Raw genomic sequence first — 114,055 nt, forward strand, 5'->3', positions numbered from 1 at the left:
GTAACGCCTGTGACAGGCGCGCGCGACCGCCTTGTTTGAACGATACGATATCGAGCCATGCGCCAAGCGTTCGCGCACAAATCCCACAGCTATAATTGGCCCGAAACAAACGTAGGAGCGAGCGCAGCTCGCGATGCACCGCGTGGGCGGCGCTCGATCTGCGCGCCACCTCAACAATCAAGCCGGACGCAGCCGCAAGCTGCGCCACAAAGCCGCGGTCATTAGCACGCTCACCACCGCCCAACCCCAAGCCTGCTGGTTTTCCCAGCCTTCCACAAACAACTGTGGCGCCACGCCGGCCCCGACAATGAACGCCAGCAACGCCACCTCGGCACGCCGTGCCCGTACCGGCCACAGCACATAGACCAGCGCTGGCAACGCCAGCGCCGCACTGGGGAAGCTGCGGTAGCGCGGGTCGAACACCATCGCCAGCATGCTCACCGCTGCGGCGAAGCCCGCCGCCAGCAACAGCCAGCCTGCCCGTGCCTGTAGCCAGGCGAACAACCGCTCGCGCCAGCCGGCCCGCTGGGCCAAGGCCAACAGCGCGTGGGCCAGCACCAGCAGGTTCAGCCCGGCCAGCGCCACCGCCCATACCCACTCCCAGGCAAAGCGCGCATGGGTGCGCATCAGCTCACCCCACAATCCCAGGCATCCGGCGCCAAACGCCGCCAGCAATGGCAGCAGCAAGGCTGCCTGAACCGTTGCGGGGCGCCCGGCAAGTAACAGCATGGCCAGCATCAACAATGCACTGGCCAGCAACCACTGCGGCCAGTAATGCAGGTTGCTCACCGGCCCCTCCAGCACGCCCTTGTCCTGCCGGTCTGCATCGTAAAGCCCCCAGTAACCGCCGACGGCCCCCTCGTTGGCGCGCTTCCAGGGTTGGTCGAATGCTTCGATCAGGTTGTAGCGCCAGCCGTTGCTCTCAGCCATGGCCACAAAGCCGCGAATGAAACGCGCCTCGTTGACCCGGCTGGGCACTGCGGTCTCCCGCTGGCGCCCTTCGCTGGGCCAGCCGGTTTCGCCAATCAGGATGTCTTTGGGGGCGAAGCGCGTGCCGAACACCCTGCGCACATCGGCCACATGGGCCAAGGCTTCGTCGATACCGCGAGGGTCGTCTTCCCAGTAGGGCAAGAGGTGGATAGTCAAGAAGTCCACCTGCGGCGCTACCTGCGGGTGCTGCAGCCAGAATTCCCATACATCCGCGTAGGTCACCGGCACCTTCACCTGGCTCTTCACACGGGCGATCAGCGTGGCCAGGTGTGCGCCGGTCACCTCTTTGCGCAGCAAGGTTTCGTTGCCGACGATCACCGCGCTGACCACATCCGGGTTGGCGTTGGCGGTGGCAATCAGCAGGTCGATTTCCCTGTCGGTATCGGCCGGGTGGGCGTTAACCCAGGCACCCAGCATCACTTTCAGGCCATGCTTGCGCGCCAGCGCGGGGATTGCCTCAAGACCGGTCATGGAATAGGTACGGATGCACTGGAATCGCTCAGCCAGCAACGCAAGGTCGGCGTCCATCCGCGCCGGGCGCAGGCGAAACGGCTGGTCATAGGGCGACTGGTCCTTGTCGAACGGCGTGTAGGACGCGCACTGCAACTTGTGCGTCGGGCTGGCCGCATCCGGCAGGTGCGCCGGCTTGCCAAGCCCGTACCAGAGCCCTGCAAGCCCCAGCAGGGCCAACAGGCAGGCAAGCAGGTACAACGGCAACAGCAGGCGGGCAGAGCTGGGCATCGGGCGGTCCATCGTCAGGGGCAAAAGGGTAGATAGTAGCCCGGCGCCAAAGCTTTGGCATGCAAGGATCGCGCAGGCCGGCGTAAGCCGATGGCGCTAATGGCACAGTGCTGTCGCATATGAGGCGGCTACAGGTCGCAGCTGGATCAGGTCGCCCTGTGTTGCAGGCAGATGATGCAATCTCCTAGACCTGACGAGGGGATGCTTTGATGGCTGCTATGAAAAGAATGCGACGTTTCCTGGGTGTGGGCACCGCCCTGGTAATGGCCATGAGCGCTGCACAGGCAATGGCTAAAGAAGTAAGCATCGGTTACGTGGATGGGTGGGCCGACAGCGTGGCCACCACCAACGTGGCTGCAGAAGTGATCAAGCAGAAGCTCGGCTACGACGTGAAGTTGCAGGCCGTGGCCACGGGCATCATGTGGCAGGGTGTGGCAACCGGCAAGCTCGATGCCATGTTGTCGGCCTGGTTGCCCGTCACCCATGGCGAGTACTGGACCAAAAACAAGGACAACGTGGTCGACTACGGCCCCAACTTCAAGGATGCCAAGATCGGCCTGATCGTGCCCGAGTACGTCAAGGCGGTGAGCATTGCCGACCTCAAGACCGACAGCAGCTTCAAGCAGAAGATTGTCGGCATCGACGCCGGCTCCGGCGTAATGCTCAAGACCGACCAGGCCATTAAGGACTACGACCTGACTGGCTACAAGCTGCAGGCAAGCTCCGGTGCGGCCATGACCGCAGAGCTGGGCCGTGCCTATGCCAAGCAGCAGTCGATTGCGGTCACTGGCTGGGTACCGCACTGGATGTTCGCCAAGTGGAAGCTGAAGTTCCTCGAAGACCCGAAAGGCGTGTATGGCGCGGCGGAAACCGTGAACAGCATCGGCAGCAAGGAACTGGCGACCAAGGCGCCGGAAGTTGCGGAGTTCCTGAAGAAGTTCAACTGGCAGTCCAAAGACGAGATTGGCGAGGTGATGCTGGCGATTCAGGAAGGGGCCAAGCCTGAAGCAGCGGCCAAGGATTGGGTGGCCAAGCACCCTGATCGCGTGAAGGAGTGGACTGGCAAGTAAATGCGCTTGGCGTTGTACTTTCAGCGCCTGTGAGATCGAGCGCCGCGCGGGCGGCGCTCGATCTTGCAGGCGCTGAAAGAGCAACGGCAAGCACCTTTCAGCCCTCACCCATTCAGCTCTTTGTTTCAAATCCGGTAAAACACCGTTGCATCTAAGACTAAGGTCGTCTGGTTGCCGTCCAACAGCCGCATAAAGTAAGGGCGTGGGTTTCATCCCCTACCTGTGCTGCTAGGACAAAAACAATGAACGACAGCATTTACCTCTCGATACAAAACAGCCCCCGTTTCAAGGAGCTGGTCACCAAACGCGAACGGTTCGCCTGGATTCTCTCGGCGATCATGCTCGGCCTGTACTGCGCCTTCATCCTCCTGATTGCCTACGGTCCTCAAGTACTGGGCGCCAAGCTCAGCCCTGAGTCGTCGATTACCTGGGGCATTCCTCTGGGCGTCGGCCTGATCGTTTCGGCATTCGTCCTGACCGCCATCTACGTACGCCGCGCCAACGGCGAATTCGATGAGCTGAACAAGGCCATCCTGAAGGAGGCGCAACAATGATTCGCCACGCCAAAACCCTGGCCGTACTGGCCTGCGGAGCCTTCGCACCCGCCGTGTGGGCTGCCGATGCCCTGACCGGCGAGGTGCAGAAACAACCGCTGAACGTTTCCGCCATCGCCATGTTCGTGGCCTTCGTCGCCTTCACCCTCGGCATCACCTACTGGGCCTCTAAGCGCAACAAGTCAGCGTCGGACTACTACGCTGCCGGCGGCAAGATCACTGGCTTCCAGAACGGCCTGGCAATTGCCGGCGACTACATGTCGGCCGCCTCGTTCCTGGGTATTTCCGCGCTGGTGTTCACCTCTGGCTACGATGGCCTGATCTACTCCATCGGCTTCCTGGTCGGCTGGCCGATCATCCTCTTCCTGATTGCCGAACGCCTGCGCAACCTGGGCAAGTACACCTTCGCCGACGTGGCCTCGTACCGCCTCGGGCAGAAGGAAATCCGCACCCTGTCGGCGTCCGGTTCGCTGGTGGTGGTGGCGTTCTACCTGATCGCCCAGATGGTCGGTGCCGGCAAGCTGATCGAGCTGCTGTTCGGTCTGGACTACCATGTGGCGGTGATCCTGGTGGGTATCCTGATGTGCCTGTACGTGCTGTTCGGCGGCATGCTGGCCACCACCTGGGTACAGATCATCAAGGCCGTGTTGCTGCTGTCCGGTGCCAGCTTCATGGCGCTGATGGTAATGAAGCACGTGGGCTTCGACTTCAACACCCTGTTCTCCGAAGCCATTAAGGTACACGCCAAGGGCGAAGCGATCATGAGCCCGGGTGGCCTGGTCAAAGACCCGATCTCGGCGTTCTCGCTGGGCCTGGCGCTGATGTTCGGTACCGCAGGCCTGCCGCACATCCTGATGCGCTTCTTCACCGTCAGTGACGCCAAGGAAGCGCGCAAGAGCGTGCTGTACGCCACTGGCTTCATCGGCTACTTCTACATCCTCACCTTCATCATCGGCTTTGGCGCCATCCTGCTGGTCAGCACCAACCCGGACTTCAAGGACGCCGCTGGCGCCCTGCTGGGTGGTAACAACATGGCGGCGGTGCACCTGGCCAATGCCGTGGGTGGCAGCGTGTTCCTGGGCTTCATTTCGGCGGTCGCCTTCGCCACCATCCTTGCGGTGGTTGCCGGCCTGACCCTGGCCGGTGCCTCGGCGGTGTCCCACGACCTGTACGCCAGCGTATGGCGCAAGGGCAAGGCCAACGACAAGGACGAGATCCGCGTATCGAAGATCACCACCGTCGCCCTGGGCGTGCTGGCGATCGGCCTGGGTATCCTGTTCGAGAAGCAGAACATCGCCTTCATGGTGGGCCTGGCGTTCTCCATCGCGGCCAGCTGCAACTTCCCGGTGCTGCTGCTTTCGATGTACTGGAAAAAGCTGACCACCCGCGGCGCGATGATTGGTGGCTGGCTGGGCCTGGTAAGTGCGGTGACGCTGATGATCCTCGGCCCGACCATCTGGGTGCAGATCCTCGGCCACGAGAAAGCCATCTACCCGTACGAGTACCCGGCGCTGTTCTCGATGGCCATTGCCTTCGTCAGTATCTGGTTCTTCTCGGTTACTGACAAGTCCAAGGCTGCTGACGATGAGCGTGCGCTGTTCTACCCGCAGTTCGTGCGTTCGCAAACGGGCCTGGGTGCCAGTGGGGCGGTGTCTCACTAATGCTTGAACGCTGATACACAACGCCCCGCCAGTCGGGGCGTTGTCGTTTCTGGCTGATCGTCTTTCAAGCCGTTGGGAAATTTCCGAGGCCCGTTCGGAACTGTCCTAGTTAGCGGCGAGCTGCAAAGTTGAACAATCTCCTTGCTCACCGGAAAGGTCCGGTAGGCATTACTTTGCCAAGGAGATAACCCCCCGTGAAACGTTCGCTGCTTGCCCTGCCCCTGACCCTGCTGTTTGCCGGTGCTGCCTTTGCCGTTGACCCTATCGAGAAGCAAGTGCAAATCGTCGCGCAGGTGCCGACCGATGCCTTCTTCGTCGAGCCAGTCGGCGGCAACTGGATGAACGATCCGCAAGAAATGGCCTGGAACTCCTATCAGCAAAAACTCGACCCGATCCGTAAGGAACTGCAGGTCAAGAGCACCGTCGGCCCGATCACTGCCTACCTGGTATCGCCGGCAGTGATCGCCAGCGGTACCCACAACATCGGCCTGGACGTGACAGTGGGCGATACCGTCCTGAAGACAACGCCAGCTGAGGTCGTCAGCGCTGCGCAAGCGGCCTCGGGCGCCACCGTCGGTTTCAACGTCGCGGCCCAGGCGGCCCCCTCGACCGGGTATGAGCCAGGCAACTACCAGGGCTTGGTGAGCATGATCTTCGAAACCGCTGCGCCTTGATTCCGCCCCCAGCGTTCATCACCGTTTCCTGCACCGGCCTTCGCTTCTAGCGAGGGGCGGGCAGGTCTTGCCTGCAAGCGATGCCCATGACCGATCACTCTTTCATCGCTGCCACACGCTGCCGGCTGACGCTGGCTGCCATCCTTGCTCTATGGTCCGTAACAGGCCCAGCAGTGAGTGCTACCTTGGGTGCGGCCGAAGGATTGCCGAAGGAATTCGAGGCGCATTTCTTCGACGTGCCATTGGCCGTTCGGGTCGACTTGGATGGCCGCTACTTGGGCGACGCTATGGTAGTCCTCGACCGCGATCAGCGTGTGCAGCTACTTGAATTCACCGACACCCTCGAAAGCCGCGAGCCCGAAAGCCTGCGCCGCCGCTGGCGGGAGCGGCTGGCCAATCCTCGATACCTGGGGGATTGCCGGGGAGACTGCCCTGACGGCTTGCGTGCCGTGCATTACAGCCTGGTCAATTCGCAGTTGTCTTTGCTGACCGACCAGGCCGAAGTGTCCGGCACCGCTGAGCGCTATCACCGCCTGCCAGAGCAGGGCAGCCATGGCCTGCTGTTGCGCAACCAGCTCAACCTGCTCAATGACGGCCAGGCCACCAGTGGCCGCTATGCCTTGCAAGGGCAGGGCAGTGTCGGGCAATGGACCGCCTTGGCCGAAGGCCAACTCGACCGTGGCAGTGACAACCGCCAGGGCACCCGCTACCGGGTCGACCAGCTGTATGGTGAGCGCCTGGTAGAGGACCATTTTTACCGCTTGGGGTATTTCACCCCTGGCGCTCAAGGGTTGACCCGCCAGCCCAGGCTGATGGGAGCCAGCCCCGACACCACCGTGGGGGTGATGTTCGGCAGCAGCGACAGCTTGCTGATTGACGGCGCCGCGCCCAGTGCCACGCCGATCTATGTCACCCCCAACCGCCCGGCAATCGCCGAAATCTATCGAAACGGCGTGCTGATCAACAGCCAGCCCGTGCAGCCCGGTTTGCAGACACTCGACACCAAGGTGCTGCCGGGCGGCATTTACGAAGTCGAGGTCCGCCTGGTTGAAGATGGCCAGGAAAGCTCGCGCAGCCAGGCGTTCATCTACAAGCCAGGCAACTGGCGCAGCACCGATGCCCCTTGGCGCTATAACCTGTACCTCGGCCAGCAGACCAGCCAGTTCAGCAACTGGCAGCATGACAAAGACGACACCCTGGCCGCCGGTGTGCTGGCCAATTACCTGCTGCACCCACGCGCAGTCGTTGGGTTGTCTGCCCAGCGTATCGACGATGCCATGCAGTACGGAACTTCGCTGGACTGGGACGTGCGCGACCGCTTCAAAGTGTATGGCAATCTGTTCCAGGCCCAAGGCCATGGCAACGGCTACGACCTGCAACTGATCCACGCCTATGCGAGTGGTTCGCTGGTCGCCAGCCATAGCCGCAGCTGGCTGGTCCGGCCCGAGTGGGACCGACGCGACGGTCAGCCCACACAGCCGTTTCAGACGCGCCAGACGCAATCGTCCTTGTCACTTAGCCACCGGCTGGACCCACGTAACACCGCCAGCGTGCGCCTGTCCCACAGCAGTGGCGGTGACGCCGGTACCGGTGTCGACCTGGGCTGGTCCTACTTCGGCCATCTGCTCGGCTCCGACGCCAACTGGCGCCTTTCACTGTTCGACCGCCCCGGCAACAGCGCCACCGGCGATGCCCGCAGCCGTGGCGTCAACCTGAGTTTGAGCATGAGCCTGGGTGGCAGTGGGCGGCGTGTCTCGGCCAGTGTAGGCAGCCGCACATCACGCGATGGCGGCCGTGATCTCAACACGTCGCTTGGCTATCAGCAGGACGTCGAACTTGGGCCTCTGCGCAGCGTTGGCGCCACCCTCAGCGCCGATCGCTATGGCGCCGGGCTGGGGGGCGATACGCAGTTCGAGAGCCAAGTGCTGCATGGCGATGCCTATGTGCAGCGTTCCTCGTACAACGGTGACTTCAGCGGTGGCCTTAACCTGGAGAGCCTGGTGGCCATCGGTGCCGGCAAAGCTGCCGTCAGTGGCCAGTACCTGCCTCACCAGGCAGCACTGATCGTTGATGTAGACAGCGACATTGACGGCCTGAAGTTGCGTGCCGACGATGCACTGGGCGCCAAATTGCACCCTGGGCGCAACATCATCCCGGTGACGCCTTACAAGGCCGGGCATGTGCAATTCGATCTCGACGATGGCGATACCACGGCGGCGGTGATCCAGCCGTCGAGCATGGATTATCACCTTAACCGTGGGGGCATCGAATACCGCCAGCTGCGTGTGTTGCGCACGGTGACCGTACTGGGGCGTTTGCTCGATGCCCAAGGGCAGCCCCTGCGTGGCGCGCAGGTGGTCAACCACGCCAGCCGCAGTGTCAGCGAGGCCGATGGCTTTTTCGCCGTGGAAATGAGCCACACCACACCCACTCTGGATGTTCGCCTGCGCGGCCAGGCGCTGTGCCTGCTGCGCCTGGACCTGGCCACTTTGCCTCGTGAAGGCGACGTGCTGTTGGCCGGCGATCAGCGTTGCTTGCCTGAGTACGCGACGTCGGTGGGCATGGCGGGGGAGCCAGCCCAATGAATACCGGCAGCCGCTTTTCCGAAGGCGTTTTCAGAAACGTCCTACTGCTTTCGTCGTGGCCGCTAGCTGCGCTGAGCAATAACCTAACCCAATGGACCCAGGGAGCTTTGCAATGAGAGTGCCCCAGATACTGGCCATCGCACTGTTGGCCATGCCGCTGGCTGCAGCGGCCGCCCCCGAGCTGAATATAGGTGGCTTGTACGACTACCTTGACGGCAACAAAAGTACCCTGCTCAAGAAGGTGCGCAATGGCGGCGACAGCACGGCGTTCGTCAAGGTCAGTGTCGTCGAGCTGGTGTATGACGAAGCTGGTGTAGCGCGGGAGATCGACACCGAAGGCCTGCCGCTGGAGCAACGCGGCCTGGTCGCTAGCCCCGCCCGGCTGATCGTGCCGGCCAAGGGCATGCAGGCGGTGCGCCTGCTGTATCGCGGCTCGCGGGCCGAGGAGCGCTATTTCCGCCTGCGCTTCATGCCCGTGTTGCCAGAGTTGGGTGACGGGTTTGCTGTGGACGAGCAGCAGGCACAACAGTACCGCGACAGCCTCAGGGCGGGGGTGAATTTGCTGGCCGGTTTTGGTTCGCTGCTGTTCGTCAGGCCTGCGCAGGCGCACTACCACACGCCGGTCCGGCGGGAGGGCGGGTTGTTGACCGTGGCCAACGAGGGCAATGCCACCGTGGTGCTTGACCATTTCCGTCAGTGCCGCGCGCCGCAGGAGGCGTGCGAGCCGGCCACCAAGCATCACTTGCTGCCGGGCCGTAGCCGCCAGTTCGAGGGGGATGTCGCGCGTATCCACCAGTTCGAGCTGCACGAAGGTGACCAGCGCACGGCCATGGTAATGGAGCGATGAAGGTGTTGATGAACCGACTGGCGCGTACCTGGCTGGGGGGCGCACTGTGGTTTGTCACGCCTGTCGTCATGGCACTCGACGTGACGATCACGGCGCAGTATCTGGGCGGGGGTACGGGGCGCTTCGACAACACCACCCCGCCAGGCGGGCTTTGCAGCAGTTGGGGCAATGCCTGCAGAAACCGTACTACGGTGACATTACCCATCACCTATGACAAGAAGACCACCAAGGGCGCTGTTGATCCACGCGATCATTTCTATGTCAGTTTGCCGGCCAGGCGCGAGGTTGATGTCTATCACGACATCACGGGAGAGTCGCGTCGCCTTACGTTCGAGTGGACTGCGCTTAGTCAACACGTGCAGACCAGCGGCTCTATTTATGATCACCCGCTTTATAATCGGATACTCAGTGGGGGGTGTCGTGAGCGTGGGTACGTTTCCCAAATGCGGCCTGCCAAAGTCAGCTATCTTTGGGACGTCGAGCAGCCGACTGCGCCTTCGCCTTGCTGGAGTTATAGTCGCACAGCCCCGGAAGGACGAGTGGAAGTCGCCTCGGTGCTGGAGACCAGCGTCGCCTATGAAATGACCACCACACCCCCTTTTCGCATGCCCAGTGGCACTTATCGCGGCAGCCTGACCTACAGCATCGGCCCAAGGGGGGACTTTGACTTTGGCAACGATGTCACTGCCCTGAGTGGCAGCAGCCTGACCGTAAATTTTGTGCTCGACGTGCAGCACGCCTTCCTCTTCGAGTTCCCGCCTGGCTCCGAGCGCGCGGTGCTTGAACCGCCAGGGGGCTGGCAAGCTTGGTTGGCCGGCGGCAAGCCACCGCAGCGGCTCAATCGCGACCTGCCATTCAGGGCCTGGTCGACAGGCCCGTTCAAGGTTTACAAGCTCTGCCAGTACGATGTGGGTCCCGAGTGCGGGATTCGCAACGAGCACAACGACCAGGTGCCGGTACTGGTCGCACTCACGCTCCCAGGGGGTATCCAGCACGCGGGGGGGCAGGTTGAACGCCTTGCCCTGCCAAGCGGCGCTCAGGCGGCGCTGCAGTTCGACGCTGTGACACCGACCCTCAACCGTCGCGGCCAGTTGCATTTCGACGTTGAACGTAGCCAGGTGCAAAATATGCTGAGGCATCCCGGCAGTACCTACACCGGACAGGTAACCGTCGTATTCGATGCTGAACTGTAGGCATCACCAACGAGAGAGGCACCATGCACACAGCCCTGGTGGTCGATGACCACCCCTTCATCCGTGCCACCGTCTGCATGCTGCTGCGCCAGCAGCGTGTGCAGGTGGTCGGCCAGGCAGACAACGGCATAGACGCCGTGCGCCTGGTGCGCGAGCTGGTGCCGGACCTGGTGATCCTCGACATCGCGATGCCAGGCCTGGACGGGTTGGAAGTGATCGCCCGTATCAAGGCCTGCGGCCTTTCGTGCAAGGTCGTGGTGCTGACCTCGCAACTGGCCGAGGCGTACTCGCTGCGTTGCCTGCAGGCCGGTGCCGCAGGTTATGTGGCCAAGACCGATGACCTGGACGAACTGGGCAAGGCCGTCGCTGCCGTGTTGTCGGGCTTCACTTATTACCCCGAAGTGGCCATGAGCTCCGTGTGCAGGCAGGACCTGCGCGCCAGTGAGGCCCAGTGCATCGCCAGCCTCACCGACCGCGAATTGACGGTGCTGCTGTACCTGGCCCGTGGCTATGGCAACAAGGCTATCGGTGAAGCCATGCTGTTGAGCAACAAGACCATCAGCACCTACAAAACGCGCCTGCTGGAAAAGCTCAGGCTCACTTCGGTCATTGACCTGGCGGATTTCGCACGCCGTAACCAACTGATCTGAACGTGCATTTGCGTGACCCTGAAGCCATGTCGTTGGCGTTGATCCATGTCGTTGCGTGTACTGGTGGTAGATGATGCGTTGATCAACCGCTTGTTGCTGTCACAACAGCTCGATCATATCGGGCATCAGGTTCAACTGGCCGAGGACGGCGCACAGGCGCTACGCCTGTGGCTCGGTGGTCATTTTGATGGGGTGATCACCGACTGCGGCATGCCTCGGCTTGACGGGTATGCCCTGGCGCGCGCCATCCGTGAGCACGAGCGGCGAAGTGGCCGGCCACAGTGCCGGGTTATCGGCATGACGGCTACGGTTACACCCGCAGTTCGGGCGCGTTGCCGCGCAGCCGGGATGGATGACTGCCTGCTGAAGCCGCTGAGCCTGAAGCGCCTGGTGCAAACGTTGGCCCCGATCAGCCCTGCAGTGCTCGACATTGAACATGTGCAGCGCCTTGTGGGTTACGACAAGGCAGCACTGCACGCGTTACTGGAAGCGTTGCGCACCAGCAACGTTCAAGACTTTCAGCAACTGAGCAAGTTACAGGAGAACGTTGAGGCCTTGGGCCAACTCGCCCATCGCATCAAAGGGGCTGCGCGCATCGCCCGCGCCAGGGAAGTGGTTTACCAATGCGAGCGCCTGGAACGCCAATGTAGCGACAAGACGCTCGCACCCGTCGACCTGAAAAGGGACGTGGAGGCACTTCGCCAAGCGATGCTGTACCTCGATCGCCAACTGGCCTCACACGCCCTGCGGTCAAATCATGCCGAGTAACAGGAGCACCAGCAGAATCACCAGTATCACGCCCACGATGCCCGAAGGGCCGTAGCCCCAGCTGCGCGAGTGTGGGAAGACCGGTAAGCCACCAATCAGCAGAAGGATCAGGATGATGATGAGAATCGTGGTCATGACGGAATCCTTGCATGGTTGAGGGTCAAGGGCCTCTGACGGCTGGCCTCTTGTAAGTAAAGACCGGCGCCGCGAGGGAAAGATTCCATTTGTGTGCAGCCAGGCAGGTGTAACTGACCATGCAGTCATGCCCACCCATTCACTACCCTGATGAACCCTGCCTGTCCGCCTGGTCTTGATTAGACTCGCTGCACAACCACTTGGAACAAGGCCAGCCACCATGCAAAAACGCATCATGATCACCGGCGCCGGGTCCGGCCTCGGCCGCGAGATCGCCCTGCGCTGGGCGCGTGAGGGCTGGCGCCTGGCGCTGGCCGATGTCAATGAGGCCAGCCTGCGCGAAACACTTGCGCTGGTCCGCGCCGCTGGCGGCGATGGCTTCGTTCAGCGCTGTGACGTGCGTGACTATAGCCAGCTGACAGCCCTGGCCCAGGCCTGCACCGAGCAGTTCGGCGGTATCGACGTGATCGTCAACAATGCCGGTGTTGCCTCGGGCGGGTTCTTTGCCGAACTGTCGCTGGAAGACTGGGACTGGCAGATCGCGGTCAACCTGATGGGCGTGGTCAAGGGCTGCAAGGCCTTTTTGCCGCTGCTGGAGCGCAGCAAGGGCCGCATCATCAACGTCGCCTCCATGGCTGCGTTGATGCAGGGCCCAGGCATGAGCAACTACAACGTGGCCAAGGCCGGCGTGCTGGCCCTGTCTGAAAGCCTGCTGGTGGAACTGCGCCAGCTGGAGGTGGCGGTGCATGTGGTGTGCCCCTCGTTCTTCCAGACCAATCTGCTGGACTCGTTCCGTGGCCCGAACCCGGCGATGAAAGCGCAGGTTGGCAAGTTGCTGGAAAGCTCGCCGATCAGCGCGGCGGACATTGCCGAGTACATCTACCAGCAAGTCGCTGCTGGCGACTTCCTCATCCTGCCTCACGAGGCAGGGCGACAGGCCTGGCAATTGAAGCGTCAGGCCCCGGAGCGGCTGTATGACGAGATGGCCGAAATGGCCGTAAAAATGCGGGTAAAAGCGCTGCCTCGATGAATCTACTGTAGGAGAAGTTACCCCGAGATGTAGGGTTCTTCTGAATAGCGGTGGAGCTATTGAGTAGCCGAATACTTACGCGTCAGGCTCCGTTTTTCCCTTTCGCTGGAGGAACGGAACATGCTGGTAATTGGGCGCGAAGTCGGCGAGATCATCGTGATCGGTGATGACATTCGGATAATGGTGGTAGATACCCGGGATGGGGTCGTGCGCTTTGGCGTCGATGCCCCGCGTGAGGTGCCGGTGCATCGGGCCGAGGTGTACAAGCGCATCAAAGCGGCGAAGCAGGGCAAGGCCTGACCCGCTATTCCAGTAGCTCACGGGGCACGTCATGCTTGGCCAGCAACTGGCACTGTTGGCTCTCAAGGTCGAACAGGATGAACGCCTGCCCCTTGGCCAATGCCTGGCGTACCCGCAGCACACGGGTTTCCAGTGGGGTATCGTCGCCATTGTCGGTGCCGTCGCGGGTGACGAAGTCTTCGATCAGGCGGGTCAGGGTTTCGGCTTGCAGTTGGTCGTAGGGGATCAGCATGGTAGGTGTTGTCTGAAGTAGGTGTGGGCATGCTACGCGAAACATTCGTTATTTTGGGGCCGCTTTGCGGCCCCAGGCCCCTCAGCCTTTATTGCCAACCAGGCTGTCCACCGCCGGCACCCGCGTGTCGCTCTCCATTTGCGCATCATGCTCCAACTGGTGGCTGAAGCGCTCGAGCGAAGCATTGGCTGGCTGCGAATCGCTGGCGAACACCGGTGGGCTCAACAGGTAAGCCGACAACAACCGGCTGAGTGCCGCCAGGCTGTCGATATGGGTACGCTCATAGCCATGGGTGGCATCACAACCGAATGCCACCAGCGCCGTACGAATATCGTGCCCCGCGGTCACCGCCGAATGGGCGTCGCTGAAGTAATAGCGGAAGAGGTCGCGCCGCACCGGCAGGTCATGGTCGCCGGCCAGTTTCAGCAGGTGCCGGGACAAGTGGTAGTCGTAAGGCCCCGACGAATCCTGCATGGCCACGCTCACCGCATGTTCGCTGGACGCTTGGCCGGGCGCTACCGGGGCAATGTCGATGCCGACGAACTCGCTGACATCCCAGGGCAGGGCGCCCGCCGCTCCCGAGCCGGTTTCTTCGGTGATGGTGAACAGTGGGTGGCAGTCGATCAGTGGCTGCTGACCGCTTTCAACCACGGCCTTCAGTGCCGCCAGCAGCGCGGCTACGCCGGCCTTGTCGTCCAGGTGGCGGGCGCTGATGTGACCGCTCTCGGTGAACTCGGGCAAGGGGTCGAAGGCCACGAAATCACCAATGCTCACGCCCAGCGCCTCGCAATCGGCACGGGTGGCGCAATAGGCATCTAGGCGCACTTCCACATGGTCCCAGCTGACCGGCATCTGGTCGATGGCGGTGTTGAAGGCATGCCCGCTGGCCATCAGCGGCAGCACGCTGCCACGGTATACGCCAGTATCGGTGAATACGCTGACGCGGCTGCCTTCGGCGAAGCGGCTGGACCAGCAACCCACCGGTGCCAGGGCCAGGCGGCCATTGTCCTGCAGCTGGCGCACGCTGGCACCGATGGTGTCCAGGTGGGCGGATACGGCACGGTCGGGGGAGGTTTGCCGGCCTTTGAGGGTGGCGCGGATGGTACCGCGCCGGGTCAGCTCGAAGGGGATGCCCAGCTCGTCCAGGCGTTCGGCCACGTAGCGAACGATGGTGTCGGTGAAGCCGGTGGGGCTGGGGATGGCGAGCATCTCCAGCAGCACGCGTTTGAGGTAGTCGAGATCGGGTTCGGGATGTCGGTCGGACATGGTCGGGGACTCCTTTAATCCTGTGCTGGCCTCTTCGCGGGCTTGCCTGCGAAGAGGCCATCAGCAGTTACGCCAAAGGCCGGCTATGCGGAAACAGCAAGTCGATGAATCGCTCGGCCGTGGGCTGCGGTTCATGGTTGGCCAACCCGGCACGCTCGTTGGCCTCGATGATCACGTACTCCGGCTGCCCGGCATCGCGCACCATGAAGTCCAGCCCCACCACCGGTATCTCCAGTGCCCGCGCAGCGCGCACGGCAGCGTCGGCCAGTACCGGGTGCAGGCGTTCGGTCACGTCTTCCAGGGTGCCGCCGGTGTGCAGGTTGGCGGTGCGCCGCACGGCCAGGCGCTGGTCGGCGGGCAATACGTCGTCATAGCCAAAGCCTGCCGCCCGTAACGTGCGCTCGGTTTCATCGTCCAGCGGAATGCGGCTTTCACCAAAGGTCGCCGCCTGGCGACGGCGGCTCTGGGCATCGATCAACTGGCGGATGCTATGCCTGCCATCGCCCAGTACCTGAGCCGGGTGGCGGATGGCAGCGGCCACCACTTCGTAGCCGATCACCACGATGCGCAGGTCGAACCCGGCATGAAAGCTCTCCAGCAGCACGCGGCTGTCAAATTGACGGGCGTGCGCCACGGCGCGGGTGATGTCGTCGATGCAGGTCAGGTTTACCGCCACGCCCTGGCCTTGCTCACCATCCACCGGCTTGACCACCACTGCGCCATGCTCGTCGAGAAACGCCAGGTTGTCGTCGGCATTGCCCGCCAGCTGCTGCGCCGGCACCTGCAGCCCGGCGTTGTGCAGTGCGTGCCGGGTCAGGCGTTTGTCCTGGCACAGGGTCATGGTCACGGCGCTGGTCAGGTCACTGAGCGATTCGCGGCAGCGAATGCGCCGCCCGCCCAGGCTCAGGGTGAACAGGCCGCCAGCGGCGTCGTCTACCTGCACGTCGATACCCCGGCGCAGGGCCTCGTCAACGATGATGCGGGCGTAGGGGTTCAGCTCGGCTTCAGGGCCCGGGCCCAAAAACAGCTGCTGATTGATGCCGTTCTTGCGCTTGACCGCGAAGGTGGGCAGGTTGCGAAACCCCAGTTTCTGGTACAGGCGCTTGGCCTGGCGGTTGTCGTGCAGCACTGACAGGTCGAGGTAGGCCAAGCCCCGGCTCATGAAGTGCTCGATCAGGTGGCGCACCAGCACTTCACCCACGCCGGGGCGGGTGCATTGCGGGTCCACTGCCAGGCACCACAGGCTGCTGCCGTGCTCCGGGTCGTCGAAGGCCTTGGCGTGGTTCAGGCCCATGACGCTACCGATCACCGCGCCGTTGTCTTCGTCTTCGGCTAGCCAGAACACCGGGCCGCCCAGGTGCCGGGGGGTGAGCAGCGCGGCGTCCACCGGCAACATGCCGCGTGCTTGATACAGGGTGTTGATGGCCTGCCAGTCGGCCGGGTTCTGTGCCCGGCGTACGCGAAAGCCGCGGAACACCCGCTGCGCCGGACGGTAGTCGGTGAACCACAGGCGTAAGGTGTCGGACGGGTCGAGAAACAGCTGCTGCGGCGCCTGGGCCAGCAACTGCTGTGGCGCGGCCACGTACAGGGCGATATCGCGTTCGCCGGGGCGTTCGTCCAGCAGGTCATTCGCCAGGCTGACCGGGTTGGGGTAGGTGTGGCCGATCAGCAGTCGGCCCCAGCCACAATGCACGGCACGTGGCTGGTCGTGGGGCTGGCTGCCGTCGCCAGCCAGGCGTGCCTGCAGGCGCTCGTAGGACGGCGCCTGGCCGCGCAGCAGGCGCTGACCGTAAGCGATTTCATGGGCTTTCATCGGTCAGATTCCTTGTTCGCTCAGCCACAGGTTAAGCGCCGCCAGTTGCCACAGTTTGGAGCCGCGCAGCGGGGTAAGCTGGCCATGCGGGTTGCTGAGCAGGCGGTCGAGCATGGGCGGGTTGAACAGCCCTCGGTCCTGGCTGGGGTCGGTCAGCAGCTCGCGCACCCAACCCAGGGTGGCGCCTTCCAGGTGCTTCAGGCCCGGTACCGGGAAGTAGCCCTTCTTGCGGTCGATCACCTCATGCGGGATCACCCGTCGCGCTGCCTGCTTGAGCACCTGCTTGCCGCCGTCGGGCAATTTGAAGCGCGCCGGAATGCGCGCCGACAGTTCCACCAGGCGGTAGTCGAGGAACGGTGTGCGTGCCTCCAGGCCCCAGGCCATGGTCATGTTGTCCACGCGCTTGACCGGGTCGTCCACCAGCATCACCGTGCTGTCCAGGCGCAGCGCCTTGTCCACTGCATCCCGGGCACCGGGGCGGGCGAAGTGTTCGCGTACGAAGTCGCCGGCAGCGTCGGTTTCCAGTAGCCAGGGCGCCTGCACGGTGTCGCGGTACTCGGCGTGGCTGCGGTCGAAGAACGCGTCGCGATAGGCGGCATAGGCATCCTCGGCGCCGTCCACCTGCGGGTACCAGTGGTAGCCGGCGAACAGCTCGTCCGCGCCCTGGCCGCTTTGCACGCCCTTGCAATGCTTGGCCACTTCCCGTGACAGCAGGTAGAAGGCGATGCAGTCGTGGCTGACCATCGGCTCGCTCATGGCACGGAACGCGGCCGGCAGTTGGTCGATGATCTCGTGTTCGGCAATGCGCAGCTGGTGGTGGCGTGTGCCGTAGTGTTTGGCGATCAGGTCGGAATACTGGAACTCATCGCCACGTTCGCCGCCAGCGTCTTCAAAGCCGATGGAGAACGTCGACAGGTCGTCCACGCCCACTTCGCGTAGCAGGCCGACCAGCAGGCTGGAGTCGACCCCGCCGGACAGCAGTACACCCACGTCCACTGCAGCACGCTGACGGATGGCCACAGCGTCGCGTGTGGCGTCGAGCACGCGGGTGGTCCAGCCTTCCAGGTCCAGCTCGCGCTCGTCCGGGTTGGCGCCGTATTTCAGCTGCCACCAGGTCTGTCGTTCCACTTCGCCATGGCAGTCGATACGCATCCAGGTGCCGGGCTCCAGCTTCTGCACATTGGCCAGCAAAGTGCGCGGTGCCGGTACCACGGCGTGGAAGTTCAGGTAATGGTTGAGCGCCACCGGGTCGAGCACCGGGTCGATGTCGCCTCCCTTTAGCAGGGCCGGAAGGGTCGAGGCGAAACGCAGGCGCTCGCCGTTGCGTGACAGGTACAGAGGTTTGACGCCCAGGCGGTCGCGGGCCAGGAACAGGCGCTGGTTGTCGCGCTCCCAGATGGCCAGCGCGAACATGCCGTTAAGCTTGGGCAGCAACGCCGCGCCCCAGGCGTGGTAACCCTTCAGCAGCACCTCGGTATCGCCGTCGGACCAGAAGGTATAGCCCAGGTCCTGTAGCTCCTGGCGCAGTTCAGGGAAGTTGTAAATGGCACCGTTGAAGGCCAGTGACAGGCCCAGCGTGTTGTCGACCATCGGCTGCGCCGAACCGTCGGACAAGTCCATGATTTTCAGGCGCCGGTGGCCCAGGGCGATCGGGCCCTGGCTATGGAAGCCCCAGGCATCCGGGCCTCGTGGGGCCAGGTGATGGGTAATGCGCTCTACCGCAGCCAGGTCGGCTGGGCGAGGGGCTTGGTCGAGGGGGGTGAAACGTAACTCTCCTGCTAATCCGCACATAGGTCCTTACCGGTTTTTCCGTTGGGGAGGGGGTGCCCCGGATTAGGGCACCTTAAGGAACTGACCTATGTGCTTTTTGAGAGTTTTAGAACGATTTGTTATATGAGGTTCAGAGGGTAGGTGCTTGCCGTGAGCTTTGTGGTGTTGCGCAAATCGAGCGCCGCCCGCGCGGCGCTCGATCTCACAGGCGCAGCAAATCCGTCGGCAAGCCCCCGATGCAATCACTTACCCCGAATCAGCTTACGCAACGCAAACCGGTTCGGATGACAAGCCTCCGCCACTGCCCGCGGCAACGGCAACGGTTCCCCGCATACCCAAGCCGCCACCAGCTCGCCACTTAGCGGCGCCGTGATCAACCCGCGCGACCCGTGCCCGCTGTTCACATACAACCCCTCCAGCCAAGGGCAGGCCAAATCCGGCACCTGACGCGCATCCCGGCTCAGCACCGCATAGGCCTGGGCAAACGCCTGCACATCAGCTACCGGCCCCACGATCGGCAGGTAATCCGGGCTGGTGCAACGGAAGGCTGCGCGCCCCTGCAACTGCTCAGGGGCCAACTCGGCTGTGCCCAAGCGCTGCGCCAGGTCGACGGAAATCTCGTCCAGCAGCGCCAGGTTGCCCTGGTGTTCGGCAACCGTTGGCGCCAGGTCTTCGCTGTGGAAGTCGAAGCTTGCGCCCAAGGTATGCTCGTTCCCGCGGGGTGGCGCTACATAGCCCTCTGCGCATACCACCGTGCTGAGCATGCGGCTGCTGGCAGTGGCCGGCAGCCGGGTAATCTGCCCGCGAATACGTTTGAGCGGCAACTGTGCGCAAGGCTCGAAACGCCGAACGTCGGCGGCACCGGCCAGGATAACCACAGGCGCACTGGCCAGCAGGCGTTCACCCGCCCAGGCTTGCCACTGGTCATCCACCTTGCGCAGCTCAAGCACTTCCTGATGTGTCATCAGCTGAATCCCCGGGTGCTGCAACTGCTGCTGGCACAGGGCAGGCGGGTGTACCCAACCGCCTTCGGGGTAGAACAGGCCGCCGGCAGGCAGGGCCACACCGGCAATGGCTTCGGCCTCGGTGCGCGCCAGGGTGTGTAGCAAGGCGTGGTCGAAAGCGGCAGCCAGTTTGCCCTGGCGTTCGGCCTCTTTGCTGTCGAAGGCCAGTTGCAGCACCCCGCAGGCATCCCAGTCCCGACCACGCTGCAAGCGCTCGAGTTGGCGACGGGTGTAGCCGAAGCCGGACAGGATCATTTGCGACAGCGCGGTGCCATGCGCAGACAGCTTGAGGTACAGCACCCCCTGCGGGTTGCCCGAGGCTTCCCGGGCCGGTGCATCGTGGCGTTCCAGCACGGTCACCTGCCAGCCACGCCGGGCCAGGCTGGCAGCGGTTGTGCTGCCAGCGAGCCCGGCTCCGATCACGAGCGCTTCACGCGGCCCAGAAATGCCCGGCGGGCGTGCATACCAAGGCGCATTGGGGCCGGGCCGGGGGCCGACGTAAGCGCCGCTCATCACTTCCCACTTCTTGCCGATGCCCGGCACCTTCTTCATGGCGAAGCCGGCTTCGACCAGGCTGCGGCGTACCCAACCCGTGGTGGTGAAGGTGCCCAGTACGGTGCCTGCGTGCGACAGCCGCGCCAGTTGCGCAAACAGCTCCGGGGTCCACATGTCAGGGTTCTTCGCCGGGGCGAAACCATCGAGGAACCACACATCGATCTGCGCATCGAGCTGCGGCAGCTGTTCCAGTACATCACCGACCAGCAGCGTGAGGGTGACCCTACCCTCGGCGAAGGTGAATTGCTGGAAGCCCTGGTGAACCGCCACGTATTGCGCCAGCAGCGGCTCGGTGTAGGCGGCAAGCTCCGGCCACAGGTGTACTGCGCGGGCCATGTCGGCCAGGCTGAGTGGGTATTTTTCGACGCTGACGAAGTGCAGGCGCGCGTTGCTGTGCGCGTGTTCATCAAACAGCTGCCAAGCGCAGAAAAAGTTCATGCCAGTGCCAAAGCCGGTTTCGCCGATCACCAGGCTGGCGTGCGGGGCCTGGTTGGCAAAACGCTCGGCCAGGCGGGTCTGGCCGAGGAACACATGCTTGGTTTCTTCGATGCCTTCGTTGACCGCGAAGTAGACGTCATCGTATTGCCGCGAGTGGGGACGGCCCTGGTCGTCCCAGTCGATCTGGGCGTGCTGGAGGAGGGTGGACATGGTTGGCTCGGTTGCAGCAGATGGGCGGGATTTTATGCCATCTGGTGATTTTGCGCAGGCACAGGCGGCCCACAAATCCGCTAGTCTTGCTTATCCATTGAAGGAGCCAGTGCATGTTTGAATCCGCCGAAATCGGCCACAGCATCGACAAGGAGGCTTACGACGCCGAGGTACCCGCTTTACGCGAGGCCCTGCTCGAAGCCCAGTACGAACTCAAGCAGCAGGCGCGTTTCCCGGTGATCGTGCTGATCAACGGCATCGAAGGTGCCGGCAAGGGTGAGACGGTAAAACTGCTCAACGAGTGGATGGACCCGCGCATGATCGATGTGCTCACCTTCGACCAGCAGACCGACGAAGAGCTGGCTCGCCCGCCAGCCTGGCGTTATTGGCGGGCCTTGCCCCCCAAAGGGCGGATGGGCGTGTTTTTCGGCAACTGGTACAGCCAGATGCTGCAGGGGCGGGTGCACGGGGTATTCAAGGATGCCGTGCTCGACCAGGCCATCATGGGCGCCGAGCGTCTGGAGCAGATGCTGTGCGATGAAGGTGCGCTGATCATCAAATTCTGGTTCCACCTGTCCAAGAAGCAGATGAAGGCGCGGTTGAAATCGCTCAAGGACGACCCGCTGCACAGCTGGAAGATCAGCCCGCTGGACTGGCAGCAGTCCGAAACCTACGACCGTTTTGTGCGCTTTGGCGAGCGCGTGCTGCGCCGCACCAGCCGCGACTATGCGCCGTGGCATATCATCGAGGGCGTCGACCCGAACTACCGTAGCCTGGCGGTAGGGCGCATCCTGCTGGAAAGCCTGCAAGCCGCGCTGGCCCACAACCCCAAGGGCAAGCACCAGGGCAACGTGGCCCCGCTGGGCCGTAGCATCGACGGCCGCAGCCTGTTAGGTGCCCTGGACATGACCCAGCGGCTGGACAAATCCGACTACCAGGAACAGCTCGTCACCGAACAGGCCCGCCTGGCCGGCCTGCTGCGCGACAAGCACATGCGCAGGCACGCGTTGGTGGCGGTGTTCGAAGGCAACGACGCTGCCGGCAAGGGCGGCGCCATCCGCCGGGTGGCGGCGGCGCTGGACCCGCGTCAGTACCGTATCGTGCCGATTGCCGCACCCACCGAAGAAGAACGCGCGCAGCCTTACCTGTGGCGATTCTGGCGGCATATCCCGGCACGCGGCAAGTTCACCATTTTCGACCGATCCTGGTATGGCCGGGTGCTGGTCGAGCGGGTGGAGGGCTTCTGCAGCCCGGCCGACTGGATGCGCGCCTACAGCGAGATCAACGACTTTGAAGAGCAGTTGGTGAATGCCGGCGTGGTGTTGGTCAAGTTCTGGCTGGCGATTGATCAGCAGACCCAGCTGGAACGGTTCGAGGAGCGTGAGCAGATTCCGTTCAAGCGTTACAAGATCACCGAGGACGACTGGCGCAACCGCGACAAGTGGGACGACTACGTCCAGGCCGTAGGCGACATGGTCGACCGCACCAGCAGCGAGATCGCGCCGTGGACGTTGGTAGAGGCCAACGACAAGCGCTGGGCGCGGGTTAAGGTGTTGCGCACCATCAACCAGGCGCTTGAGGCGGCGTTTGCCAAGGACAAAAAATAGCTGAAGTGCTCGGCTGCCTGTACCGGCCTCTTAGCGGGCAAGCCCGCGAAGAGGCCGGTACAGGTTATAGGTGGTTCAGCCTTTACCACCCGGTGCCAGCATGTTCTCCGGCCTTACCCACTGGTCGAACTGCTCATTGGTCAGGTACTTCAGCTCCAGCGCCGCCTCGCGCAAGGTCTTGCCCTCGCTATAAGCCTTCTTGGCAATCTCCGCCGACTTGTCATAGCCAATATGCGGGTTAAGCGCCGTCACCAGCATCAATCCGCGCTCCAGGTGCGCGGCCATCTGCCCGGCATCCGGCTCGATACCCGCCACGCAGTGCTCCTGGAAGTTGCGACAGCCATCCGCCAGCAACTCGATCGACTGTAACAGGTTATGGATGATCACCGGCTTGAACACGTTCAGCTGCAAGTGCCCTTGGCTGGCGGCAAAGCCGATGGCCGCGTCGTTGCCCAGCACCTGGCAGGCCAGCATCGACAACGCCTCGCACTGGGTAGGGTTGACTTTGCCCGGCATGATCGAGCTGCCGGGTTCGTTGGCTGGCAGGCGCACTTCGGCCAGCCCGGCGCGCGGGCCGGAGCCGAGCAGGCGCAGGTCGTTGGCAATTTTCATCAGGGCCACGGCCAGGGTTTTCAGGGCGCCCGCCAGGCTGGTCAGCGGTTCGTGGCCGGCGAGGGCGGCGAATTTGTTCGGCGCAGTGACGAACGGCAGGCCGGACTCCGCCGCCAGCTCGGCAGCGATGGCTTCGGCAAAACCATGCGGTGCATTAAGGCCGGTACCCACGGCGGTGCCGCCCTGGGCCAGCTCGCAGACTGCCGGCAGGGTGGCGCGGATGGCTCGCTGGGCGTAATCGAGCTGGGCAACGAAGGCCGAGACTTCCTGGCCGAAGGTGATTGGCGTGGCATCCATCATGTGCGTGCGGCCGGTCTTCACCAGCTTTTGGTGGCGCGCTGACAACTCGGCCAGGCCCGACGACAGGTCGGCGATGGCCGGCAGCAGTTTTTCATGCACTGCCTGGGCGGCAGCAATGTGCATGGCGGTGGGGAAGCAGTCGTTGGAGCTTTGCGAGCGGTTGACGTGGTCGTTGGGGTGTACCGGCGCCTTGCCGCCACGGCCCTTGCCGGCCAGTTCGTTGGCGCGCCCGGCAATCACTTCGTTGACGTTCATGTTGCTCTGGGTGCCGCTGCCGGTTTGCCAGACGACCAACGGAAACTGGTCGTCATGCTGGCCATCCAGCACTTCGTCGGCGGCCTGCTCGATCAGCCGGGCGATGTCGGCCGGCAGGTCGCCATTGCGGTCGTTGACGCGTGCAGCGGCCTTCTTGATCAGCGCCAGGGCGTGCAGCACCGCGAGGGGCATGCGTTCCTTGCCAATGGCGAAGTTGATCAGCGAACGCTGGGTTTGCGCACCCCAGTAGGCGTCCTCCGGAACTTCGACCGGGCCCAGGCTGTCTGTCTCGATACGGCTCATTCTGTACTCACTCCTGTGTAGTTCGAATTCGCAGTTTAGGCCCTGAATCGACAGAGCGGTTCCGTCGCTCGTCGTGCCACTTGAGCACATCGCCACCACGGCGCAGAATGCTCTACTCTGAGGTTCCCGCCTCCCTCTCTTTGAAGGAAATGCAATGACCCGTCTCCGTGTCCTTTGTGCCGCCGTTGCCCTGGTTTGCGCCAGCGGCCAGGTGCTCGCTGCCACCGCCAGCCATAACGCTGCTGCCGAGAAGTTCCTGACCCTGGCCAACGCCGACAAGCTGGGCGCCCCGGTGTACATGCAAGTGCAGCAGATGTTCGCCCAGCGCTTCGCCCAGACCAAGGCCCCGGCCGCCAAGCAGCCGGTGCTGGAAAGCTACCAGGCCAAGGCCAACGCCGCACTGGACAACGCCATCGGCTGGAACAAGCTGAAGCCGAAGATGGTCGACCTGTACACCCAGACGTTCACCGAGCAGGAACTGAAAGACCTGGTCAAGTTCTACGAATCGCCGCTGGGCAAGAAAGTGCTGCGTGAAATGCCCAAGGTCACCCAGCAATCGGCCCAGCTGACCCAGCAAAGCCTGGAGCCAGCAGTACCGGTGGTGAACAAGCTGCTGGAAGACATGACCAAAGAGCTGGACCCGAACGCTGGCAAGGCCGCCGCGCCGGCGAAGAAGTGAGTACGCCGCAATGACCATGCAGCAGCGCATTGAACAGCAACTGGCGGCCCTGGCGCCGGAACACCTGCAAGTGCTCAACGAAAGCCACATGCACAGTCGTGGTCAGGAGACCCACTACAAGGCAGTGATCGTCAGCGAGCAGTTTGCCGGGTTGAACAGCGTCAAGCGCCACCAGAAGGTGTACGCCACCATGGGTGAGCTGATGGGCGAAATTCACGCCCTGGCCATCCACACCTACACCGCCGAAGAGTGGGCCAAGGTCGGCGTTGCACCGGCCTCGCCTGTGTGTGCGGGCGGCGGGCACTGAAACCTTTCTGTCGTTCTGGTAGAATTCGCAACGCGCCGCTTGTCGGCGCGTTTTTATTTGTCAACCCGGTCCGCCCCTTACGAGGGCAACCACCTGGAGAACCTGCTTCATGTCTCAAGCCATCGTCGTCGCGGCGCTGTACAAGTTCGTCACCCTGGAAGACTACGTCGAGCTGCGTGAGCCGCTGCTCAAGGCCATGCTCGACAACAACGTCAAAGGCACCCTGCTGCTGGCCCACGAGGGCATCAACGGCACCGTGTCGGCCACCCGCGAAGGCATCGATGGCCTGCTGGCCTGGCTGCGCAACGACCCGCGCCTGGTCGATGTCGACCACAAAGAGTCGTACTGCGACGAACAGCCGTTCTACCGCACCAAGGTCAAGCTCAAGAAAGAAATCGTCACCCTCGGCGTGCCAGGCGTAGACCCCAACCAGGCGGTCGGCACCTATGTCGAGCCCAAGGACTGGAACGCCCTGATCAGCGATCCGGAAGTGCTGCTGATCGACACCCGCAACGACTACGAAGTGGCCATTGGTACCTTCAAAGGTGCCATCGACCCCAAGACCGAGACCTTCCGCGAGTTCCCGGAGTACATCAAGGCCAACTTCGACCCGAGCAAGCACAAGAAGGTGGCCATGTTCTGCACCGGCGGCATCCGTTGCGAAAAAGCCTCCAGCTACATGCTCGGTGAAGGCTTCGAGGCGGTCTATCATCTTAAGGGCGGTATCCTAAAATACTTCGAGGAAGTGCCTCAGGAAGAAAGCCTGTGGGACGGCGACTGCTTCGTCTTCGACAACCGCGTCACGGTGCGCCATGACCTGAGCGAAGGCGAGTACGACCAGTGCCACGCCTGCCGCCACCCGATCAATGCAGAGGAGCGCGCGTCCGAGCACTATTCGCCAGGGGTCAGCTGCCCGCATTGCTGGGACACCTTGAGCGAAAAGACCCGGCGCAGTGCCATCGACCGGCAGAAGCAGATCGAGCTGGCCAAGGCTCGCAACCTGCCGCACCCGATCGGTTACAACTACAAAGCCGAGGCTTGATGCATGTCTGCACGCCTGATCTATGTGATGGACCCGATGTGCTCCTGGTGCTGGGGTTTCGCGCCAGTGGCGGCGGCCCTGATCGCCCAGGCGCGTGAGGCCGGTATCGCCACCCGTCTGGTGGTGGGCGGGCTGCGCACGGGTGGCAGTGCGCTGGACAGCTCTACCCGCAAGTACATCCTCGAACACTGGCAGGCGGTGGCCGACGCCACCGGCCAGCCGTTCCGCTTCGAGGGGGCCATGCCCGACGGCTTCGTCTACGACACCGAACCGGCCTGCCGCGCCCTGGTCACGGCCCGCGAGCTGGACGCCGAGCGCGTCTGGCCGCTGCTGGCGCTGATTCAGCGTTCGTTCTACGAGCAGGGCGTGGATGTGACCACCGCGCCGCAGTTGGTCGAGCTGGCCGAACAGGCGGGCTTCGACCGTGCCGTGTTCGCCGAAACCTTCGCCCGTGCCGATACCCGTGCGGCCACTGCGGCCGACTTCAGCTGGGCACAGGACCTGGGTATCGCCGGTTTCCCAACCTTGCTGGCCGAGCGCAACGGCCAACTGGCCCTGCTGACCAACGGCTACCAGCCGCTGGAGCGCCTGCAACCCTTGCTCGGCCGTTGGCTGCAGCAGGCCGCCTGTGCTTGATGTGCCTGGGTCACCCGACCCGGTACCGGGCAAGCCATACACTGCGGCCGATCGACTGAGTTGGGCGGAAATCCGCCGCCTTGCCCTGCACCACAAGCAAAACCTCTGGTCCGCCAACCTCATCGCTGTGCTGGCGGCGTGTTGCAGCGTGCCCATTCCGCTGCTGCTGCCGCTGCTGGTAGATGAAGTGCTGCTGGGCCATGGCGATGCCGCGCTGAAGTGGATGAACCACCTGCTGCCGTCCAGCTGGCAGGTGGCCGCTGGCTACATCGGCCTGATGCTGGCGCTCACCCTGTGCCTGCGCCTGGCGGCGCTGGCGTTCAACGTGATCCAGGCCAAGCTGTTTGCCGGCTTGGCCAAGGACATCGTCTACCGCCTGCGAATTCGCCTTATAGAGCGGCTCAAGCGCATTTCGCTGAAGGAATACGAAAGCCTGGGCAGCGGCACGGTAACCACTCACCTAGTCACCGACCTGGACACCCTCGACAAGTTCGTGGGCGAAACCCTCAGCCGTTTCCTGGTGGCCATGCTGACGTTGACCGGCACGGCGGCAATCCTGATCTGGATGCACTGGCAGCTGGCGTTGCTGATCTTGCTGTTCAACCCGCTGGTGATCTACTTCACCGTGCAGCTGGGCAAGCGCGTCAAACATCTGAAAAAGCTCGAAAACGACAGCACCGCGCGTTTTACCCAGGCGCTGGCGGAAACGCTCGATGCCATCCAGGAAATCCGTGCCGGCAACCGCCAGGGCTACTTCCTGGGCCGCCTTGGCCTGCGTGCCCGCGAAGTGCGCGACTACGCCGTTGATTCACAGTGGAAAAGCGATGCCAGTGGCCGTGCCAGCGGCCTGCTGTTCCAGTTCGGCATCGACATTTTCCGTGCAGCAGCCATGCTCACCGTGCTCTTCTCCGACCTGTCGATCGGCCAGATGCTGGCGGTGTTCAGCTACCTGTGGTTCATGATCGGCCCGGTGGAACAGCTGCTCAACCTGCAATACGCCTACTACGCCGCTGGCGGTGCGCTGAGCCGCCTCAACGAGCTGCTGGCACGTGCTGACGAGCCGCAGTACCCGGCCGCCTGCGACCCGTTCACCGGGCGCGACACGGTGGGCATCGAGGTGCGCGACTTGCGTTTTGCCTATGCCGACGAGCCAGTGCTGGATAACCTGGACCTGTCCATCGCCCCGGGTGAAAAGGTGGCGATTGTCGGTGCCAGTGGTGGCGGCAAAAGCACCTTGGTGCAACTGTTGCTGGGCCTCTATAGCGCCCAGGCCGGTACCATCCGCTTTGGCGGTGCCAGCCTGCAGGAAATCGGCCTGGAAACCCTGCGTGAAAACGTGGCGGTGGTGTTGCAGCACCCGTCACTGTTCAACGACACCGTGCGCGCCAACCTGAACATGGGCCGCGACTGCAGCGACGACGCCTGCTGGCAAGCGCTGCGCATCGCTCAGCTGGATGCCACCATTGCGGCCTTGCCGCAGGGCCTGGACAGTGTGGTGGGGCGTTCCGGCGTGCGCTTGTCCGGCGGCCAGCGTCAGCGCCTGGCCATCGCCCGCATGGTGTTGGCCGAGCCCAAGGTGGTGATTCTCGACGAGGCCACCTCGGCGCTGGACGCTGCCACCGAGTACAACCTGCATCAGGCATTGGCGCGCTTCCTCAGCGGCCGTACCACGCTGATCATCGCCCACCGCCTGTCGGCCGTGAAACAGGCCGACCGGGTGCTGGTATTCGATGGTGGGCATGTGGCCGAAGAGGGTGGCCACCAGCAGCTGATTGCCGAGGGTGGGTTATACGCCAAGCTTTATGGGCACCTGCAGCAAAGCTGACGTTCAAACTGTACAAATCCCCCGATTCCCTGTCATAAAAATCCCCTCCACAACGATGGCAGATGGCCTACGCTGTGCTTGTCTGGGTTGATTTGCGCCTTATCTGCTCTGTGACAGGGAATCCATGAAGGGACATCGCACTCTAGAAGCGCCAAAGTTGCTCGGCATCACCTGGCCCTTCATCGCCGTTGTGGTCTTCCAGGTAGCGTTGGGCAGCCTCAGCCTTTATACGCTGTCGGCCGTGCGCGCCTATGTCGCGGGCGAAAGCCTGTGGTCCAAGGCCCAGAAAGACGCCATTTACTACCTTAACCTGTACGCCGAAACCCGCGACGACAGCACCTATCAGCGCTATCGCCAAGCCATTACCGTGCCGCAGGGTGACCACCAGTTACGCGAGGTGCTCGACCAGCCCAACCCTGATCTGGATGCGGCGCGCCGGGCGGTGCTGAAGGGTGGCAACCACCCCGACGATGTCGAGCGGATCATCCGGTTCTACCGCAATTTCCGCAACATCAGCTATATGCAGACAGCCATCGACTACTGGGACATTGGCGACGATTACTTGGCCAAGCTCGATGTGCTGGCTGGCGAGATGCGCCAGAGCTTTGCCACTGGCCCGCTAGACGCCCAGGCAGTGAGTGCCTGGAAGGCCCGTATCGTCACCATCAACGAGGGTGTCACACCCGCCGCCAAGGCGTTCAGTGATGCGCTGGGTGAAGGCTCGCGCATGCTGTTGCGGGTGCTGCTGATCACCAACCTGCTGACGGCCATGTTCCTGATTACCATCGCCTGGCGCCGCTCCAGCAAGCTGCTGGCCCAACGGCAAGCCTTCGCCAGTGCCCTGCAGGAGGAAAAGGAGCGGGCACAGATCACCCTGCAGGCCATTGGTGATGCGGTGATCACCACCGATGTGGAGGGCAGTATCGGCTACATGAACCCGGCCGCCGAGCAACTGACCCATTGGCAGTCTGGTCAGGCTCAGGGCCTGCCGTTGTCAGCGCTGTTCAGCCTGGTAGACGAGCAGGCTGAAGAAGATGGCAGCAGCCTGGTCGAGCAGGTGCTTAGCGGTAGCCTCAAAGGCGGCGCGGAGCATGCCCGGCTGATTCAGCGCCTGGATGGCAGCACCGTGTCGATCAACCTGGTAGGCTCGCCCATCGTCAGCGATGGCCAGGTCAGCGGCATCGTACTGGTACTGCATGACATGACCCAGGAACGCCAGTACATCGCCAACCTGTCCTGGCAGGCCACCCACGATGCCCTGACCGGCCTGGCCAACCGCCGCGAGTTCGAGTACCGCCTGGAGCAGGCGCTCAATGACCTGGCGCGCCAGGGTGGGCGGCATTCGCTGATGTTCCTTGACCTCGACCAGTTCAAGCTGGTGAACGACACCTGCGGCCACGCCGCCGGTGACGAGCTGCTGCGGCACATCTGCGCCGTGCTGCAATCCGGCCTGCGTGAAGGCGATACCCTGGCGCGGCTGGGGGGGGACGAATTTGGCGTACTGCTGGAAAACTGCCCGCCCGACCAGGCCGAGCGCATTGCCGAACAGTTACGCCAGATGGTGCAGAGCCTGCATTTCGTGTGGAAGGGGCGGCCGTTCGTCACCACGGTCAGTGTTGGCCTGGTGCATATGGCCCAGGCCCCCGGTACCCTCGAAACCTCGCTGCGCGCTGCCGACATGGCCTGCTACATGGCCAAGGAAAAGGGGCGCAATCGCGTGCAGGTGTACCACGCCGATGACAGCGAGCTGTCCATGCGCTTTGGTGAAATGGCGTGGATCCAGCGCTTGCATGTGGCCCTGGAAGAAAACCGCTTCTGCCTGTACGCCCAGGAAATTGCCCCGCTGAAAACGTTCGAAGGCCCTGGCCATATCGAAATCCTGCTGCGCCTGTACGACGAAAGTGGTCGTACCATTCTGCCCAGCAGCTTCATTCCGGCAGCCGAGCGCTATGGCCTGATGACCGCGCTGGACCGCTGGGTGGTGCGCAATGTGTTCCAGGTCATCCGCCAATGCCTGGACGAAGGGCGTGAAGGGCCGCTGTCGATCTGCGCGATCAACCTCTCAGGGTCGAGCATCGGCGATGACAAGTTTCTCGAGTACCTGCAGCGGCTGTTTGTCGAATACGCCATCCCGCCACGGATGATCTGTTTCGAAATCACCGAAACCAGCGCCATTGCAAACCTGGGTAGCGCCATCCGCTTCATCAACGAGTTGAAGGGGCTGGGCTGCCGCTTCTCGCTCGATGATTTTTGCGCTGGCATGTCTTCGTTCGCCTACCTCAAGCATTTGCCCGTGGATTTCCTGAAAATTGACGGCAGTTTCGTCAAGGACATGCTCGACGACCCGGTCAACCGAGCCATGGTCGAGGTCATCAACCATATCGGCCATGTCATGGGGAAACGCACCATCGCCGAGTTCGTCGAAACACCCTTGATCGAGCAGGCCCTACAGGAAATAGGCGTGGATTACGCCCAGGGTTACCTGATCGAACGCCCTCAGGTGTTCACCTGTGACAGTCTGCAGCGCCAACGGATCGCCGCCCGGCCTCTGTTGCAGCGCGCACCTGGCACGTTTCGCTAGCTAGAAATCACAAGGATCAAGGAGCTGAAAGTGATTGATGCATTCGTTCGTATCGGGCCTTTGATGGACCCCGCCAGCTACCCCCAGTGGGCCCAGCAACTGATTGAAGACTGTCGCGAAAGCAAGCGCCGGGTGGTCGAGCATGAGTTCTATGCGCGCCTGCGCGATGGCCAGCTCAAGCAGTCGACCATTCGCCAGTACCTGATCGGTGGCTGGCCGGTGGTGGAGCAGTTTTCACTGTACATGGCCCACAACCTGACCAAGACCCGTTATGGGCGGCACCAGGGCGAAGACATGGCGCGGCGCTGGTTGATGCGCAATATCCGGGTTGAGCTGAACCACGCCGACTACTGGGTGAACTGGTGTCAGGCGCATGGCGTACACCTGCATGAGTTGCAGGCCCAGGAAGTGCCGCCCGAGCTGAACGGGTTGAACGACTGGTGCTGGCGCGTGTGCGCTACCGAGAACCTGGCCATTTCCATGGCGGCGACCAACTACGCCATCGAAGGGGCTACCGGGGAGTGGTCGGCGGTGGTGTGCTCGACCGACACCTATGCACTGGGCTTCCCGGAGGACCAGCGCAAGCGGGCGATGAAGTGGCTGAAGATGCATGCCCAGTATGACGATGCGCACCCGTGGGAGGCGCTGGAGATCATCTGTACCCTGGCGGGCGAGAACCCGACGCTGGGGCTGCGCACCGAGCTGCGCAGGGCGATTTGCAAGAGTTACGACTGCATGTTCCTGTTTTTGGAGCGGTGCATGCAGCTGGAAGGGCGCCAGCAGGGCCGCCTGCGGCCGGCGTTGGCAGCGGGCTGATCTGATCTGCTGTCCCGGCCTCTTCGCGGGTAAACCCGCGAAGAGGCCGGGACAGGTTTATTGGGCGTTGAACGCCTGCCCATTTACCCCGGTGCTGTCCGGCCCCATCAGGTACAGGTACACCGGCATGATCTCTTCGGGCAGCGGGTTGTTCTGCGGGTTCTCGCTGGGGTAGGCCTGGGCGCGCATCGCCGTGCGCGTGGCGCCCGGGTTGATGCTGTTGGAACGCACCGGTGCCACGCCTTCCAGCTCGTCAGCCAGGGTCTGCATCAGCCCCTCGGTGGCGAACTTCGACACGCCATAGGCGCCCCAGTAGGCCCGCCCCTTGCGCCCGACGCTGCTGCTGGTGAACACCACCGAGGCGTCTTGCGACAGTTTCAAAAGCGGCAGCAGGGTGCTGGTGAGCATGAAGGTGGCATCGACGTTGATGTGCATCACGCGCATGAAGTTGTCGCCCGACAACTGCTCCAGCGGCGTGCGTGGGCCAATGATCGAGGCATTGTTCAGCAGGCCGTCCAGGCGGCCAAACTGATCCTCGATCATCACCGCCAGCTCGTCGTACTGGTGGGGCAGGGCGGTTTCCAGATTGAACGGGATGACCACCGGTTGCGGATGCCCGGCGGCCTCGATCTGGTCGTAGACCTCGTTCAGGTTGGCCTCGGTCTTGCCCAGCAGCAGCACGGTGGCGCCCAGTGCGGCGTAGGCCTTGGCGGCAGCGGCACCGATGCCGCGGCCGGCACCGGTAACCAGGATGACCCGGCCTTGCAGCAGGTCGGGGCGGGCGGTGTAGTCGAACATGGTAGGTCCTTCGTGTTCGTTGGCGGGGTTCAGCAGCCGCACAGCGCGCTGTCGATCACTTTGCGCAGTTCCAGCGGGTGGTCCACCACCACGTCGGCACCCCAGTTGTTAGGGTTGTCCTCTGGATGAATATAGCCGTAACGCACCGCCGCCGTGCGGGTGCCGGCGTCGCGGCCAGACTCGATGTCGCGCAGGTCGTCACCGACGAACAGCACGCTGGCCGGGTCCAGGTCCAGGGTCTTGCAGGCCAGGATCAGCGGCTCGGGGTCGGGCTTGCTGTTTTTCACATGGTCCGGGCAGATCAGCAAGGCCGAACGCTCGGCCAGGCCCAGCTGCTGCATGATCGGCTCGGCGAAACGCACCGGCTTGTTGGTGACCACGCCCCACACCAGGTTGCCTTTCTCGATGTCGGCCAGCAACTCGGCCATGCCGTCGAACAGCTTGCTGTGCACCGCGCAGTCGCGCTGGTAGCGCTCCAGGAACTCCAGGCGCAGGGCCTCGAAGCCTTCGGCTTCCGGGTCCATGGCAAACGTGGCGGCTACCATGGCGCGGGCGCCGCCCGAAATCACGCCACGGATCAGGTTGTCGTCAACGGCCGGCAGGCCGCGCTCGGCGAGCATGGCCTGGCAAATGGCGATGAAGTCTGGCGCCGTGTCTAGCAAGGTGCCGTCCATGTCGAAGAGTACTGCTCGCAAACGCATGCTCATTCCTCGCGCAGGGTCTGGATCATGTAGTTGACGTCGACGTCGCTGTTGAGCTTGTAGTGCTTGGTCAGCGGGTTGTAGGTCAGGCCGATGATGTCTTTGACTTCGAGGCCGGCAGCGCGGCTCCACGCGCCCAGTTCGGATGGGCGGATGAACTTCTTGAAGTCGTGGGTGCCGCGCGGCAGCATCTTAAGGATGTACTCGGCGCCGACGATGGCCAGCAGGTAGGCCTTGGGGTTGCGGTTGATGGTGGAGAAGAACACCTGGCCACCCGGCTTGACCATGCGGTAGCAGGCGCGAATCACCGAAGACGGGTCGGGCACGTGCTCGAGCATTTCCAGGCAGGTCACCACGTCGAACTGTTCGGGCATTTCTTCGGCCAGGGCTTCGGCGGTAATCTGCCGGTATTCCACCTGCACGCCGGACTCCAGCTGGTGCAGTTGGGCCACGGCCAAGGGGGCTTCGCCCATGTCGATACCGGTCACCGTGGCACCACGCAGGGCCATGGCTTCGCTGAGGATGCCGCCGCCGCAGCCGACGTCCAGCACCTTCTTGCCGGCCAGGCTGGCGCGTTCGTCGATCCAGTTGACGCGCAGCGGGTTGATTTCGTGCAGCGGCTTGAACTCGCTTTCGCGGTCCCACCAGCGGTGGGCCAGCGCTTCGAACTTGGCGATTTCGGCGCGATCGACGTTGCTCATTGAACAGTCCTCTGAAACTTCGCAAAATTGCGCCGGAGTATACCCGAGCGCTCGGCCCCGAGGGTCGCTATAATCGCCGGCTTTTGATATCCGAACGACGGGGAGAGGCGATGCGCGAGCGACTTTTGGCGGCGGAGAAGGTGACCGGGATCCGCTGGCAGGGCGGCGTCTTGCACCTGCTCGACCAGCGCCTGCTGCCCTCGGATGAACGCTGGCTGGCCTGCGACAATGTCGCGCAGGTGGCGGCGGCGATCCGTGACATGGCGGTGCGCGGGGCCTCGGCCATCGGCATTGCCGCCGCTTACGGCCTGGTGCTGGCCCTTGAAGAGCGGCTGGCCGAAGGTGGCGATTGGGAAATGGACCTTGAAGAGGACTTCCTCTGCCTCGCCGAGGCGCGTCCCACCGCAGCCAACCTGTTCTGGGCGCTGAACCGCATGCGCGAGCGCCTGCAGCGTCTGCGCCCGGATGAAGATGTGCTGGCAGCACTGGAGGCCGAAGCCGTGGCCATCCATGAAAGCGACCGTGAAGCCAACCTGACCATGGCCCAGCAAGGCATCGAGCTGATTCGTCGTCACCAGGGCAATGCCCAGACCCTGCTCACCTACGGCAATGCCGGTGCGCTGGCCAGCGGCGGCTTTGGTACCGCGTTGGGGGTGATCCGCGCCGGCTACCTCGAAGGCATGGTCGAGCGGGTGTATGCCGGCGAAACCCGCCCCTGGCTGCAAGGCTCGCGCCTGACCGCCTGGGAGCTGGCCAACGAAGGCATCCCGGTCACCCTGTGCGCCGACTCGGCGCTCGCCCACCTGATGAAGACCAAAGGCATCACCTGGGTGGTGGTGGGCGCGGATTGCATCGCTGCCAACGGCGACGTGGCCAGCAAGATCGGCACCTACCAGCTGGCGGTCAGCGCCATGCACCACGGTGTGCGCTTCATGGTGGTGGCGCCGAGCACCAGCATCGACCTGAACCTGGCCACTGGCGAGGATATTTCGCTGGAAGAGCGCGCGGCCGACGAACTGCTGGACATTGCCGGGACCCGGGTGGCGCCGGATGTGGAGGTATTCAACCCGGTGTTCGACGTGACCCCGGCCGACCTGATCGACGTGATTGTGACCGAGCGAGGCATTGTCGAGCGCCCGGATACCGCCAAACTGGCGCAGTTGATGTGCCGCAAGCGGTTGCACTGAGGGCGTAGGGCGGCAGAGGATTCACGGCAAGCACACCCGTGCCACATCTCCCCACCGCCCCCGCCTTTGTGATAACATCCGGCAGTTTCCAGGACCGCCCATCACGGCGGCCTTCATTGCGCAGATCCATGGCACAACTCATTGATTTGTCGTAAGTCGTCGCACCCTTATGCGCTGCGGCGGCGAGCTTCGTTCGGCCCTTGATGGAGCTGCGAAGTTTCACCAGAAAAAGGAATCAGGCTTCTCATGGGCGAACTGGCCAAAGAAATCCTCCCGGTCAATATCGAAGACGAACTGAGACAGTCTTACCTCGACTACGCGATGAGCGTGATTGTCGGGCGAGCGCTGCCCGATGCGCGTGACGGCTTGAAGCCCGTGCATCGTCGCGTTCTCTATGCGATGAGCGAACTGGGCAACGACTGGAACAAGCCGTACAAGAAATCCGCCCGTGTGGTCGGTGACGTGATCGGTAAGTACCACCCGCACGGCGACACTGCGGTCTACGACACCATCGTGCGTATGGCCCAGCCGTTCTCGCTGCGCTATCTGCTGGTCGACGGCCAGGGCAACTTCGGTTCGGTGGACGGCGACAACGCCGCAGCCATGCGATACACCGAAGTGCGCATGACCAAGCTGGCCCACGAGCTGCTGGCCGACCTGCACAAAGAAACCGTCGACTGGGTGCCCAACTACGACGGCACCGAGCAGATCCCGGCGGTCATGCCGACCCGTATTCCCAACCTGCTGGTCAACGGTTCTAGCGGTATCGCCGTGGGCATGGCGACCAACATCCCGCCGCACAACCTCGGTGAAGTCATCGACGGCTGCCTGGCGCTGATCGACAACCCGGAAGTCACCATCGATGAGCTGATGCAGCACATCCCGGGCCCGGATTTCCCGACTGCGGGCATCATCAATGGTCGCCAAGGCATCATCGAGGCCTATCGTACCGGCCGTGGCCGCATCTACATGCGTGCCCGTTCCGAAATCGAAGACATCGACAAGGTCGGCGGCCGCCAGCAGATCGTCGTGACCGAGTTGCCGTACCAGCTGAACAAGGCGCGTCTGATCGAAAAGATCGCCGAGCTGGTAAAAGAGAAGAAGATCGAAGGCATCACCGAGCTGCGCGACGAGTCCGACAAGGACGGCATGCGCATCGTCATCGAGCTGCGTCGCGGCGAGGTGCCGGAGGTGGTGCTCAACAACCTCTATCAGCAAACCCAGCTGCAGAGTGTGTTCGGTATCAACGTGGTGGCCCTGGTCGACGGCCGTCCGCGCCTGCTCAACCTCAAGGACCTGCTCGAAGCGTTCGTCCGTCACCGCCGTGAAGTGGTGACCCGCCGTACCGTGTTCGAGCTGCGCAAGGCCCGCGAACGCGGCCACATCCTTGAAGGCCAGGCGGTCGCGCTGTCCAACATCGACCCGGTCATCGCCCTGATCAAGGCCTCGCCGACGCCGTCCGAAGCCAAGGAAGCCCTGGTTTCCACGCCGTGGGAATCCAGTGCCGTGCAGGTCATGGTCGAGCGCGCCGGCGCCGATTCCTGCCGCCCTGAAGACCTGCCAGAGCAATACGGCCTGCATGACGGCAAGTATTTCCTGTCGCCAGAGCAGGCTCAGGCCATTCTCGACCTGCGCCTGCACCGCCTGACCGGCCTGGAGCACGAGAAGCTGCTGGCCGAGTACCAGGAAATCCTCGAGCAGATCGGCGAGCTGATCCGCATCCTCAGCAGCGCCGAGCGCCTGATGGAAGTGATCCGCGAAGAGCTGGAAGCCATCCGTGCCGAATACGGCGATGCCCGACGTACCGAAATTCTCGATGCGCGCCACGACCTCAGCTACGGCGACATGATCCCGGAAGAAGAGCGTGTGGTCACCATCTCCCACGGCGGCTACGCCAAGACCCAGCCGCTGTCCGCCTACCAGGCCCAGCGCCGTGGCGGCAAAGGCAAGTCGGCTACCGGGGTGAAGGACGAGGACTACATCGAGCACCTGCTGGTTGCCAACAGCCACGCTACCTTGTTGCTGTTCTCCAGCAAGGGCAAGGTGTACTGGCTGAAAACCTACGACATCCCTGAAGCGTCCCGCGCTGCTCGCGGTCGCCCGCTGGTCAACCTGCTGCCGCTGGAGGAGGGTGAGCGCATCACTGCCATGCTGCAGATCGACCTTGAGGCCCTGCAGCAGAGCGCTGGCGCCGAAGAAGAGCTGGACGAGGCGGAAGATGCCGTGCTCGAAGGCGAAGTGGTCGAGGCCGAGGAAGTCGACGAAGAAGACGGCGATACCCCTGAGTGGGTGGCCGAGCCGACTGGCGCCTACATCTTCATGGCCACCGCTTCGGGGACCGTGAAGAAGACCCCGCTGGTGCAGTTCGCCCGTCCGCGCTCCAACGGCCTGATTGCCCTCAAGCTGAAAGAAGGTGACACCCTGATCGCTGCCGCCATTACTGACGGCGCCAAGGAAGTCATGATGTTCTCCGACGCCGGTAAGGTGATCCGCTTCGCTGAAAGCGTGGTGCGCGAAATGGGCCGTAACGCCCGTGGCGTACGCGGCATGAAGCTGGGCAAGGGGCAGCAGATCATTTCCATGTTGATCCCGGAATCGGGTGCGCAGATCCTGACTGCCTCCGAGCGTGGCTTCGGCAAACGCACCCCGCTGTCCAAGTTCCCGCGTCGCGGCCGCGGTGGCCAGGGTGTGATCGCCATGGGGACCAAAGGGCGCAACGGTCTGCTGATCGGCGCTATCCAGGTGCAGGAAGGCGAAGAGATCATGCTGATCTCCGACCAGGGTACGCTGGTGCGTACACGGGTGGGTGAGGTGTCCAGCTTGGGCCGTAACACCCAGGGCGTGACCTTGATCAAGCTGGCTACCGACGAGACGCTGGTTGGCCTGGAGCGTATCCAGGAGCCTTCCGAGGACGAACTCGACGATGTGATCGAGACGGACGAAGAGGGTGTCGAGGCTGAGGCGCCAGACAACGAAGAAGCTGCTGGCGCCGAAGAGGCCCCGCAGGAGTAAGCAAGCGTAAACCCGAGCGGGGCGACCAAGGTCGCCCCGTTTGACTGTGTAGGCGCGGGCTTGCCTGTGATCCTGCATGGGTAGCGGTCACTGAATTACGAATTTGTACTATTTGGCAGAGCGAGAGTGGATGTGAGCAAACGAGCCTTTAACTTCTGCGCAGGCCCTGCCGCGCTTCCTGACGCTGTTTTGCAGCGCGCCCAGGCCGAAATGCTGGACTGGAACGGCAAGGGCTTGTCGGTGATGGAAATGAGCCATCGCAGCGACGACTACGTGGCCATCGCCGAAAAGGCCGAGCAGGACCTGCGTGACCTGCTGTCCGTCCCCTCCAACTACAAGGTGCTGTTCCTGCAGGGCGGCGCCAGCCAGCAGTTCGCTGAAATCCCGCTGAACCTGTTGCCGGAAAACGGCACTGCCGACTACATCGAAACCGGCATCTGGTCGAAAAAAGCCATCGAAGAAGCGCGCCGCTTCGGCAATGTCAACGTCGCCGCCAGCGCCAAGCCTTACGACTACCTGGCGATCCCGGGCCAGAACGAGTGGAGCCTGACCAAGAACGCCGCCTACGTGCACTATGCATCCAACGAGACCATCGGTGGCCTGCAGTTTGATTGGGTGCCAGAAACCGGTGACGTCCCGCTGGTGGTCGACATGTCGTCCGACATCCTCTCGCGCCCCATCGACGTGTCGCAGTACGGCCTGATCTACGCCGGTGCGCAGAAGAACATCGGGCCGAGTGGCCTGGTGGTGGTGATCGTGCGTGAAGACCTGCTGGGTCATGCCCGCAGCAGCTGCCCGACCATGCTCGACTACAAGGTTTCAGCTGACAACGGCTCGATGTACAACACCCCGGCCACATACTCCTGGTACCTCTCGGGCCTGGTCTTCGAGTGGCTGAAAGAGCAGGGTGGCGTCGACGCCATGGAGCAGCGCAACCGCGCCAAGAAAGAGCGTCTGTACGGCTTTATCGACAACAGCGACTTCTACACCAACCCGATCAGCCACAACGCCCGTTCGTGGATGAACGTGCCGTTCCGCCTGGCTGACGAGCGCCTGGACAAGGCCTTCCTCGCCGGTGCCGATGCCCGTGGCCTGCTCAACCTCAAGGGCCACCGCTCGGTGGGCGGCATGCGCGCTTCCATCTACAACGCCCTGGGCCTGGAAGCAGTGGAAGCGCTGGTGGGCTACATGGCTGAATTCGAGAAGGAGCACGGCTGATGTCCGAACAGGAACTCAAGGCGCTGCGCGTACGCATCGACAGCCTCGACGAGAAAATCCTCGAGCTGATCAGCGACCGCGCCCGTTGCGCCGAAGAAGTGGCCCGGGTCAAGACCGCCTCGCTGAAAGAAGGCGAGAAGCCGGTGTTCTACCGCCCTGAGCGTGAGGCAGCGGTGCTCAAGCGTGTGATGGAGCGCAACAAAGGCCCGCTGGGCAACGAAGAGATGGCGCGGCTGTTCCGCGAAATCATGTCCTCGTGCCTGGCCCTGGAAGAGCCGCTGAAAATCGCCTATCTCGGCCCTGAGGGTACTTTCACCCAAGCGGCGGCCATGAAGCACTTTGGTCACGCGGTGATCAGCCGCCCGATGGCAGCCATCGACGAAGTGTTCCGTGAAGTGGCGGCCGGTGCTGTCAATTTCGGCGTGGTGCCGGTGGAAAACTCCACCGAAGGCGCTGTCAGCCATACCCTGGACAGCTTCCTTGAGCACGACATGGTGATTTGCGGTGAGGTCGAGCTGCGTATCCACCACCACCTGCTGGTGGGCGAAAATACCAAGACCGACAGTATCACCCGTATCTACTCCCACGCTCAGTCGCTCGCCCAGTGCCGCAAATGGCTGGACGCGCACTACCCGAACGTGGAGCGCGTCGCTGTATCGAGCAATGCCGAGGCCGCCAAGCGCGTCAAGGGTGAGTGGAATTCGGCGGCGATCGCCGGTGATATGGCGGCCAACCTGTATGGTCTGACTCGCCTGGCCGAGAAGATCGAAGACCGCCCGGACAACTCCACGCGCTTCCTGATGATCGGCAACCAGGAAGTGCCGCCGACCGGCGACGACAAGACTTCGATCATCGTTTCGATGAGCAACAAGCCCGGTGCCTTGCACGAGCTGCTGGTGCCGTTCCACCAGAACGGCATCGACCTGACCCGCATCGAGACCCGCCCGTCGCGCAGCGGCAAGTGGACCTACGTGTTCTTCATCGATTTCGTTGGCCACCACCGCGACCCGTTGATCAAAGCGGTGCTGGAGCAGATCAGCCAGGAGGCTGTGGCGCTGAAGGTGCTGGGCTCTTATCCGAAGGCGGTGCTTTGATTTGAAAGTGTTGGGGCTGCAACGCAGCCCCAATGGCCTTCACAGGCTGTCTAGATTTCTGAACAGGGTTCGCACCAGTGGTAAATGCAGCAAAAACCAAACCCGCACCCGTCATCAATCGCCTGGTCGTAGTCGGCCTCGGCTTGATCGGCGGCTCTTTCGCCAAGGGCCTGCGTGAAAGCGGCCTGTGCCGCGAAGTGGTCGGTGTAGACCTGGATGCCCCTTCGCGCAAGCAAGCTGTGGCCCTGGGCGTGGTCGATCGCTGCGAAGAAGACCTTGCAGTCGCCTGTGTCGGTGCCGATGTCATCATGCTGGCCGTACCGATCCTGGCCATGGAAAAAGTCCTGGCCCGCCTGGCTCGGCTTGACCTGGGCAATGCCATCATCACGGATGTCGGCAGCGCCAAGGGCAACGTCGTCCGTGAGGCGCGCGCTGTTTTTGTAAACGAGAGCGCTCAGCGTCTGCCGCGCTTCGTCCCCGGCCACCCCATCGCCGGTTCCGAGCAGAGCGGGGTAGAGGCCTCCAACGCTGCCCTGTTCCGCCGTCACAAGGTCATCCTCACGCCGCTGGCCGAAACCGATCCTGCCGCGCTAGCGCTGGTCGACCGCCTGTGGCGTGCGCTGGATGCCGATGTGGAGCACATGTCGGTCGAGCGCCATGATGAAGTGCTGGCAGCTACCAGTCACTTGCCGCACCTGCTGGCCTTTGGCTTGGTCGACTCGTTGGCCAAACGCAATGAAAACCTCGAGATCTTCCGGTACGCTGCGGGAGGTTTCCGCGATTTCACAAGAATCGCTGGCAGCGACCCGACCATGTGGCACGACATCTTCCTCGCCAACCGCGACGCTGTCCTGCGCACGCTAGATACATATCGCAGCGATCTCGACGCCTTGCGCGACGCGATCGCTGAAGGGGACGGGCACCAGCTGCTGGGTGTATTCACCCGCGCACGGGTTGCCCGCGAGCATTTCAGTAAAATCCTGGCCCGCCGGGCCTATGTGGACGCTATGAACGCCAACGATCTGATTTTCCTGGCCCAACCGGGTGGCCGCCTGAACGGGCGTATTCGTGTACCGGGCGACAAGTCGATTTCCCATCGCTCGATCATGCTCGGCTCGCTGGCCGAAGGCACCACCGAAGTCGAAGGCTTCCTCGAAGGTGAAGACGCGCTGGCGACCCTGCAGGCATTCCGTGACATGGGTGTGGTCATCGAGGGCCCCAACCACGGTCGCGTGACCATTCACGGCGTTGGCCTGCACGGCCTCAAGCCACCACCCGGGCCGCTGTATGTAGGTAACTCCGGTACCTCGATGCGCCTGCTGTCGGGCCTGCTGGCCGGCCAGCCGTTCGACGTCACCATGACAGGCGACGCTTCGCTGTCCAAGCGCCCGATGAACCGTGTGGCCAACCCGCTGCGCGAAATGGGCGCCGTGGTCGAGACAGGTCCGGAAGGCCGCCCACCGCTGACCATTCGCGGCGGTAGCAAGCTCAAGGCATTGACCTACACGCTGCCGATGGCCAGCGCCCAGGTCAAATCGTGCCTGTTGCTGGCCGGCCTGTACGCCGAAGGCAAGACCACCGTCACCGAGCCTGCGCCAACCCGTGACCACACTGAGCGCATGCTGCGCGGCTTTGGCTATGCGGTCGAGTCGAACGGCCCGGTTGCCTCGCTGCAGTCCGGTGGCAAACTCACCGCGACCCGCATCGAGGTGCCGGCCGACATTTCCTCGGCAGCGTTCTTCCTGGTGGCAGCTTCGATCGCTGAGGGCTCCGAGCTGGTGCTGGAGCACGTAGGCATCAACCCGACCCGTACCGGCGTGATCGACATCCTGCGCCTGATGGGCGGCGACATTACCCTGGAAAACCAGCGTGAAGTCGGCGGCGAGCCGGTGGCTGATTTGCGTGTGCGTGGTGCCAAGCTCAAGGGCATTGATATCCCGGAAGAACTGGTACCGCTGGCCATCGACGAGTTCCCGGTGCTGTTCGTGGCCGCCGCCTGCGCCGAAGGGCGTACCGTGCTGCGTGGCGCCGAAGAGCTGCGGGTGAAGGAATCCGACCGTATCCAGGTGATGGCTGACGGCCTGATCACCCTGGGCATCAAGTGTGAACCGACCCCGGACGGCATCATCATCGACGGTGGCCAGTTGGGCGGTGGCGAAGTGCATGGCCACGGTGACCACCGCATTGCCATGGCTTTCAGCGTGGCCTCGCTGCGCGCCAGCGCGCCCATCCGCATCCATGACTGCGCCAACGTCGCCACCTCGTTCCCCAACTTCCTGGCGCTGTGTGCCGAAGTGGGTATCCGCGTGGCGGAAGAGGGCAAGTCGTGAATTCGCTGGCGCCGGTTATCACCATCGACGGGCCTAGCGGCTCGGGTAAGGGCACGGTCGCCGGCCTGCTGGCTCGCGAGCTGGGCTGGAAGCTGCTGGATTCGGGTGCGCTTTACCGCTTGCTGGCGTTCAACGCCAGTAATCACGGTGTCGACCTCACCAACGAAGAGCTGCTGACCAAGCTTGCCGCCCATCTGGATGTGCAGTTCATCGCCGCCGAGCCCGGTAAGCTGCAACAGATCATCCTTGAGGGTGAAGACGTCAGTAACGTCATCCGTACCGAAACGGTAGGTGCGGGTGCCTCGATGGTGGCTTCGCTGCCGGCGGTGCGTGATGCCCTGCTGGTGCGTCAGCGTGAGTTCCGTGAGGCGCCGGGCCTGATCGCCGACGGTCGCGACATGGGCACCGTGGTGTTCCCCGACGCGCCGTTGAAGGTCTTCCTTACCGCCAGCGCGGAGGAGCGTGCACGTCGTCGCTACCTGCAGTTGAAGGGCAAGGGTGAAGATGTTAGTCTGTCGAGTCTGCTGGATGAGATTCGTGCGCGTGATGAACGCGACACCCAACGTGCAGTGGCCCCGCTGAAACCAGCGGTCGATGCCATTCAGTTGGACTCTACCGAGTTGTCCATCGAGCAGGTGTTGCAACGTATCAGGAGCGAGATCGCCCAGCGCGATCTCCTCTGATAGCCAGGAGAGCAGGCAGGGGCACCAGTCAACGTCCTGCCTGCTTTCCTTTACTTAAAACAGACCCACATTGTCTGGAATGTGGCGAGGGGCGTTTGTTTCGCCCGAATTTACAGGAATTAAAATGAGCGAAAGCTTTGCAGAACTCTTTGAAGAAAGCCTGAAAACCCTCAATCTTCAGCCGGGTGCGATCATCACCGGTATCGTTGTCGACATCGACGGCGACTGGGTTACCGTACACGCTGGCCTGAAGTCCGAGGGCGTCATCCCGCTCGAGCAGTTCTACAACGAAGCTGGCGAGCTGACCATCAAGGTCGGTGACGAAGTGCACGTTGCGCTGGACGCGGTCGAAGACGGCTTTGGCGAAACCAAACTGTCCCGTGAAAAAGCCAAGCGCGCCGAGTGCTGGATTGTTCTGGAAGCAGCTTTCGCCGCCGAAGAAGTGGTCAAGGGCGTTATCAACGGTAAGGTTAAGGGCGGCTTCACTGTCGACGTTAACGGCATCCGTGCGTTCCTGCCGGGCTCCCTGGTTGATGTCCGCCCAGTGCGCGACACCACCCACCTGGAAGGCAAAGAGCTGGAATTCAAGGTCATCAAGCTGGACCAGAAGCGCAACAACGTTGTCGTTTCCCGTCGCAGCGTGCTGGAAGCCGAGAACTCCGCCGAGCGCGAAGCCCTGCTGGAAACCCTGCAGGAAGGCCAGCAAGTCAAAGGTATCGTCAAGAACCTCACCGACTACGGCGCATTCGTGGACCTGGGCGGTATCGACGGCCTGCTGCACATCACCGACATGGCCTGGAAGCGCATCAAGCACCCATCGGAAATCGTTAACGTTGGCGACGAAGTCGACGTACGCGTTCTGAAGTTCGACCGCGAGCGCAACCGCGTTTCGCTGGGTCTGAAGCAAATGGGCGAAGATCCGTGGGTAGCTATCACTGCCCGTTACCCAGAAGGTACTCGCGTACAAGCTCGCGTTACCAACCTGACCGACTACGGCTGCTTCGCTGAACTGGAAGAAGGCGTTGAAGGTCTGGTACACGTTTCCGAAATGGACTGGACCAACAAGAACATCCACCCGTCGAAAGTCGTTCAGGTTGGCGACGAAGTGGAAGTCATGGTTCTGGACATCGACGAAGAGCGTCGTCGTATCTCCCTGGGCATCAAGCAGTGCAAGTCCAACCCATGGGAAGACTTCTCCGGCCAGTTCAACAAGGGTGACAAGATCACCGGTACCATCAAGTCGATCACCGACTTCGGTATCTTCATCGGCCTGGACGGCGGCATCGACGGCCTGGTTCACCTGTCCGACATCTCCTGGAACGAAACCGGCGAAGAAGCCGTACGTCGTTTCAAGAAGGGCGACGAGCTGGAAACCGTCATCCTGTCGGTCGATCCAGAGCGCGAGCGCATCTCCCTGGGCATCAAGCAGCTGGAAGACGATCCGTTCTCCAACTTCGTTGCTGTCAATGACAAGGGCGCTATCGTCAAGGGCATCGTGAAAGAAGTTGACGCCAAAGGCGCCATCGTCACTCTGGCCGACGACATCGAAGCCACTCTGAAAGCTTCCGAAATCAGCCGTGACCGCGTTGAAGACGCGCGTAACGTTCTGAAGGAAGGCGAAGAGATCGAAGCCAAGATCATCAGCGTTGACCGCAAGTCGCGCGTTATCAGCCTGTCGATCAAATCGAAAGACGACGCTGAAGAGCGCGAAGCCATCCAGAGCCTGAAAAACGCTCCGGAAGCGGCTGCCGACACCACCATGGCTGCGCTGCTGCGCGAAGCAATGGCCAAGCAGAACTGAGTTCTGTTTGATCGGTAAAAAAGGGCGACCCTCGGGTCGCCCTTTTTTTTGGAGTTGGTTTTGTTTTGTGGTGTTCGCCGTTGGCTTTGCGGTGTTGCGCAAATCGAGCGCAGCTCGCGATGCGCCGCGCGGGCGGCGCTCGATTGTCGCGCCACCGCAAATCCATCGCCGGACGCCTACAAGCCCTCGGTGGCTAGACCATTCTTGTAAAACTTCAATCTTGAATTTTTTTATTAAGTCAAGAACCACCCTGTTCAAATCCTTCCCGGCGTGCTACAAACTGGTTGAGCAATGATCTAGCTGCTTGATAACGAAGGGAAAAATATGACGAAGTCGGAGCTGATCGAACGTATTGTCACCCATCAAGGGCTGCTCTCGTCCAAGGACGTGGAGCTGGCCATCAAGACCATGCTTGAGCAGATGTCACAATGCCTTGCTACCGGCGATCGCATCGAGATCCGCGGTTTTGGCAGCTTCTCGCTGCACTATCGTGCCCCCCGCGTGGGCCGTAACCCGAAGACCGGTCAGTCGGTCAGCCTCGAAGGCAAGTTCGTGCCGCACTTCAAGCCCGGCAAAGAGTTGCGCGATCGGGTCAATGAAGACGAGCATGATGAGGTTCATACCTGATCCCTCAAGGAGCAATCTGATGCGTAACCTCAAGCGCGCCCTGGCGGCGGTATTCGTGCTGCTGTTGGCGGCCGTGGTGCTGTTCTTCGTGCTGGAAAACCAGCAAACCGTGTCGTTGGTCCTGTTCGGCTGGGCTGCTCCGGCAATGCCGGTTGCCGTGCTGGTGTTGGCCGCGTTGGTGATTGGCCTGGCAGTCGGGCCATTGTTGGGTGCCTACGGCGTGCAGCGCAGCAAACGCAAGATCAGGGCGTCTGCCCGACAGGCGGCACTGAGCGGTAACTAGGGAAATTTCCTACGCTCGCTTAGGAAAGCGTCACCTATGCATGCTCTGGTCGTCGTGGAGTAATAGCGCACTTCATTTTCGGCCCAGGTGAGTGTGCGCAGCATGGACTATCCCAGCCTTTCCCATCACGGTGGTACCCGCAGCGTTACCGGGTCTTGTCACCAACTGCATCTCGCCCCATTCACCAGCCTGCTGGTCGACTGCGGCCTGGAGCAGGGCGCCGAGGCAGCGCAAGGCGCAGGCGCTGCGCCGCTCGGCTTTGACGTGCAGGGCATCGAGGCCCTGATCATCACGCATGTGCATCTGGATCACGTTGGCCGTATCCCTGCGCTGCTGGCCGCCGGTTACCGCGGCCCCATTCTGTGCAGTGAGCCTTCCGCACAGCTGCTACCACTGGTGCTGGAAGACGCCTACAAGCTGAGCGTCAGCAGTGATCCCGCGCAGGTGGCGCGGTACCTCGAATTCGTCTGCGACCTTATCGTGCCCCTGCCGTTCGAGCAGTGGCACACGCTGGTCGAGCGCCCAGGCCTTGGCTGTCGCATTCGCTTGCAGCGCGCGGGCCATCTGCTGGGCTCGGCGTATGTCGAGTGCGATATGCAGCATGGGCAGTCCAATAGCCGTTACGTGTTTTCTGGTGACCTGGGGGCGTGTGGCAATCCCTTGTTGCGCCCGCTACAGCCGCCAGAGCGCGCCGACGTGCTGGTGCTGGAAAGTACCTATGGTGACCGCTTGCATCCGCATGTCGGCGACCGCAGGCAGCGGCTGGAAGAGGCCATTGATCGTGCCCTGGCTGACAAGGGTACTCTCCTGATTCCGGCTTTCAGCCTGGGGCGCACCCAGGAGCTGCTGTACGAACTGGAAGACATCCTCTACCGCAAGGCTTTGGTGGGTAACGCTGGCCCAGGCCCCGAGGGTGACCCGCTCGACTGGTCGCAGTTGCCCATTATCCTCGACTCGCCCCTGGCCCAGCGCATCACTGGCGTGTACAGGGAGCTGCACGACTACTGGAATGCCGAGGCCAGGGCTCGCCTTGCCGAAGGGCGCGATCCGCTCGGTTTCAGTCAGCTGATCAGCGTGGATACCCATACCCGGCACCAGCAGGTGGTCAACTACCTCAAGAGCACCGGTCGCCCGGCGATTGTGATTGCCGGTAATGGCATGTGCTCGGGTGGGCGCATCGTCAATTATCTCAAGGCCATGTTGGGAGATTCGCGGCATGAGGTGATGTTTGTGGGGTACCAGGCTAAAGGTACGCCAGGGGCGGTGATTCAGGCCAGCGAGGGGGCGGAAGGGTTTGTGCAGATTGATCTGGATGGGCGGATGTATGAGGTGCAAGCGAAAGTACTGACGTTATCAGGCTACGCCGGGCATGCGGACCAGGCAGCTCTGGTGCGATTTGCCCGAGGTAGTGCGCAGGCTGCCAAGCGGATTGTCTTGGTGCATGGTGAAACAGGTGCCAAGCAAGCGCTGTCCGCCGCCTTGGTGCGACATTTTGGGTCGCAGGCCTGCAACCCCGAAGTCGTCATTGCGTCATGAGCCCGCAAGGCAGCTAAGCGTTTGTCGAAAAAGGAGAACTTTTATGTTACACGTCACTCTATGGCTGGATGATGCTTAGAGTGTGAACCTTGGAGAGGTCACAGAATTGTCGCTACGCTGTAGTCGAGCGTGGCGACGGTGCTGCTCGAAAGCGCTGTTCAGGCATTCAGCAATGCATATTTCAGACCGACCCAAGGAAAGACATAGTAAATGCGCAACGATCAAGGGCGCTTGGCTGATGACAACGAGATTGACCTGATTGAGCTTGTGGAAGGCGTATGGCGACAGAAGCTGTGGGTAGCGGTGATCGCTGTACCGATCGTGCTTGTCGGGTTGGCTTATGCGTTGCTTGCACCGCGGGTTTACCAGGCAAGGTTATTCGTCGAGCCGCCTTCGCGTGATGAAATTGCCCAGCTCAATTACGGGCGGGGGGGAGATAGTGGGCTGTCAACATACTCGGTCAAGGATGTTTACGATGTGTATGTGAGGGAACTGAATTCTGAAACGGTACGCAGCAAATTCTACCGTACTGTCTATGAGCCGGCATTGACTGGAAACGAGCGGGTTGGCTCACGCGATGTGCTTTACGCCCAGTTCCTCAGCAAGTTGACCGTCGAGCAAGTCACTAAAGATGGCCCGAACCGCTATGTGATAGCGGCCAGCACCGAAGACCCGAACCAGGCAGCGCAATGGGTAGCGGCCTATGCTGAGATGGCGTCGGAGCTTGCCAAGGAAGAGGTATTGACAGGGCACCGCAGTGAGCTGGCGGTCAAGGCCGAGAATCTTCAGTGGGAAATTGATGCGGCTCAAGCGAGCGCCCGCAAATTGCGGGAAGATCAGTTGGTCCGTTTGAGAGAGGCGTTGAAGGTTGCCAAGTCCATTGGGCTGGAGAAGCCACCTATCATTTCTGGAAGCCTGTCGTCGGAAGTGTCGGCTGCCATGAGTGGTGCCTTGACCTACATGCGGGGAAGCAAGGCGATCGAAGCAGAAATCGAAACGTTGCAATCCCGGTCTTCGGATGATGCATTCATTGACGGTTTGCGAGCCAGGCAAGAGCGGCTGGCATTCTACCGAGGTTTGAAAGTAGACCCTCAAAGTGTTCAGGTTTTCACCCAAGATGGCGTCGTGGAGCTTCCTGACAAGCCTGTAAAACCCAAGCGGGCGCTGATCGTGACGGCGGCGCTGGTATTGGGTTTGGCCGTTGGTGTGCTGGTCGCAATCATGCGTGACCTGCTGCAGCGGCGCAGAAAGCCCGCAGCCCTCTCTCGTGTGATTGGCAACGAATGATTGGTTGGTTCTGATGGAAGGTAAGTCAGCGTTATGAATAACAATTATCTGGTTTCTATCGTAGTACCAACCCATAACCGGTCGAAATACGCCATATCCTGCATTGAAAGCCTGCTGGAAATTCCTTCTCAAGAGGTGCAGGTGGTTGTTCATGACACCAGCAATGATGCTTGCGACCTGGCCCGGTGGGCGCAGGCACAAGAGGATCATCGCCTTGTGTATGTTCACTGGCAGAGCCGCTTGTCGATGACCGAGAACCACGAGCGGGCCATCGCGCTGGCGACAGGCGAGTATGTGTGCCTGATCGGCGACGACGATACAGTTTCCAACCATATCATCGAGTTTGCCCGTTACGCCAAGGACCATTCAATCGCCATGCTCACGCCCAAAGTGCGTGCGGCTTATTACTGGCCGGACTTCCGTACCAAATTTTACGGAGCCGCTCATGCCGGGCGCATTTATCTCGAGCATTTTGAGACCACCTTGACCGAGTGGGATGTACGGGAGCGGCTCGATAACGCCCTCAGGCACGCCTGCCAAGGTACAGATGCAATGCCCAAGCTTTATCATGGTCTGGTCAGGAACGAACTGCTGGCCGGTCTGAGGCAGAAAAACGGCAAGGTATTTTTTGGTACCAGCCCGGACATGTCGGCGGCCGTCGCATTGTCGATCCAGCCAGGCCGTTACAGCTTGGTCGACTTCCCGTTCACCATGCCTGGCGGGGCAGGGGGGAGCAACAGCGGGCGAAGTGCGGAAGGCAAGCACAAAGGCAGCCTGAAGGATGACCCGCATCTGGCGCCGTTCAAGGGCTTGGTCTGGCCCGACTTCATTCCGCAATTCTTTAGTGTGGAGACTGTATGGGCACATGCAGCCTGGGAAACCCTGGAGAACGTTGGCAATGATGAAAAGGCCCGCTTCAATTTCGCCAGGCTGTATGCGCTTTGCCTGTTGCACCACCGTGATTACGCCCAGGTTATTCTGGGGGCGCGGCGTGCAGCGGCGCAGAGGCAGTTCAAGGGTGTGAGCCTGCTGCACGTTGGTGCCGCGTTCATTGCTGTGGCCGGTCAGTATGCCTGGGGCCGGGCCAAGCGCCTGATGAAGCCGGGTGCCAACTACGGCAGGGAGGTTGTGGCTACGGTGGAAAACGTACGCCTGGCCAAGCATGAACTGGACAATAACCTGGCTGCGAAGGTCGGTACTGCTCCCGTTTCCATAAAGCGCGGCTAAGGCTTAGCTCATGCCAGAAGTGTGTATGTGTCATGCAGCTACGTAACCTGACTACCCTGCTGTTTGCCAGCTTTTCCGGCAAGCTTGTCTATGCGATGGCCAGCCTGGCGGCATTGCCGCTGGCAACACGCTTGCTCGGCGCGGAAGCCATGGGCATGGTTGGCTTTTTTACGACGCTGCTGATGGTGCTGATGGTGGCTGAAGGCGGGCTCACCAGCAACATCATCCACCGGATGGCCCGCTCGGTTGCTGTCAGCCCGCAGAAGGCACGGCGCAACAGGGCGGCAGACCTGTCGATGGTGTCCAGCTACTTCGCAACATTCACATTAATCGGTGCCATCGCGTTTCTGGGCGTGGGCCTGGCTTCGGGCTTCATGGCAGAGCACTGGCTCAGTATCGAAGATGTTGGCAAGGCCGCTGCCCGGCAATCGTTGTGGTATATGGCGGGTTTCATCGCCCTCAACTTTCCGATCATGCTCCTGCAAGCGGTGCTGGCAGGCAAGGAAATGCAATTAGCGCTCAATGCCCTGTACGTTCCATATTCCTTGCTGCGTACGCTCGGGGTACTGCTACCGCTTTACCTGTTTCCTGGCATGCGTTCGATCGAGTTCTACTTCCTGCTCCAAGTCATTGTACAAGTCAGCTATTTGTTGGCCTTGTTGTGGGTAGTGCACGGTAAGACCGGGTTCCTGCCGTGGCTGTATCGCTTCAAGATGGGCTATCTGCGGCGCGGGTATGTCTATGGGAGGGGGGTCCTGCTGATTTCCATTACTTCGGTACTAACCACTCAGTACGACAAATTGTACCTCAGCGGCCGTATCACCCTGGAAGCCTTTGGCTACTACACCTTGGCAACCACGCTGGCTGGCGTTGCGTACATCTTCTCGACGGCGTTCAATTCAGTGCTGTTCCCGCGCATGGCCGCGTGCTTTTCAGCGAATGACGAACGCAGTGTCGAGCGCATCCACACCGCTTCGTTGTGCATCATGTCATCGGTGCTGGTGCTGTTATGCTGTGCTGTGGTCCTGTTCAAGCCTCTTGTCCTTGGCATTCTGTTTGCGCCTGACGTGGCAGCGGGCGTCTCCAGTGTGGTGGGCATACTGGTGGTCGGGACCTCCTTGCAGTCACTGCTGATTGTTCCGTTTGCCTTGCAGTTGGCGACCAAGTGGACAACGCTTGCGTTTCGCTTGAACGTGGTGGCTATTCCGTTGATGCTCCTCGGTCTTCCGCTTCTGGTCGAGCGTTGGGGCAGTAACGGGGCGGCGTGGATGTGGCTTTTGTATAACATTTACTCCGTATTATTGACTTTCTTCTTTGTTTGCAAGCGCCATCCTTATCTGACCAAGGGCGTATTTACCGGTCTGAAGGTGCTGGCGATGTCCATTACAGCCGGGGTTGTTTTCTTTGCCGCTGCCAACGCAGTGTGCGAGAGGTTGGTTAGCGACTATTACCGGCTAGGGGTGGTCGTGGTGGCTACTGTTGTGGCAGTACTCGCCAGCCTGGTGCTAAATCGAAAATCCTTGCTCGCATTCAGATAATGCTTGCAGCCTTCAGTGTCGAGGAACCAATGAAAATCATAATCCTGGGTGCCACTGGCATGTTGGGCAATGCTGTCTTCAGGGTGTTGAGCGCTCAAGCCGGCCTGGATGTCTGGGGCACCATCCGCAGCCCTTCCGCTGCACGTGTTTTCGAGCAGGGGCATCAGGCCAGGTTGATTGCTCACATGGATGTGCTGGACCAGGATTGCCTGGTCGAATTGTTCCGAAAGCACAAGCCGGACGTGGTTATCAACTGCGTTGGCCTAATCAAGCAGTTCGACACCGCCAACGACCCGCTGGCTGTGCTACCGATCAATGCCATGCTGCCTCACCGCCTTTCGCGTTTGTGCGAGGCTGTTGGCGCTCGTCTGGTGCATATCAGCACAGACTGCGTGTTCTCTGGCAGTCAGGGGGGCTATAAAGAGTCGGACCGTTCCGATGCCTACGATTTGTACGGCAAGTCGAAGTACATTGGCGAGGTCGTGGACTCGGCCAGCGCCATTACCTTGCGGACCTCGATTATCGGCCATGAGCTGAACAGTAAAGTATCACTGATAGATTGGTTCCTGGACCAGCAAGGCTCGGTCAAGGGGTTCAGGAAGGCGATATTTTCTGGTTTGCCAACCGTCGAGTTGGCCAGGGTCATTCGTGATTTCGTGTTGCCCAAGCCGGAACTCAGCGGCTTGTATCACGTCTCCGTCGAGCCGATTGACAAGTATTCGCTGTTGAAACTGGTGGCTTCGGCCTATGGCAAGGACATTGAAATTCTGGAGGACTCGGCCCTGGAAATTGACCGATCTCTGGACTCCAGCAAATTCCGCAGTGCGACTGGGTACCAACCTCCTGCGTGGGAGCGGTTGGTAGAAGTTATGCGTGATTTCAAATAATAGCGAACGGGGCGAGGTGCGTGATGTTCAAGAATAAAGTATTGATGATTACCGGCGGTACTGGTTCGTTTGGCAATACCGTGCTCAAGCGGTTCCTTGATACCGATGTGAAGGAAATCCGGATTTTCAGCCGGGACGAAAAAAAACAGGAAGACATGCGCATTGCCCTGGCCAATGACAAGGTCAAGTTCTACATTGGCGACGTACGTGATTACGCCAGCCTGATGCAGGCTATGGTAGGCGTGGACTACATTTTCCACGCGGCCGCACTGAAGCAGGTGCCTTCCTGCGAATTTTTCCCGATGGAGGCGGTGAAGACCAACGTCATCGGTACGGAGAATGTGATCAACGCGGCGGTCGCCAACCATGTAAAGCGCGTGGTTGTACTGAGTACCGACAAAGCCGTGTACCCGATCAACGCAATGGGTATTTCCAAAGCCATGGCCGAAAAGCTGGTGGTGGCCAAGTCTCGTATGATTCCTGCCGAAGGGCCGGTGATCTGTGCGACACGTTATGGCAACGTCATGGCCTCTCGCGGCTCGGTTATCCCGTTGTTCGTCAACCAGCTTAAGAGCGGTTCGCCGCTTAGTATCACCGACCCCAACATGACGCGCTTCCTGATGTCCCTGGAAGATTCGGTGGATCTTGTGCTGCACGCTTTCGAGCACTCCAAGCAGGGCGATATCTTCGTCCAGAAAGCGCCGGCGTCCACAGTGGGTGAGCTGGCTGATGCGCTGAAGCGCATCTTCAACAAGGACAATGCCATTCGCATCATCGGTACCCGCCATGGCGAGAAGCTTTACGAATCGTTGATCTCGCGCGAGGAAATGGCCAAATCCGAAGACATGGGGCGCTATTACCGGATTCCGGCGGACAACCGCGACCTGAACTACGAAAAGTATTCGTCGAATGGCGAACAGGAAGTGTCGGAGCTGGATGACTACACATCGCACAATACCCAGCGGCTGAGTGTAGACGAAATTATTTCTACATTGATGAAGCTTGACTACATCGTGGAAGAACTGAAGTCGGTGTAAAGTTGCGAGTGCGGCTGAATACAGGCTTGGTTGCCAGGGAAGAACGATGATTTATTACGTCGCTAGCACGCTTGCGTTTTTTGTATTGTGTTTCATGGGCTGGCTGGTGCGGGCGCCTCGGTATTTTCTGGTGCTGGCGTTGTTGCCAATGGCATTCCTGGCGATCTTGCGTGGTACTGTAGGCATGGACACAGCCACGTACATTCAAACGATCAATCAGCTGTTGGAAAGCGGCAGTTTTCTGGGGGTATTCGAACCGCTGTTCGAGGGCTTGGTGCTGACGCTTTCGATGTTCACTGACAGTGCAGCGCTTATCCTCGCCTTGATTGGCGTAATGATCACGTTACTGCTGGTGTGGGCGGGGATGCGCCACAACAGCAACCCCTACTTGTTCTGCCTACTGGTCGTACCGGTTTACTATTTTGACATGGTCATGAACGGCGTTCGCTATGGTCTGGCATTTTCGCTGGTTTACCTGGCAGGCAGTTTTCTGCTGCAACGGCGTTACGGAGTGTATTTTGCCCTGGTATTGGTTGCGGGCATGATTCAAGTTTCCAGTTTGATGCTGGGGTTGTTGTTGTTCATTCTGTATACCCGGCAATGGCGTTGGGTTATTTATGGTACGGCCTTCCTCGCCGTATTTGTCGGAGTGTTTTTCAACTATTTACTGGCCAAATTGACCAGTTATGCCGGCCTTCAGGTGGCTTCCGGCTTTTCCGGGCTGAGTACGGTACTGGTGTCGTGGCTGTTGCTCGCTATCTGGGCACTTGATGTCCAGGCCCGGCGCCATTCCGGCCTGGTGATCTTGCTGCTGGCGGGGCTGACTGTGGTCATGATCGGTGTATCCCAGTTCAGTTATGCTGGCATTCGGCTGCAGCAACTGGTCAACTTCCTGATCATCATGTGCCTGATTTTTCACACTGCCAGGTACGAGATTCAGTTGGCGCCTTTCACCAAAGTAGCCATTCTGCTGGTTGCGTTGATGGCATTTGCATTCAGGATGAAAAATTTTGCTGACACGGCGGGTATTGGATCGTCTCCGTTTGTGCCGTATCTGTTCTTTTGGGAGTGAAGATGTCAGGCGCTCAGCTACCTCAGGTCAGCGTTATTGTTCCTGTTTATAACATGGCGGACTACGTGGCGCGTTGTCTGCACAGTATCTGCGCAATCGATTGCCAACGGCTTGAGATCATCGTGATCGACGATGGCTCCAAGGATGATTCGCTGGCGATATGCCAGGCAAAACTGGCAGGACGTGATGATGTGAAAATCCTCACGCAGGCTAATGCAGGGCAGGGGGTGGCACGAAACTACGGGCTGCAGCATGCTACCGGCAAATATGTATTGTTTGTTGATTCGGATGATACTGTCGACCCCCGAATTATCAGCTGCACCTTGCCGCTGATGGAAGAAAGCAACTACGATTTCATAAATTTCGGCCTCGATTTTGTAAGTGAAGACGGCAGGGTCAGCCACAGTATCGTGCCTGGCCGGCATAAGGAGCTGAAAGGGCGTGCCATTTTCGAGCGGGCGATGATGGACGAGGAAATCCTGTCGAGCCCGGTCAACAAGTTATATTCCCGTGCATTCCTTGAGCGTCACAATGTGCGCTTCCCGGAAACACGGGGGTGTGAGGATATTTTCTTCTCTCGTGCACTGGCGTTGCATGCGTCGGCCACAGGGTTTGTCGCAGAAGTGCTGTACCATGCCCTGGTGCGGTATGGTAGTACGACACGAAGTGCCGGTGCGGGGTTGTTGATAGCTGCACTCGAGGTGCTGGCAATAGAAAAACGGTACTTGCAGGAGCAAGGCGTTTATCAAACGTACAGCGAGCTTTATCAGCGGCATTATGCTAAACAGATAGCCTACATTTTTTATGTGCTGGCTTATCGAGCAAAGAATCTTCAGGTTTACACTGATGCGGTCAGGCTGGCCAGACAAGAACCTGACTTTCAGCGTTTGGCGGCCAATGGTAAATGGGGGGATGTGGGACTGAAGTACAGAGTAGTCCTCATGGGGAGTCGCTTTCCATTTATGCTCAGGGCAATGGCAAGCGTATTGGCACTGCTCAATGTCAAGCCGTATTGAAGCGGTTTGGAAACAAAAGTTATGACTTGACTGGGCGGAATTATAATGAAAAGACCTAGGATCGCCGTACTTTTAGCTGCTTACAATGGTGTGCACTGGTTGCCGGAACAGGTGACGTCCATCCTCGAACAAGAGGATGTCGATGTGGCCTTGTTCATCAGTGTGGACAGCTCGGACGATGGCACCGAGGCATGGTGCGAGGCGCTTCAGGCCAGCAACCCTGCAGTGACAGTACTGCCGTTAGGCCTGCGCTTTGGTGGCGCTGGCAAAAACTTTTTCCGCTTGCTCCACGACGTGGAGCTGGCCTCGTTCGATGCGATTTCTCTGGCAGACCAGGATGATATCTGGTACCCGGACAAACTGGCGCGGGCTTATCAGTACATCGCCCAAGGTAACGATGCCTATTCGAGCAATGTCCTGGCATTTTGGCCTGACGGCCGTGAAATGTTGGTAGAAAAGCACCAACCCCAGGTGCAATACGATTTCCTGTTCGAAGCGGCCGGGCCGGGTTGTACCTATGTGCTTTCTCCGGTGCTTGCAAATCGGTTCAAAGCGTTTCTGTTGGATAAATGGCAGGAAATTCAGGATGTCACGTTGCATGATTGGCTGATCTACGCCTATGCAAGGTCACAACGCATGCAGTGGTTCATCGATCCGCAGCCGTCGATGCGTTATCGGCAGCATGCCAGTAACCAGGTGGGCGTGAACACGGGTGGCTCAGCCATGAAAGCTCGCCTGCGCAAAGTGCTTTCAGGTTGGTGGTTGCAACAGTCGGTGCATATTGCATCACTGGTTGGCCTGGATAAAACTGCATGTGTTGTGAGTTGGGCGGCACTTGATATCAAAAGCCTGCTGAGGCTGGCATTCAACGCCCGACAATACCGTCGACGTAATCGCGACAGGATTTATTTCGTTGGACTGTGCCTCATTCTTGTCCTGGCCCGGCTGGCAGGGCGAAAGCCTGCCTGAGCCCATTTTACTGAACATGGCAATTAATGTATGAAAGTTACCCGCCTTGAAATTCCGGATGTAATGCTTTTCGAGCCAAAGGTGTTTGGCGATGAGCGTGGTTTTTTTCTGGAAAGCTACAACCAGCAAGTGTTTGAGCAGGCTATCGGCAGGCCGGTTAATTTTGTGCAGGATAATCATTCCTGCTCCGCTAAAGGCGTACTGCGGGGGTTGCACTACCAGATAAAGCAGCCCCAGGGAAAACTGGTACGGGTTGTACAGGGTGAAGTTTTTGATGTGGCAGTAGATATGCGTCGGTCGTCGCCGACTTTTGGTCGATGGGTGGGCGAATACCTTTCTGCCGAAAACAAGCGGCAATTGTGGGTGCCTGCGGGTTTCGCCCATGGCTTTCTGGTGATGTCTGACGTTGCCGAGTTCTTGTACAAGACCACCGACTTCTATGCGCCCCAATATGACCGTTGCCTGGCATGGAATGATGTGGAGCTGAATGTTCGTTGGCCCTTGGTCGGGCAACCGACGTTGTCTGCCAAGGATCAGCTGGGCTTGGCGTTCAGCAGCGCCGACTATTTTGACTGACAGGCCCTGACAGGCTGGCCAGCCATGGCGGCGAAGGCCCAAAAAGGAAGGATTGAACGATGACGATCTTGGTAACCGGCGGCAGTGGCTTTGTTGGCTGCGCGCTGCTGGAAAGGCTTGCCGCCAACCCAGGCAGGGGGCTTCGGGCGCTGGTCAGGCAACCGCCAGCCCGGCAGGTTGCAGGCGTCGATTACCGGCAGTTCACCGAACTATCGGCGGTAAGTTTTGACTCTGGCCATTTCGAGCAGGTAGACACTGTGATCCACCTGGCGTCACGCGTGCACGTGATGCACGAAACGGCAGCAGAACCACTGGCCGAATTCCGCCGGGTCAATGTGGAGGGTACCTTGGCCCTGGCCCGGGCTGCTGCCCAAGCGGGCGCGCGCCGATTCATCTTCGTTAGTTCGGTGAAGGTGAATGGCGAGAGCACTGATGGCCGGGCGCCCTATACAGCTGACGAAGTGCCTGCACCGCAGGACCCCTATGGCGTATCCAAACGCGAAGCCGAAGACGGCTTGCGCCAAGTGGCGGCTCAAACGGGGCTGGAAGTAGTGATCGTGCGCCCAGTGCTTGTCTATGGGCCTGGGGTGAAAGCCAACTTCCGCAGCATGATGCACTGGCTGAGCAAGGGCGTACCCTTGCCCTTCGGTGCCATTCACAACAAACGCAGCCTGGTGGCGCTGGATAACCTGGTTGACCTATTGGTGACCTGCATTGATCACCCTGCCGCTGCCAACCAGACCTTTCTGGCCAGTGATGGTCATGACCTTTCTACCACCGAGTTGCTGCAACACCTGGGCAAGGCTCTGGGCAAACCTGCCCGGCTGTTACCTGTGCCTGCAGCCTTGCTTAAAGGGGTGGCAACCCTGGCAGGCAAAGGTGCCTTGTCCCGGCGCCTATGCGGCTCGTTGCAGGTAGACAGCCGTAAGACACGTGAAGTGCTAGGCTGGAAACCTCCACTTGATATCGACCAGGCGCTACGGGCAACGGCAATCAACTTTTTGAAAGAGCAAGACAAATGACGGTATGGTGGCTCATTCCCCTGGTGGCAGGGGCATCCCTGCTTCTGACAGCGGCGTTACGGCGCTACGCCCTGAACAAACAGATCATCGATGTACCCAACGCACGCAGCTCGCACACTGTACCGACCCCACGGGGCGGTGGTGTGGCCATTGTGCTGAGTTTTCTGGTGTGCCTGCCTGTATTGGGCCTGAATGGAGTAGTGCCACTGCCGGCACTGGTGGGCATTGGTGGGGCTGGGGCATTGATTGCCGTGATCGGTTTCATGGACGACCACGGCCACATTGCCGCCCGTTGGCGGCTGCTCGGCCATTTCGCCGCAGCAACCTGGATGTTGTACTGGCTGGGCGGCCTGGCACCGTTGCAGATATTTGGCTTCACGCTGGACCTGCTGTGGCTTGGCTATGTCCTGGCGGCCTTCTACAGCGTATGGATGCTCAACCTTTATAACTTCATGGACGGCATCGACGGTATCGCCAGCGTGGAAGCGGTCACAGCCTGTCTGGGGATGGTGTTGCTGTCAGCACTTGCCGGTGCTCCCCAGTTGATGGTGCTGCCCCTGCTATTGGCAGCCGCCACGATCGGCTTCCTGTTCTGGAACTTCCCCCCTGCCAAGATCTTCATGGGCGACGCTGGCAGTGGCTTCCTCGGCATCGTGCTGGCGGCCCTTTCGCTGCAAGCTGCCTGGGTGTCGTCACAGCTGTTCTGGTGCTGGCTGATCCTTCTAGGGGTGTTCGTGGTAGACGCTACATTCACCTTGATCCGTCGACTGCTACGCGGTGACAAGGTATATGAAGCACACCGCAGCCACGCTTACCAGTTTGCGTCGCGCCACTATGGAAGGCATCTGCCGGTAACCCTGGCGGTGGCCGCGCTCAACCTGTTCTGGCTGCTGCCGGTGGCCTTGTGCGTGCTTTTGCTTGGCCTGGATGGCGTGTGGGGCGTGATCATCGCCTACCTGCCATTGGCATATCTGGCCGTACGTTGGCGCGCCGGTGAGCTTGAACACTAGCTAAAGTGATAGGACGAAGCGAGTAGACATGTCACTTTGGATTGCCCTAAGAGGTTTTATGGATAAGCTGCGCTCAAGACTGCTAGGACTGCCTCGACGCCACAAACGGCTGATTCAGGTAGCGACTGATGTGATTCTGGTCTGGTTCGCACTCTGGCTGGCGTTCGTCGTGCGCCTGGGCATTGATGATCTGGCCAACCCCGTCCTGGACCATACCTGGCTGTTCATCATAGCGCCGATCATTTCGATTCCGCTGTTCATCCGATTTGGTCTGTATCGGGCGGTGATGCGGTACTTCGGCAATGATGCGCTCATCGCCATCATCAAGGCCGTGACCCTTTCGGCGTTGATACTGGGCTTCATAATCTATTGGGCCGGCAATCATCAAAGTGTGGTGCCACGCTCCATCACCTTCAACTACTGGTGGCTCAGTCTCATCATGGTCGGCGGCCTGCGCCTTGCCATGCGCCAATACTTCCTGGGGGATTGGTTCGCCACTGCTGTGCAGCACGTGCCTTTCGCCAATCGCGACGATGGCCTTCCACGGGTTGCCATCTACGGTGCCGGCTCGGCCGGTAACCAGCTGGTTGCTGCCTTGCGCATGGGCAAAGCCATGCGCCCGGTCGCGTTCATCGATGACGATGGCAGCATCACCGACCGGGTAATTGCCGGCCTGCAGGTGTACCAGCCAGACCATTTGCAACGCATGATCGACGACACCGGCGCCGAAGAAATCCTGCTGGCGCTGCCCTCGGTCAGCCGCAGCCGCCGCCGCGAGATCCTCAACCTGCTCGAAGGCTATCCGCTGCATGTACGCAGTGTGCCTGGGTTCATGGATTTGGCCAGCGGCCGGGTCAAGGTGGACGACATCCAGGAAGTAGACATCGCCGACCTGCTTGGCCGCGATGCGGTGCCTGCCCAAAGTGACCTGCTGCAGCACTGCATCATCGACCAAACAGTGATGGTAACCGGCGCTGGCGGCTCGATCGGCTCCGAGCTGTGTCGCCAGATACTGGGCCAGACGCCGCGTACCCTGCTGCTGTTCGAACACAGTGAATTCAACCTGTACACCATCGCCAGCGAACTGGAGCAACGTATCCTTCGTGAGGGCCTGGCTGTGCAGTTGATCCCTATCCTCGGCTCGGTCCGCGACCAGGCCAAGATGCTGGACGTGATGCGTGCCTGGCAGGTAGACACCGTCTACCACGCCGCCGCCTACAAGCACGTGCCCATCGTCGAGCACAACATTGCCGAAGGCCTGTCGAACAATGTGTTCGGCACCCTGTACACCGCCCAGGCGGCATTGCAGGCTGGCGTTTCCAACTTCGTGTTGATCTCTACCGACAAGGCCGTGCGCCCCACCAATGTGATGGGCAGTACCAAGCGCTTGGCCGAAATGGTGCTGCAAGCCCTGAGCAAAGAGCTGGCGCCCGTGTTGATGGGCGATACCGGCAACGTGTCGCAGGTGAACAAAACCCGTTTCACCATGGTGCGTTTTGGCAACGTGCTGGGCTCGTCAGGCTCAGTGATCCCGCTGTTTCACAAGCAAATCAAACACGGCGGGCCACTGACCGTGACCCACCCGAAAATCACCCGCTACTTCATGACAATCCCCGAGGCCGCGCAGTTGGTGATCCAGGCCGGCTCCATGGGGCAGGGTGGTGACGTGTTTGTGCTGGACATGGGTGAGCCGGTGAAGATCGTGGAACTTGCGGAAAAAATGATTCACCTGTCCGGCTTCAGCATCCGCTCCGAGCGCAACCCTCTGGGCGACATCGCCATCAACTTCACCGGCCTGCGCCCTGGCGAAAAGTTGTATGAAGAGTTGCTGATCGGTGACAACGTAATTGCCACGCGCCACCCCATGATCATGAGCGCCAATGAAGACTACCTGACCTGGGATGTGCTCAAGCAGCGCCTGGAGGCACTGCGGGCTGCGACCGCCGAGGATGACTTTGCCACCGTGCGCCAATTGTTGCGCGACACCGTCAGCGGCTATACACCGGGCGGTGAAATCGTCGACTGGCTGTATCAGCGCCGGCGCCTTGAGCCTTGATCGCAGTCGGTCTATGAAACAGTTGTTGCCGACAGGTCAACATCTACAACAATTTCAAACCGTGCATGGTTTGATAGCGGTATCGGGAAGAACTGAACAATGACTATTCTGGTAACGGGTGGTGCGGGTTTCATTGGTGCGAATTTCGTGCTGGACTGGCTGGCCGGTAGCGACGAGCCCGTGGTCAACCTCGACAAGCTCACCTATGCAGGCAACCTGCAAACCCTCAGCAGCCTGCAGGGCGACAAGCGCCACATCTTCGTGCATGGCGATATCGGCGACTCCGAACTGGTAACCCGCTTGCTGAAGGAGCACCAGCCGCGCGCGATCGTCAACTTCGCCGCCGAGTCCCACGTCGACCGCTCGATCCATGGGCCCGAAGACTTCATCGAAACCAACATCGTCGGCACCTTCCGCCTGCTGGAAGCCGTACGTGCCTACTGGGGCGGCCTGGATGAACAGTCGCGCCAGGCGTTCCGTTTCCTGCATGTGTCCACCGATGAAGTGTACGGTTCGCTGGCTGCCGACGAACCGGCCTTCACCGAAACCCACCAGTACCAGCCCAACAGCCCGTACTCGGCCAGCAAAGCCGCCAGTGACCACTTGGTGCGTTCCTACCACCACACCTACGGCCTGCCGGTGCTGACCACCAACTGCTCGAACAACTACGGCCCGTATCACTTCCCGGAAAAGCTCATCCCGCTGATGATCGTCAACGCCCTGGCCGGCAAGCCACTGCCGGTGTACGGTGACGGCCAGCAAATTCGCGACTGGCTGTACGTCAAGGACCACTGCAGCGCCATCCGCCGTGTGCTGGAAGCCGGCACCACCGGTGAGGTGTACAACGTAGGCGGCTGGAACGAAAAGCCCAACCTGGAAATCGTCAACCGTGTGTGTGCCTTGCTGGACGAACTGCGCCCGCGCGCCGACGGCAAGCCTTACGCCGAACAGATCACCTACGTGACCGATCGCCCCGGGCATGACCGCCGTTATGCCATCGACGCCCGCAAGCTGGAACGCGAGCTGGGCTGGAAACCCGCTGAAACCTTCGAAACCGGTATTCGCAAAACCGTTGCCTGGTACCTCGACAACCAGGAATGGGTGCAAAACGTACAGTCTGGCAGCTACCGCGAGTGGGTTGAAAAGAACTACGCAGGGCGCTCGGCATGAAAATTCTGCTACTGGGCAAGGACGGCCAGGTAGGTTGGGAGCTGCAACGCAGCCTGGCCCCGCTGGGCCAGGTGCTGGCGCTGAACAGCCGCAGCCAGTTGCACTGCGGCGACCTGGCCAACCTGCCAGGTCTGGCCGAAACCGTGCGTACCTATGCCCCCGATGTGATCGTTAACGCCGCTGCCTACACCGCCGTCGACAAGGCAGAAAGCGAGCGCGAGCTAGCCTTCAAGGTAAACGCCGAGGCCGTGGGTGTGCTCGCCCGTGCTGCCGCCGACTGCGGCGCACTGCTGGTGCATTACTCCACCGACTACGTATTCCCGGGGCTGGGCGCCCAGGCCTGGCGCGAAGACGACACTGTCGGCCCGCTGAATACCTACGGCGCAAGCAAGCTGGCGGGCGAGCAAGCCATCCGGGCTGCCGCCTGCCAGCACCTGATCTTCCGTACCTGCTGGGTGTATGCCGCCCGCGGCAACAACTTTGCCAAGACCATGCTACGCCTGGCTGCCGAACGCGACAGCCTGGGTGTGATCGACGATCAGTTCGGCGCCCCCACTGGCGCCGAATTGATCGCCGACATTACCGCACACGCCATTACCGCCACCCGAGCCAATCCGGCTTTGGTTGGCCTGTATCACCTGGCGGCCGGTGGCGAGACCACCTGGTGCGGCTACGCCCGCTACGTGCTGGAACAGTCAGCAGCCCAAGGCGTGGCATTGAAAGCCCACGCCGAACAGGTCAACCCGTTGACCACGGATGCCTATCCGACCCCGGCCAAGCGACCGGCTAACTCGCGTCTTGATACCAACAAACTACAGAAGGCTTTTGCCCTGACTCTGCCAGACTGGCGCCAGGGAGTGGCCCGCATGCTCAAGGAAATTCACGAGAAATGACCACTATGAAGCGTAAAGGCATCATTCTGGCGGGCGGGTCGGGTACCCGCCTGCACCCAGCGACCCTGGCAATTTCCAAGCAGCTGCTACCGGTGTACGACAAACCGATGATCTACTACCCGCTGACCACGCTGATGCTGGCGGGCATTCAGGACATCCTGATCATCTCCACCCCGCAAGACACCCCCCGCTTCGAGCAACTGCTGGGCGACGGCCATCAGTGGGGCATCAACATCACCTACGCCGTGCAGGCCTCGCCAGACGGTTTGGCACAAGCCTTCCTGATTGGTGAAGACTTCATCGGCAACGACCTGTCGGCGCTGGTGTTGGGCGACAACATCTATTACGGCCACGACTTCCAGCAGTTGCTGCGCAATGCCATGGGCCGTGACGAAGGCGCCAGCGTGTTTGCCTACCATGTGCATGACCCCGAGCGTTATGGCGTGGTTGAGTTCGATGACAAGGGCAAGGCAATCAGCCTAGAAGAAAAACCTGCCAAGCCGAAGTCCAGCTATGCCGTGACCGGGTTGTATTTCTACGACAAGGACGTGGTCGAGATTGCCAAAGGCATCAAGCCGTCTGCGCGGGGTGAACTGGAGATTACCGATCTGAACCGGGTGTACCTGGAGCAGAACCGGCTGTCGGTGGAGATCATGGGGCGCGGGTATGCCTGGCTGGATACCGGGACGCACGATTCGTTGCTGGAGGCTAGCGGGTACATCGCCACGATTGAGCGGCGGCAGGGGCTGAAGGTGGCTTGCCCGGAAGAGGTGGCGTACAGGCAGGGGTGGATTGGGGCAGAGCAGCTGTTGAAGCTGGCTGAGCCGTTGGCCAAGAATGGGTATGGGCAGTATTTGAAGCGTTTGGTGGGGGATAGGGTTTATTGAATCAGGCCTTGAGCCTTATCTGACTATGGGAAATTGACGGTGAAGTATGAGCTGCATACTCGCCTTCATCATCTGCATCTTTGTCTGATGCATTTTAGGATCACGCTTGGCTTTCTTGGTCTTGGTCGAACTGGACGCCCCTTGGGGTAGTGCAGTTCGATTAACGCAACCAGCCCGCTCCAAGGACCAATCGGTCTCACATCGGCTAAAATGCTCTCGTGGCGGGGCTGCTTGCGTTTACCAGCGTACTTAAACCTGGAAAACTCATCCGTATCCACGACTGCGGGACGATCCAGAATGGCCTGGCGCGAATTCGAAGGTCAAGAAGCACGGTTCAAAATATCCTAGGTTCTGTACGAAATCCGGGGAAACCCAATCGGCGCCCCTCGGAAGCTGAAATTCTGTAGGGTTCCCACCATCTACGGAAAGGAATTCTGTGATGGCAAAGCGTTACGAACTCTCGGATGAGGCCTAGATTGTGGTTGCTGTCTCTTCACTGAATCCCATGGTCGGGGGCGACCCCGGCTGAACGACCGCCTGATGCTCGATGGCGTGCTCTTGGTGCTTTGCTCGGGTGCTGCGTGGCGAGACATGCCCGAGCGCTTTGGCCCGTGGTCAACGGTGTATCAACGCTTTCGGGGTTGGCGAAACCAGGGGACTTTGGATCAGATGCTTAAACGCTTGCACCTGAGATTGAATGAGCAAGGCTTGATCGATTTGCAAACTTGGATGATCGACTCAACCGCTGTACGCGCAACCCGAGCCTCTTCTGGCGTCGGGAAAAAAGGGGGCCTGACGAGCCTGCCGATCACGCTCTAGGCCGCAGTCGCGGTGGCCTGACAACCAAGATTCACATGCTCTGCGACGCCAATGGGACACCGTTGCGCTTCCTCCTCTCTGGCGGTCAAACCAGTGACATCAGCTACGCGCAACCACTGCTGGACGAAGTCAGCATTCCATCAAACCAACGTGGCCGCCCGCGTAAACGCTGCAAGTGGTTGCTTGCCGACAAGGGCTACGACGCCGAAGCACTGCGCCGCTACTGCGACCAATATCGAATGCAACCCGTCATTCCGATGCGCTCAATGAAGCGCAAACCCAAGCCTGGCTTACCCAGACTGTTTGATCGGCCCAAATACCGACAGCGCAACATCATCGAGCGCATGTTTGGTTGGCTGAAAGAGAACCGCCGCATCGTGACGCGCTTCGACAAGCTCGCGAAAAGCTACGCCGCCATGGTTTCACTGGCGTGTTCCATGCGGTGTTTGCGACATCTCTTTTCGTAGAGAGCCTAGAAACTCAACGGTCTCACGGTACATTTGCAAGAAGCTTTTTCACCTAAAGAGTCCTGATAGAAAGCCATTACGGTCAACTCTCCAGGTGTTTCAGGAATAGGGAAGCGAGCATCTGGCAAGCCTTCATACCAACGAACGTCATGTCGTTCGCCATTGACTAGTAAGTAAAATGCGAATTCGCCACTCTGGTGTATTCTTCCATCTACTACCAACGAGCAGTGCGCAAAAATACCACTCTCGGACTTGCATGCGGCGACGGTAATAGTTGCACCTTCAGAGATAAGCAGCGATTTCTTCGGTGTAGTGTTTTCGCGTAGTAAATCCTTGCTGCTGTGCTCAGGTCCTATTGCGTCCAATTGTGCGAGAGCTGCTTTATAATATTGCTCGCTATAGTGGAACGGGGAGGCGCCCCAGCGGTGATGTTCATCTGATGTTAAGAGCTGTACTGGGAAATGTAGGAACTGATGTTTGGAGAGCTTCTTTTCCAGTTCCTTGTACATCCAGTCCAGCTCTTGGTTGGCCTTTTCAACCGCAGCTAAAGAAACTGGAAAAATCGTATCGCTTGAATTTTCAAAGCGTGAAGCCCAATAGACTTTATTGACAATCAGGCGGTCAAGCTTATTATGGAACTCTAGGACTGACAGAAATTTGTGCATCCCTTCAACCCAAAGAGCTCGCCGCTCAGATGACCCTGGTTTGATTAATTTGAAACCATGGACGCTGCTGTCGGTCAGTAAGCCGCTCTCGGCTAATTCACTAGAATTTGTAATGATTTGCCCTGATGGTAGAGCTACAAGATCAAACCTTTCGTCGATCAAATCGATCAGTATTATGTCGGCGTTCTGAAATACTTCTGGCTGTGTAAGAATTTTTTTGGAGAAATCGCATGCAACCATTCGCCGCCTGAATGCAGAAGGTATACGGCTTAGTGCGTCTTCATTTTCGTATGGGGCACTGCTTAGCGAAGCCATTGAAGATCTTGCAAAGTAATCCGTTAACTTAAATGATCGGCTGTCCTCTAGGTTAAATATGTCTCTAGATACACAACTGCCGTAAATAGTTAAGTTCTTGGTCACTATCTTCTTCAGCCTTTTTATTCTTGCTTCACATAAATGGGTGTGGGTCCTGTTCCCTCAGGCCTTGGGTTCGCTCCGCGCCCGCTGTGGAGGAAAGCTTGGCAGTATCCAAGATGTCGAATAGCGGCAGCGGACTCTCATTATCCATAGAAGGCATAGGAATGCAACGCAGGTCCTCCGATCAGCTACCCATTTTTCTGCGCAGACATCCAACAGCAGTGATTATTGGATCCAATACTGGTTAAGTTTGAACCAATTGGTATCGAAATTGTCGATTTGTGCAATTTTGATCCGGGAACATCGTCTGATGGAGGTGTGAGCGTATGCAAAAATGTGAGGTTCATCACATTAAAGGGCTGTGGTGCGAGACCCGCTTGAAGCGCCACATCGAACAGTAATACAAGGCAGATTGTTTATGTGCTTTAGTGGGTTAAGTTGAAGGTTGCGACTGGTGTTAGGGCTAATTTACTATCGTTAATTTGGATTTTGATGGAGATAAAGGTCAGCTGTTTCTGCCAGGTGTTTTCTATGTGCATTTAGTTTGTGTCGATAAGCTTCCTCAAATTTTTCTGGTGCTTTCAAAGAGCCATTTGCGTGGATGCGCCACGCACTGAGCGCCTATTCGCAGCCGTCCTCTGTGGAAGATTAAGAAGCGCCCCTGCCTTGGAGCAGCACACTCAATTACAGGTCTAAGCGCCCCGCAACCTACTGATCAGGTGGGGTTCATGGAGCGCTTAAAATACACTTACCTTTACCGTCGTATTTAGGCTTGCGACGGGTGCTGTTGATCGGCTTCCTTTTTCAGGGATTTAGATTTACTGTGCAGTAAAAGAGAGGAGAGCTTATTTTCTAAAGTAATAGCAGGTAAGTCAATTTTCAAATGGAAGAAATAGGAGGCGATAAGGGTTAGGGCTATTGTTGTGCTCAATGTCAATATCATGGCGGAAAAATTCATGCCGAAATGCTTGGTGAAAAACTGAGCGACGATAACCAGGATGAAGGTGTGCAGCAGGTAGAGAGAGAACGAGAGCTTGCCGAGCCACTTCATTGGCGTACAGTCCAAAACTGCGAATGTGCGTTGTGAGTACAATACGCTGAGTAGAATGATCAAGCCTCCGAATGCTGGCATAATCAACAGCCATGAAGGCTGATAGCCTGTAACGTTGGACAACGAACGAGTTATATCGCTGAGCAATGCATAAGAAGCGCTCGCAGAGTGAAAGCCCGCCAAGTACAGCCCAACGAGCAGGCCTATCAAACAGGTCGCAGTTCTCATGCCGCTGGTTTTTTCCTCACTGAATCGGAATGTGATTAGCATTGAACCGAGGAAAAATAGCGACGTATACATGGCCGTTTTGTTCGTTGATGCAGAAAGTGTTAGGAACGCTGCGATACAAAAAATACGGTATACAAAGGGGTTTCCGCCAAAGAGTGCGTATGTTGCAAAGATGGCGAAGGACCCAATGAGTTCTATCTGGATGGTCCAGAGTACATAGTTGTAGCGGCTGTCCCCTAAAGCTAATGCGCCATAAGTAGCGTCGCGAATAGCACCGTCCCATGTTGCGTTGAATAGATAGGGCGTTGAAAGTACTGGGGGCGGACTGACATCCGGAGCCTCGTAAACGCCAAGCTTCATCAGGGCGCATCCGATAAGCACAGACGCGGCGACCGGCACGCCTAGACGGATATAGCGTTTAATTGAGGCTTTGCGAATAGAGCCAAGCACATCGGCGTGCCGTGAAATGCTATAGGTAAGCACCAGGCCGCTTAAAATAAAAAACATTGATACAGAGAAGCCACCGCGGTAGAAGAAAGAGAATGGGCTGTCAAACCATTCGATTCCGTCTAGCGGGCGGCCCTTAGTCCGTAGGCCCAGGTGCATCGCTGGGTAGTACCAGAACAGCGCATGGGAAAAAATCACGATCACGGCGGCAATGCCGCGAATCCCATCCAGCTTGGACAGACTCATTTTATGAAGTCCGCTTATCATTTTCTTATGTCAATCCTGTGGTTATGCTCAGGTAGCGATCAGTTTGGATACCTTGGGGATGAAATCAAAGGCGATACCCTTTTGTCGGCGTCCGCCAGAAGTCAGTGACTTTCGGGCAACGTACTCAGGCTTCGGCGTGATGAGCGGGCAAGGTATTTTGGGGAAATTTGCAGGATATCCTGCGCCATTTTCTTCTTGATAGAACGGCGTGAGAATTGTTGCACAAATTCAAGGCGGGATGTCTTCTGAATCTCCAACCGCTGGAATGCCTGAATGGCCGACTCGATATCGCAGGGCGGGAACAATGCTACGTTCTTGATTCGTTTCTGCGCGAATCGGCCAGCGTAGCCTGACAAACCACCCCAGATTGGCTTGTCAGTCGCGGCATACTCGAAAAGCTTGGAGGGTAACACGCGGCGAAATGCCTTGAGGTTGTTTAGATGTAGAAATAGAACATCAGCTTGACAATAAATACGCAGCAACTGATCGCGCCTCATCGGTGGCGATATGCGCACGTTGTCCACCTCGGCATGTTCTAGTGATTCGTTCAAGGCTTCTAGGGCACTGCCGGCGCCTATCAGATGAAATTCAACTTTATCGGCCAAACGTTTGGCCAGCTCTGGAAGAATCTGATGGAGCCCTTGCCCTGTACCTATGTTTCCGGCGTAGACCACTTGCAACCGCTGTGTGCGCCTTTGGGGAACTGACAGCTGGGGAACCTCAGAGTGCTCGATGAATAGATCATCAACGCCATTGGTATAAAGCGTGAACTCACGTCCAGGATAGCGGGTCGTAAAGTAGGGTAAGAAGCCTGGGGAAATCAGGTTGACTTTCGTCGCTTGGTTGACAGTCCATCGTTCTATCGGAGAAAAGATTGATGCCGCCAACAGGCCCCAGCGTGAAGGTAATAGTTCGCGCAAAGTGTCGACCAAGATATCGCGAATGTCGAGATAGAGTCCACAACCGTTGCGTTTTGCGATCAGGGCACCCAGAGAAGCTGTCATTAGTCTTGATGATGTAGCAAAAACAAGGTCGTACTTTTTTTTACGGGTAATTTTAAGCGCATTCAACGCGAAGCTGGCGAATGCCTGCGCTTGGTCCCTGATACCACTGCGATGTGCAGGCACATCAATCCGTCTGATTGTCAGCAATGGCAACCGCTCAATGCTTACCGCGTTTGCAGTGAAAGAGTGGTAGCGGTTCGGTTGGGTGGTAACAAGCTCAATTTCCACTTGGTCGCCAAGTTCGGCACAAAGTGCATTGACAAGCGCTTCCGCACGGAATGAACCTGCAGAAAGGTCCGGTGGATAGTAAAAACTCAGCAGGAGGATCCGCGTCGTCATGATCTTGCCTGCGATGAGTGCGGTGCAGAAGAGAGAACCTGTTGGTACAAATCTACCAGCCGCGACTCCTGCTGCTCCCAGTTCAATGTGGCAGCAGTCGAGCTTGCATTTTGCGCATAAGCCTCACGCAAGTTGGCATCCGAGACCAAAACGTTAAGGGCATGTGCAAGGCTTGTTGGGTCATCAGATGGAACAAGTAGACCTACGTCATGTCTGCGCACGATCCGGCGGATTTCCGGGAAATCTGTTGCCACCACAGGCAAGCCGGCAATTATATATTCAAACAATTTATTCGAGTCTGTGGTGTAGTGGTTAAGGCATGTATTCTCGATAGGTTGTACACCGATATCTGCGGAGGCCGTATAGCTCGGGAGTTCTGACAGCGGGACCGTCGGTATGATGCGCACTCGGTCTTGTAGCTCAAGTTCTTCAATAAGTTGGTTCAGATTGTGGGCAAGGCGGCCCCCCCCGATGAGCACGAAATAGGCATCTGGTACCTTTGCAGTGGTACGAATAAGCTTCTCGAGCCCACGACCTTGTTGCAGACCTCCTTGGTAAATAACGATCGGCCATGGCTCAGTAAGCCCAAGTTCCTCACGAATCCTGTTTGTGGGGGCGCAGCGTGTTAACCGTGGCCGGTTCTGTAATACTGTCGGGCGTTTGACGTGATATGCCCTGGCAAAATACTTGGCGCGAGCATCCGTGGTAGTGATAGTGCCATCTGCCGCCGGCATCAGTCGTTTCTCAACCATACCCACCAACCGGCGGAAGCTATCGTAACCTTCTCGGCTGGTGCTGATTTCATGTGCGTCATAGACCAAGCGAGCGCGGCTGATGCGAGAAGCCAACCAAGCAGTTGGTAGTGTGTTTACGTCGTGAGAGTGCACCACACTTGCTCCATAGCGGACCATGTGCACGAGCAGGGCTGTGTGAGTCCAGGCACGGGCGATGAGACGCAACACTTGATGCCTGATACCCAGTTTGCCAATAGGTCCCTGATTTTTACCGGCTTGGGGGGGCAACGTGGAAGTAATTTTGCGTTTACGCATTCGCCATAGCGGGCTGCGCGCCACACGAAAGACTTCAACTCCGTCTTCGAGGCGCTCTTGCTGCGGTGTGATACCAGGCGTGTGCAAGGCGAAAACACGGACTTGATATCCTGCATGTTGCAATGTCTGGGCCTCTTTGAGCACTCGGGCGTCATTAAGGAACTCATTCCAGACGATCATTGCGATTTTTTTCATTGAGTGGACTCCTGCCTGAGATCTGGTAATTTTTGTGCCTCAGTTGCGGCAAGAATTTCATCCAGCAACCTGAGTGCAGCTGGATAATCCTTTCTTAGCAGGAATCTTTCAAAGCTGTACATGAACGCGGACAGTAAGATGTCGTGGGTAGCTGTATTTAATAAGGTTGGGCGGTTGTTGCGCGCGATTTCGATTGCCTTGAAAAGACGCTCTTTCTCAATGACGGGCCAGTTACTTCCTACCGCCTCGATTCGCCAGTTGCTCCAGTGACTAAGTTGGTATTGCTTTGAGTCGGAGATAAGTAACGCCTCTGAAGTGATGTCCAGCGATACGATTTGCCGAGGTAGGGCGCTGAGCCTTTTGATAATGAGTTCGAAAGAGTCGAGAAGACGCTCTACTTTTCCTGCATCCTCCGGTGTCGAGCATACGAAACGCAGAGGCTCTATCATCGCCCTCTCTAGCCGTTGCTCCAAGTAGGGACGGGAACGGCTGAAGCGCGATATCAATTCGCTGGCTGGTTCGCAGCACAGAAGCGCCTCGTTGATTGCAACAACACCATCGCCAATCTGTCGACGGATCAGCTTCTTGTGGCCATCCAGTCGGAAGAGGTGGCAATCGATCCCCTGCAGCACGTAATGTCCTAGCCACTCAATGGATGGCAATCGCGACTGGTGCTCAAAGAGCAAACGCTCCTGCACGGCCAAAGTGGTGATGTTATTGCCGAACAGCTTGGCCAAATATTCTTGAGGTTCGTCGTCGTTCAGGACGGTAATGTGAAATGCATAGACATCAACTGCATCAATTTGGTGCCAGCTGATCTGCAGGCCATTGTGGGTGTCGATACCCGCTTGGTCCATTAGCTTTTCTATCCAGGCTTCTCGGCTGGATGGGCTTAGCATACATTCGAGTTGGTGATTATTCTGCCGTTGTTCGAGTAATGGCTGGGATTGAAAGAACATGGCATTGATCTGACGATGTTGCATACGAAGACTAATTATGTCCTGCACCATGCTGGTCAAGCGTTGTAAGGCCTGGCGCATGACGAGTACCGCAATGACTGCATGAAAGATACGTTGGTGCGGGAAATATAGAAAGTCGGCAACCAGGCAGAAAAAACTCAGCAGAAAACCAGTGGCCGACAACGCATTCAGGATGTTGCCGTGATTTTTCTGAAATTGCACTTGAATGTGAGGGCTGAAGTTATAAGCCGTTACACATAGGAGCGTAGCCAGAATCGTGTATCCAAGCACGATAGCGAGCAGTTTTGGATAAATTATCAGGAGAACAACAGCACTAATGGCGAAGAAGAGAGCGGCTGCCATGGCTCGAGTAAATTTCGAGTATGCGTAAGCCGCAATCTTCTCCTGATTTTCAATAATGTTTAATTTAGCGCTACGTAATAGGAGCGTTCGCGCACCTTGACGGCAGCAATAGGCGATCAGCAATTCGCTGAGCAGGTAGAGCACATAGCACGCCGCTGCTGCCACACTAAGTGACACGATCAGGTGATTTTTTTTCAATGCCTGAAAGGCGCTGGGGAAGTAATTCGGTATTTTTTCGGAGCCTAATAAGATGATCACCTTAAGAGGCAGGAAAAAGGCGAGCAGAAGAAAAATCTGACTCGCCAGGGTTGTGACCTGCACAGTAATAGTCGTGAAGGGCACAACCCGAAGCAGTTTGATGCCTATCGACAGGCACCAGCCTAGCGTCGACTTAATATGCTGTTGAAGCTTCATCGGCGGATGATTCGTTCAATGGATTTAATCGACGCTTGCCGGGTCATTTTTCTTGCCAGTAAAGAGTTGCGATGGTAACAGTGTTTTTATCGTTGTTGACGGTGGTGTAAATTCCGCCAATTACAGGAAGATCTTTCTTGTAGTACTGAACTTTGAATTGGTTGCTGTCGTTGCTGATTACCTTTCGGGTGAAACCCGCATTTTGCAACTGCATGTACACGTCGTTTTCGGCCAGCTTATCCGCTGAGGCGTAGCTGTACTCATGCATGCTCAGTTTCCCTGCGCTATTGGGCTTTGCGTAGGATTTCATGTGCTCTGCACTCAGCAGCAGGATCGAGCCGTCAGCAAGATTCAGTTCAGCTTTAGGCTGTGCAGGTTGTACTGTCTCTGCTGCCTGATTGTCAGTTTTTTGGGATTCAGCCGCTTGCTTATCACAACCGGATATTGCGATAGCGAACAGGGAGAGCAAAGCAGCGGTTTTGATTTTCATGTTTTCCATTATTCCTTTGGATCAGCTCATGATTCGTGCAAGCAGTTGTTTGGCAACAGTTTTGTAGTAGGTGCTGTCATAGTGATAGGGGCAGAAAGCCCGCTTGTGGTCGCCGCCTGCGACCAGCCCGGCTTCCAGGCCCCCGATCTGTTCGACAGCGGTTGCCGAGTCTTCAAGCGTGGCGAGCATAGGGTCGATGACAGAGTTGTTCAACTCGATCAGCTTCTCAAACTCACCACCTTTAAAACTTTCAAGGCTTGAGTCTTTTTTGTATTGCTGCGCCCATACTGCTCGGTGAACGAAGATGTTCGGACAAATATTAGAGACTCGCTCTAGGAAAGCAGGCAATGCCCACTCTCGCAATTGTTTTATCTCCGGACTCCAAGGGCGCTTGATCTCATGAGGGATGCTTTTGCGTTCCAGCGCTTTGAGCAGTGGTCCGTTGGCAGACATGAGAGAGCTCTGGTGTTGGACAATCCCAATTCGCTCATCAATGAAATCAATGATCACGATATCAGGACGGGACTGTTCGAGAAGCTGCCAATGCAGCTTGTGCTGGTCCCAGTGAGAGCGCTTGCCTTCAAATGAGCTTGCGTCTATGCCAAGCTTTGGATCGAAACAAGGCGGGGCCATCCAGGAAACGACGGATGAACGAGCCATATAGAAACAGATTTCGAATGCTTCAAGCGTGCTCTTTTGAAACTCGAACAAATCTCGAGTTACACAGGAGCCCAAGATGGCTACTCGGATTTTTTCTTTGAGTGGCCCCGCTGGATTTGGACGAACAGCCGTGCGTTCGAGTTTTGCTTTGCGCGTTATCAGGGCGTTCAGGCATTCACTGGGTTGGTCAGTGCCCTTGTTGAGCTCGATTTTGATCTGGTTGCGCACATTGCCAAGCTTTTCAAGATACTTATGCGGCATACCTATCGGCGATTGTTTGAGGAGCGCGGACAGGAAGTCCAAACGCTGCTGGCTCAAACCGAATACGCGCAGTTGTGATTCTTTCAAACCTTTGGTTTTGCTTGTGTCGCCGAGAATTCGTGCGCGTGCACCGAAGAAATAAGAGTCACTCAAAGGATGCTTGGTGTAGGTGTAAAGCGGTTGTTTTGATTTCAGCAGGATGTGTTTGGCGTTAATCTCCTGCTTTTTCAGCGTCTCCACCACCAAATGGTGGGCATACTGAGTGATGCTCCGGCTCTTGGTTCCGCGAGTCTTGTCAACGAGCGTCAACGCCAAGGCCAGCGTGTCATAGGTGACGGGACGGTAGCAGTCATCAGACGGCAGGAACTCCAGGCCGTTGTGCAGAGAAATCAGCAACATCTCTTCAGCATGCTCGTTCGATCGTGCGTGCTGCTGAATCGTGTCGATTACTTCCTCATGAATGCAATCGTCATCATCAATTCTCGACGTGAGGACGATATCCTCGCGCGTTTGTGCCAAGAGCTTGGTCACCTCTTTGCCGGTCAGCGAATAGTCGCTGACCTTCTGTGTCTTGGCGTTCAGGCCGGATGCGGTGATTGCCGCCTCCAGGCGTGCTTGGTGCAGGATAGGGAGAGCTTCGTCGATGAAGATCGTCCACTCAAAGTCTCTGTTGCGCTGGTTGGCGAGGGATGGGAAGACCGTATTGGTGAAAATTTCCAGCCTATACGACAACCACAGCTCATCCTTGATTCCGATGCCAAAGTTGGTGAAAACGTAATGTTTCAAAGACTTGCTCATATCTACTTCAAACGTCTCGGAATGTGTTCAGTTCAAGGGTGGCCATCTTCTTCCAGTCGCTTTGGCCGCGCACGCGTTCTGCAGCTTGGCGGGACAGGGTGGAGAACAGCGCTTGATCCAGGTACATGCGTTCAAGGGCCTCGGCCAGTTGTACGGCGCTTTCCGGTTCGACGACAAAACCACTTTCCTTGTCCACGAATTCCGGAATCGCCGCCACACCGGTTGTGACAGGGACAAGCCCGGAGGCCATGGCTTCGTCTCGCGATACGCCTTGGGTATCCATACGGCTCGGGCACAGGAATACTCCGTGCTCCTTGTGCAGCGCGGCGATCTCCCCGTGGTTGAGGAAGCGGCGCTCGATGTGCACGTTTGAGTAAGAACGTAGCGGTGCGAGAGTATCCTCAAACAATGGCCCGTCGCCCACGATTCGGAACGTCATGTCCTTGAACCATGGCTTTTCGGCCAAAAGTTCAATAGCTTTGACAGTCAGATCATTAGCGTATGTTCGCGAGGTATACGGGCGGATAGATAATACCTTTTTTCGCTGTTCTGCTGCTTTCTGAACGTAGCTGAAATTTTCGGTATTGATGGGGTTGTGGATAATCTCGTACTGGCCTTCTGGCAGGCGGAAGCCAAGGTCTTCCATGACTTCTTCTGCAAAATAGCGGGAAACAAAAACCAGCTTCAGGTTCTTGTGCATCGGCTGCAGTATGGCACGCCAGAAACTCATGCGTTTGTCGCTGGCGAGCTTGCCCAACTGCAGTTGTTCGTCGGTGTTGAAATTGTACTCGCGGCGCCACCATGGTTGGATCTCTGCACCATGTACCCATACAGTGATTTGGGTGGTATTCAGGTAAGAGCGCAGTACATTCCACATATTCTCGTCCAGGAAATGAACGAGAATTGACTTGTAGCGGTTTTTCTCAAGCATTTTTGCCAAGGTAGAGCGGCAACCCGTAACCACATCAATGTTCTGGAACTCGTGGTAGCTGACGGTCTCATTGTCGCGCAGGCGGAAGACATCTACTTCAACGCCTTGCTGCTGATACGCTGACACTCGGCTATGCACAAACTTGTTGCGATATAGGTCTGCATAAGCCGGGTAATGGTTGGTCAGCAGCAAATGCTCGCCGCGCCCCATCATTTCGGAAGGTTGCAAGTTGCGATGGCCAAGGACTAGCGCCCTCAACTCCGTGCTACCCGATGCATAGGCGCGAAGGCCAAAACGAACATACGCTGCTTCTGGTGGTACTTCGGCTGTCTGGTTGCGGTTGGCATGTTGCATGACATGGCTGATCCGCTGTTTGTCAGCGTCGAGGAACAGCACTACCAGTTGCAAGTTGAGGCCAGGGGTGCTGTCGAGGAACAGTTTGAGTTTACCGTCAACGCAACCGATCTCTTCCAGGCTGGACTCCTGCTTCGAGTAGATGTACTCGTGCTTACCGTCTGCCAGCTTGGAGTACACGCGCCAGTTATCGCCATCAACCGAGAGTTCAAGGAACTTGTTGTGGGCTACGCCAAACATTTCGGCCAAGCCTCGGCCACTGATCTCAGGGGCATCGCGGCTAGCTTTCAGTGGCTCAATGGACTGCGCTCGCGCCTGTAGCTGATCGATGGTCATACCGATGTTAAGCACAAGGTCGTTGACCTTGGCGCTGATGCTTTCATGCTGTGCAGCGCCGTTCTCGCAATAGTTGAACGGATCAATCGCCAAGCCTTGGGCATGGGTGTACTGCAGTGACGGCAGATTCTTCAGCCAGCTGCGCAGCGGCTGTTCAGCAACAATTTCGGTAGCAACCAGCGAACGGCGGGCGCTCAGGGTCTGGATCGGGCGGTAGGCCTGTTCGCTCGACATCAGTTCGGCATTTTGGCCCTTGCAGGTGAAGTGGGCTGCTTTACCGACTACCTGGGCACGGCTGTAGCGGGTTGCCAGTGCCAGGTCGAGCAGGTAGTTCGGGCCATAGTAGTCGCCGGGCATAAAGGCGGCTACCCAAGGTGTATTGCCAACCAGTTCACCCAGCGAGGTTTTTTTCAGTTGCGCTGGTTTGAGCACCAAGATGCGTGGGTCATCGCTGACGATGCTGCTCTGGTAGGCATCGCTGATGATGACCATGCGCACCTGGCTGTAGGTCTGGCGGTTCAGGTGGGCGCGCAGCGTGTCGAACTGCTCGCGGTCCTGGGCTTCACCGATCACCACGATCTCCGGCAGGCGCTGGGCTTTCGCAGTACCGGTCACCTTGCTCAGCACGTACTCGAGACGCTGGGTGTAGGTGTGCTCTTGCATCACTTTACGCAGGGCTGCGAGCTTGAGCTTGTCACTGTTGAGCGGGTCTTCGGCCAGCAGTTGGAGGCGGCGCAGCATTTCTTCGCCATTGTCGGTGGTGACGACCAGGTCGCCGAACAACAGGCGTACACCTCGGGAGAAGTTGCTGACGGTGATGGTGTTGCAGCCCAGCAGCTCAAACACTCGACGTGCGAACATCGATTGCGACTGCTTGATCGAGTTCAGGTTGATCGCGTAGCGATAGCCTTTGTAAGCCGTGTCGATTTTTTCGAAGGGCAGAGTGCCAACGATGTACGGCTGGTATTCCTCGGGGAACTGGTAGTTGGCGTCGTTCTTGCCGAAGTTGCGGTCGAAAATTTCCAGCGGACGGAACTTAGGCAGTTCGCATACGAAGTTGCCCAGGTCTCGGGTACGCTCTGGGTAGCGGGCGTAGTAGGCGCCGGCGAAGCAGAATGCGTCTTTGCGCTCGTACAGCTCGATCGGGTTGTGCAGCGCTGGCTGGCAGGCGAACGGCAGCAAGTAGACGCGGTCGTGACCGAGCGCACCTTTATAGCGGTGAATGCAGTCGATGTCAGTGGTGAACACGTGGTCGAACTGCTTGGCGGTGGTCAGGAAGGTTTCGAAGTGAACCGGATCTTCCTTGTTCCAGAACACCGTCGGTACCTTGTTCTGACGGCACCAGGCCAGGATGTCCTGCAGCTCTTGCCCGTTGTGGCCAACTTTGCTGCCCCAGAGATCGTCCTTGCCGCGCCACGCGGATTCGATGAACAGCAGTTCTGGGCCAAAACCTTCGATTTCCGCTTTCCAGTTGGTTGGAGTGAGCGGCATCAAGTCACATTCGTAGCGATAGGAGCCGAAGGTAAACTCATCCATTACGCACGCCACTTTCAGGCGGCTGACGGGTTGATCGGCCTGCCGCAGCAGGGTGGTGCGGCTCTGCTCGCTGGTCGGAAGGGCCACCGGCAGCTTCAGGTAGTTCTCGTCCTGTACGGCAGGTGCTGGCAGCAGCGCCTTGTGTGGTTCGCTGGCCAGCAGCTTCTGCTCGTTATGCTGGCGTTGCTGGCTGGCTTTTCGGTACAGGCGTAGCAGGCGCACTGGTAGCTTGACCAAGCCGCCCAGTGAAGTGGCGCTGTTCTTTATCTGGTAACCAAGCTGATAGGTCATGCTTGCACGGGTTTTGACCAAGCGCTGCTCTGCTAGGTGGCGCTGGGTATTGGCACGCCCGAGGTTTTCATTGAGCTCGTCGATCTTACGCTGCTGTGCGGCACTGCGTTCAAGCAATTGATTGAGGCTGGCCTTTAGCTGTGGGATTTGTTCGCCGGTCAGTGTGCGGTACTTCATGTTTGCCGCACCCAAGCCTGCCTTGGACGAGTTGAGCTCGGTTTCAAGTTGCTGGCGCAGACCTTGCCATTCTTTATTGGTGGCAGCGAGGCTGGCTTCGGCTGCCTGACGGCTGGCGCTTTCAAGCACCAGTTGCTCTTCCAGCATCTCTTTGGCTTGATTGAGTGACGCAATGCTTTCTTCGAGGGCCGCCCGCGCTTCTTCAGATTCAGTATTGGCAACGGTCAGCTTGTGCAGCTGGTCTTCCAATTGGCAGCGTTGTTCAACCAAGGCATTGATTGAGTTTACCTGGGCAGCATGTTCACGCTGGCTTTGAGCCTGAGCGTCATTCATTCGCTGCAATTGAGCTTCCAGTTCAGCTTGCCGATTTTGCAGCACAATGACCGTGTCGGTTTGAGCTGCATAGGCCTGCTGGCTTTGACGCTGCATCTCGTTCATGGCTTGCCGCTGCTTGGTCAAATCAGCTTCCAGTTCAGCTTGACGTGCCTTCAACAGGGCAATGGTCTCTGCCTGAGCAGCGTCGGCCCGTTGGGTTTGGGCCTGCAATTCGTTCATATACTCCAACTCGCTTTCAAGTTCGGCTTCCAGTTCCGCTTGGCGCAGGCGCAGCGTGGTAATCGTGTTCTCTTTCTCAGCAATATCCTGCTTGCTTTGGGACTGCAGGCGGGTCGTTACCTCAATCTGGTCTTGCAACTTGATACCCATCGTCGCTAACTGTTCGCGCAATCCTGCGATGGTTTCGAGGTGGGTAGCGTTGGCTTGGTCAGATTGGGCCTGAAGCTTGCTCGTTACTTGCAAGTGGCGCTCAAGGTCGGATTCCAGTGCCGTTTTCTGGGCCTGCAACTCCGCGAAGTTCTGCAGAGCGGTCGCTTCTGTGTGTTGAGCCTGAGCTTGATGGTCGCTCATAGCCTGCATCTGGCTTACCAGTTCGGCCCGTAATGCCGCCTGCTGTGCATGTAACGCGGTGATCGCGTCGATATGCTCGGCGTTTTTCTGCTGTGCATCGATCAGTAGTTCAGTAGCTTGTTGGTGTTGGCTTTCCTGTTCGGCTATCAGTGCGGCTTGATGGGCGCGCAAGTCGGTGATGGTGGCGATATGGCTATCGGTGACTTCCTGCGCTTGGGACAGCTGGACGGCTAAAGCCTTGAGCTGTTCTTCCTGCGCCAGTTGTTTCTCTTTGGAGCCACGCAACTCGTCGGTTGCCTTAATCAACTGCATTTCCACTTCGGCGTGCTGGTTCTGCAGCTGATCGAGTCGTTGCTCTGAGTCTGCGAGGCTTTGTGCGTAAGCCTCTCTAGACGCCGCGAATTGCTGTTCCAGTAGGCCATATTGCTCAGTCGCTACACGATCCTTTTCGTTGGCTTCCGCCAGCTGCTGCGTGATCTCTTCAAGCTCCTGGACATGCTGCGCGTTGGCTTCAAGAAGCTCGCGGTTGGATTCTTGCAGCGTCGCGATATCCGCATCGCGCGCCTGCAACCGCTTGGAAAGCGCTTCAACTTTTTGGGCTTCTGGCTTGAGCAGGGTGATTTGCTCAGTTGCACTGCGGTACTTTTTGTTCGCCTCTTCCAGGCGCTTGCCAATTGCGCCAAGATTTTCGCGCAAGGCGCGCTCAATAGCTTCAAAGGCCTTTTCCAGCTCACGCACACGCTCGACAGTCAGTGACTCGATGGTCCCAGGCTTATGCGCCTCGCTCTTCACCGCAACAATCCCCAACCACTTGCCCAGCATCTTCACTTCGATGATCTGCAAATGCTCGGCCAGCAGCCGGAACGGTTCCATCAGGTAGAACGTGTGCTTGTGGTCAATGAAGTCATTGACCCCGAACGGTACGGTGATCACCAGCCGACCACCCTGCTTGAGCAGGTCGTAGGCCTTTTCGACGAACAGCTCCGGGCGTACCAGGTGTTCGAGCACTTCGCTGATGACAACGGTGTCCGGTTCAACCTCGAGCGTATCCAGCGCGAGGAAGTCTGAATTGATATACGTGACGTTTTGCTGGATGTGGGCAGGTTCCGCAGACAGGTAACCCTTGGCCTCTTCGATGGCCTGCGGGCTGGTGTCCACACCGGTGACCTGGCAACCCTCACGTGCCAGCAGCAGGGGCACGATGCCCTGCGAGCAGCCCACATCCAGGATCCGGCGCCCTTTGACCTGGGCGCAGATCCAGTGGATGCGGGACTGCGTTTCGCGCATGAACTGATCCCCCAGCTTGCCGTAATAGGCTTCCATCACGCGATCATGAATATCGGCCAAAGGTGAAGGCAGCTCTGTGTTCACGGTAGGTTTCTCAAGCGTGGGGTTGTTCATGCGGTTGGGTCCATCAGGCCTGGGTAACGCCAGCGGCGTCGATCACAAAGGCCGCGTCGCGTACGTTGAAGGTGCCGCGGAATTCGCGGTGCTTCACCAGCAGCACGTGGATGTCGGCGCTGTCCTGGGCAAAGTCGAATTCCACGTGCTCGTGGCGCGCCAGGCGCTGCGGCAGGGCTTCGATGTTCGGCTCGACCAGTTGCAGGGTGGCTTCCAGCTCGTTACCCAGGCGCTCGGCGATGCTCAGGGCCGGGCTTTCGCGCAGGTCGTCGATGTCGGCTTTGAAGGCCAGGCCGTAGCAGGCGATTTTCACTTGCTGGGCCGACTTGCCCGGGTTTTTGATCAGGAAGTTGGCCAGGGCCATCTTGACCTTGTCGATCACCCACTCAGGTTTGCTGTCGTTGACCACTCGGGCAGTGCGGATCAAGCGAGCCTGCTCTGGGGTCTGGCTGACGATGAACCATGGGTCTACCGCGATGCAGTGGCCGCCAACACCCGGGCCAGGCTGCAGAATGTTGACGCGTGGGTGGTGGTTGGCCAGGCGAATCAGCTCCCACACGTCGATGTCCAACTTGTCGCAGATGATCGACAGCTCGTTGGCGAAGGCAATGTTCACGTCACGGAAGCTGTTTTCGGTCAGCTTGCACATTTCGGCAGTGCGGGCATTGGTGACGATGCACTCGCCTTCAACGAAGGTGCGGTACAGGCGTACGGCCGCTTCCGAGCACTTCTTGGTCATGCCGCCGATGATGCGGTCGTTTTCTACCAGCTCGCGCAGCACGTGGCCTGGCAGTACGCGCTCAGGGCAGTGGGCAATGCGGATGTCGGAGGCTTCGCCGTGGGTTTGCGGGAAGCTCAGGTCCGGGCGGGCTTGTGCCAGCCAGAAGGCCATCTGCTCGGTGGCGCCGACCGGGGAGGTGGACTCCAGGATGACCAGGTCGCCTTTTTTCAGCACGGGCGCGATGGCCTTGCTGGCGGACTCGATGTAGCTCAGGTCCGGCTGGTGGTCATCCATGAACGGGGTCGGCACGGCGATCAGGAAGGCGTCGGCAGCTTCTGGCACGGTGGAGGCGCGCAGGTAGCCTTCGGTTACGGCAGCGTGAACCACCATGTCCAGCTCAGGCTCGACGATGTGGATTTCGCCACGGTTGATGGTGTCGACCGCGTGCTGGTTCACATCGATACCGATCACGTGCTTTTTGCGGGCGGCGAAAACGGCGGCGGTTGGCAGGCCGATGTAGCCCAGGCCTACGACGGAAATCTTGTTGAAGCTCATGCTGCGTCCTTGGAGTTAGAGAATGCGGAAAGTGCGTCGAGGATTCGCGCGCACGCTTTTCCATCGCCGTAGGGGTTGTGGGCGAAGCTCATCTCGCGGTAGGTCGCATCGTCGGTGAGCAGTTTTGCCAGGTTCTCGGTGATCGATTCCACATCGGTACCCACCAGCTTGACGGTGCCGGCAGCCACGGCTTCCGGGCGCTCGGTGGTGTCACGCATGACCAGTACCGGCTTGCCCAGGGCAGGGGCTTCTTCCTGGATGCCGCCGGAGTCGGTGAGGATCAGGTACGAGCGGGTCATCAGGTACACGAACGGCAGGTAGTCCAGCGGTTCGATCAGGTGGATGTTGTTGACGTCGGCCAGCAGGCGGTTCACCGGTTCGCGCACGTTCGGGTTGAGATGCACCGGGTAGACGATATCCACGTCAGGGAATTGACGCGCGGTGTCTACCAGCGCCTGGCAGATACGCTCGAAGCCGCCACCAAAGTTTTCACGGCGGTGGCCAGTGACCAGCACCATGCGGCGTTCAGGGTTCAGGAAACTGAACTGGGCTTCGAACTGGTTTTTCAGGGCCGGGCTTTCCAGCTTGCGGACGACTTCCAGCAGCGCGTCGATCACCGTGTTGCCGGTGGTGTAGATGGTCGCGGCGTCAGTGCCTTCACGCAGCAGGTTGTCCTGCGAGGTGGAGGTTGGTGCGAAGTGCAGGGCGGCCAGGGCGCCGGTCAGGCGGCGGTTGCCTTCTTCCGGCCATGGCGAGTACAGGTTGCCGGTGCGCAGGCCTGCTTCCACGTGGGCGATCGGAATCTGCTGGTAGTAGGCGGCCAGGCTGGTGGCCAGCGTTGTAGCGGTGTCGCCGTGCACCAGCACCACGTCGGGCTTGAACTCGGCCAGCACAGGCTTCAGGCCCTGCAGAATGGCAGTGGTCACGTCGGTCAGGTCCTGGCCTGGCTTCATGATGTTCAAGTCGTAGTCGGGCGTGATCTCGAACAGCTCCAGTACCTGGTCAAGCATCTGGCGGTGCTGGCCGGTTACGCAGACGCGCGACTCGAAACGGTCGTCCTGGGCAAGGTTGAGGGCCAGCGGTGCCATTTTGATGGCTTCTGGGCGGGTGCCAAATACGATGAGGGTCTTGAGGGACACGGCGACGGTCTTCTGTGTATTGAGTGAAGGCGGTTGGAACGACTGCTAAACGCGAGGATCCGGGTGTTGCTCAGGTCGGCCGAGGGGTGGGCCTAGCTGGCACGGCACGACAGAAATCGGGCAGGGCCAGTGGGGAGAGGTGAAAAAAAATTCATTCTGCTCGGATCCTTCAAGCGAAGCGGTTGTCCTATCGCCGCGAATTTATCATTTTGTCATCAATATGGCATCCCGTCTGGCACGTTTTTTTCCCCTGATCGAGCGAATTTTCCCATATAAATCTAAAAATTGGATCCGATTTTGGTTATATAGATCGGATAAAACGATTGTTTGATGCTATACAGACATCATGCCAACGAAGTCGATATAACTATCGTATGCGACGAACGGGTGGGAGCCTTGTCCAGCAAGGCTTGTAGGAAAAACAACAACTTTTGGTCTGAATGAAAGCCAAGTTAAACGAGAATTTACCTAGCGGCGATTTGCCATCGCTTTTTTTTCATGAAGTTAACTCGAAGCATGGCTAAACGCCATCATTTTTGGGTGGTCTTAGTTGGTTTTTTTAATGTTTGATTCGGTAACGATTAACAAGGGCAAGTGCCTGTTTGCAAAATGGCAGAACCGCTAGGGTTGATTGCGCAGCCGAAGGAAAACGGCTGCTAGAAAATGACCAACCCAAGGAGTCTTTACTCATGCGTAATAACGTTCTGTCGTACCTGCTGCTGCCGCTGTTCGCCAGCCTGTCGTTCTCCCTTAGCGCGGCACCTGCCAGTGCCACGGCGGTGCCAGAGCCGGTGCCGGTTGTGGCCCAGATGCAGGCGCAAGAGGCGCCACGGCTGGACCTGAACAAGGCTGATGCACTGACCTTGCAGAAGGAGCTGAACGGCATCGGGAAGGCCAAGGCCGAGGCCATCGTGGCCTACCGTGAGGCCAACGGGCCGTTCGCTTCGGTGGATGAGCTGCTGGAGATAAAAGGGATCGGGAATGCGTTGCTGGAGCGCAATCGGGATAAGGTGATGGTGGAGTAAGGGGGCGGCAAGGGCTGCTTTGCAGCCCATCGAAGCTCAAGGCCGCTCCTGCAGTCACCGCGTTCATTGTTGAATGGGGGTGATTTATGTGGGGGCGGCTTTGTATGTTGAGGGGGTAAGGCTAATAGTAATAAAAATTCAATAAAACAATGGTTTAGCCATTGTTTTCGTAAGCGTCAAAAAACTGCCCGTCGTCATGGTTTTCAACCCGTTGCTTTATCCTTTTTATCGGTCGTGCGCATCCTTCGCATCCGCTTCGGCATTGCGCTCATGCACCTTGCGCAATTGTTCTTCGGTCAGGGGCAGTTTTTTTGCCGTGTCGCGCAGCATCATCAGCCCACCGACGATGGAGCCGAGGGCTATGATGAGGATCAGCCAGGCATACCAGGGCATTGTCGTTCTCCTTAAACGGGGGAGCATTGCTTGTACGAAATTTGAGCAGTAGCCCGTTCCATTGGTTCAATTATAGGAGCCAGCCGCCGCCGGGCCAATTCCGTGACCCGCGGGCCCCAAAGCCTGCGTCACTTCGTTTACAATGCGCGCCGTTTTCGACTTGCCAAGAGACCCTGCCCATGTCCGCCTGCCAGACGCCCCTGATCGTCGCCCTGGATTTCCCTACCCGTGAGGCCGCCCTGAAGCTGGCTGACCAGCTTGACCCTGCGCTGTGCCGGGTAAAGGTTGGCAAGGAGCTGTTCACCAGCAGCGCTTCGGGCATTGTCGAAACCCTGTGCGACAAGGGCTTCGAAGTGTTCCTGGACCTCAAGTTCCACGACATTCCCAACACCACCGCCATGGCGGTCAAGGCAGCCGCCGAGATGGGTGTATGGATGGTGAACGTGCATTGCTCCGGTGGCCTGCGCATGATGGCCGCCTGCCGTGAAGAACTGGCCAAGCGCAGCGGCCCACAGCCATTGCTGATTGGCGTGACCGTGCTGACCAGTATGGAGCGTGAAGACCTGGCCGGTATCGGCCTGGATATCGACCCGCAAGAGCAGGTGCTGCGCCTGGCGGCATTGGCGCAGAAGGCTGGCATGGACGGTTTGGTGTGCTCGGCGCTGGAGGCCCCGGCGCTGAAGGCTGCGCACCCGTCGTTGCAACTGGTGACCCCGGGTATTCGCCCAGCAGGCAGTGCGCAGGATGACCAGCGCCGTATCCTCACCCCGCGTCAGGCGCTGGATGCAGGGTCTGATTACCTGGTGATCGGCCGGCCGATCAGCCAAGCGGCAGACCCGGCGCAAGCGCTGGCTGCGGTGGTGGCGGAGATTCGTGGGTGAATAGCCTGCGTTAATGCAAAAGGCCAGCACGATCGTGCTGGCCTTTTGCATTTCTACCGACTCACAGTCCCGCAAGGAGCCCTGCGGGCTTGATGAGGGTTAAACCTTCAACACCAGCTTCCCGAAATTCTCCCCACTGAACAGCTTCAACAGTGTCTCGGGGAACGTCTCCAGCCCCTCCACCACATCCTCCTTGCTCTTCACCTGCCCACTGGCCAGCCACCCGGCAATCTCCAGCGCCGCCTTGCCGTAGTCCTTGCTGTAATCCATCACAACAAAGCCTTCCATGCGCGCACGGTTCACCAGCAGCGACAGGTAGTTGGCCGGGCCTTTGACGGCCTCTTTGTTGTTGTACTGGCTGATGGCGCCGCAAATCACGATACGGGCCTTGTAGTTGATGCGGGTCAGCACGGCATCGAGGATGTCGCCGCCCACGTTGTCGAAGTACACGTCCACACCTTTGGGGCATTCACGCTTCAGGCCGGCCAGCACGTCTTCGGCTTTGTAGTCGATCACCCCGTCGAAGCCCAGTTCGTCCTTCAGGTACTGGCATTTCTGGGCGCCGCCGGCAATACCGACCACACGGCAGCCTTTGACCTTGGCGATCTGCCCGACAATGCTGCCCACCGCACCGGCCGCGCCGGAAATGACCACGGTGTCGCCGGCCTTGGGCTGGCCGACGTCCAGCAGGGCGAAATAGGCAGTCATGCCGGTCATGCCCAGTGCCGACAGGTAGCGGGGCAGGGGCGCCAGGTTGGGGTCGATCTTGTGCAGGCCCTGGGGTTCGCCAGTGAAGTAGTCCTGCACGCCAAGGGCGCCGCTTACATGGTCGCCAGGCTTGAAGGCGGGGTGATTGGAGGCGACCACTTCACCCACGCCCAGTGCACGCATCACCTGGCCCAGGGCCACAGGCGGGATGTAAGACTTGCCTTCGTTCATCCAGCCGCGCATGGCCGGGTCCAGTGAGAGGTACAGGTTGCGCACCAGTACCTGGCCTTCGCCGGGTTGTTCGGTGGGTACGCTCTCGAAGGTGAAGTCATCGCGGCGCACGGCGCCGACCGGGCGTTTGGCGAGCAGAAAACGGCGGTTGGTCTGGGTCATGGCGGGTCCTTGTGGGCTGTGGAGGGAGTCAGGCGTTCAATCTACCTTGTTGATGTAGGTAGGTCCGTAACATCACTGACAAGCATGGTAGCCCAACCGTTGGTGTGATGATGCTGCCCGGCCCTGACGTGGCTGACTATGCTCTGCATCCCAGCCAACCCTCACAGGAGCACGCGATGAGCATGACCTTTTCTGGCCAGGTGGCCCTGGTTACCGGCGCCGCCGCCGGTATCGGCCGGGCAACTGCCCTGGCTTTCGCCCGCGAGGGCCTGAAAGTGGTGGTAGCCGACCTCGACCCGGTTGGCGGGGAAGCCACCGTGGCGCTGATCCACGCGGCGGGCGGCGACGGGCTGTTCATTGCCTGCGACGTTACCCGCGACGCCGAGGTGCGTCAGTTGCATGAGCGGCTGATTGCCGCTTACGGCCGGCTGGACTACGCCTACAACAATGCCGGCATCGAGATAGAGCAAAACCGCCTGGCCGAGGGTAGCGAGGCCGAGTTCGATGCCATCATGGGCGTGAACGTGAAGGGCGTGTGGTTGTGCATGAAATACCAGCTGCCCTTGTTGCTGGCCCAGGGCGGTGGGGTAATCGTCAATACCGCTTCGGTGGCGGGATTGGGGGCGGCGCCGAAGATGAGCATTTACAGTGCCAGCAAGCATGCGGTGATTGGCCTGACCAAGTCGGCGGCCATCGAGTACGCGAAGAAGGGCATCCGCGTGAACGCCGTTTGCCCGGCAGTGATCGACACCGACATGTTCCGCCGTGCCTACGAGGCTGACCCGCGCAAGGCCGAGTTCGCCGCCGCCATGCACCCGGTGGGGCGGATCGGCAAGGTCGAGGAAATTGCCAGCGCTGTGTTGTACCTGTGCAGCGACGGCGCGGCATTTACCACCGGGCATTGCCTGACAGTGGATGGTGGGGCGACGGCGATCTGAGTCGATACTGTGCCTGGCAGCGCTTTTGATTGCCACGGCGAGGCTAGCGCCTGGCCGCGTATCAATGTCGCTTACGGGCAGGATTCCCGTGCTCAGGCTTTCCTCCAGCATGCAGGGCGACCTCTGCCAAGCTGAAAACGACACGCTCATAGCTATTTGACACTATTCTCACGCCAGGCCCTTGTTCATCGGTTGGCAACGTTGCCACCCTTGGCCCTCGGGATAACCTTACACGCAGAAGGGGAGTCGGCGATGGGCGCGAGCAAGCACGGTGTGCTGGCCAACCTGGGCATGGCCCGCAAACTCGGCTTGGGCTTTGCCCTGGTGCTGGTACTTACCCTGGCAGTGGCGGCCATCGGCATTGCTGCCTTGCACAGCGTTGGCCAGCGCTTCGACAGTTTGCGCCAGTTGGCGCAGTTCAATACCGACCTGCTGCGCTTGCGCCAGCACGAGCAGACGTTTGCCTTGCGCTCCGACATCCAGCAGGCCGAGGCTTTGCGCAACGGCCTGCAGGGCCTTGCCGAGCGCGCCCGTGGCTTGCCGTCGCTGGCGGCGGCGCAAAGCGACCTGACAGCCTACGGCCAGGCTTTCGAGGCCTTTGTGGAGGCCGTGCAGGCCAAGGAACTGGCACTGGACATGGCCAGCTGGTCGGTGTCCAGCGTGGCCAATAACCTCGATGTGCTGCAGGCCGGTCTGGCCGATGACGGTGTGTACACCCTCAAACAGTCCCAGGGCCAGCAGGGCGGCGAGTTTCTGGAGCAGGCTGCGCAGGTGGCGCAGGTGTCGCGGTTGATGTTGCAGGCCATGGACGAAGCGCGGGTACGCCTGGAAAAAAGCCGCAAAGGCGAAGAGGGCGTAAGCCAGGAGCGTATTGCCCAGACAGTGGAGGCCGCCAGCCTGGTGAGCCAGTTGCAGGGTGCGGTCAGTGATGCCGGTTACCAGAGTGTATTGGGCGAGGTGGCGGGGCACATTGGCAGCTTCTCGGAAAAACTCAACGAATACACCGACCAGCTGGCCCGTGAGCAGGGGCTCAAAGCCCAGTTGCAAGCCAGCGCCGAGCAAGTCACCGGCCGGGTCGACCAGGCCTATCTGGGCCAGGAGCAGGTGCTGCAGGGCGAGCTGCAGCGCAATGCCATAGCTATTGGCCTGGCCACGGCATTGGCGCTGGTTGTCGGCTTGCTGGCAGCCTGGCTGATTACCCGTGCGGTCGTCGGCCCGCTAAAGCATGTGATCGCCCGCGCCCAGCGCATTGCCGCTGGCGAGTTGTCGTTCGACGTCCAGGCGCCGCGTCGCGACGAAGTGGGGCAACTGATGCAGGCCATGCAGCAGATGGCGGCGGGCCTGTCGGGTATTGTCAGTGGCTTGCAGCAAGGTATCGAACAACTGGCGGGCAATGCCCAGGCGTTGTCGGCAGTGACCGAGCAAACCAACCGCGAGGTGGGCAGCCAGAAAGAGGAAACCGAACAGGTGGCCACCGCCATGCAGCAGATGACCGCCACCGTGCACGATGTGGCACGCAATGCCGAGGAAGCGGCGCAGGCGGCACAGGCTGCGGACGACAAGGTCGAGTCGGGGCAACAAGTGGTGCGCCAGAGCATGCAGCGCATCGAGCAGCTGGCGTCTGCGGCAGAAACGGCCAGTGCCGGTATCGACAGCCTCAGTGCCGAAATCCACACCATTGGCGATGTGCTGGAAGTGATCAAGAGCGTGGCCGAGCAGACCAACCTGCTGGCGCTCAATGCTGCCATCGAGGCCGCCCGTGCGGGTGAGCAGGGGCGTGGTTTTGCCGTGGTGGCCGATGAAGTGCGCGCGCTGGCGCGGCGTACCCGGCAGTCTACCGAGCAGATCGAGACACTGGTCGCCAGCCTGCGTGGCAACGCCCAGCAGTCGGTGGCGCAGATTCGCGGCAGTACCGAACTGGTGCGCCTGGCGGTGGCAGATGCGCTACAGACCGAGAGCGCGCTGGGCAGCATTGCGTCGGCGGTTTCGTTGATTCAGCAGATGAACCAGCAGATCGCCGCAGCGGCCGAGCAGCAGAGTTCGGTGGCGGAAGAAATCAGCCGTAGCGTGACGCAGATTCGCGGCAGCGCGGATCAGGCGGCGTTGGCGATGCAGGACAATGCCAGGTCCAGTGTGGAGCTGGCGCAGTTGGGCACGGATTTGAAGGGGATGGTGGGGCATTTCAGGTTGTAGTGTTGGTCTTGGGATTTTTGTTGGTTCTGAAATCGAGCGCCGCCCGCGCGGCGCTCGATCTCAACCCTAACGCCAATCTACCTTCATACCCGACGCGGGTTGAGGATCATCAAGGTCACCACCCCCGCCACAATCCCCCAGAACGCCGAGCCAATCGAAAACAGTGTCAGCCCCGAAGCCGTGACCATAAAGGTGATCAACGCCGCCTCCCGCTCACGCGCCTCGCTCATGGCCACGGTCAGCCCGTTCATGATCGAACCAAACAGCGCCAAGGCGGCAATCGACAGCACCAGCTCCTTCGGCAGTGCCGCAAACAACGCCGCCAGGGTTGCGCCGAACACCCCGGCAATACCGTAGAAAATCCCGCACCACACTGCTGCGGTGTAGCGCTTGGCCGGGTCTTCATGGGCATGCGGCCCCGTGCAGATCGCCGCGCTGATCGCCGCCAGGTTGACCCCATGCGAACCGAAGGGTGCCAGTAGCAGCGAGGCAAAGCCGGTGGCCGAGATCAGTGGCGAGGCCGGCACCTGGTAGCCGTCGGCACGCAGCACAGCCACGCCGGGCATGTTCTGCGAGGTCATCGCTACCACGAACAGCGGAATGCCGATGCTGATGGTGGCTGCCAGCGAGAAGCTCGGCGTGGTCCATACCGGTTTGGCCACTTCCAGCTGGAAGCCGCTGAAGTCGAGCAGGCCCAGGGCCCCGGATAACGCAGTGCCCACCAGCAGCGCGGCCAGCACGCAGTAGCGCGGCGACAGGCGCTTGACCAGCAGGTAGCTGAAGAACATGCCCAGCACCAGCAACGTGCGGTGCTGCGCGGCAACGAAGATTTCGCTGCCGATCTTGAACAGAATACCCGCCAGCAGCGCCGAGGCCAGCGAAGCCGGGATGCGTTTGACCAGACGCTCGAAGCTGCCGGTCAGGCCGCAGATGAGCACCAGCACGGCGCAGGTGATGTAGGCGCCAATGGCCTCGCCATAGCTCACGCCGCCCAGGCTGGTAATCAGCAAGGCGGCACCGGGGGTGGACCAGGCGACGGTGATCGGTGTGCGGTAGCGCAGTGACAGGCCGATGCTGCACACCGCCATGCCAATTGAAAGCGCCCAGATCCAGGACGAAATCTGTGCAGTGGTGAGCCCGGCTGCCTGGCCGGCCTGGAACATCAGCACCAGCGAACTGGTATAGCCGGTGAGCATGGCGATAAAGCCGGCGACGACCGCCGACGGGGAGCTGTCTGCCAGGGGCCGCAGGCGTGCGGAGGTGGCATCGGTCATGAACAAAGTCCTTGTAAAGGTGTAAGCAGTTTTTTCAGACTACAGCGCGCAAGGTTGATCCTTGCCATACAGCGGCCATTGCTTTTAGCCGTACAGTCGCCAACTATTGGGCGCAAATGCGAAACTGCTTGGAAGGGGAGGGGCAATGTACAAGGTCTATGGCGACTACCAGTCGGGCAACTGCTACAAGGTCAAGCTAATGTTGAGCCTGCTGGGCCGGCCGTATGAATGGCACCCGGTGGATATCCTCAAGGGCGAGACCGAAACGCCCGAGTTTCTGGCGATGAACCCTAACGGCAAGGTGCCAGTGCTGGAACTGGAAGATGGCAGTTACTTGTGGGAGTCGAATGCCATTCTCAACTTCCTGGCCGATGGCAGCGAGTTTCTGCCCAGCGAGCCGCGTTTGCGTACCCAGGTGCTGCAGTGGCAGTTCTTCGAGCAGTACAGCCACGAGCCGTACATTGCCGTGGCTCGGTTTATCCAGTTCTACCTGGGGCTGCCGGATGAGCGCCTGGAGGAGTACCGCAAGCTGCACAAGGGTGGTTACAAGGCACTGAAGGTGATGGAGCGGCAGTTGCAGATGACGCCGTATCTGGTGGGTGAGCAGTATTCGATTGCCGATGTGGCGCTGTATGCCTATACCCATGTGGCGCATCAGGGCGGGTTCGATCTGGCCGATTACCCGGCAGTAAGGGCCTGGCTGGAACGCGTCAGCAGCCACCCGCGGCATGTGCCGATGGTGGGCTAAAAGCTGACACGCTCCCACAGAGCCTTGCAGCGCTTTTAGGCCGACGCAAAGCGCTCATCCAGATAAGCAATGATGGCCTTGGATTCATACATCCAGGTTACCTTGCCGCCTTCTTCGATGCGCAGGCACGGCACTTTCACCCGGCCGCCACCCTCTTGCAGGGCCTGACGGTGCACCGGGTCGTTCTTGGCATCGCGCAGTGCCACCGGCACGTTCAGCCGGTGCAGGGTGCGGCGGGTCTTGACGCAGAACGGGCAGGCGTGGAACTGGTACAGCGCCAGGCCCTTGGCCGCTTGCTCGATGCGGGCCTGGGCGGCGGCGTCGCGTTTGCGCTTGGCCGGGCGGCTGATCCAGTCGCCGAACACGATGAGCTGGCCGAGGCCAACCCGCAGGGCTTTGACGATCATGGGCAACTCCTGAAATGAAAAAGCCGACCCGGCAGGGTCGGCTTGGGGTCAGCAGCCAATCACTTGATCAGGCTGAGGAACTCGCTGCGGGTGGCGGCGTTCTCGCGGAACTCACCCAGCATCACCGAAGTGATCATGGTCGAGTTCTGCTTCTCGACACCGCGCATCATCATGCACATGTGCTTGGCTTCGACCACCACGGCCACACCGGCGGCACCGGTTACCTGCTGCACGGCCTCGGCGATCTGGCGGCTGAGGTTTTCCTGGATCTGAAGGCGGCGGGCGTACATGTCGACGATACGCGCAACCTTGGACAGGCCCAGTACCTTGCCCTTAGGCAGGTAGGCAACGTGTGCCTTGCCGATGAACGGCAGCATGTGGTGTTCGCACATCGAATACAGCTCGATGTCCCGGACCAGCACCATTTCGCTGTTGTCAGAGCTGAACAAAGCGTTGTTGGTGACTTCTTCCAGTGTTTGCTCATAACCGCGGCAAAGGTACTTCATCGTCTTTGCAGCCCGCTTGGGCGTGTCGAGCAGGCCCTCACGGGAGACGTCCTCGCCAATCTGGCTGAGGATCTCGGTGTAGTTCTGTTCCAGGGACATGGATCTACCTGTGGGAAAAAATCGCAAAAACGAAGGGTACGGCGGTGAGGGCGGCGCTGCAAGCGCGGCGTTACTCGTCGCGGCCTTCGAGCATGGTTCGCTTTAGCATCACATACACCGCGCCGGTACCGCCGTGGCGGGCGCTGCACGAGGCAAAACCGAGCACCTGCGGGTGCTGGCGCAGCCAGGTGTTGACGTGGCTCTTGATCATCGGACGCTTGCCGTCCAGGCGGGCAGCCTTGCCGTGGGTCACCCGCACGCAGCGCACTTCCAGCTTGGTGGCTTCGGCGATGAAGTCCCACAGGGTTTCGCGGGCCTTTTCCACGGTCATGCCGTGCAGGTCGAGGCTGCCTTCGAACGGAATTTGCCCCAGTTTCAGCTTGCGCAACTGGCCTTCCTGCACGCCGTCGCGGCGCCACATCAGCTCGTCTTCAGCGCCAACGTCGATAACGAACTGATCGGACATGCCGTCGATCACCAGGGCCTTGTCACTGCGCACTGTCGCTGCCTGGCGAAGGCCAGCCAGCTGCTGGCGGTCGGCTTTGGGCTTGCCGACTTCGGCACGGTCGTGGCGGATTTGCTTTACGCCGCGCACTTCGGCCTTGAACAGGGAAAAATCGTCGTCTTGCATGATGCCTCCACGTTGGCGGCGTAGTTTACGCGACTGTGGGGCGCAGGTGATACCAAGCCCTCAATCATGCTTCTTCATCAGGTGTGGCGACAGGTTCAACTCCCGCCCGCGACGCAAGCGAATACGGCTACGCCGCCAAAACCGCACACCCAGCCACAGCAGCAGCAAGCCAGCCCCGGTGAGGATGCTGGACAGCGGCTTGTTGGCATTGAGTTCTTGCAGGGCAGGGTAATTGCCCAGCAGGCCGGCAACACCGGCCATGGCCAGCAGTACGCCCAAGGTCGCCAGCAGGGCCGACAGGCCGGCCGCCAGGCGGGCGCCCCAGTTACGCGGTTGGCGCGGGCGCAGGCGCTTGGCGTCGAAACTGCCTTTAAGCTTCATTCCGCTCTCCTCTGTGGATATCCGGAATTCGACCTGCTGCCGCCCATCGGGTTCCGCCCGGCTGCCGGGCGGTCGTGCCCAGCCCCTTAGATCAGGCTGGCGGTGGGGGCCACGCAAGCGAAGTTGTCGGCCATCACGGCCATTTCGCACTGGTGGATCTGTGCGGCCGGGATTACCCCGTCCTTGAAGGCCAGGTCGCGGGTTGCCGAGGCGTCTTCCACCAGGGTGCACCGGTAACCATAGTCCTTGGCGCGGCGCACGGTGGTGCTGACGCTGGAGTGGCTCATGAAACCGCAGACGATCAGGTCCAGGTGGCCGAGCTCCTGCAGGGTTTCGTGCAGTTTGGTGTTCTTGAACGCGTTAGGCATGCGCTTTTCGATGACGATTTCGCCTTCCTGGGGCTCGAGCCCCGGAATGAACTGGCCGGCCGGGCCCTGTGGGTCGAAGCGGCCACCGACAGTGCCCAGGTGGCGCACATGGATGATCGGACGGCCGCTTTTGCGCGCGGCGTCGAGCAACCTGGCGATGTTGGCCACGGCCTCGTCCATGCCCGACAGCTGCAGGGGACCACTGAGGTACTCCTTTTGCGCATCGATGATGATCAGGCTGGCGTGGCTCAGCTTGGCCGGCGGGTAGTCGCGGCCAGTGAGGCGGAACATCGTGGTTGGAACGGACATCAAGGGCTCCTTGGATAGGGCTTTTGTATACCTATTGTCCCCTGCCTTGGCGCCAATGGGAATGGTTGACAACGCAAGCGGCATGGTTACTGGCCTGTGGCTAGCCTTTGGGTAAGGCAAAGGAACAAATGTGCGGGTGGGGCTGTTAGACTTTTGTCCGGTCTGAAATAGGAGTACCCCGTGATCACATCCCGTCTGCGCACGCTGCGCGACTACATCCGCTGGGCGGTCAGCCGCTTCCACGAGCACGACCTGTTCTTCGGCCACGGTGCCGACAACGCCTGGGACGAGGCCCGCCTGCTGGTGCTGGGTGCGGTGCACCTGCCATGGGAGGTGGCCGACAGCTACCTGGACTGCATGCTCGAGGACGACGAGCGGGTACGCCTGCAGCACCTGCTCAAACGCCGCATTGAAGAGCGCGTGCCTGCCGCCTACCTGCTGGGCGAGGCCTGGTTCTGCGGCATGTCGTTCATCGTCGACGAACGGGTACTGGTACCGCGTTCACCCATTGGCGAACTGATCGAAAAACGCTTCGAACCGTGGCTGGCCAGCGAGCCTGCGCGCATTCTCGACCTGTGCACCGGCTCGGGCTGCATCGGCATCGTAGCTGCCGACGTGTTCCCCGAGGCCGAGGTGGTGCTGGCCGACCTGTCGTTCCAGGCGCTTGAGGTGGCCAACCAGAATATCGAACGCCACGGCCTCGACGGCCGCGTGTACACCGTGCAGGGTGATGGCTTTGGCGGCCTGCCGGGGCAGCGTTTCGACCTGATCCTGTCCAACCCGCCGTATGTCGATGCCGAAGACTTCGACGACATGCCGGCCGAGTACCACCACGAGCCCGAGCTGGGCCTGGCCTGCGGCAACGACGGCCTGGACCTGGTGCGGCGCATGCTGGCCGAAGCGGCAGACCATCTGACTGACAAGGGCTTGCTGATTGTCGAGGTGGGCAACAGCCAGGTGCATGTCGAGGCGCTGTACCCTGAGGTGGACTTTGCCTGGCTGGAGTTCGAGCGCGGCGGGCATGGGGTGTTCATGCTGACCGCTGAGCAGTGCCGCCAGCATCAGGAGCTGTTCAAAGCCCGGGTCTGAGCCATTTGGGGCCGCAAAGCGGCCCCAATCTCCATCGGCTCACGCGGTCTCAGCGGGTGGCGATCCAGATCAACAACCCCGCCTGAAACACCGCAAACGCCACCAGACAGGTAATGGTAAAGCGCAACCCGCCGTCTTCGCGCTGGTATTTGGCCACCCGCTCATCACGCTCGCGCAGTTGCCCTTCCTTTTCCTGCAACTGCTGGTCGGCCTGCTGCAGCAGGTTGGCGGCATCCAGAATCTCTACCCGCTGCAGCCGCTCGCTGCTCCAGGCGACCTTGAGCTGGCCCACGGTCATGTCCACGGTACGGCCCTTCAAATGCTGGCTGTCCTCGTACTCCACCTCGATACCCACCCCGCGCAAGCAGTGGTCACGGCGCAGGCGCGAGTCCTCGTTCAACGCATCCTTGCTCGGCAGCGCCATGCCCTCCACCCGATAGTGCGACCACTTGCGCTGCAGCCACTGCACGGCCTGGGCCAGCATGAAGCGGCCGATACCACGGTTCACCGGTTCAAGTTGCAGGCCATGTTCATTGCCGATACGTACCAGGCGCTCGGCATGGTCGACGCGGATGTCCAGGCGGTTCTGCTCTTTGTGTACTTTCTGCCCGGGCAGCTGGATTTCCATGCGCAACAGGCTGTGTGCCTTGTCGTGGCGCTCGGCATAGCCGAACTGTACAAAGCGCAGCGGCCGCGCGCCGGTGCTGCGGTCTGTGGGCAGGGCTGCCAGGCGCAGTAGCTGGAAATGTTCGGCGGCAAGGTCGGCCCAGGGCAGGGCGGCGCTTGGCTGGGGCTCTTCGGCCGGCTCTACGGCGGCGGGGGCGATTGTCATCAGGGCAAGTCCTCGGCTATGCCTGCTGTATCGGCAGGCTTGCCGAGGACCTGAGCCCGATTACTTTACGCGGAAGGCAAATGCTGGATGAACGTCACAATTCGCTCACCCAGCTCGTGTGCCAGCGGTAGTTCTGGGTTGAGGTAGCTGTCGCGCTGCTGGCTCATGCTTTTGGGGCTGATGCGCAGCATGTGGTTCATGCCGTCGATCAGCACCAGCTGTGCATCCGGCTTGGCTGCCTTCAGCCGTTCGGCATCGGCCACATCCACCTGCACATCGTTGCGCCCTTGCACGATCAAGGCGGGCATGGGCAGGCGGGCAAAGGCGGCTGCCGGGTTTTGCTGAAACAGCGAAATCAGGTACGGCTGCACGCTGGGGCGGAACACCTGGCGCAGCGGCGCGGGCACTTCCAGGCTGGTCTGCCCGGCTTGCAGGCGATCGAGTAGGGCGCTGCCCCCGGCCAGTTGCGCTGGTGGCAGGCGACGGGCCAGCTGTTCGCGCAGGACTTCGGCCAGCGGTCGCCCACTGCCGGCCAGGGTGATCACCGCACTGGCACCTGCCTGCTCGGCGGCCAGGCTGGCGATCAGCGCGCCTTCGCTGTGGCCAACAAGGATCAGCTGGCCGAAGCGGGGGTCGGCTTTCAGCTTGTGGCTCCAGGCGACCACATCCGCTACGTAGCGCTCCACGCTGAGGTCGCGCTCGTCAGGCGTGGCCGGCTGGCTGGCGGCCACCCCGCGTTTGTCGTAGCGCACGCTGGCGATGTGCTCGTTGGCCAGCAGCAGGGCCAGGCGCTTGAGGTTGTCGACCCGGCCCGACGCCGGGTTGTTGCCATCGCGGTCGGTGGGGCCGGAGCCGGCGATGATCAGCACCACCGGCGGCGGCGTGGCCTGTTGCGGCAACAGCAGGCTACCGTGCAGCACGCCCTGGCCGGTGTCCAGGTCGATGGGGCGTTGCAGCACGGTGGCGGCGGCGGCCTGGGCCAGGCTGGTGCACAGTAGGAAGAGCAGGGCGACGAGGCGCGACATCATGCAGTACTACATGGGGAGATGCAGCTTTGACCTAATGTTCGTTGGAAGGTTCTCTGGCAGTGCAAGGCTGGCTCGGCCTCTTCGCAGCCCAGCCAGCGAAGAGGCCAGCACAGGCGAGCAAACCATCTGTATACTGCCGCTTTCGTTCACCTCAGGCAGAACTCGCGGAGCGTCCATGTCCGGCAATACCTACGGCAAGCTGTTCACTGTCACCACCGCTGGCGAAAGCCATGGCCCGGCGTTGGTCGCCATTGTCGATGGATGCCCTCCGGGCCTGGAGATTTCCCTGGCCGACCTGCAGCACGACCTCGACCGGCGCAAGCCCGGCACCAGCCGGCACACCACACAGCGTCAGGAAGCCGACGAGGTGGAAATCCTCTCTGGCGTGTTCGAAGGCCGTACCACGGGCTGCTCGATCGGCCTGCTGATTCGCAACACTGACCAGAAGTCCAAGGACTACTCGGCCATCAAGGACCTGTTCCGCCCGGCCCACGCCGACTACACCTACCATCACAAGTACGGCATCCGCGACTACCGTGGTGGTGGCCGCAGCTCGGCCCGTGAAACCGCCATGCGCGTGGCTGCCGGTGCCATTGCCAAGAAATACCTGGCCACCCAGGGCATTACCGTGCGTGGCTACATGAGCCAGCTGGGCCCGATCGAAATCCCGTTCAAGACCTGGGAATCGGTGGAGCAGAACGCTTTCTTCAGCCCCGACCCGGACAAGGTACCGGAGCTCGAGGCCTACATGGACCAGCTGCGCCGGGACCAGGATTCGGTGGGTGCCAAGATCACCGTGGTGGCCGAAGGCGTGATGCCGGGTCTGGGCGAACCGATCTTCGACCGTCTGGACGCAGAACTGGCCCACGCGCTGATGAGCATCAACGCGGTCAAGGGCGTGGAAATTGGTGCCGGCTTCGCCAGCGTTGCCCAGCGTGGTACCGAACACCGTGACGAGTTGACCCCGGAAGGCTTCCTCAGCAACAACGCCGGCGGCATCCTGGGTGGCATTTCCTCGGGCCAGCCGATCGTTGCTCACCTGGCGCTGAAACCGACCTCCAGCATCACCACCCCGGGCCGTTCGATCGACATCGACGGCAACCCGGTGGACGTCATCACCAAAGGCCGCCACGACCCGTGCGTGGGCATCCGCGCTACGCCGATCGCCGAGGCGATGATGGCCATCGCGCTGATGGACCACCTGCTGCGTCACCGTGCGCAGAATGCTGATGTAAAAGTGAATACCCCGGTGCTGGGCCAGCTCTGATTCACTTGTACCTGCCTCTTCGCGGGCACGCCCGCGAAGAGGCAGGTACATGTAACAACATGATTGGCTGAACCCATGTCCCCGATCCCCTACTGGCGCCTGTCCAGCTTCTATCTCTTCTACTTCGCTCTGTTAGGCTCCACCGCCCCCTTCCTGGCGCTGTACTTCGACCACCTGGGCTTCTCCCCGGCACGCATCGGCGAGCTGGTGGCCATCCCCATGCTGATGCGCTGCGTTGCCCCCAACCTGTGGGGCTGGCTGGGCGACCGCACCGGGCAGCGCCTGCTGATCGTGCGCTTGGGGGCGTTATGCACCCTGGCCACCTTCGCCCTGATCTTCTTCGGCAAAAGTTACGCGTGGCTGGCGCTGGTAATGGCCTTGCACGCGTTCTTCTGGCACGCGGTACTGCCCCAGTTCGAGGTCATTACCCTGGCCCACCTGCACGGGCAAACGTCCCGCTACAGCCAGGTGCGCCTGTGGGGCTCGATCGGCTTCATCCTGACCGTGGTCGGCCTGGGCCGCCTGTTCGAATGGCTGAGCCTGGACATCTACCCGGTGGCGTTGGTCACCATCATGGCCGGCATTGTCGCCGCGAGCCTGTGGGTACCCAATGCCCAGCCGGTGGAGCAAGGTGAGCGCAGCAGCGCCGGTGGCTTTTTGCGGCAGCTGCGTGCCCCCGGGGTGGTCGCGTTCTACGCTTGCGTGGCGCTGATGCAGCTCAGCCATGGGCCTTACTACACGTTTCTGACCCTTCACCTGGAGCACCTGGGCTACAGCCGTGGTGCCATCGGCTTGCTGTGGGCGCTGGGGGTGGTGGCCGAAGTGCTGATGTTCATGGTCATGAGCCGCCTGTTCGCCCGCTTCAGCGTGCAGCGGGTGTTGCTGGCCAGTTTCCTGCTGGCGGCCGTACGCTGGCTGTTGCTGGGCAACCTGGCAGGTGAGCCTGCCGTATTGATCTTTGCCCAGTTGCTGCATGCGGCCACTTTTGGCTGCTTCCATGCCGCCAGCATCGCCTTCGTGCAGGCCAGCTTCGGCGCCCGCCAACAAGGCCAGGGCCAGGCGCTGTATGCGGCACTGTCGGGTACCGGGGGCGCATTGGGGGCGTTGTATTCGGGCTACAGCTGGAAACTGCTGGGCCCCACCTTCACCTTTGGTATGGCCAGTGCCGCAGCCTTGGCCGCAGCCGTTATCATTGCCCTTTGTTCGCAACCGACCAGGACCCGCCCCTGATGAGCATTCTCAGTGTTTTCCACCCCTCCAGCCCGGAACTGCCGAACAAGGTGCTGACGCACCACGACGATATCGTCGCCACCCTGGCCGAGCAAGGCGTGCGTTTTGTGCACGCCGGGCATGGCTTGCGGGTGCGCCCTGGTACGGCCGAAGGCGAGGTGCTGGACGCATGCCGTGAGCATCTGGATCAGTTGATGACGGCGCATGGCAGCAAGGCATTCGTGCTGTTGAACCGCGACGGTGAAGACCCGGCGCAGGTCGATGTGCGCGATGAACATGTGCATGACGCCGAAGAGGTGTTTGCCGTAGTCAGCGGCCGTGCGCAGGTTGCCCTGCGTTTGGGCGACCAGGTGTATTCGGTGCTGTGCGAGAAGGGTGACCAGTTGGTGGTGCCGGCGGGGACGCGGCGCTGGGTGGAGCTGGGGGGTACGCCGTTTTGCCTGGCGCTACGGTTGTATGGCAGCGAGCAGGGTGCGCAGGCGCGGTTTACCGGGGATGTGACTGCGCGGGCGTTTCTGGGGATTGACGAGTTGTAGTTGCTTTGCGGGTCTCTTCGCGGGCTTGCCCGCGAAGAGACCCGGTCAGGCAACACAAACCTCAGCGGTAGGTCGGCAGGGCAAACCGCTGCTGGCTCTGCAACATCGAAATCACCGGCAATTCGCTAGCCTGTTCAGCCAGGTCACGGCGAATGGCACTGATCGCCCATGACAGCTGCTCGGCACTGTGCAGTTGCGCATAGGTCAGCACTCGGCGGGTAACCTTGCCATCGGCTGCGCGCAGGGTCAGCAGCACGCCGCCATCGGGACGGGCCTGGGTATTGACCTGGTAAGCAGAAAATACCGAGACGAACTTTTGCTGGATGAGGTCCATATCAACTCCTGGCTGTTGTGTGGCAGACATGAGTAGATATTTGCAGCGACCGTGCCAGATCTGAATTTCATGAAAAAACCAGTAAATACAGGGCGTTACGGAAGTTCTACGAAGGCGCCACCGTGCAGGTTGCATGGTCATGCATTTTGCACAGTGCATTCTGCACGAGTCAGGCATTGCCTATCGGCCCCATAGAAACTGAACCTTTGACCGCACTGGCGTGCCTGACAAACACTTGGGCAATCATTTATGCCAGGAGGTTCCGATGACCCGCCAGACCACCCCCGCCACCATGACCGACGACGAAACCGCCGCATTCGCCGAGCAGGTATTCGAACGTGCCCGCCAAGGCGATGCCGAAATGATCGAGCGCCTGCTCGCCAGCGGCCTGCCGGCCAACCTGCGCAACCATAAGGGCGATACCCTGCTGATGCTGGCCAGCTACCACGGCCACCACGAAGCAGTGCGCGTGCTGCTGGCCCACGGTGCCGACCCGTTGATTGCCAACGACAACGGCCAGCTGCCTATCGCCGGGGCCGCCTTCAAGGGGGACCTGGCGATGATCCGGTTGTTGCTTGAGCACGGCGTCCCTGTGGACGCCGCTGCGCAGGACGGGCGCACGGCTTTGATGCTTGCGGCCATGTTCAATCGCAGCGAGATCCTCGACTACCTGCTGGCCCAAGGCGCCGACCCGGCGCGCCAGGATGCCCGTGGCGCCACTGCGCTGATGGCGGCGCAAACCATGGGGGCCGTAGACGCCGCCGCCCGCCTGCAAACGCTGGCCGGCTAACCACCTGGGGGCATTTGCGGCTATCCTTGGCGACTTTTCACCCGTCGCAGGCCCCCTTTCATGAAAACTCAGTTGCTCGAATTCATCAGCCTCATTGGCGCTGGCTGCATGCGCGAGGCCGACATCGAGCGCATCGCCGACGAGGCCGCCCAGGCCTATGCTGACCCGGCTGCTTTCCTGGCCGCCAACCCCGATATCAACTACGACGACACGTTCCCGATTCCGCTGGGTGAATGGGTGGTGCTGGGCAGCCTGCCGGACACCGTGGTATTCCAGGCTGACAGCTACCAGGACCTGTTCCAGCAGATCAGCGACTCGTTCGACAACAGCGTGCCGTTCACCCTCAAGCCCAAGCAGCTGGCCCGTACCGAGCCACTGACCGCGCTCAACCGCATTCAGGTGCAGATGGGGGCGTTGAACAAAGAGGCTGGGGGTTATGTGCTGCTGAACTTCAGCCAGTTGCTGGATGACGAGCTGCAGATGGTGATGGTGGGGCAGAACGACCTGGCGCGGGTGCTGGAGTTGGGGGCAGAGGTGGGCATCAAGGTGGAGCCGGCTTTGGAAGCCCTGAAGGTCGCCGTCCACATTTGAGTTCGCCTATGGCCTCTTCGCAGGCGAGCCCGCGAAGAGGCCAGTACAGGCAACGTGAAACTTCAGCCCAACGCGGTATCCAGAAACATCATCACCGCAAACCCACCCATCAACCCCAGGGTCGCCGCCGTCTGGTGCCCGTTGCGGTGGGTTTCCGGGATCACTTCGTGGCTGACCACAAAGATCATCGCCCCCGCCGCCAGCCCCATGCTGATTGGATAGGCGAGGGCAAAGCCTGTGGAAATCCCCAGCCCGATCACCGCCCCCAGTGGCTCCATCAGCCCCGAACCTATAGCCACCAGCGCCGCCTTCAGGCTCGACAACCCGGTGGCACGCAGGGCGAGGGCCACGGCCAGCCCCTCAGGGATGTCCTGAATGGCAATAGCGCTGGTCAGCGGCAAGCCGATGCTCATGTCGCCATTGGCGAAGCTCACACCAATGGCCATGCCTTCAGGCAGGTTGTGCAGGGTGATCGCCAGCACGAACAGCCACACCCGGCTGATGCGCTCGGCTTCGGGGCCGCAGGGGCCGGTGCTTTCATGCTCGTGCGGGGTGAAGCGGTCCAGGCCCAGCATCAACAGCACGCCCAACCCCATGCCCAGCACCACGGTAAAGGCCGCAGCCGGGCCGTTGCCGGTAATTTCACGCGCGGCATCCAGGCCCGGCAGAATCAGCGAAAACGAACTGGCCGCCAGCATCATGCCGGCGGCAAAGCCCAGCATTACGTCCTGGGTGCGGGCGCTGACATCGCGCAGCACCACCGCCAGCACAGCGCCCAGCGCGGTAGCCCCAAAGCCGGACAACCCGCCCAACACGGCCAGGTGCAGGTTGTCGGCGTGGTCGCCGTTTACCGCGTTCCACACGCTGGCGCCCAGCAGCACGACCACCGCCAGCAGGCTAAGACCGAGGCCGGCGCTGAGCCAGGGGGTGTTCACGGCCTGCTGGCGCCAGGCGTTCAGCAGTGAGGGTGGGGTGGCGCTTTGCGTGTGGGCGGAGGGCATACGAACCTCGAATCAATGAATACAGGCAGTCTACTCAGAGACCTGCGCCAGCCGCCAAGGATTCGCTTCTATCGGCGCGATAGCTGACTATGCTGTGCAGCAAAGCCTTTTGACAGGAGTTTAAGCATGGGGTCTACATTCAACAGCCTGGTAGGGCTGATCATTCTGGCGCTGGATATCTGGGCCATCCTCAATGTGATCAAGAGTGGCAGCGAGGTGGGCATCAAAGTGTTGTGGATCTTGCTGATCGCTTTGCTGCCGGTGGTGGGGCTGGTTATTTGGGCCATCGCGGGGCCGCGGGGGAATGTGCGCATCTGAAAGGCCGGCACAGACAAAACCCGCAACACCCCAGTGACAAAATTTTCACATTGGTTTAAACAGAATCCGCACCCGCACAATGCTGCGTTGGCCTAGCGCCAGCGCCTCTTCGCAAACCGCAATCCTAGGACCTTCCCATTCATGGCTAACACGGACGCCTTGAAGCAACAGGGCGCGCGAACGTCGTTTTCGCCGACCCTGAAATCCCACCTGGCCTACACGCTGCTCAGTGGCCTGGTGATCATGCTGATGCTCAGCCTGGTGCGCCTGGCGCTGCTGGTCTACAACAGTGACATGGTCGGCGATACGCCGTATTCCACGGTAGCCGAAGGCTTCCTCAACGGCTTGCGCTTCGACCTGCGGGTGGTGGTGTACCTCAGCATCCCGCTGCTGCTGGCGATCCTCAGCCCCTGGGCCATGGCCCGGCGTGGCGTGTTCCGCTTCTGGCTGACCCTTACCTCCAGCGTGGTGATGTTCCTCGGCCTGATGGAGATGGACTTCTACCGCGAGTTCCACCAGCGCCTCAACGGCCTGGTGTTCCAGTACATCAAGGAAGACCCGAAAACCGTCATGAGCATGCTCTGGTACGGCTTCCCGGTGGTGCGCTACCTGCTGGCCTGGGCCTTCGGCACCTGGCTGTTGAGCCTGCTGTTCAAGGGTATTGACCGTGCCACCCGGGGTGAGGGCGTGCAGCGCGTTGCACCGTGGTACAACCGCCTGGCGGTGTTCATGGTGATTTTGCTGGTGGCCGTGGTCGCTGCCCGTGGCACCCTGCGCCAAGGGCCGCCGATGCGCTGGGGTGATGCCTTCACCACCGATTCCAACTTCGTCAACCAGCTGGGCCTGAACGGCACTCTGACCCTGATCGATGCCGCCAAGAGCCGCTTCGGCGAAGACCGCGCCAACATCTGGAAGCCGGTGCTGGAGCAGAACGTGGCCACGCAAAGCGTGCGCGAACAGCTGCTGACCGCCAACGATACCCTGGTCGATGCCGACGAGGCTGCCATCCGCCGTGACTTCGTGCCGCCGGCTGACCGCACCTTGCCGATCAAGAACGTGGTGGTGATCCTGATGGAGAGCTTTGCCGGCCACTCGGTGGGCGCGCTGGGCAGCCCCAACAACATCACCCCGTACTTCGACAAGCTGGCCAAAGAAGGCCTGCTGTTCGACCGCTTCTTCTCCAACGGCACCCATACCCACCAGGGCATGTTTGCCACCATGGCTTGCTTCCCCAACCTGCCAGGCTTCGAGTACCTGATGCAAACCCCGGAAGGCGGCCACAAGCTGTCTGGCCTGCCGGCCCTGCTTAGCGCCCGCGACTACGACGACGTGTACGTCTACAACGGCGACTTTGCCTGGGACAACCAGTCCGGGTTCTTCGGCAACCAGGGCATGACCACCTTCATCGGCCGTAACGACTTCGTCAACCCGGTGTTCTCCGACCCGACCTGGGGTGTGTCCGACCAGGACATGTTCGACCGCGGCAACGAGGAACTGGCCAAGCACGACGGCAAGAAGCCGATCTACGCGCTGCTGCAAACGCTGTCTAACCATACGCCTTACGCGCTGCCGAAAGACCTGCCCGTCGAGAAGGTCACCGGCCAGGGCCGCCTGGACGAGCACCTCACCGCCATGCGTTATTCGGATTGGGCGCTGGGCCAGTTCTTCGAGAAGGCGCGTAAAGAGCCTTACTTCAAGGAAACGCTGTTCGTCATTGTCGGCGACCACGGCTTTGGCAACCACCAGCAGGTCACCGAGCTGGACCTGGGCCGTTTCAACGTACCGTTGCTGCTGATTGCCCCGGGCATTCAGGAGAAGTTCGGTGCGGTGAATCACACCGTGGGTACCCAGGTCGATATCGTGCCGACCATCATGGGCCGCCTGGGTGGCCAGACCCGTCACCAGTGCTGGGGCCGCGACCTGCTCAACCTGCCTGAAGGCGACCAGGGTGTGGGCATGATCAAGCCGTCGGGCAGCGAGCAGATCGTTGGCCTGGTACAGGGCGACCGCATCCTGATCGAGTCCAAGGACATGAGCCCGCGCATGTACCGCTACCAGCTGGGCAGCGAGTTCAAGGCTGAGCTGATCGAAAGCCCGGACCAACCGGAAATGCTCAAGAAGCTCGAAGCGTACATTCAGACCGCGACCAAGAGCTTGCTGGATAACACCGCTGGCGTGGTGCACGGCACACCGAAGTAACGCTGCTACATGGGCCGCATTGCGGCCCATTCGCGGCTAAAGCCGCGAAGAGGCCAGCGCAGACTGAACATTCTCCCAGCCCCAAGGTCAGTTATTCAGGCATCACCCAACTGGTGTTCTTGAATTGAGAGGGCTCGTTCAATGAAAGCGTGGGAAGTCATCTTTGCCGATCAGAAAGGCGAACCGTCCACCATGACCCTGCGGGCCGAGCACTGTCCCAGCGAAGAGGACGCCGCGCGGGCCATCCGTTCGCACCTGTTCCCGGTGATGGACGAGCTGGACCTCAACGACTTCCAGGACCGCACCATTTCCCCCACCGCCCGCTGGCTGAAAGAACATAGCGGCGTGACTATCACCAGCATTCACGAAGCACCCTGATACACACGTTTGCGTGGCGCCTTTGCAGGCACTACGCTACTGGAAGGTGCCGCCTATTCTGCGGGTTGGCACCGCTTCAATTCGCGTCTTGCATCAGCTCGAACTGCCTGGCCAATGACTGCCGGCAGGTGCGTAGTGCACGGAAAGTCTATCCATAGCATTATTCAGGAGGACGATTCATGAGCAGCCAGAACGACGATATCAGCAGCAACGTCCTGCGCCAGATGAAAGCAGGCGGGTTCGACTTCACCCAGATCCACCCCATCGAGTTTTACGCCGTATTCCCCGACGAAGCAGGGGCCCGCCGCGCGGCCGGGCAGTTTCGTGGCGAATCGCTCAATGCCCAGGTGAAGGAGCTGGGCGACGGTGCCTGGCACCTGGAACTGAGCAAGGTCATGTATGCCACCTATGGCGGGATTGGCGACTTTGAAGAGGCCTTTGAACAGTTGGTGACACCTTATGGGGGAGAGGTGGAAGGGTGGGGCGTCAAGCATGAGCGGCCGATTGCCTAAGCGTGTTGTGTTGCCTTTTTCGCGGGTTCGCCCGCGAAGAAGCACACGCGGGCGTCAAGGTCTGCGCTTGGCCATGTGCCCCAGATAGGCCAGCAACGCATCCAGCTCCTGTTCACTCAACACACGCTCGTCAAACCCCGGCATCTTCGCTTGCGGCCATTGCCGCAGGCTTTGCGGGGCCCGAATCAGCTTGCGCAGGTATTCTGGCCGAAAATACTCGGTAGGGTTGTGCGGCACATTCAAATCCGGCCCCACCTGCGCATCCCCTGCACCGTTCAGTCGATGGCACGCCAGGCAATTCTGCTGGAACAATGCAAAACCCTGCAGCACCGGGCTGTCGGCCGGCAGCTTGGGGGCGGGCAGCAGCGCGGGAAAACGCTGCGCCACCGGCGCGAGCATGCGAATGGTGGAAATCTGGAACGGCCACTGCTCCGGGCGGATGCCACTGGCCTGCGGCGCAGTCCACACCAAGTAGAACGGCCCCGCACTCGGCTTGCCCTGGCCCAGTGCCGGCCACGGCTGGCCTGGGTCTTCCACCGCCAGCCAGGCCTGTGCCGGCCCCTGCTGCAACAGTGGCGCAGCGGGCATTTCAGCGGCAAAGCCATCCAGCGCCACGGCCTGCAGGTGATCACCGGCGCTCACGCCTTTTAGCAGCGTGGCCAACGGCACCGCCCGATAGTGCATGGGGCGTTTGTAGGAAACGTCTTGTTCGATGCTGATATCCCGAGCCTGCGGGTGGTCAAGCAGTTCGGTGCTGCTCCACTGGCGCGTATTGGCGCCCAGTTCAAGGTGCAGCTGCGCCGCCGACAGCGGCAGGCTCAGGAGCAACGCTAACAAGGCAAGGCAGTGGCGCATGGGCAATCTCCGACCATCAAGGCCAGCAGGTTACCTGTGTATTGCCCGGTGGCGCCATCGCCACTGTCAGCCGAACAAGCGTGTCAGGTTCGGCAAAATCAGCAGTAAAGTGGTGGCGAAGAGAATGAGCCCAGCTTGGCGAATTTTCGATTGTCTGAACATGGCGGACCGCCTTCTTTTTGTTATTCCTGAATACCCGTTGGCTTCCTTGTCGCACTTCGGGTCGATCGCAGCAACGACGCGTGGCGCCTGAACTGCCTGCCTCTTGAAAGTGGATATACAACCAACAGTAGGGTGTGTGGCATCCATGTTTGAGAACCCTTTCTTCTAACAGTGTTGGTAGATGATTTCTTTTTGCTATGAGGCCATGTGCCAGTCGGCTGGCATGCTCTGGCTAGACAGTGGCGCAAGTACCTGGCGGGCGCCGACGAAATGTGACCGTTCGTCAGTGCAACCTACTTGCTTGTACGTGTCTTTCGCGTCAGTCTCTACAGCAGATTCCCACCCATGTCGTTCAGGACTACCCCTATGTCGTTACGCGTCTGCATCCTTGAAACCGATGTCCTGCGACCGGAGTTGACCGCGCAGTACCAAGGCTACGGCAGGATGTTCGAGCAGCTCTTTTCGCGTCAGCCGATCGCCGCCGAATTCCGTGTGTACAACGTGATGAACGGCGATTATCCCGCCGACAGTGAAGTGTTCGATGCCTACCTGGTGACGGGTAGCAAGGCTGACTCGTTTGGTTCCGACCCGTGGATCCAGACCCTCAAGGCCTACCTGCTGAAATTGTACGAACGTGGCGAGAAGCTGCTGGGGGTGTGTTTTGGCCACCAGTTGCTGGCATTGACCCTGGGTGGCAAGGCCGAGCGGGCCGACAAGGGCTGGGGCGTGGGCATTCATCGCTACTCGCTGGCGGCCCATGCGCCGTGGATGGACCCGGAAGTGTCGGAGCTGACCTTGCTGATCAGCCACCAGGACCAGGTGACCGAATTGCCGGAAGGCGCCACGGTGATTGCTTCCAGCGACTTCTGCCCGAATGCGGCGTACCACATTCGTGACCAGGTGCTGTGCTTCCAGGGCCACCCGGAGTTCGTGCATGACTATTCCCGCGCATTGCTGGATGCGCGTCAGGAATTCCTGGGAGATGAGGTGTACCACAAGGCCGTGGCCAGCCTGGCCACCGAGCACCAGGGCGACCTGGTGGGGGAGTGGATGTTGCGCTTTATCCAGCAGCCGGTGAGCAAGCACGACGCGGCGTAAGAGGCTGGGGGCCTCAAACCGGCCCCCACAATCTCAAAGCCAGCCCGACTTCTTGAAGCTGGCATACAACCCCGCACACCCCAGCCCGATTACACCCAGCACCCCGAAATACCCATAGTGCCAAGCCAGTTCCGGCATGTTCTGGAAGTTCATCCCGTAAACCCCGGCAATGGCCGTGGGGAACGCCAAAATCGCCGCCCAGGCCGCGAACTTGCGCTGAACGATGCTTTGCCGTGACGACTCCAGCAGCATGCCGATCTCGATGGTCTGGCTGGCGATGTCGCGGATGCCGGCCAGGTCTTCCATTTGCCGCGTCACATGAATCTGCACATCACGGAAGTAGGGCCGCATGTTCTTGTCGATGAACGGGAAGCTCAGGCGCTGCAGCTCTTCACTCACTTCCACCATCGGCGCCACATAACGGCGCAGGCGCAGGATGTCGCGGCGCAGGCTGTGCAGGCGGCGGATGTCGTCCTCCTGCAGCGAGCCCCCCAGCACGCTTTGTTCCAGCTCTTCGATCTCGCCATGAATGGCTTCGCTGACCGGCTGGTAGTTTTCTGTCACGAAGTCGAGCAGGGCGTACAGTACGAAGTCTTCGCCATGCTCCAGCAGCAATGGCCGTGCCTCGCAGCGTTGGCGCACCATGGCGTAGGACTTGGAGTGGCCGTTGCGGCAGGTGATGATGTAGCCGTTGCCAGCGAAGATATGGGTTTCGATGAATTCCAGCTTGCCTTCGTGGCGCACCGGCGAATAGGTGACGATGAACAGCGCGTCACCGAAGGTTTCCAGCTTGGGCCGGCTGTGCTTTTCAAGGGCATCTTCAATGGCCAGTTCGTGCAGGTTGAACTGGCACTGCAGGTTGGCCAGCTCCTCGGCGTTGGGCTCTTCCAGGCCGATCCACACGAAATGCCCCGGCTTGCGCGCCCACTCGCTGCCTTCGTCGATGCTGATGTTGGTGACCTTTCTGCCGGCGCTGTACACCGCCGATGCCACGACACGACCCATGGTTGCCCGCTTATTCCGGTTGAACACGGTTACAGCTTGGGCCGTACCCGGCCCAAGAGCAACCCGCTTCAGGCCAGCTCGTGTTCCATGCGGTCGATGCACTGCTGCATCTGCCCGCGGCACTGCTCGATCAGCGCCGGGATGTCCTGCTGTGTCATGCCCGCCGTGACGATGGGTGGCAACGAGCGCACGATCACCGTGCGCTGGCGCCAGCTGTTCAGGCTCATGCGCCTGGCATAGCGGCTGACGCATACCGGCACGATCGGCACGCCGGCCTCGATGGCCATGTGAAACGCGCCCTTCTTGAAGGCCATCAGCTGCTCGCCGGCGTTACGCGTGCCTTCAGGGAAAATCCAGATGGAGGTGTCGTCCTGCAGCACCCGCGTGGTCTTTTGCAGCGCCTTGCGCGCCTGGTAGGCGTTCTTGCGGTCGACCAGCACGTTGCCGCCCAGCCAGAACAGCTGGCCGAACAGCGGGATCCAGCCCAGGCTTTTCTTGCCGATGGCCACGGTGCGTTGTGGTACCACCTGGCCCAATACGAACAGGTCGAAGTTGGACTGGTGGTTGGCGACGATCACGCAACCGGGTGGGTGGTCCCACAGTGGCCCGACCTCGGCCTTGACCTTGATGCGCATCAGCCAGGTGGCTGGCCGGCTGTACAGGTGGGCAAACACCCGGCTGTTGTCGGGGTTGAAGGGGCGGCACAGGCCAATGATCAGGCCCACGGCGCCAACGGCAAGAAAATGCAGCGCCAGCAGGAACATGCGCAACGAATAAAGCATGGTACGACTCACACCAGACAGTCGCCGGACAGTGTACGGGTGTGCACTGATTGCGGCAAACCTTGGTGTGAGCCTGTCCGGTCAACCCATGTGGTGCTGGTCCAGTTCGATCGCCTTGTCCAGCGCCTCCAGCAGCCCTTTGCGCACCTTCAGCTTGGTGTTCTTGTGCGCCAGCATGTTCAGCTTCTTCAGCTCCCGCGCCGCCGCCAGCGCTGCGTCCTGCAACTGTTCAGCCGGCACCACCTTGTCGAGGAAGCCGGCATCCACTGCCGCGACCGGGTCGAACACCTCGGCATTGATCACCGAACGATGGAAAGCCGAACGACGCAGGCGGTCGCGGGCCAATTCGATGCCGGCATGGTGCATGGTCATGCCGATCTGCACTTCGTTCAGGCACACCTTGTACGGCCCTTCGACGCCAATGCGGTAGTCGGCCGACAGCAGCAGGAAGGCGCCCTTGGCCACGGCATTGCCCGGGCAGGCGACCACTACCGGGAACGGGTGCGACAGCAGGCGGCGGGCGAGGGTGGAGCCCGCAGTGACCAGGCTGATGGCCGCTTGAGGGCCGCTGGTCATCACCTTGAGGTCGTAACCGCCCGACAGAATGCCTGGCTGCCCGGTAATGATCACCACGGCACGCTCTTCAGTAGCGCGGTCAAGCGCGGCATTGAAGGCGGTGATGACATCCGGCGAGATGGCGTTGACCTTGCCGTTGTTCAGGGTCAGGGTGGCGATGCCGTCTTCGGCGTGGTAGGTAATCAGCTCGCTCATGGCAGAGTCCTTTTGTTGGCGTGGCGACGACGTTACCCAGCGCCAGAGGCCAGGTAAAGCAGCAAGGCTGACTGGTCGGTCAGCGTTCACCGGGGCTCAAATGCAAATACATGAAAAAACTGAAAAAAATGCTTGCCAAAGGGGAGCGCTTTCACTAAATTAGCGCACCTCGACGGGCCGCACGGCTTGAAGAGAAACGGTGAAGTGTCCGAGTGGTCGAAGGAGCACGCCTGGAAAGTGTGTATACGAGAAATCGTATCAAGGGTTCAAATCCCTTCTTCACCGCCACATTCTGCGAAGAGCCCCCGAGCTGAAAAGTTCGGGGGCTTTTTGCATTCTGGGCCTTGTGCGACGAAAGGGCCGCAAAGCGGCCCTGGCAATCTAGAAGCTGACCGAGGCCGACAGCCGAGCCGTACGCGGTGCCCCCTGGAACAGGTAGTTGTCCCCCAGGTAATCCCCCGCATCGCGCCAGTAGCGTTTGTCGAATACGTTATCCACGGTCAGCCGCAGCACGGTGTCATACCCGGCAATACGCGTGCGGTAGCGGCTGCCAAGGTCGAATACGGTGTACCCGCCAACCTCCACATTCCCCGCCTGGCTTGCATACTTGCTGGCGCTGTACCGTGCCCCGCCCAGCAGCGCCAGCCCCGGCACCGGCAACGTGTATTCCGCGTGCAGCGCTGCCCGGAACCTGGGCACATTGATTGCCTGATGGCCTTCATAAGCATCGGTACCGCTGTTCTGCACCCGCGCCCGAATGGCTGCGGCACTGGCCTGCACTTGCAGGTTCCGGGTCACCCAGCCGCTGGCGCCCAGTTCCAGGCCGGTGTTTTTCTGCTGGCCCTGCTGCACATAGGTGAAGTAGCCCGTGTCGTCGGGGCGTGCGTACTGGTAGGCCTGGCGGATCTGGAACAGCGCGGCGCTGAGGCTAAGGCCTTGCCAGTCATGTTTGAGGCCCAGTTCCAGTTGGTGGGAGGTCGTGGGGGCAAGGATTTCGAATTTGTTCAGCGCAAACCACGGCGCTGTGCCGCCGGCCGACAGGCCCTTGGCATAGCTGGCGTATACCGTGGTGTTCGGCTGCGGCTTATAGATAAGCGCAGCATTGGGCAGCAACTCATACTGGCGGGTATGGCGCCCGGCAACCCCGTTCTCGTCCCAGGTCTTTTCATCCAGGCGCACTTCGCGGGCGCCCAGTACAGTTTGCCATTGCTCGTTGAAGCTGATGCGATCGCTGACGAACAGGCCATACTGGCGGCTGTCCAGGCGGCGTTCGCTGGCGCCAATGGGTTTGTCGGAAGGCGGTTGGGCTGGGGAGCCTGTGTCGATATTTCCGGGGTGTTCCAGAAGCTCGTTGTAGTAGGTGCGTTGATCCAGCGTCCGACGTTGAGCGCTGGTGCCCACGGTCAACTCATGGCTGTTACCGGCAACGTCAAACCGTCCGTTGACCATCGCCTGTGCTTCATCGACACGCCTGGTGTCGTCAGGGCTGCGGAAATCATAGATATCGTAGTCGCCTTCCGGGCTGAAATGAGACTGCCAGCCATCTTCGCTTCCCCAGGCAAACGAACTGTAGTCGTCGATCACCACCTTGCTGCGCGAGGCACTCAAGGTGCCGGTCCAGGCCTCGTTGAAGCGATACTCGAAGCGCCCGCCCAGGTTCAGCGAGTCGTTCTGCACCGGCTTGGCCCAGCTCTGGTACGCCAGACGGTCATCCGGATCGATGCCGTGGGGCACTTCTGTGCCGCCCAGTAATTGGTAACCCGGCACCGAGCGTTGTTCGCGGTGCTGGTATTCGGCATCCAGCTGCAGGGTGGCATCCGGGTTGATCTGCCAGTCGAACGCCAGCGAGGCGAAGTCGCGCTTGCCGTCGGCGTGGTCGACGTAGGAGCGGATGTCTTCATGGGCCAGGTTGGCGCGCAGGCCAAACTGCTTTTCGCTGCCGAACCAGCCGCCCAGGTCGGTGGCCAGGTAGCGTTCGCCTTGCTCGTTGGTCGATACCGTGACGCTGCGCACGTCTTCGGCTCGCTTGGTCACGTAGTTGATCAGGCCGCCCGGCTCAGAAACGCCGCTCTGCAGCCCTGACAGGCCCTTGAGCAATTCCACCTGCTGCTTGTTCTCCAGGGCCACGTTCTGCTCGCCGGCGATGGTCTGGCCATTGATGCGGTAGCTGCTGGCGGCATTCAGCTCGAAGCCGCGCACATTGAAGTTTTCGTAGTAGCCGATGGGGGCATAGCTTTCGCCAACCGAGGCGTCACTTTGCAGCACTTCGCTGAGCTTGCGCACCTGGCGGTCTTCCAGCAGTTGCTGGCTGAACACGCTGACCGAGGCGGGCGTATCGAGCAAGGGCGCGGGCTGAAAGCCACCCACCGCTGCCTGGCGTGCCTGGTAGCCATCGTTGGCATAGGTGTCGGACACCTGTAGCGGCGCCAGCACCACGCTGTCTTCGGCGAGCACATGGGGGCAATGCAGGGCCAGGCCCAGGCTGAGCAGGCTCAGGTGCAGGCGGGGGTGACGCGGTGGCATGCGGGGGCTCCGACCATGAAAAAGGCGGCATCTTAACAGCCGCCTTCTGCATAAAACGATCCGGGCCCCGCGATATTCAGTCCTGGTTGGCGGGCCGCTTGTGCTGCCGCCAACTGTCATCGATCTTTGACCAGGTTTTGCCGTCGGTTATCGCCATGAGCTTGCGCCCATCCTTGAAGGTGGCCAGGAAGGT

General features: G+C 60.2%; 99 protein-coding genes, 1 tRNA gene and 3 pseudogenes (1 of these 103 cut by a window edge). 63 read left to right on the top strand and 40 right to left on the bottom strand.

The genetic code is table 11. The annotated features are described in order from the left end of the window. Positions 1–177: 177 nt before the first annotated feature. Entirely contained in the window at positions 178–1,743 is a 1,566-nt protein-coding gene (locus PM2_RS09750) for a glycoside hydrolase family 17 protein (protein WP_016715533.1), read from the bottom strand. 197 nt (positions 1,744–1,940) lie between these two features. On the opposite strand from PM2_RS09750, the gene PM2_RS09755 reads away from it, so the two are divergent. The 9 genes from PM2_RS09755 (at position 1,941) to PM2_RS09795 (ending at position 11,733) form a co-directional block, all read left to right on the top strand. Then, on the top strand, positions 1,941–2,801 hold the full coding sequence (locus tag PM2_RS09755; protein ID WP_016715534.1) for a glycine betaine ABC transporter substrate-binding protein: 861 nt from the start codon (positions 1,941–1,943) through the stop codon (positions 2,799–2,801). 242 nt (positions 2,802–3,043) lie between these two features. Then, positions 3,044–3,355 (top strand): DUF485 domain-containing protein, encoded by a 312-nt coding sequence (locus PM2_RS09760; RefSeq protein ID WP_016715535.1) that lies wholly within the window; start codon positions 3,044–3,046, stop codon positions 3,353–3,355. After that, entirely contained in the window at positions 3,352–5,016 is a 1,665-nt protein-coding gene (locus PM2_RS09765; protein ID WP_016715536.1) for a cation acetate symporter, read from the top strand. The genes PM2_RS09760 and PM2_RS09765 overlap by 4 nt, the downstream gene beginning before the upstream one ends. 194 nt (positions 5,017–5,210) lie before the next feature. Further along, the gene (locus PM2_RS09770; protein WP_016715537.1) at positions 5,211–5,690 is read left to right on the top strand and encodes a CS1 type fimbrial major subunit; all 480 of its coding nucleotides are present in this window, start codon (positions 5,211–5,213) and stop codon (positions 5,688–5,690) included. 86 nt (positions 5,691–5,776) lie between these two features. Then, positions 5,777–8,275, top strand: coding sequence for a CS1-pili formation C-terminal domain-containing protein (locus PM2_RS09775; RefSeq protein WP_028698682.1), 2,499 nt, complete (start codon positions 5,777–5,779; stop codon positions 8,273–8,275). 112 nt (positions 8,276–8,387) lie between these two features. Next, positions 8,388–9,122, top strand: a complete 735-nt coding sequence (locus PM2_RS09780; protein WP_028698681.1) for a pilus assembly protein — start codon at positions 8,388–8,390, stop codon at positions 9,120–9,122. After that, entirely contained in the window at positions 9,119–10,315 is a 1,197-nt protein-coding gene (locus PM2_RS31165) for a hypothetical protein (protein ID WP_169739393.1), read from the top strand. The genes PM2_RS09780 and PM2_RS31165 overlap by 4 nt, the downstream gene beginning before the upstream one ends. Positions 10,316–10,338: 23 nt before the next feature. Next, positions 10,339–10,965, top strand: coding sequence for a response regulator transcription factor (locus PM2_RS09790; RefSeq protein WP_016715541.1), 627 nt, complete (start codon positions 10,339–10,341; stop codon positions 10,963–10,965). Between the two features lie 45 nt (positions 10,966–11,010). Then, positions 11,011–11,733, top strand: coding sequence for a response regulator (locus PM2_RS09795; protein WP_016715542.1), 723 nt, complete (start codon positions 11,011–11,013; stop codon positions 11,731–11,733). On the opposite strand, the gene PM2_RS29905 is transcribed toward PM2_RS09795, so the two are convergent. Then, positions 11,716–11,868 (bottom strand): DUF3309 family protein, encoded by a 153-nt coding sequence (locus PM2_RS29905; protein ID WP_016715543.1) that lies wholly within the window; start codon positions 11,866–11,868, stop codon positions 11,716–11,718. The genes PM2_RS09795 and PM2_RS29905 overlap by 18 nt on opposite strands. Before the next feature lie 220 nt (positions 11,869–12,088). On the opposite strand from PM2_RS29905, the gene PM2_RS09805 reads away from it, so the two are divergent. Together PM2_RS09805 and csrA are read left to right on the top strand one after the other, a co-directional pair. Beyond that, a complete protein-coding gene (locus tag PM2_RS09805; protein ID WP_016715544.1) occupies positions 12,089–12,898 on the top strand; it encodes an SDR family oxidoreductase in 810 nt (269 codons plus the stop codon). A gap of 120 nt (positions 12,899–13,018) precedes the next feature. Beyond that, entirely contained in the window at positions 13,019–13,198 is a 180-nt protein-coding gene (csrA, locus tag PM2_RS09810; RefSeq protein ID WP_016715545.1) for a carbon storage regulator CsrA, read from the top strand. Positions 13,199–13,202: 4 nt separating this feature from the next. Here the strand turns inward: csrA and PM2_RS09815 are convergent, their stop codons facing one another. The 5 genes from PM2_RS09815 to mnmC form a co-directional block, all read right to left on the bottom strand. Then, the gene (locus tag PM2_RS09815; protein WP_004575803.1) at positions 13,203–13,430 is read right to left on the bottom strand and encodes a YheU family protein; all 228 of its coding nucleotides are present in this window, start codon (positions 13,428–13,430) and stop codon (positions 13,203–13,205) included. An 81-nt stretch (positions 13,431–13,511) separates the two neighbouring features. Then, the gene (locus PM2_RS09820; protein WP_016715546.1) at positions 13,512–14,696 is read right to left on the bottom strand and encodes an osmoprotectant NAGGN system M42 family peptidase; all 1,185 of its coding nucleotides are present in this window, start codon (positions 14,694–14,696) and stop codon (positions 13,512–13,514) included. A 67-nt stretch (positions 14,697–14,763) separates the two neighbouring features. Continuing rightward, on the bottom strand, positions 14,764–16,509 hold the full coding sequence (gene ngg / locus PM2_RS09825; RefSeq protein WP_028698680.1) for an N-acetylglutaminylglutamine synthetase: 1,746 nt from the start codon (positions 16,507–16,509) through the stop codon (positions 14,764–14,766). A 3-nt stretch (positions 16,510–16,512) separates the two neighbouring features. Next, entirely contained in the window at positions 16,513–18,300 is a 1,788-nt protein-coding gene (locus tag PM2_RS09830; protein WP_028698679.1) for an N-acetylglutaminylglutamine amidotransferase, read from the bottom strand. Between the two features lie 221 nt (positions 18,301–18,521). Continuing rightward, positions 18,522–20,486: a bifunctional tRNA (5-methylaminomethyl-2-thiouridine)(34)-methyltransferase MnmC2/FAD-dependent 5-carboxymethylaminomethyl-2-thiouridine(34) oxidoreductase MnmC1 gene (gene mnmC / locus PM2_RS09835; RefSeq protein WP_016715007.1), complete on the bottom strand. Its 1,965-nt coding sequence runs from the start codon at positions 20,484–20,486 to the stop codon at positions 18,522–18,524. A 113-nt stretch (positions 20,487–20,599) separates the two neighbouring features. Between mnmC and pap the strand changes: the two genes are divergently transcribed. After that, positions 20,600–22,093, top strand: coding sequence for a polyphosphate:AMP phosphotransferase (pap, locus tag PM2_RS09840; protein ID WP_016715008.1), 1,494 nt, complete (start codon positions 20,600–20,602; stop codon positions 22,091–22,093). A 75-nt stretch (positions 22,094–22,168) separates the two neighbouring features. Here the strand turns inward: pap and PM2_RS09845 are convergent, their stop codons facing one another. Beyond that, positions 22,169–23,563: a class II fumarate hydratase gene (locus PM2_RS09845; RefSeq protein WP_016715009.1), complete on the bottom strand. Its 1,395-nt coding sequence runs from the start codon at positions 23,561–23,563 to the stop codon at positions 22,169–22,171. 154 nt (positions 23,564–23,717) lie between these two features. Here PM2_RS09845 and PM2_RS09850 point away from each other — a divergent pair, with 154 nt between their 5' ends. From PM2_RS09850 to PM2_RS09880, 7 genes are all read left to right on the top strand, one after another. Then, entirely contained in the window at positions 23,718–24,242 is a 525-nt protein-coding gene (locus PM2_RS09850) for a DUF2059 domain-containing protein (RefSeq protein WP_028698678.1), read from the top strand. Positions 24,243–24,252: 10 nt separating this feature from the next. Next, positions 24,253–24,549, top strand: a complete 297-nt coding sequence (locus PM2_RS09855; protein WP_016715010.1) for a BolA family protein — start codon at positions 24,253–24,255, stop codon at positions 24,547–24,549. Positions 24,550–24,658: 109 nt separating this feature from the next. After that, positions 24,659–25,591 (top strand): oxygen-dependent tRNA uridine(34) hydroxylase TrhO, encoded by a 933-nt coding sequence (gene trhO / locus PM2_RS09860; RefSeq protein WP_016715011.1) that lies wholly within the window; start codon positions 24,659–24,661, stop codon positions 25,589–25,591. A 3-nt stretch (positions 25,592–25,594) separates the two neighbouring features. Beyond that, positions 25,595–26,227, top strand: coding sequence for a DsbA family protein (locus tag PM2_RS09865; RefSeq protein ID WP_016715012.1), 633 nt, complete (start codon positions 25,595–25,597; stop codon positions 26,225–26,227). Next, the gene (locus PM2_RS09870; protein ID WP_016715013.1) at positions 26,220–28,052 is read left to right on the top strand and encodes an ABC transporter ATP-binding protein; all 1,833 of its coding nucleotides are present in this window, start codon (positions 26,220–26,222) and stop codon (positions 28,050–28,052) included. The genes PM2_RS09865 and PM2_RS09870 overlap by 8 nt, the downstream gene beginning before the upstream one ends. 124 nt (positions 28,053–28,176) lie before the next feature. Continuing rightward, positions 28,177–30,633: an EAL domain-containing protein gene (locus PM2_RS09875; RefSeq protein ID WP_028698677.1), complete on the top strand. Its 2,457-nt coding sequence runs from the start codon at positions 28,177–28,179 to the stop codon at positions 30,631–30,633. A gap of 30 nt (positions 30,634–30,663) precedes the next feature. Beyond that, a complete protein-coding gene (locus PM2_RS09880; protein ID WP_016715014.1) occupies positions 30,664–31,449 on the top strand; it encodes an iron-containing redox enzyme family protein in 786 nt (261 codons plus the stop codon). Between the two features lie 57 nt (positions 31,450–31,506). Here PM2_RS09880 and PM2_RS09885 read toward each other — a convergent pair whose 3' ends face one another. From PM2_RS09885 to ubiG, 3 genes are read right to left on the bottom strand one after another with little or no spacing between them, the layout of a single operon-like run. Then, complete coding sequence (locus tag PM2_RS09885) at positions 31,507–32,247, bottom strand: YciK family oxidoreductase (RefSeq protein WP_020371284.1); 741 nt, start codon at positions 32,245–32,247, stop codon at positions 31,507–31,509. A 29-nt stretch (positions 32,248–32,276) separates the two neighbouring features. Beyond that, complete coding sequence (mupP, locus tag PM2_RS09890) at positions 32,277–32,948, bottom strand: N-acetylmuramic acid 6-phosphate phosphatase MupP (RefSeq protein WP_016715016.1); 672 nt, start codon at positions 32,946–32,948, stop codon at positions 32,277–32,279. 2 nt (positions 32,949–32,950) lie between these two features. Continuing rightward, positions 32,951–33,649: a bifunctional 2-polyprenyl-6-hydroxyphenol methylase/3-demethylubiquinol 3-O-methyltransferase UbiG gene (gene ubiG / locus PM2_RS09895; protein ID WP_016715017.1), complete on the bottom strand. Its 699-nt coding sequence runs from the start codon at positions 33,647–33,649 to the stop codon at positions 32,951–32,953. Positions 33,650–33,759: 110 nt separating this feature from the next. Between ubiG and mtnA the strand changes: the two genes are divergently transcribed. From mtnA to rfbA, 25 genes are all read left to right on the top strand, one after another. Next, positions 33,760–34,836 (top strand): S-methyl-5-thioribose-1-phosphate isomerase, encoded by a 1,077-nt coding sequence (mtnA, locus tag PM2_RS09900; protein ID WP_016715018.1) that lies wholly within the window; start codon positions 33,760–33,762, stop codon positions 34,834–34,836. Positions 34,837–35,082: 246 nt separating this feature from the next. After that, positions 35,083–37,848: a DNA gyrase subunit A gene (gene gyrA / locus PM2_RS09905; RefSeq protein WP_016715019.1), complete on the top strand. Its 2,766-nt coding sequence runs from the start codon at positions 35,083–35,085 to the stop codon at positions 37,846–37,848. Between the two features lie 132 nt (positions 37,849–37,980). Continuing rightward, positions 37,981–39,066, top strand: coding sequence for a 3-phosphoserine/phosphohydroxythreonine transaminase (serC, locus tag PM2_RS09910; RefSeq protein WP_028698676.1), 1,086 nt, complete (start codon positions 37,981–37,983; stop codon positions 39,064–39,066). Then, positions 39,066–40,160, top strand: coding sequence for a prephenate dehydratase (gene pheA / locus PM2_RS09915; RefSeq protein ID WP_016715021.1), 1,095 nt, complete (start codon positions 39,066–39,068; stop codon positions 40,158–40,160). The genes serC and pheA overlap by 1 nt, the downstream gene beginning before the upstream one ends. 77 nt (positions 40,161–40,237) lie before the next feature. Beyond that, positions 40,238–42,490, top strand: coding sequence for a bifunctional prephenate dehydrogenase/3-phosphoshikimate 1-carboxyvinyltransferase (locus tag PM2_RS09920; protein ID WP_016715022.1), 2,253 nt, complete (start codon positions 40,238–40,240; stop codon positions 42,488–42,490). Then, the gene (gene cmk, locus PM2_RS09925; protein WP_016715023.1) at positions 42,487–43,173 is read left to right on the top strand and encodes a (d)CMP kinase; all 687 of its coding nucleotides are present in this window, start codon (positions 42,487–42,489) and stop codon (positions 43,171–43,173) included. Before PM2_RS09920 ends, cmk begins: the two co-directional genes overlap by 4 nt. Positions 43,174–43,297: 124 nt before the next feature. After that, on the top strand, positions 43,298–44,974 hold the full coding sequence (gene rpsA / locus PM2_RS09930; RefSeq protein WP_003252673.1) for a 30S ribosomal protein S1: 1,677 nt from the start codon (positions 43,298–43,300) through the stop codon (positions 44,972–44,974). Between the two features lie 324 nt (positions 44,975–45,298). Then, the gene (gene ihfB, locus PM2_RS09935) at positions 45,299–45,601 is read left to right on the top strand and encodes an integration host factor subunit beta (protein ID WP_016715025.1); all 303 of its coding nucleotides are present in this window, start codon (positions 45,299–45,301) and stop codon (positions 45,599–45,601) included. A 19-nt stretch (positions 45,602–45,620) separates the two neighbouring features. Then, on the top strand, positions 45,621–45,884 hold the full coding sequence (locus tag PM2_RS09940) for a lipopolysaccharide assembly protein LapA domain-containing protein (protein ID WP_016715026.1): 264 nt from the start codon (positions 45,621–45,623) through the stop codon (positions 45,882–45,884). A gap of 102 nt (positions 45,885–45,986) precedes the next feature. Continuing rightward, on the top strand, positions 45,987–47,420 hold the full coding sequence (locus PM2_RS09945) for an MBL fold metallo-hydrolase (RefSeq protein ID WP_028698675.1): 1,434 nt from the start codon (positions 45,987–45,989) through the stop codon (positions 47,418–47,420). Positions 47,421–47,630: 210 nt separating this feature from the next. After that, entirely contained in the window at positions 47,631–48,707 is a 1,077-nt protein-coding gene (locus PM2_RS09950) for an LPS O-antigen chain length determinant protein WzzB (protein WP_028698674.1), read from the top strand. Positions 48,708–48,740: 33 nt separating this feature from the next. Beyond that, positions 48,741–49,934 carry a glycosyltransferase family 2 protein gene (locus PM2_RS09955; protein WP_016715029.1) on the top strand — a complete coding sequence of 398 codons (1,194 nt, stop codon included), beginning with the start codon at positions 48,741–48,743 and terminating at the stop codon, positions 49,932–49,934. 32 nt (positions 49,935–49,966) lie between these two features. Then, entirely contained in the window at positions 49,967–51,472 is a 1,506-nt protein-coding gene (locus PM2_RS09960; RefSeq protein ID WP_016715030.1) for an MATE family efflux transporter, read from the top strand. A gap of 29 nt (positions 51,473–51,501) precedes the next feature. Beyond that, entirely contained in the window at positions 51,502–52,359 is an 858-nt protein-coding gene (locus PM2_RS09965) for a dTDP-4-dehydrorhamnose reductase family protein (protein WP_028698673.1), read from the top strand. Positions 52,360–52,382: 23 nt separating this feature from the next. Continuing rightward, complete coding sequence (locus tag PM2_RS09970; RefSeq protein ID WP_016715032.1) at positions 52,383–53,396, top strand: polysaccharide biosynthesis protein; 1,014 nt, start codon at positions 52,383–52,385, stop codon at positions 53,394–53,396. Positions 53,397–53,442: 46 nt separating this feature from the next. Beyond that, positions 53,443–54,468, top strand: a complete 1,026-nt coding sequence (locus tag PM2_RS09975) for an EpsG family protein (RefSeq protein WP_028698672.1) — start codon at positions 53,443–53,445, stop codon at positions 54,466–54,468. 2 nt (positions 54,469–54,470) lie between these two features. After that, positions 54,471–55,484, top strand: a complete 1,014-nt coding sequence (locus PM2_RS09980; RefSeq protein ID WP_016715034.1) for a glycosyltransferase family 2 protein — start codon at positions 54,471–54,473, stop codon at positions 55,482–55,484. Between the two features lie 45 nt (positions 55,485–55,529). Continuing rightward, positions 55,530–56,453, top strand: a complete 924-nt coding sequence (locus tag PM2_RS09985; protein WP_080578128.1) for a glycosyltransferase — start codon at positions 55,530–55,532, stop codon at positions 56,451–56,453. A gap of 30 nt (positions 56,454–56,483) precedes the next feature. After that, on the top strand, positions 56,484–57,029 hold the full coding sequence (rfbC, locus tag PM2_RS09990) for a dTDP-4-dehydrorhamnose 3,5-epimerase (protein WP_016715036.1): 546 nt from the start codon (positions 56,484–56,486) through the stop codon (positions 57,027–57,029). Between the two features lie 59 nt (positions 57,030–57,088). Further along, entirely contained in the window at positions 57,089–58,051 is a 963-nt protein-coding gene (locus PM2_RS09995; protein ID WP_016715037.1) for a UDP-glucose 4-epimerase family protein, read from the top strand. Beyond that, on the top strand, positions 58,048–59,061 hold the full coding sequence (locus PM2_RS10000) for an MraY family glycosyltransferase (RefSeq protein WP_016715038.1): 1,014 nt from the start codon (positions 58,048–58,050) through the stop codon (positions 59,059–59,061). Before PM2_RS09995 ends, PM2_RS10000 begins: the two co-directional genes overlap by 4 nt. A gap of 58 nt (positions 59,062–59,119) precedes the next feature. Further along, positions 59,120–61,117 (top strand): polysaccharide biosynthesis protein, encoded by a 1,998-nt coding sequence (locus tag PM2_RS10005; protein WP_016715039.1) that lies wholly within the window; start codon positions 59,120–59,122, stop codon positions 61,115–61,117. Positions 61,118–61,216: 99 nt separating this feature from the next. Continuing rightward, complete coding sequence (rfbB, locus tag PM2_RS10010) at positions 61,217–62,287, top strand: dTDP-glucose 4,6-dehydratase (protein ID WP_025754738.1); 1,071 nt, start codon at positions 61,217–61,219, stop codon at positions 62,285–62,287. Next, positions 62,284–63,180 (top strand): dTDP-4-dehydrorhamnose reductase, encoded by an 897-nt coding sequence (rfbD, locus tag PM2_RS10015; RefSeq protein WP_028698670.1) that lies wholly within the window; start codon positions 62,284–62,286, stop codon positions 63,178–63,180. The genes rfbB and rfbD overlap by 4 nt, the downstream gene beginning before the upstream one ends. A gap of 5 nt (positions 63,181–63,185) precedes the next feature. Continuing rightward, a complete protein-coding gene (gene rfbA, locus PM2_RS10020) occupies positions 63,186–64,067 on the top strand; it encodes a glucose-1-phosphate thymidylyltransferase RfbA (RefSeq protein ID WP_019096958.1) in 882 nt (293 codons plus the stop codon). A gap of 122 nt (positions 64,068–64,189) precedes the next feature. On the opposite strand, the pseudogene PM2_RS31535 reads toward rfbA, so the two are convergent. Next, positions 64,190–64,345, bottom strand: a pseudogene (locus PM2_RS31535) (IS5/IS1182 family transposase); the annotation flags it as partial. Between the two features lie 161 nt (positions 64,346–64,506). Here PM2_RS31535 and PM2_RS29910 point away from each other — a divergent pair. Then, positions 64,507–65,353, top strand: a pseudogene (locus tag PM2_RS29910) (IS5 family transposase). 5 nt (positions 65,354–65,358) lie between these two features. On the opposite strand, the gene PM2_RS29915 reads toward PM2_RS29910, so the two are convergent. From PM2_RS29915 to wecB, 10 genes are all read right to left on the bottom strand, one after another. Next, entirely contained in the window at positions 65,359–66,438 is a 1,080-nt protein-coding gene (locus tag PM2_RS29915; protein ID WP_028698668.1) for a DUF6270 domain-containing protein, read from the bottom strand. A gap of 763 nt (positions 66,439–67,201) precedes the next feature. Next, positions 67,202–68,407, bottom strand: coding sequence for an acyltransferase family protein (locus PM2_RS10035; protein ID WP_169739392.1), 1,206 nt, complete (start codon positions 68,405–68,407; stop codon positions 67,202–67,204). Positions 68,408–68,529: 122 nt separating this feature from the next. Further along, positions 68,530–69,771, bottom strand: coding sequence for a glycosyltransferase family 4 protein (locus PM2_RS10040; protein WP_028698666.1), 1,242 nt, complete (start codon positions 69,769–69,771; stop codon positions 68,530–68,532). Then, a complete protein-coding gene (locus PM2_RS10045) occupies positions 69,768–71,015 on the bottom strand; it encodes a glycosyltransferase family 4 protein (protein WP_028698665.1) in 1,248 nt (415 codons plus the stop codon). The genes PM2_RS10040 and PM2_RS10045 overlap by 4 nt, the downstream gene beginning before the upstream one ends. Next, the gene (locus PM2_RS10050) at positions 71,012–72,751 is read right to left on the bottom strand and encodes a hypothetical protein (RefSeq protein ID WP_028698664.1); all 1,740 of its coding nucleotides are present in this window, start codon (positions 72,749–72,751) and stop codon (positions 71,012–71,014) included. Before PM2_RS10050 ends, PM2_RS10045 begins: the two co-directional genes overlap by 4 nt. A gap of 43 nt (positions 72,752–72,794) precedes the next feature. Further along, entirely contained in the window at positions 72,795–73,241 is a 447-nt protein-coding gene (locus PM2_RS10055; protein ID WP_232866499.1) for a hypothetical protein, read from the bottom strand. 21 nt (positions 73,242–73,262) lie between these two features. Then, a complete protein-coding gene (locus PM2_RS10060) occupies positions 73,263–74,960 on the bottom strand; it encodes a DUF6270 domain-containing protein (protein ID WP_028698662.1) in 1,698 nt (565 codons plus the stop codon). Between the two features lie 7 nt (positions 74,961–74,967). Beyond that, positions 74,968–80,892, bottom strand: a complete 5,925-nt coding sequence (locus PM2_RS10065) for a glycosyltransferase (protein WP_028698661.1) — start codon at positions 80,890–80,892, stop codon at positions 74,968–74,970. 13 nt (positions 80,893–80,905) lie between these two features. After that, complete coding sequence (gene wecC, locus PM2_RS10070; RefSeq protein WP_019096948.1) at positions 80,906–82,168, bottom strand: UDP-N-acetyl-D-mannosamine dehydrogenase; 1,263 nt, start codon at positions 82,166–82,168, stop codon at positions 80,906–80,908. Next, the gene (gene wecB / locus PM2_RS10075) at positions 82,165–83,307 is read right to left on the bottom strand and encodes a non-hydrolyzing UDP-N-acetylglucosamine 2-epimerase (RefSeq protein WP_019096947.1); all 1,143 of its coding nucleotides are present in this window, start codon (positions 83,305–83,307) and stop codon (positions 82,165–82,167) included. The genes wecC and wecB overlap by 4 nt, the downstream gene beginning before the upstream one ends. A 689-nt stretch (positions 83,308–83,996) precedes the next feature. Between wecB and PM2_RS10080 the strand changes: the two genes are divergently transcribed. Next, positions 83,997–84,332 carry a ComEA family DNA-binding protein gene (locus PM2_RS10080; protein ID WP_016715053.1) on the top strand — a complete coding sequence of 112 codons (336 nt, stop codon included), beginning with the start codon at positions 83,997–83,999 and terminating at the stop codon, positions 84,330–84,332. Positions 84,333–84,557: 225 nt separating this feature from the next. Here PM2_RS10080 and PM2_RS29920 read toward each other — a convergent pair whose 3' ends face one another. Further along, positions 84,558–84,725 (bottom strand): DUF2897 family protein, encoded by a 168-nt coding sequence (locus tag PM2_RS29920; RefSeq protein ID WP_016715054.1) that lies wholly within the window; start codon positions 84,723–84,725, stop codon positions 84,558–84,560. 179 nt (positions 84,726–84,904) lie between these two features. On the opposite strand from PM2_RS29920, the gene pyrF reads away from it, so the two are divergent. Beyond that, entirely contained in the window at positions 84,905–85,606 is a 702-nt protein-coding gene (gene pyrF / locus PM2_RS10085) for an orotidine-5'-phosphate decarboxylase (protein WP_019096946.1), read from the top strand. A 99-nt stretch (positions 85,607–85,705) separates the two neighbouring features. Here pyrF and PM2_RS10090 read toward each other — a convergent pair whose 3' ends face one another. Then, the gene (locus PM2_RS10090) at positions 85,706–86,707 is read right to left on the bottom strand and encodes an NADP-dependent oxidoreductase (RefSeq protein ID WP_016715056.1); all 1,002 of its coding nucleotides are present in this window, start codon (positions 86,705–86,707) and stop codon (positions 85,706–85,708) included. Positions 86,708–86,883: 176 nt separating this feature from the next. On the opposite strand from PM2_RS10090, the gene PM2_RS10095 reads away from it, so the two are divergent. From PM2_RS10095 to PM2_RS32055, 3 genes and pseudogenes are all read left to right on the top strand, one after another. After that, positions 86,884–87,645, top strand: coding sequence for an SDR family oxidoreductase (locus PM2_RS10095; protein ID WP_016715057.1), 762 nt, complete (start codon positions 86,884–86,886; stop codon positions 87,643–87,645). A gap of 804 nt (positions 87,646–88,449) precedes the next feature. Continuing rightward, positions 88,450–88,929: pseudogene (locus PM2_RS32050) on the top strand (methyl-accepting chemotaxis protein); the annotation flags it as partial. A gap of 204 nt (positions 88,930–89,133) precedes the next feature. Further along, the gene (locus PM2_RS32055) at positions 89,134–89,838 is read left to right on the top strand and encodes a methyl-accepting chemotaxis protein (RefSeq protein WP_373459426.1); all 705 of its coding nucleotides are present in this window, start codon (positions 89,134–89,136) and stop codon (positions 89,836–89,838) included. A gap of 83 nt (positions 89,839–89,921) precedes the next feature. Here the strand turns inward: PM2_RS32055 and PM2_RS10105 are convergent, their stop codons facing one another. After that, a complete protein-coding gene (locus PM2_RS10105) occupies positions 89,922–91,112 on the bottom strand; it encodes a benzoate/H(+) symporter BenE family transporter (protein WP_016715059.1) in 1,191 nt (396 codons plus the stop codon). Positions 91,113–91,257: 145 nt separating this feature from the next. Here PM2_RS10105 and PM2_RS10110 point away from each other — a divergent pair, with 145 nt between their 5' ends. Further along, the gene (locus PM2_RS10110) at positions 91,258–91,860 is read left to right on the top strand and encodes a glutathione S-transferase family protein (RefSeq protein ID WP_016715060.1); all 603 of its coding nucleotides are present in this window, start codon (positions 91,258–91,260) and stop codon (positions 91,858–91,860) included. A 35-nt stretch (positions 91,861–91,895) separates the two neighbouring features. On the opposite strand, the gene PM2_RS10115 is transcribed toward PM2_RS10110, so the two are convergent. From PM2_RS10115 to PM2_RS10135, 5 genes are all read right to left on the bottom strand, one after another. Then, entirely contained in the window at positions 91,896–92,267 is a 372-nt protein-coding gene (locus tag PM2_RS10115; protein WP_016715061.1) for a glutaredoxin family protein, read from the bottom strand. Positions 92,268–92,326: 59 nt separating this feature from the next. Further along, positions 92,327–92,872, bottom strand: a complete 546-nt coding sequence (gene folE / locus PM2_RS10120; protein WP_028698659.1) for a GTP cyclohydrolase I FolE — start codon at positions 92,870–92,872, stop codon at positions 92,327–92,329. Between the two features lie 70 nt (positions 92,873–92,942). Further along, the gene (locus PM2_RS10125) at positions 92,943–93,503 is read right to left on the bottom strand and encodes a Smr/MutS family protein (protein ID WP_016715062.1); all 561 of its coding nucleotides are present in this window, start codon (positions 93,501–93,503) and stop codon (positions 92,943–92,945) included. A gap of 60 nt (positions 93,504–93,563) precedes the next feature. Then, positions 93,564–93,884 (bottom strand): hypothetical protein, encoded by a 321-nt coding sequence (locus tag PM2_RS10130; RefSeq protein ID WP_016715063.1) that lies wholly within the window; start codon positions 93,882–93,884, stop codon positions 93,564–93,566. 86 nt (positions 93,885–93,970) lie between these two features. Continuing rightward, a complete protein-coding gene (locus tag PM2_RS10135) occupies positions 93,971–94,561 on the bottom strand; it encodes a cysteine hydrolase family protein (RefSeq protein WP_016715064.1) in 591 nt (196 codons plus the stop codon). A 180-nt stretch (positions 94,562–94,741) separates the two neighbouring features. Between PM2_RS10135 and prmB the strand changes: the two genes are divergently transcribed. Further along, complete coding sequence (gene prmB / locus PM2_RS10140) at positions 94,742–95,650, top strand: 50S ribosomal protein L3 N(5)-glutamine methyltransferase (RefSeq protein WP_016715065.1); 909 nt, start codon at positions 94,742–94,744, stop codon at positions 95,648–95,650. Positions 95,651–95,699: 49 nt separating this feature from the next. Here prmB and PM2_RS10145 read toward each other — a convergent pair whose 3' ends face one another. After that, positions 95,700–96,482 carry a hypothetical protein gene (locus PM2_RS10145; RefSeq protein ID WP_016715066.1) on the bottom strand — a complete coding sequence of 261 codons (783 nt, stop codon included), beginning with the start codon at positions 96,480–96,482 and terminating at the stop codon, positions 95,700–95,702. A 65-nt stretch (positions 96,483–96,547) separates the two neighbouring features. Next, positions 96,548–97,510, bottom strand: a complete 963-nt coding sequence (locus tag PM2_RS10150) for an alpha/beta hydrolase (protein ID WP_028698658.1) — start codon at positions 97,508–97,510, stop codon at positions 96,548–96,550. 175 nt (positions 97,511–97,685) lie between these two features. Between PM2_RS10150 and aroC the strand changes: the two genes are divergently transcribed. The 3 genes from aroC to PM2_RS10165 all read left to right on the top strand — a co-directional run bounded on the left by aroC (position 97,686) and on the right by PM2_RS10165 (position 100,543). Next, positions 97,686–98,777: a chorismate synthase gene (gene aroC / locus PM2_RS10155; protein ID WP_016715068.1), complete on the top strand. Its 1,092-nt coding sequence runs from the start codon at positions 97,686–97,688 to the stop codon at positions 98,775–98,777. A 75-nt stretch (positions 98,778–98,852) separates the two neighbouring features. Then, entirely contained in the window at positions 98,853–100,007 is a 1,155-nt protein-coding gene (locus PM2_RS10160) for an MFS transporter (protein ID WP_016715069.1), read from the top strand. After that, positions 100,007–100,543, top strand: coding sequence for an oxidase (locus PM2_RS10165; protein ID WP_016715070.1), 537 nt, complete (start codon positions 100,007–100,009; stop codon positions 100,541–100,543). The genes PM2_RS10160 and PM2_RS10165 overlap by 1 nt, the downstream gene beginning before the upstream one ends. Positions 100,544–100,604: 61 nt before the next feature. Here PM2_RS10165 and PM2_RS10170 read toward each other — a convergent pair whose 3' ends face one another. After that, positions 100,605–100,877 carry a DUF3509 domain-containing protein gene (locus PM2_RS10170; RefSeq protein ID WP_016715071.1) on the bottom strand — a complete coding sequence of 91 codons (273 nt, stop codon included), beginning with the start codon at positions 100,875–100,877 and terminating at the stop codon, positions 100,605–100,607. A gap of 265 nt (positions 100,878–101,142) precedes the next feature. Between PM2_RS10170 and PM2_RS10175 the strand changes: the two genes are divergently transcribed. Both PM2_RS10175 and PM2_RS10180 read left to right on the top strand, forming a co-directional pair. Next, the gene (locus tag PM2_RS10175; RefSeq protein ID WP_016715072.1) at positions 101,143–101,667 is read left to right on the top strand and encodes an ankyrin repeat domain-containing protein; all 525 of its coding nucleotides are present in this window, start codon (positions 101,143–101,145) and stop codon (positions 101,665–101,667) included. 60 nt (positions 101,668–101,727) lie between these two features. Beyond that, positions 101,728–102,258, top strand: a complete 531-nt coding sequence (locus PM2_RS10180) for a hypothetical protein (protein ID WP_016715073.1) — start codon at positions 101,728–101,730, stop codon at positions 102,256–102,258. Positions 102,259–102,320: 62 nt separating this feature from the next. On the opposite strand, the gene PM2_RS10185 is transcribed toward PM2_RS10180, so the two are convergent. Beyond that, on the bottom strand, positions 102,321–103,259 hold the full coding sequence (locus PM2_RS10185) for a ZIP family metal transporter (RefSeq protein WP_016715074.1): 939 nt from the start codon (positions 103,257–103,259) through the stop codon (positions 102,321–102,323). Between the two features lie 126 nt (positions 103,260–103,385). Here PM2_RS10185 and PM2_RS10190 point away from each other — a divergent pair, with 126 nt between their 5' ends. The 4 genes from PM2_RS10190 (at position 103,386) to PM2_RS10205 (ending at position 106,666) form a co-directional block, all read left to right on the top strand. Then, complete coding sequence (locus PM2_RS10190) at positions 103,386–103,577, top strand: PLDc N-terminal domain-containing protein (protein ID WP_012271091.1); 192 nt, start codon at positions 103,386–103,388, stop codon at positions 103,575–103,577. Between the two features lie 141 nt (positions 103,578–103,718). Then, the gene (locus PM2_RS10195) at positions 103,719–105,776 is read left to right on the top strand and encodes an LTA synthase family protein (RefSeq protein ID WP_016715075.1); all 2,058 of its coding nucleotides are present in this window, start codon (positions 103,719–103,721) and stop codon (positions 105,774–105,776) included. A gap of 141 nt (positions 105,777–105,917) precedes the next feature. After that, positions 105,918–106,154, top strand: a complete 237-nt coding sequence (locus tag PM2_RS10200) for a hypothetical protein (protein WP_016715076.1) — start codon at positions 105,918–105,920, stop codon at positions 106,152–106,154. A 179-nt stretch (positions 106,155–106,333) separates the two neighbouring features. Then, complete coding sequence (locus PM2_RS10205) at positions 106,334–106,666, top strand: ribonuclease E inhibitor RraB (RefSeq protein WP_016715077.1); 333 nt, start codon at positions 106,334–106,336, stop codon at positions 106,664–106,666. A gap of 54 nt (positions 106,667–106,720) precedes the next feature. Here PM2_RS10205 and PM2_RS10210 read toward each other — a convergent pair whose 3' ends face one another. Continuing rightward, complete coding sequence (locus PM2_RS10210) at positions 106,721–107,521, bottom strand: cytochrome c (RefSeq protein WP_016715078.1); 801 nt, start codon at positions 107,519–107,521, stop codon at positions 106,721–106,723. Between the two features lie 528 nt (positions 107,522–108,049). Between PM2_RS10210 and PM2_RS10215 the strand changes: the two genes are divergently transcribed. After that, complete coding sequence (locus PM2_RS10215) at positions 108,050–108,781, top strand: amidotransferase (RefSeq protein WP_019096934.1); 732 nt, start codon at positions 108,050–108,052, stop codon at positions 108,779–108,781. Between the two features lie 33 nt (positions 108,782–108,814). Here the strand turns inward: PM2_RS10215 and PM2_RS10220 are convergent, their stop codons facing one another. The 3 genes from PM2_RS10220 to PM2_RS10230 all read right to left on the bottom strand — a co-directional run bounded on the left by PM2_RS10220 (position 108,815) and on the right by PM2_RS10230 (position 111,339). Beyond that, positions 108,815–109,786: a magnesium and cobalt transport protein CorA gene (locus PM2_RS10220; protein WP_016715080.1), complete on the bottom strand. Its 972-nt coding sequence runs from the start codon at positions 109,784–109,786 to the stop codon at positions 108,815–108,817. A gap of 68 nt (positions 109,787–109,854) precedes the next feature. Continuing rightward, on the bottom strand, positions 109,855–110,568 hold the full coding sequence (locus PM2_RS10225; protein ID WP_016715081.1) for a lysophospholipid acyltransferase family protein: 714 nt from the start codon (positions 110,566–110,568) through the stop codon (positions 109,855–109,857). Between the two features lie 81 nt (positions 110,569–110,649). Further along, positions 110,650–111,339: a crotonase/enoyl-CoA hydratase family protein gene (locus tag PM2_RS10230; protein WP_016715082.1), complete on the bottom strand. Its 690-nt coding sequence runs from the start codon at positions 111,337–111,339 to the stop codon at positions 110,650–110,652. A 198-nt stretch (positions 111,340–111,537) separates the two neighbouring features. Between PM2_RS10230 and PM2_RS10235 the strand changes: the two genes are divergently transcribed. Then, positions 111,538–111,627: transfer RNA gene (locus PM2_RS10235), tRNA-Ser, on the top strand. A gap of 93 nt (positions 111,628–111,720) precedes the next feature. Here the strand turns inward: PM2_RS10235 and PM2_RS10240 are convergent. Both PM2_RS10240 and PM2_RS10245 read right to left on the bottom strand, forming a co-directional pair. Next, positions 111,721–113,862: a TonB-dependent siderophore receptor gene (locus PM2_RS10240; protein WP_028698657.1), complete on the bottom strand. Its 2,142-nt coding sequence runs from the start codon at positions 113,860–113,862 to the stop codon at positions 111,721–111,723. A 76-nt stretch (positions 113,863–113,938) separates the two neighbouring features. After that, on the bottom strand, positions 113,939–114,055 hold the end of the coding sequence (locus PM2_RS10245) for a hypothetical protein (RefSeq protein WP_016715084.1). Its footprint extends 264 nt past the window's final position; only the last 117 of its 381 coding nucleotides appear in the window; the start codon falls outside the window, past its right edge; the stop codon is at positions 113,939–113,941.

Source organism: Pseudomonas monteilii NBRC 103158 = DSM 14164, from assembly GCF_000730605.1.
Lineage (GTDB): Bacteria > Pseudomonadota > Gammaproteobacteria > Pseudomonadales > Pseudomonadaceae > Aquipseudomonas > Aquipseudomonas monteilii.

What these genes read in the sequence shown, in the direction of transcription:
- PM2_RS09775 (WP_028698682.1), top strand. Translation starts at nt 5,777, where the DNA reads ATGACCGATCACTCTTTCATCGCTGCCACACGCTGCCGGCTGACGCTG.
- PM2_RS10185 (WP_016715074.1), bottom strand. Translation starts at nt 103,259, where the DNA reads ATGCCCTCCGCCCACACGCAAAGCGCCACCCCACCCTCACTGCTGAAC.
- PM2_RS10190 (WP_012271091.1), top strand. Translation starts at nt 103,386, where the DNA reads ATGGGGTCTACATTCAACAGCCTGGTAGGGCTGATCATTCTGGCGCTG.
- rfbC (WP_016715036.1), top strand. Translation starts at nt 56,484, where the DNA reads ATGAAAGTTACCCGCCTTGAAATTCCGGATGTAATGCTTTTCGAGCCA.
- PM2_RS10105 (WP_016715059.1), bottom strand. Translation starts at nt 91,112, where the DNA reads ATGACCGATGCCACCTCCGCACGCCTGCGGCCCCTGGCAGACAGCTCC.
- trhO (WP_016715011.1), top strand. Translation starts at nt 24,659, where the DNA reads ATGTCTCAAGCCATCGTCGTCGCGGCGCTGTACAAGTTCGTCACCCTG.
- PM2_RS09755 (WP_016715534.1), top strand. Translation starts at nt 1,941, where the DNA reads ATGGCTGCTATGAAAAGAATGCGACGTTTCCTGGGTGTGGGCACCGCC.
- PM2_RS09970 (WP_016715032.1), top strand. Translation starts at nt 52,383, where the DNA reads ATGTTCAAGAATAAAGTATTGATGATTACCGGCGGTACTGGTTCGTTT.
- wecC (WP_019096948.1), bottom strand. Translation starts at nt 82,168, where the DNA reads ATGAGCTTCAACAAGATTTCCGTCGTAGGCCTGGGCTACATCGGCCTG.
- PM2_RS10165 (WP_016715070.1), top strand. Translation starts at nt 100,007, where the DNA reads ATGAGCATTCTCAGTGTTTTCCACCCCTCCAGCCCGGAACTGCCGAAC.
- PM2_RS10205 (WP_016715077.1), top strand. Translation starts at nt 106,334, where the DNA reads ATGAGCAGCCAGAACGACGATATCAGCAGCAACGTCCTGCGCCAGATG.
- PM2_RS09945 (WP_028698675.1), top strand. Translation starts at nt 45,987, where the DNA reads ATGGACTATCCCAGCCTTTCCCATCACGGTGGTACCCGCAGCGTTACC.
- PM2_RS09765 (WP_016715536.1), top strand. Translation starts at nt 3,352, where the DNA reads ATGATTCGCCACGCCAAAACCCTGGCCGTACTGGCCTGCGGAGCCTTC.
- PM2_RS09845 (WP_016715009.1), bottom strand. Translation starts at nt 23,563, where the DNA reads ATGAGCCGTATCGAGACAGACAGCCTGGGCCCGGTCGAAGTTCCGGAG.
- PM2_RS09955 (WP_016715029.1), top strand. Translation starts at nt 48,741, where the DNA reads ATGAATAACAATTATCTGGTTTCTATCGTAGTACCAACCCATAACCGG.
- PM2_RS10230 (WP_016715082.1), bottom strand. Translation starts at nt 111,339, where the DNA reads ATGAGCGAGCTGATTACCTACCACGCCGAAGACGGCATCGCCACCCTG.
- PM2_RS10215 (WP_019096934.1), top strand. Translation starts at nt 108,050, where the DNA reads ATGTCGTTACGCGTCTGCATCCTTGAAACCGATGTCCTGCGACCGGAG.
- ihfB (WP_016715025.1), top strand. Translation starts at nt 45,299, where the DNA reads ATGACGAAGTCGGAGCTGATCGAACGTATTGTCACCCATCAAGGGCTG.
- PM2_RS10225 (WP_016715081.1), bottom strand. Translation starts at nt 110,568, where the DNA reads ATGCTTTATTCGTTGCGCATGTTCCTGCTGGCGCTGCATTTTCTTGCC.
- gyrA (WP_016715019.1), top strand. Translation starts at nt 35,083, where the DNA reads ATGGGCGAACTGGCCAAAGAAATCCTCCCGGTCAATATCGAAGACGAA.
- PM2_RS09820 (WP_016715546.1), bottom strand. Translation starts at nt 14,696, where the DNA reads ATGTCCGACCGACATCCCGAACCCGATCTCGACTACCTCAAACGCGTG.
- rpsA (WP_003252673.1), top strand. Translation starts at nt 43,298, where the DNA reads ATGAGCGAAAGCTTTGCAGAACTCTTTGAAGAAAGCCTGAAAACCCTC.
- PM2_RS10210 (WP_016715078.1), bottom strand. Translation starts at nt 107,521, where the DNA reads ATGCGCCACTGCCTTGCCTTGTTAGCGTTGCTCCTGAGCCTGCCGCTG.
- PM2_RS10170 (WP_016715071.1), bottom strand. Translation starts at nt 100,877, where the DNA reads ATGGACCTCATCCAGCAAAAGTTCGTCTCGGTATTTTCTGCTTACCAG.
- PM2_RS29905 (WP_016715543.1), bottom strand. Translation starts at nt 11,868, where the DNA reads ATGACCACGATTCTCATCATCATCCTGATCCTTCTGCTGATTGGTGGC.
- rfbB (WP_025754738.1), top strand. Translation starts at nt 61,217, where the DNA reads ATGACTATTCTGGTAACGGGTGGTGCGGGTTTCATTGGTGCGAATTTC.
- csrA (WP_016715545.1), top strand. Translation starts at nt 13,019, where the DNA reads ATGCTGGTAATTGGGCGCGAAGTCGGCGAGATCATCGTGATCGGTGAT.
- PM2_RS10035 (WP_169739392.1), bottom strand. Translation starts at nt 68,407, where the DNA reads ATGAGTCTGTCCAAGCTGGATGGGATTCGCGGCATTGCCGCCGTGATC.
- PM2_RS10180 (WP_016715073.1), top strand. Translation starts at nt 101,728, where the DNA reads ATGAAAACTCAGTTGCTCGAATTCATCAGCCTCATTGGCGCTGGCTGC.
- PM2_RS10240 (WP_028698657.1), bottom strand. Translation starts at nt 113,862, where the DNA reads ATGCCACCGCGTCACCCCCGCCTGCACCTGAGCCTGCTCAGCCTGGGC.
- rfbD (WP_028698670.1), top strand. Translation starts at nt 62,284, where the DNA reads ATGAAAATTCTGCTACTGGGCAAGGACGGCCAGGTAGGTTGGGAGCTG.
- PM2_RS09760 (WP_016715535.1), top strand. Translation starts at nt 3,044, where the DNA reads ATGAACGACAGCATTTACCTCTCGATACAAAACAGCCCCCGTTTCAAG.
- PM2_RS10000 (WP_016715038.1), top strand. Translation starts at nt 58,048, where the DNA reads ATGACGGTATGGTGGCTCATTCCCCTGGTGGCAGGGGCATCCCTGCTT.
- PM2_RS10080 (WP_016715053.1), top strand. Translation starts at nt 83,997, where the DNA reads ATGCGTAATAACGTTCTGTCGTACCTGCTGCTGCCGCTGTTCGCCAGC.
- PM2_RS09940 (WP_016715026.1), top strand. Translation starts at nt 45,621, where the DNA reads ATGCGTAACCTCAAGCGCGCCCTGGCGGCGGTATTCGTGCTGCTGTTG.
- PM2_RS10220 (WP_016715080.1), bottom strand. Translation starts at nt 109,786, where the DNA reads ATGGGTCGTGTCGTGGCATCGGCGGTGTACAGCGCCGGCAGAAAGGTC.
- PM2_RS09995 (WP_016715037.1), top strand. Translation starts at nt 57,089, where the DNA reads ATGACGATCTTGGTAACCGGCGGCAGTGGCTTTGTTGGCTGCGCGCTG.
- PM2_RS10050 (WP_028698664.1), bottom strand. Translation starts at nt 72,751, where the DNA reads ATGAAGCTTCAACAGCATATTAAGTCGACGCTAGGCTGGTGCCTGTCG.
- PM2_RS09850 (WP_028698678.1), top strand. Translation starts at nt 23,718, where the DNA reads ATGACCCGTCTCCGTGTCCTTTGTGCCGCCGTTGCCCTGGTTTGCGCC.
- PM2_RS09855 (WP_016715010.1), top strand. Translation starts at nt 24,253, where the DNA reads ATGACCATGCAGCAGCGCATTGAACAGCAACTGGCGGCCCTGGCGCCG.
- ngg (WP_028698680.1), bottom strand. Translation starts at nt 16,509, where the DNA reads ATGAAAGCCCATGAAATCGCTTACGGTCAGCGCCTGCTGCGCGGCCAG.
- PM2_RS32055 (WP_373459426.1), top strand. Translation starts at nt 89,134, where the DNA reads ATGACCGCCACCGTGCACGATGTGGCACGCAATGCCGAGGAAGCGGCG.
- PM2_RS10145 (WP_016715066.1), bottom strand. Translation starts at nt 96,482, where the DNA reads ATGACAATCGCCCCCGCCGCCGTAGAGCCGGCCGAAGAGCCCCAGCCA.
- PM2_RS09830 (WP_028698679.1), bottom strand. Translation starts at nt 18,300, where the DNA reads ATGTGCGGATTAGCAGGAGAGTTACGTTTCACCCCCCTCGACCAAGCC.
- PM2_RS10200 (WP_016715076.1), top strand. Translation starts at nt 105,918, where the DNA reads ATGAAAGCGTGGGAAGTCATCTTTGCCGATCAGAAAGGCGAACCGTCC.
- mtnA (WP_016715018.1), top strand. Translation starts at nt 33,760, where the DNA reads ATGCGCGAGCGACTTTTGGCGGCGGAGAAGGTGACCGGGATCCGCTGG.
- PM2_RS31165 (WP_169739393.1), top strand. Translation starts at nt 9,119, where the DNA reads ATGAAGGTGTTGATGAACCGACTGGCGCGTACCTGGCTGGGGGGCGCA.
- pap (WP_016715008.1), top strand. Translation starts at nt 20,600, where the DNA reads ATGTTTGAATCCGCCGAAATCGGCCACAGCATCGACAAGGAGGCTTAC.
- ubiG (WP_016715017.1), bottom strand. Translation starts at nt 33,649, where the DNA reads ATGAGCAACGTCGATCGCGCCGAAATCGCCAAGTTCGAAGCGCTGGCC.
- PM2_RS10060 (WP_028698662.1), bottom strand. Translation starts at nt 74,960, where the DNA reads ATGAGCAAGTCTTTGAAACATTACGTTTTCACCAACTTTGGCATCGGA.
- PM2_RS09975 (WP_028698672.1), top strand. Translation starts at nt 53,443, where the DNA reads ATGATTTATTACGTCGCTAGCACGCTTGCGTTTTTTGTATTGTGTTTC.
- PM2_RS09980 (WP_016715034.1), top strand. Translation starts at nt 54,471, where the DNA reads ATGTCAGGCGCTCAGCTACCTCAGGTCAGCGTTATTGTTCCTGTTTAT.
- PM2_RS10175 (WP_016715072.1), top strand. Translation starts at nt 101,143, where the DNA reads ATGACCCGCCAGACCACCCCCGCCACCATGACCGACGACGAAACCGCC.
- PM2_RS09790 (WP_016715541.1), top strand. Translation starts at nt 10,339, where the DNA reads ATGCACACAGCCCTGGTGGTCGATGACCACCCCTTCATCCGTGCCACC.
- rfbA (WP_019096958.1), top strand. Translation starts at nt 63,186, where the DNA reads ATGAAGCGTAAAGGCATCATTCTGGCGGGCGGGTCGGGTACCCGCCTG.
- folE (WP_028698659.1), bottom strand. Translation starts at nt 92,872, where the DNA reads ATGTCCCTGGAACAGAACTACACCGAGATCCTCAGCCAGATTGGCGAG.
- PM2_RS09865 (WP_016715012.1), top strand. Translation starts at nt 25,595, where the DNA reads ATGTCTGCACGCCTGATCTATGTGATGGACCCGATGTGCTCCTGGTGC.
- PM2_RS10045 (WP_028698665.1), bottom strand. Translation starts at nt 71,015, where the DNA reads ATGAAAAAAATCGCAATGATCGTCTGGAATGAGTTCCTTAATGACGCC.
- PM2_RS10195 (WP_016715075.1), top strand. Translation starts at nt 103,719, where the DNA reads ATGGCTAACACGGACGCCTTGAAGCAACAGGGCGCGCGAACGTCGTTT.
- PM2_RS10040 (WP_028698666.1), bottom strand. Translation starts at nt 69,771, where the DNA reads ATGACGACGCGGATCCTCCTGCTGAGTTTTTACTATCCACCGGACCTT.
- PM2_RS10130 (WP_016715063.1), bottom strand. Translation starts at nt 93,884, where the DNA reads ATGAAGCTTAAAGGCAGTTTCGACGCCAAGCGCCTGCGCCCGCGCCAA.
- PM2_RS09950 (WP_028698674.1), top strand. Translation starts at nt 47,631, where the DNA reads ATGCGCAACGATCAAGGGCGCTTGGCTGATGACAACGAGATTGACCTG.
- PM2_RS09815 (WP_004575803.1), bottom strand. Translation starts at nt 13,430, where the DNA reads ATGCTGATCCCCTACGACCAACTGCAAGCCGAAACCCTGACCCGCCTG.
- PM2_RS10115 (WP_016715061.1), bottom strand. Translation starts at nt 92,267, where the DNA reads ATGATCGTCAAAGCCCTGCGGGTTGGCCTCGGCCAGCTCATCGTGTTC.
- PM2_RS10110 (WP_016715060.1), top strand. Translation starts at nt 91,258, where the DNA reads ATGTACAAGGTCTATGGCGACTACCAGTCGGGCAACTGCTACAAGGTC.
- PM2_RS09985 (WP_080578128.1), top strand. Translation starts at nt 55,530, where the DNA reads ATGAAAAGACCTAGGATCGCCGTACTTTTAGCTGCTTACAATGGTGTG.
- PM2_RS10150 (WP_028698658.1), bottom strand. Translation starts at nt 97,510, where the DNA reads ATGATGTCGCGCCTCGTCGCCCTGCTCTTCCTACTGTGCACCAGCCTG.
- PM2_RS10095 (WP_016715057.1), top strand. Translation starts at nt 86,884, where the DNA reads ATGAGCATGACCTTTTCTGGCCAGGTGGCCCTGGTTACCGGCGCCGCC.
- aroC (WP_016715068.1), top strand. Translation starts at nt 97,686, where the DNA reads ATGTCCGGCAATACCTACGGCAAGCTGTTCACTGTCACCACCGCTGGC.
- PM2_RS10005 (WP_016715039.1), top strand. Translation starts at nt 59,120, where the DNA reads ATGGATAAGCTGCGCTCAAGACTGCTAGGACTGCCTCGACGCCACAAA.
- PM2_RS09795 (WP_016715542.1), top strand. Translation starts at nt 11,011, where the DNA reads ATGTCGTTGCGTGTACTGGTGGTAGATGATGCGTTGATCAACCGCTTG.
- PM2_RS29920 (WP_016715054.1), bottom strand. Translation starts at nt 84,725, where the DNA reads ATGCCCTGGTATGCCTGGCTGATCCTCATCATAGCCCTCGGCTCCATC.
- PM2_RS10135 (WP_016715064.1), bottom strand. Translation starts at nt 94,561, where the DNA reads ATGTCCGTTCCAACCACGATGTTCCGCCTCACTGGCCGCGACTACCCG.
- PM2_RS10125 (WP_016715062.1), bottom strand. Translation starts at nt 93,503, where the DNA reads ATGCAAGACGACGATTTTTCCCTGTTCAAGGCCGAAGTGCGCGGCGTA.
- pheA (WP_016715021.1), top strand. Translation starts at nt 39,066, where the DNA reads ATGTCCGAACAGGAACTCAAGGCGCTGCGCGTACGCATCGACAGCCTC.
- PM2_RS09780 (WP_028698681.1), top strand. Translation starts at nt 8,388, where the DNA reads ATGAGAGTGCCCCAGATACTGGCCATCGCACTGTTGGCCATGCCGCTG.
- PM2_RS09805 (WP_016715544.1), top strand. Translation starts at nt 12,089, where the DNA reads ATGCAAAAACGCATCATGATCACCGGCGCCGGGTCCGGCCTCGGCCGC.
- PM2_RS10160 (WP_016715069.1), top strand. Translation starts at nt 98,853, where the DNA reads ATGTCCCCGATCCCCTACTGGCGCCTGTCCAGCTTCTATCTCTTCTAC.
- PM2_RS10090 (WP_016715056.1), bottom strand. Translation starts at nt 86,707, where the DNA reads ATGACCCAGACCAACCGCCGTTTTCTGCTCGCCAAACGCCCGGTCGGC.
- PM2_RS10055 (WP_232866499.1), bottom strand. Translation starts at nt 73,241, where the DNA reads ATGAAAATCAAAACCGCTGCTTTGCTCTCCCTGTTCGCTATCGCAATA.
- pyrF (WP_019096946.1), top strand. Translation starts at nt 84,905, where the DNA reads ATGTCCGCCTGCCAGACGCCCCTGATCGTCGCCCTGGATTTCCCTACC.
- mupP (WP_016715016.1), bottom strand. Translation starts at nt 32,948, where the DNA reads ATGCGTTTGCGAGCAGTACTCTTCGACATGGACGGCACCTTGCTAGAC.
- PM2_RS09885 (WP_020371284.1), bottom strand. Translation starts at nt 32,247, where the DNA reads ATGTTCGACTACACCGCCCGCCCCGACCTGCTGCAAGGCCGGGTCATC.
- PM2_RS09875 (WP_028698677.1), top strand. Translation starts at nt 28,177, where the DNA reads ATGAAGGGACATCGCACTCTAGAAGCGCCAAAGTTGCTCGGCATCACC.
- mnmC (WP_016715007.1), bottom strand. Translation starts at nt 20,486, where the DNA reads ATGTCCACCCTCCTCCAGCACGCCCAGATCGACTGGGACGACCAGGGC.
- PM2_RS09960 (WP_016715030.1), top strand. Translation starts at nt 49,967, where the DNA reads ATGCAGCTACGTAACCTGACTACCCTGCTGTTTGCCAGCTTTTCCGGC.
- PM2_RS10065 (WP_028698661.1), bottom strand. Translation starts at nt 80,892, where the DNA reads ATGAACAACCCCACGCTTGAGAAACCTACCGTGAACACAGAGCTGCCT.
- PM2_RS09965 (WP_028698673.1), top strand. Translation starts at nt 51,502, where the DNA reads ATGAAAATCATAATCCTGGGTGCCACTGGCATGTTGGGCAATGCTGTC.
- PM2_RS09750 (WP_016715533.1), bottom strand. Translation starts at nt 1,743, where the DNA reads ATGGACCGCCCGATGCCCAGCTCTGCCCGCCTGCTGTTGCCGTTGTAC.